The 115,343-nt window shown below is 36.3% G+C and carries 100 protein-coding genes (2 of these 100 cut by a window edge); 73 read left to right on the forward strand and 27 right to left on the reverse strand.

All coding sequences use genetic code 11. The annotated features are described in order from the left end of the window. Positions 1–539, reverse strand: the 5' portion of a protein-coding gene (locus AC2A1G_RS08810) for a LacI family DNA-binding transcriptional regulator (protein WP_484046550.1). Its footprint begins 433 nt before the window's first position; only the first 539 of its 972 coding nucleotides appear in the window; its start codon is at positions 537–539; its stop codon lies beyond the left edge, outside the window. Between the two features lie 194 nt (positions 540–733). Here AC2A1G_RS08810 and AC2A1G_RS08815 point away from each other — a divergent pair, with 194 nt between their 5' ends. The 4 genes from AC2A1G_RS08815 (at position 734) to AC2A1G_RS08830 (ending at position 6,526) form a co-directional block, all read left to right on the forward strand. Then, positions 734–3,199 (forward strand): TonB-dependent receptor domain-containing protein, encoded by a 2,466-nt coding sequence (locus AC2A1G_RS08815; RefSeq protein ID WP_484046551.1) that lies wholly within the window; start codon positions 734–736, stop codon positions 3,197–3,199. A gap of 108 nt (positions 3,200–3,307) precedes the next feature. Beyond that, positions 3,308–4,429: a glycoside hydrolase 100 family protein gene (locus tag AC2A1G_RS08820; RefSeq protein ID WP_484046552.1), complete on the forward strand. Its 1,122-nt coding sequence runs from the start codon at positions 3,308–3,310 to the stop codon at positions 4,427–4,429. A gap of 57 nt (positions 4,430–4,486) precedes the next feature. Next, positions 4,487–5,125, forward strand: coding sequence for a uridine kinase family protein (locus AC2A1G_RS08825; protein WP_484046553.1), 639 nt, complete (start codon positions 4,487–4,489; stop codon positions 5,123–5,125). A gap of 3 nt (positions 5,126–5,128) precedes the next feature. Continuing rightward, positions 5,129–6,526 (forward strand): MFS transporter, encoded by a 1,398-nt coding sequence (locus AC2A1G_RS08830; protein WP_484046554.1) that lies wholly within the window; start codon positions 5,129–5,131, stop codon positions 6,524–6,526. A gap of 1 nt (position 6,527) precedes the next feature. Here the strand turns inward: AC2A1G_RS08830 and AC2A1G_RS08835 are convergent, their stop codons facing one another. The 4 genes from AC2A1G_RS08835 to AC2A1G_RS08850 form a co-directional block, all read right to left on the reverse strand. Continuing rightward, complete coding sequence (locus AC2A1G_RS08835) at positions 6,528–6,848, reverse strand: MarR family winged helix-turn-helix transcriptional regulator (RefSeq protein ID WP_404986302.1); 321 nt, start codon at positions 6,846–6,848, stop codon at positions 6,528–6,530. A 117-nt stretch (positions 6,849–6,965) separates the two neighbouring features. After that, entirely contained in the window at positions 6,966–7,292 is a 327-nt protein-coding gene (locus AC2A1G_RS08840; protein ID WP_484046555.1) for a DMT family transporter, read from the reverse strand. Positions 7,293–7,297: 5 nt separating this feature from the next. Continuing rightward, positions 7,298–8,161, reverse strand: a complete 864-nt coding sequence (locus AC2A1G_RS08845) for an SDR family oxidoreductase (protein ID WP_484046556.1) — start codon at positions 8,159–8,161, stop codon at positions 7,298–7,300. 76 nt (positions 8,162–8,237) lie between these two features. Then, a complete protein-coding gene (locus AC2A1G_RS08850; RefSeq protein ID WP_484046557.1) occupies positions 8,238–8,798 on the reverse strand; it encodes a Crp/Fnr family transcriptional regulator in 561 nt (186 codons plus the stop codon). Positions 8,799–9,595: 797 nt separating this feature from the next. Between AC2A1G_RS08850 and AC2A1G_RS08855 the strand changes: the two genes are divergently transcribed. Continuing rightward, the gene (locus AC2A1G_RS08855; RefSeq protein WP_484046558.1) at positions 9,596–10,492 is read left to right on the forward strand and encodes an SDR family oxidoreductase; all 897 of its coding nucleotides are present in this window, start codon (positions 9,596–9,598) and stop codon (positions 10,490–10,492) included. Here AC2A1G_RS08855 and AC2A1G_RS08860 read toward each other — a convergent pair. The 3 genes from AC2A1G_RS08860 to AC2A1G_RS08870 are packed head-to-tail and all read right to left on the reverse strand — an operon-like array spanning position 10,445 to position 13,636. Next, complete coding sequence (locus tag AC2A1G_RS08860) at positions 10,445–11,326, reverse strand: DUF5117 domain-containing protein (protein WP_484046559.1); 882 nt, start codon at positions 11,324–11,326, stop codon at positions 10,445–10,447. The two genes, AC2A1G_RS08855 and AC2A1G_RS08860, sit on opposite strands and share 48 nt — an antisense overlap. Before the next feature lie 5 nt (positions 11,327–11,331). Beyond that, positions 11,332–12,756 (reverse strand): RagB/SusD family nutrient uptake outer membrane protein, encoded by a 1,425-nt coding sequence (locus AC2A1G_RS08865; RefSeq protein ID WP_484046560.1) that lies wholly within the window; start codon positions 12,754–12,756, stop codon positions 11,332–11,334. A 4-nt stretch (positions 12,757–12,760) separates the two neighbouring features. Continuing rightward, positions 12,761–13,636, reverse strand: coding sequence for a hypothetical protein (locus AC2A1G_RS08870; protein WP_484046561.1), 876 nt, complete (start codon positions 13,634–13,636; stop codon positions 12,761–12,763). 198 nt (positions 13,637–13,834) lie between these two features. On the opposite strand from AC2A1G_RS08870, the gene AC2A1G_RS08875 reads away from it, so the two are divergent. The 4 genes from AC2A1G_RS08875 (at position 13,835) to AC2A1G_RS08890 (ending at position 15,689) form a co-directional block, all read left to right on the forward strand. Beyond that, positions 13,835–14,218, forward strand: coding sequence for a hypothetical protein (locus tag AC2A1G_RS08875; RefSeq protein WP_484046562.1), 384 nt, complete (start codon positions 13,835–13,837; stop codon positions 14,216–14,218). A 115-nt stretch (positions 14,219–14,333) separates the two neighbouring features. Next, positions 14,334–14,534, forward strand: coding sequence for a transposase (locus tag AC2A1G_RS08880; protein WP_484046563.1), 201 nt, complete (start codon positions 14,334–14,336; stop codon positions 14,532–14,534). Between the two features lie 204 nt (positions 14,535–14,738). Continuing rightward, positions 14,739–15,446: a hypothetical protein gene (locus AC2A1G_RS08885; RefSeq protein WP_484046564.1), complete on the forward strand. Its 708-nt coding sequence runs from the start codon at positions 14,739–14,741 to the stop codon at positions 15,444–15,446. 63 nt (positions 15,447–15,509) lie between these two features. Continuing rightward, positions 15,510–15,689, forward strand: coding sequence for a hypothetical protein (locus AC2A1G_RS08890; protein ID WP_484046565.1), 180 nt, complete (start codon positions 15,510–15,512; stop codon positions 15,687–15,689). A 68-nt stretch (positions 15,690–15,757) separates the two neighbouring features. On the opposite strand, the gene mobC is transcribed toward AC2A1G_RS08890, so the two are convergent. The 4 genes from mobC to AC2A1G_RS08910 all read right to left on the reverse strand — a co-directional run bounded on the left by mobC (position 15,758) and on the right by AC2A1G_RS08910 (position 20,570). Next, positions 15,758–17,758, reverse strand: coding sequence for a conjugal transfer protein MobC (gene mobC, locus AC2A1G_RS08895; RefSeq protein WP_484046566.1), 2,001 nt, complete (start codon positions 17,756–17,758; stop codon positions 15,758–15,760). 143 nt (positions 17,759–17,901) lie between these two features. Further along, a complete protein-coding gene (locus AC2A1G_RS08900) occupies positions 17,902–18,837 on the reverse strand; it encodes a helix-turn-helix domain-containing protein (RefSeq protein ID WP_484046567.1) in 936 nt (311 codons plus the stop codon). Continuing rightward, positions 18,834–19,571: an SDR family oxidoreductase gene (locus AC2A1G_RS08905; protein ID WP_484046568.1), complete on the reverse strand. Its 738-nt coding sequence runs from the start codon at positions 19,569–19,571 to the stop codon at positions 18,834–18,836. Before AC2A1G_RS08905 ends, AC2A1G_RS08900 begins: the two co-directional genes overlap by 4 nt. 21 nt (positions 19,572–19,592) lie before the next feature. Then, complete coding sequence (locus tag AC2A1G_RS08910; RefSeq protein WP_484046569.1) at positions 19,593–20,570, reverse strand: aldo/keto reductase; 978 nt, start codon at positions 20,568–20,570, stop codon at positions 19,593–19,595. Between the two features lie 625 nt (positions 20,571–21,195). Here AC2A1G_RS08910 and AC2A1G_RS08915 point away from each other — a divergent pair. The 19 genes from AC2A1G_RS08915 to AC2A1G_RS09005 all read left to right on the forward strand — a co-directional run bounded on the left by AC2A1G_RS08915 (position 21,196) and on the right by AC2A1G_RS09005 (position 51,092). Beyond that, positions 21,196–21,921: an NUDIX hydrolase gene (locus AC2A1G_RS08915; RefSeq protein ID WP_484046570.1), complete on the forward strand. Its 726-nt coding sequence runs from the start codon at positions 21,196–21,198 to the stop codon at positions 21,919–21,921. A 19-nt stretch (positions 21,922–21,940) separates the two neighbouring features. Further along, positions 21,941–23,425: a xylulokinase gene (locus AC2A1G_RS08920; protein WP_484046571.1), complete on the forward strand. Its 1,485-nt coding sequence runs from the start codon at positions 21,941–21,943 to the stop codon at positions 23,423–23,425. Between the two features lie 111 nt (positions 23,426–23,536). Then, a complete protein-coding gene (xylA, locus tag AC2A1G_RS08925; protein WP_484046572.1) occupies positions 23,537–24,865 on the forward strand; it encodes a xylose isomerase in 1,329 nt (442 codons plus the stop codon). A gap of 83 nt (positions 24,866–24,948) precedes the next feature. Then, complete coding sequence (locus AC2A1G_RS08930; RefSeq protein WP_484046573.1) at positions 24,949–27,807, forward strand: SusC/RagA family TonB-linked outer membrane protein; 2,859 nt, start codon at positions 24,949–24,951, stop codon at positions 27,805–27,807. A 10-nt stretch (positions 27,808–27,817) separates the two neighbouring features. After that, positions 27,818–29,779 (forward strand): RagB/SusD family nutrient uptake outer membrane protein, encoded by a 1,962-nt coding sequence (locus tag AC2A1G_RS08935; RefSeq protein ID WP_484046574.1) that lies wholly within the window; start codon positions 27,818–27,820, stop codon positions 29,777–29,779. Between the two features lie 83 nt (positions 29,780–29,862). Beyond that, positions 29,863–31,026 (forward strand): mannonate dehydratase, encoded by a 1,164-nt coding sequence (uxuA, locus tag AC2A1G_RS08940; protein WP_484046575.1) that lies wholly within the window; start codon positions 29,863–29,865, stop codon positions 31,024–31,026. Between the two features lie 10 nt (positions 31,027–31,036). Continuing rightward, a complete protein-coding gene (locus AC2A1G_RS08945) occupies positions 31,037–31,852 on the forward strand; it encodes an SDR family oxidoreductase (RefSeq protein ID WP_484046576.1) in 816 nt (271 codons plus the stop codon). Between the two features lie 184 nt (positions 31,853–32,036). Further along, the gene (locus AC2A1G_RS08950) at positions 32,037–33,734 is read left to right on the forward strand and encodes a glycoside hydrolase family 43 protein (RefSeq protein WP_484046577.1); all 1,698 of its coding nucleotides are present in this window, start codon (positions 32,037–32,039) and stop codon (positions 33,732–33,734) included. Positions 33,735–33,865: 131 nt separating this feature from the next. Beyond that, the gene (locus tag AC2A1G_RS08955) at positions 33,866–36,274 is read left to right on the forward strand and encodes a glycosyl hydrolase 115 family protein (RefSeq protein ID WP_484046578.1); all 2,409 of its coding nucleotides are present in this window, start codon (positions 33,866–33,868) and stop codon (positions 36,272–36,274) included. A gap of 87 nt (positions 36,275–36,361) precedes the next feature. Continuing rightward, the gene (locus AC2A1G_RS08960; protein WP_484046579.1) at positions 36,362–39,112 is read left to right on the forward strand and encodes a T9SS type A sorting domain-containing protein; all 2,751 of its coding nucleotides are present in this window, start codon (positions 36,362–36,364) and stop codon (positions 39,110–39,112) included. Between the two features lie 116 nt (positions 39,113–39,228). Next, complete coding sequence (locus tag AC2A1G_RS08965; protein WP_484046580.1) at positions 39,229–40,290, forward strand: aldose epimerase family protein; 1,062 nt, start codon at positions 39,229–39,231, stop codon at positions 40,288–40,290. A 480-nt stretch (positions 40,291–40,770) separates the two neighbouring features. Further along, the gene (locus AC2A1G_RS08970) at positions 40,771–42,702 is read left to right on the forward strand and encodes a sialate O-acetylesterase (protein ID WP_484046581.1); all 1,932 of its coding nucleotides are present in this window, start codon (positions 40,771–40,773) and stop codon (positions 42,700–42,702) included. 31 nt (positions 42,703–42,733) lie between these two features. Then, positions 42,734–44,188, forward strand: a complete 1,455-nt coding sequence (locus tag AC2A1G_RS08975; RefSeq protein WP_484046582.1) for an MFS transporter — start codon at positions 42,734–42,736, stop codon at positions 44,186–44,188. 2 nt (positions 44,189–44,190) lie between these two features. After that, positions 44,191–45,318 carry an endo-1,4-beta-xylanase gene (locus AC2A1G_RS08980; protein ID WP_484046583.1) on the forward strand — a complete coding sequence of 376 codons (1,128 nt, stop codon included), beginning with the start codon at positions 44,191–44,193 and terminating at the stop codon, positions 45,316–45,318. A gap of 41 nt (positions 45,319–45,359) precedes the next feature. Then, positions 45,360–46,325, forward strand: coding sequence for a glycoside hydrolase family 43 protein (locus AC2A1G_RS08985; protein WP_484046584.1), 966 nt, complete (start codon positions 45,360–45,362; stop codon positions 46,323–46,325). A gap of 211 nt (positions 46,326–46,536) precedes the next feature. Beyond that, positions 46,537–48,573 (forward strand): alpha-glucuronidase, encoded by a 2,037-nt coding sequence (locus tag AC2A1G_RS08990; protein ID WP_484046585.1) that lies wholly within the window; start codon positions 46,537–46,539, stop codon positions 48,571–48,573. Positions 48,574–48,618: 45 nt separating this feature from the next. Next, a complete protein-coding gene (gene fsa / locus AC2A1G_RS08995; RefSeq protein ID WP_484046586.1) occupies positions 48,619–49,272 on the forward strand; it encodes a fructose-6-phosphate aldolase in 654 nt (217 codons plus the stop codon). A gap of 6 nt (positions 49,273–49,278) precedes the next feature. Continuing rightward, positions 49,279–50,127 (forward strand): transketolase, encoded by an 849-nt coding sequence (locus tag AC2A1G_RS09000; protein ID WP_484046587.1) that lies wholly within the window; start codon positions 49,279–49,281, stop codon positions 50,125–50,127. Between the two features lie 11 nt (positions 50,128–50,138). Continuing rightward, positions 50,139–51,092, forward strand: coding sequence for a transketolase family protein (locus AC2A1G_RS09005; RefSeq protein WP_484046588.1), 954 nt, complete (start codon positions 50,139–50,141; stop codon positions 51,090–51,092). A 271-nt stretch (positions 51,093–51,363) separates the two neighbouring features. Here AC2A1G_RS09005 and AC2A1G_RS09010 read toward each other — a convergent pair whose 3' ends face one another. Then, complete coding sequence (locus AC2A1G_RS09010) at positions 51,364–52,212, reverse strand: T9SS type A sorting domain-containing protein (protein WP_484046589.1); 849 nt, start codon at positions 52,210–52,212, stop codon at positions 51,364–51,366. Between the two features lie 127 nt (positions 52,213–52,339). Here AC2A1G_RS09010 and AC2A1G_RS09015 point away from each other — a divergent pair, with 127 nt between their 5' ends. Next, positions 52,340–54,268 carry a tetratricopeptide repeat-containing sensor histidine kinase gene (locus AC2A1G_RS09015; RefSeq protein ID WP_484046590.1) on the forward strand — a complete coding sequence of 643 codons (1,929 nt, stop codon included), beginning with the start codon at positions 52,340–52,342 and terminating at the stop codon, positions 54,266–54,268. A 3-nt stretch (positions 54,269–54,271) separates the two neighbouring features. Next, positions 54,272–54,910, forward strand: coding sequence for a response regulator (locus AC2A1G_RS09020; RefSeq protein WP_484046591.1), 639 nt, complete (start codon positions 54,272–54,274; stop codon positions 54,908–54,910). A gap of 116 nt (positions 54,911–55,026) precedes the next feature. On the opposite strand, the gene AC2A1G_RS09025 is transcribed toward AC2A1G_RS09020, so the two are convergent. Further along, a complete protein-coding gene (locus tag AC2A1G_RS09025; protein WP_484046592.1) occupies positions 55,027–56,049 on the reverse strand; it encodes a hypothetical protein in 1,023 nt (340 codons plus the stop codon). A 4-nt stretch (positions 56,050–56,053) separates the two neighbouring features. Then, the gene (locus AC2A1G_RS09030) at positions 56,054–56,503 is read right to left on the reverse strand and encodes a hypothetical protein (RefSeq protein ID WP_484046593.1); all 450 of its coding nucleotides are present in this window, start codon (positions 56,501–56,503) and stop codon (positions 56,054–56,056) included. Positions 56,504–56,701: 198 nt separating this feature from the next. Between AC2A1G_RS09030 and AC2A1G_RS09035 the strand changes: the two genes are divergently transcribed. From AC2A1G_RS09035 to AC2A1G_RS09135, 21 genes are all read left to right on the forward strand, one after another. Then, on the forward strand, positions 56,702–57,781 hold the full coding sequence (locus AC2A1G_RS09035; RefSeq protein WP_484046594.1) for a sensor histidine kinase: 1,080 nt from the start codon (positions 56,702–56,704) through the stop codon (positions 57,779–57,781). Next, positions 57,778–58,503, forward strand: coding sequence for a LytR/AlgR family response regulator transcription factor (locus AC2A1G_RS09040; RefSeq protein WP_484046595.1), 726 nt, complete (start codon positions 57,778–57,780; stop codon positions 58,501–58,503). Before AC2A1G_RS09035 ends, AC2A1G_RS09040 begins: the two co-directional genes overlap by 4 nt. Positions 58,504–58,729: 226 nt before the next feature. Further along, positions 58,730–59,905 carry an MFS transporter gene (locus AC2A1G_RS09045; RefSeq protein WP_484046596.1) on the forward strand — a complete coding sequence of 392 codons (1,176 nt, stop codon included), beginning with the start codon at positions 58,730–58,732 and terminating at the stop codon, positions 59,903–59,905. Positions 59,906–60,152: 247 nt separating this feature from the next. Beyond that, on the forward strand, positions 60,153–60,548 hold the full coding sequence (locus AC2A1G_RS09050; protein WP_484046597.1) for a nuclear transport factor 2 family protein: 396 nt from the start codon (positions 60,153–60,155) through the stop codon (positions 60,546–60,548). A 5-nt stretch (positions 60,549–60,553) separates the two neighbouring features. Continuing rightward, on the forward strand, positions 60,554–61,519 hold the full coding sequence (locus AC2A1G_RS09055) for a zinc-binding alcohol dehydrogenase family protein (protein ID WP_484046598.1): 966 nt from the start codon (positions 60,554–60,556) through the stop codon (positions 61,517–61,519). Positions 61,520–61,540: 21 nt separating this feature from the next. After that, complete coding sequence (locus AC2A1G_RS09060; protein WP_484046599.1) at positions 61,541–62,524, forward strand: L-histidine N(alpha)-methyltransferase; 984 nt, start codon at positions 61,541–61,543, stop codon at positions 62,522–62,524. 17 nt (positions 62,525–62,541) lie between these two features. After that, entirely contained in the window at positions 62,542–63,735 is a 1,194-nt protein-coding gene (gene egtB, locus AC2A1G_RS09065; RefSeq protein ID WP_484046600.1) for an ergothioneine biosynthesis protein EgtB, read from the forward strand. Between the two features lie 6 nt (positions 63,736–63,741). Beyond that, positions 63,742–64,650, forward strand: a complete 909-nt coding sequence (locus AC2A1G_RS09070; RefSeq protein ID WP_484046601.1) for an ABC transporter ATP-binding protein — start codon at positions 63,742–63,744, stop codon at positions 64,648–64,650. Continuing rightward, entirely contained in the window at positions 64,647–66,209 is a 1,563-nt protein-coding gene (locus AC2A1G_RS09075; protein WP_484046602.1) for an ABC transporter permease/substrate-binding protein, read from the forward strand. Before AC2A1G_RS09070 ends, AC2A1G_RS09075 begins: the two co-directional genes overlap by 4 nt. Before the next feature lie 156 nt (positions 66,210–66,365). After that, positions 66,366–67,655: an NAD(P)/FAD-dependent oxidoreductase gene (locus tag AC2A1G_RS09080; RefSeq protein WP_484046603.1), complete on the forward strand. Its 1,290-nt coding sequence runs from the start codon at positions 66,366–66,368 to the stop codon at positions 67,653–67,655. A 28-nt stretch (positions 67,656–67,683) separates the two neighbouring features. Beyond that, positions 67,684–68,463 carry an SDR family NAD(P)-dependent oxidoreductase gene (locus tag AC2A1G_RS09085; protein ID WP_484046604.1) on the forward strand — a complete coding sequence of 260 codons (780 nt, stop codon included), beginning with the start codon at positions 67,684–67,686 and terminating at the stop codon, positions 68,461–68,463. A gap of 64 nt (positions 68,464–68,527) precedes the next feature. Next, entirely contained in the window at positions 68,528–69,085 is a 558-nt protein-coding gene (locus AC2A1G_RS09090) for an NADPH-dependent FMN reductase (protein ID WP_484046605.1), read from the forward strand. 120 nt (positions 69,086–69,205) lie between these two features. After that, the gene (locus AC2A1G_RS09095) at positions 69,206–70,093 is read left to right on the forward strand and encodes an alpha/beta fold hydrolase (RefSeq protein WP_484046606.1); all 888 of its coding nucleotides are present in this window, start codon (positions 69,206–69,208) and stop codon (positions 70,091–70,093) included. Positions 70,094–70,114: 21 nt separating this feature from the next. Further along, on the forward strand, positions 70,115–70,462 hold the full coding sequence (locus tag AC2A1G_RS09100) for a nuclear transport factor 2 family protein (RefSeq protein ID WP_484046607.1): 348 nt from the start codon (positions 70,115–70,117) through the stop codon (positions 70,460–70,462). Between the two features lie 50 nt (positions 70,463–70,512). Continuing rightward, positions 70,513–71,076 (forward strand): PPC domain-containing DNA-binding protein, encoded by a 564-nt coding sequence (locus tag AC2A1G_RS09105; RefSeq protein ID WP_484046608.1) that lies wholly within the window; start codon positions 70,513–70,515, stop codon positions 71,074–71,076. Positions 71,077–71,081: 5 nt separating this feature from the next. After that, positions 71,082–71,576 (forward strand): PPC domain-containing DNA-binding protein, encoded by a 495-nt coding sequence (locus AC2A1G_RS09110; RefSeq protein ID WP_484046609.1) that lies wholly within the window; start codon positions 71,082–71,084, stop codon positions 71,574–71,576. Positions 71,577–71,608: 32 nt separating this feature from the next. Further along, the gene (locus tag AC2A1G_RS09115; RefSeq protein WP_034675102.1) at positions 71,609–72,721 is read left to right on the forward strand and encodes an NAD(P)-dependent alcohol dehydrogenase; all 1,113 of its coding nucleotides are present in this window, start codon (positions 71,609–71,611) and stop codon (positions 72,719–72,721) included. Between the two features lie 82 nt (positions 72,722–72,803). Further along, complete coding sequence (locus tag AC2A1G_RS09120; RefSeq protein WP_484046610.1) at positions 72,804–73,667, forward strand: alpha/beta hydrolase; 864 nt, start codon at positions 72,804–72,806, stop codon at positions 73,665–73,667. Beyond that, positions 73,667–74,338 carry a YoaK family protein gene (locus AC2A1G_RS09125; RefSeq protein WP_484046611.1) on the forward strand — a complete coding sequence of 224 codons (672 nt, stop codon included), beginning with the start codon at positions 73,667–73,669 and terminating at the stop codon, positions 74,336–74,338. Before AC2A1G_RS09120 ends, AC2A1G_RS09125 begins: the two co-directional genes overlap by 1 nt. Before the next feature lie 33 nt (positions 74,339–74,371). Then, complete coding sequence (locus AC2A1G_RS09130) at positions 74,372–75,412, forward strand: aldo/keto reductase (RefSeq protein ID WP_484046612.1); 1,041 nt, start codon at positions 74,372–74,374, stop codon at positions 75,410–75,412. A gap of 92 nt (positions 75,413–75,504) precedes the next feature. Next, positions 75,505–76,527, forward strand: a complete 1,023-nt coding sequence (locus AC2A1G_RS09135; RefSeq protein ID WP_484046613.1) for a Gfo/Idh/MocA family oxidoreductase — start codon at positions 75,505–75,507, stop codon at positions 76,525–76,527. Between the two features lie 5 nt (positions 76,528–76,532). Here the strand turns inward: AC2A1G_RS09135 and AC2A1G_RS09140 are convergent, their stop codons facing one another. Continuing rightward, a complete protein-coding gene (locus AC2A1G_RS09140; RefSeq protein WP_484046614.1) occupies positions 76,533–77,447 on the reverse strand; it encodes a helix-turn-helix domain-containing protein in 915 nt (304 codons plus the stop codon). Positions 77,448–77,600: 153 nt separating this feature from the next. Between AC2A1G_RS09140 and panB the strand changes: the two genes are divergently transcribed. From panB to AC2A1G_RS09180, 8 genes are all read left to right on the forward strand, one after another. Further along, complete coding sequence (panB, locus tag AC2A1G_RS09145) at positions 77,601–78,446, forward strand: 3-methyl-2-oxobutanoate hydroxymethyltransferase (protein ID WP_484046615.1); 846 nt, start codon at positions 77,601–77,603, stop codon at positions 78,444–78,446. A 109-nt stretch (positions 78,447–78,555) separates the two neighbouring features. Beyond that, a complete protein-coding gene (locus tag AC2A1G_RS09150; RefSeq protein WP_484046616.1) occupies positions 78,556–79,227 on the forward strand; it encodes a YceI family protein in 672 nt (223 codons plus the stop codon). 51 nt (positions 79,228–79,278) lie between these two features. Beyond that, a complete protein-coding gene (locus AC2A1G_RS09155; RefSeq protein ID WP_484046617.1) occupies positions 79,279–80,154 on the forward strand; it encodes an SDR family NAD(P)-dependent oxidoreductase in 876 nt (291 codons plus the stop codon). Positions 80,155–80,291: 137 nt separating this feature from the next. After that, on the forward strand, positions 80,292–80,900 hold the full coding sequence (locus tag AC2A1G_RS09160; RefSeq protein WP_484046618.1) for a Crp/Fnr family transcriptional regulator: 609 nt from the start codon (positions 80,292–80,294) through the stop codon (positions 80,898–80,900). Positions 80,901–80,926: 26 nt separating this feature from the next. Next, positions 80,927–81,799 carry a helix-turn-helix domain-containing protein gene (locus AC2A1G_RS09165; RefSeq protein ID WP_484046619.1) on the forward strand — a complete coding sequence of 291 codons (873 nt, stop codon included), beginning with the start codon at positions 80,927–80,929 and terminating at the stop codon, positions 81,797–81,799. Between the two features lie 76 nt (positions 81,800–81,875). Beyond that, positions 81,876–83,051: an iron-containing alcohol dehydrogenase gene (locus AC2A1G_RS09170; RefSeq protein ID WP_484046620.1), complete on the forward strand. Its 1,176-nt coding sequence runs from the start codon at positions 81,876–81,878 to the stop codon at positions 83,049–83,051. Between the two features lie 130 nt (positions 83,052–83,181). Then, on the forward strand, positions 83,182–83,670 hold the full coding sequence (locus AC2A1G_RS09175; protein WP_484046621.1) for a YybH family protein: 489 nt from the start codon (positions 83,182–83,184) through the stop codon (positions 83,668–83,670). A 43-nt stretch (positions 83,671–83,713) separates the two neighbouring features. Further along, positions 83,714–84,427 carry a hypothetical protein gene (locus AC2A1G_RS09180; RefSeq protein WP_484046622.1) on the forward strand — a complete coding sequence of 238 codons (714 nt, stop codon included), beginning with the start codon at positions 83,714–83,716 and terminating at the stop codon, positions 84,425–84,427. A 69-nt stretch (positions 84,428–84,496) separates the two neighbouring features. Here the strand turns inward: AC2A1G_RS09180 and AC2A1G_RS09185 are convergent, their stop codons facing one another. The 4 genes from AC2A1G_RS09185 to AC2A1G_RS09200 all read right to left on the reverse strand — a co-directional run bounded on the left by AC2A1G_RS09185 (position 84,497) and on the right by AC2A1G_RS09200 (position 87,626). Further along, complete coding sequence (locus AC2A1G_RS09185; protein ID WP_484046623.1) at positions 84,497–85,162, reverse strand: alpha/beta hydrolase; 666 nt, start codon at positions 85,160–85,162, stop codon at positions 84,497–84,499. A 68-nt stretch (positions 85,163–85,230) separates the two neighbouring features. After that, on the reverse strand, positions 85,231–86,064 hold the full coding sequence (gene ygiD, locus AC2A1G_RS09190) for a 4,5-DOPA-extradiol-dioxygenase (protein ID WP_484046877.1): 834 nt from the start codon (positions 86,062–86,064) through the stop codon (positions 85,231–85,233). A 79-nt stretch (positions 86,065–86,143) separates the two neighbouring features. Continuing rightward, entirely contained in the window at positions 86,144–86,710 is a 567-nt protein-coding gene (locus AC2A1G_RS09195) for a nuclear transport factor 2 family protein (RefSeq protein ID WP_484046624.1), read from the reverse strand. Positions 86,711–86,795: 85 nt separating this feature from the next. Next, a complete protein-coding gene (locus AC2A1G_RS09200) occupies positions 86,796–87,626 on the reverse strand; it encodes a helix-turn-helix domain-containing protein (RefSeq protein WP_484046625.1) in 831 nt (276 codons plus the stop codon). A 174-nt stretch (positions 87,627–87,800) separates the two neighbouring features. Here AC2A1G_RS09200 and AC2A1G_RS09205 point away from each other — a divergent pair, with 174 nt between their 5' ends. Continuing rightward, the gene (locus AC2A1G_RS09205) at positions 87,801–88,589 is read left to right on the forward strand and encodes an SDR family oxidoreductase (protein ID WP_484046626.1); all 789 of its coding nucleotides are present in this window, start codon (positions 87,801–87,803) and stop codon (positions 88,587–88,589) included. A 77-nt stretch (positions 88,590–88,666) separates the two neighbouring features. Here AC2A1G_RS09205 and AC2A1G_RS09210 read toward each other — a convergent pair whose 3' ends face one another. Continuing rightward, positions 88,667–91,132 (reverse strand): glycoside hydrolase family 95 protein, encoded by a 2,466-nt coding sequence (locus AC2A1G_RS09210; RefSeq protein ID WP_484046627.1) that lies wholly within the window; start codon positions 91,130–91,132, stop codon positions 88,667–88,669. Between the two features lie 330 nt (positions 91,133–91,462). Here AC2A1G_RS09210 and AC2A1G_RS09215 point away from each other — a divergent pair, with 330 nt between their 5' ends. From AC2A1G_RS09215 to AC2A1G_RS09245, 7 genes are all read left to right on the forward strand, one after another. Beyond that, a complete protein-coding gene (locus tag AC2A1G_RS09215; RefSeq protein ID WP_484046628.1) occupies positions 91,463–91,822 on the forward strand; it encodes a DUF6660 family protein in 360 nt (119 codons plus the stop codon). Positions 91,823–91,958: 136 nt separating this feature from the next. Next, positions 91,959–96,323, forward strand: coding sequence for a CusA/CzcA family heavy metal efflux RND transporter (locus AC2A1G_RS09220; protein ID WP_484046629.1), 4,365 nt, complete (start codon positions 91,959–91,961; stop codon positions 96,321–96,323). Position 96,324: 1 nt separating this feature from the next. Further along, positions 96,325–97,578 (forward strand): efflux RND transporter periplasmic adaptor subunit, encoded by a 1,254-nt coding sequence (locus tag AC2A1G_RS09225; RefSeq protein ID WP_484046630.1) that lies wholly within the window; start codon positions 96,325–96,327, stop codon positions 97,576–97,578. 18 nt (positions 97,579–97,596) lie between these two features. Then, a complete protein-coding gene (locus AC2A1G_RS09230; RefSeq protein ID WP_484046631.1) occupies positions 97,597–99,648 on the forward strand; it encodes a heavy metal translocating P-type ATPase in 2,052 nt (683 codons plus the stop codon). A 113-nt stretch (positions 99,649–99,761) separates the two neighbouring features. Further along, entirely contained in the window at positions 99,762–100,622 is an 861-nt protein-coding gene (locus AC2A1G_RS09235; RefSeq protein ID WP_484046632.1) for a helix-turn-helix domain-containing protein, read from the forward strand. Between the two features lie 81 nt (positions 100,623–100,703). Beyond that, entirely contained in the window at positions 100,704–101,510 is an 807-nt protein-coding gene (locus AC2A1G_RS09240; protein WP_484046633.1) for an inositol monophosphatase family protein, read from the forward strand. A gap of 1 nt (position 101,511) precedes the next feature. Then, a complete protein-coding gene (locus tag AC2A1G_RS09245; protein ID WP_484046634.1) occupies positions 101,512–102,138 on the forward strand; it encodes an NAD(P)-dependent oxidoreductase in 627 nt (208 codons plus the stop codon). Positions 102,139–102,231: 93 nt separating this feature from the next. Here the strand turns inward: AC2A1G_RS09245 and AC2A1G_RS09250 are convergent, their stop codons facing one another. Both AC2A1G_RS09250 and AC2A1G_RS09255 read right to left on the reverse strand, forming a co-directional pair. Continuing rightward, positions 102,232–102,492, reverse strand: a complete 261-nt coding sequence (locus AC2A1G_RS09250) for an aldehyde dehydrogenase family protein (RefSeq protein ID WP_484046635.1) — start codon at positions 102,490–102,492, stop codon at positions 102,232–102,234. A 52-nt stretch (positions 102,493–102,544) separates the two neighbouring features. Then, the gene (locus AC2A1G_RS09255) at positions 102,545–102,706 is read right to left on the reverse strand and encodes an aldehyde dehydrogenase family protein (RefSeq protein WP_484046878.1); all 162 of its coding nucleotides are present in this window, start codon (positions 102,704–102,706) and stop codon (positions 102,545–102,547) included. Between the two features lie 530 nt (positions 102,707–103,236). Between AC2A1G_RS09255 and AC2A1G_RS09260 the strand changes: the two genes are divergently transcribed. The 3 genes from AC2A1G_RS09260 (at position 103,237) to AC2A1G_RS09270 (ending at position 105,316) form a co-directional block, all read left to right on the forward strand. Beyond that, entirely contained in the window at positions 103,237–103,554 is a 318-nt protein-coding gene (locus AC2A1G_RS09260; RefSeq protein WP_484046636.1) for a hypothetical protein, read from the forward strand. Between the two features lie 545 nt (positions 103,555–104,099). After that, positions 104,100–104,393, forward strand: coding sequence for an Arm DNA-binding domain-containing protein (locus AC2A1G_RS09265; RefSeq protein WP_484046637.1), 294 nt, complete (start codon positions 104,100–104,102; stop codon positions 104,391–104,393). A gap of 26 nt (positions 104,394–104,419) precedes the next feature. Beyond that, positions 104,420–105,316 carry a tyrosine-type recombinase/integrase gene (locus tag AC2A1G_RS09270; RefSeq protein WP_484046638.1) on the forward strand — a complete coding sequence of 299 codons (897 nt, stop codon included), beginning with the start codon at positions 104,420–104,422 and terminating at the stop codon, positions 105,314–105,316. A gap of 270 nt (positions 105,317–105,586) precedes the next feature. Here the strand turns inward: AC2A1G_RS09270 and AC2A1G_RS09275 are convergent, their stop codons facing one another. From AC2A1G_RS09275 to AC2A1G_RS09290, 4 genes are all read right to left on the reverse strand, one after another. Continuing rightward, positions 105,587–105,961 (reverse strand): response regulator, encoded by a 375-nt coding sequence (locus AC2A1G_RS09275; RefSeq protein ID WP_484046639.1) that lies wholly within the window; start codon positions 105,959–105,961, stop codon positions 105,587–105,589. A 3-nt stretch (positions 105,962–105,964) separates the two neighbouring features. Continuing rightward, on the reverse strand, positions 105,965–107,494 hold the full coding sequence (locus AC2A1G_RS09280) for a PAS domain-containing sensor histidine kinase (RefSeq protein WP_484046640.1): 1,530 nt from the start codon (positions 107,492–107,494) through the stop codon (positions 105,965–105,967). 353 nt (positions 107,495–107,847) lie between these two features. After that, positions 107,848–108,171 carry a helix-turn-helix domain-containing protein gene (locus AC2A1G_RS09285; protein ID WP_484046641.1) on the reverse strand — a complete coding sequence of 108 codons (324 nt, stop codon included), beginning with the start codon at positions 108,169–108,171 and terminating at the stop codon, positions 107,848–107,850. A 6-nt stretch (positions 108,172–108,177) separates the two neighbouring features. After that, the gene (locus AC2A1G_RS09290) at positions 108,178–108,597 is read right to left on the reverse strand and encodes a transposase (protein ID WP_484046642.1); all 420 of its coding nucleotides are present in this window, start codon (positions 108,595–108,597) and stop codon (positions 108,178–108,180) included. A 1,239-nt stretch (positions 108,598–109,836) separates the two neighbouring features. Here AC2A1G_RS09290 and AC2A1G_RS09295 point away from each other — a divergent pair. From AC2A1G_RS09295 to AC2A1G_RS09305, 3 genes are all read left to right on the forward strand, one after another. Next, positions 109,837–113,739, forward strand: coding sequence for a response regulator (locus AC2A1G_RS09295; protein WP_484046643.1), 3,903 nt, complete (start codon positions 109,837–109,839; stop codon positions 113,737–113,739). Positions 113,740–114,151: 412 nt separating this feature from the next. After that, the gene (locus tag AC2A1G_RS09300; RefSeq protein ID WP_484046644.1) at positions 114,152–114,694 is read left to right on the forward strand and encodes a peptidoglycan-binding protein LysM; all 543 of its coding nucleotides are present in this window, start codon (positions 114,152–114,154) and stop codon (positions 114,692–114,694) included. Between the two features lie 190 nt (positions 114,695–114,884). Then, positions 114,885–115,343, forward strand: partial view of a peptidoglycan-binding protein LysM gene (locus tag AC2A1G_RS09305; protein ID WP_484046645.1) — the 5' portion only. Its footprint extends 87 nt past the window's final position; 459 of the gene's 546 nt are visible here — the first part of the coding sequence; its start codon is at positions 114,885–114,887; the stop codon falls past the right edge of the window.

A 115,343-nucleotide genomic window follows, 5' to 3' on the forward strand; every position in this document is an offset into this window, starting at 1 on the left:
CATCCGTGATCAATTAATTTGTCGGCGCATAGTTCAGCATTTCTAATATTATCAAAAATAACAGATTGGAAAATATTTTGAGAAACAGTTTTGTCAAAAATAATAGCAGGAATTTCCATCTCCTTCAGTTTTAATAAATGGTCAATATCTTTAGTTTCGTTCGTCAGGGAAATTAAAACACCATCGACTCTAGAATTAATGCATGTTTCCAGATGTTCCTTTTCAGTCTCAAAAGAATCATTTGATGATAATATGAAAAAATGGTAACCTTCTTTGTTAAGCACAGAAGAAATACCGTTAATAATTGATGGAAGAAAGAACATCGTTATTTCCGGAACAATAAGTCCAATCACCTTAGACGATTTCTTCCTAAAATTGATAGCAAAGTCATTTGGAACATAATTAAATGTTTCGGCAGCCTCTTTAACTTTGAGTTTTACCGAACTGCTGATATCAGGATGATCCTTCAATGCTCTTGAAACTGTTGAGGTACTTATATTAAGCATTTCCGCAAGGTCTTTTATAGTCGTTCTTTTCATTTTGAGTTATGACATCAATTATCGGGAGAAATTAAGAATAATTAAGCAATAGTATTTTGTTAATATTTGTTAAATAAATAGGATTAAATTGTTAATATAAAGTTAATTTACTTAAAAGTTATCCACCGCAAACGGTTGCGCAAACGGTTGATATTTTCACACTGTTAACAATCCGTTTAAATCTCTTTTTTGATATGGTAAAAAAAATACTTTTGAGACATAACAAAAAACTCAACAGAATTATGGAATCACAGGTAATCAAAAAAATACTGATTTTCGGGACGATGAATATGGCCGCATTTATGTTCGCACAGTCTGCCGAAACTGACACAATATCTCCAAGAAGTAAGACAATTGACGAGGTAGTCATTACAGGAAATTCAAATCCGAAAGCTTCGATCAAAACCAGTACGTCAATTTCCACTTTGAAGTCAGCGGATATCATTAATTCAGCGCCAAGAACAACAGCTGAGATCTTCAGAACGATTCCCGGTATCCGTGCTGAATCTTCCGGAGGTGAGGGTAATTCCAACATTACTGTTAGAGGAGTTCCTGTTTCTGCAGGGGGTTCACGATATCTTTTGATTCAGGAAGACGGTCTTCCGGTGATGCAATTTGGTGATATTGCTTTTGGAACACAGGATCAGTTTACAAGATTTGATTCTTTCGTATCTCGTGTTGAGGCTTTGAGAGGAGGTTCTGCATCTGTATTTGCATCCAATTCTCCTGCAGGGATCATTAACTTTATTACAAAAACAGGTGAAAAAGAAGGCGGAAGCATCACGCAGCAGGTAGGATTGAATTATAAGAATTTCAGGACAGATATTGATTATGGAACACCACTTGGAAAAGATTTTTACATTGGAGTAGGAGGTTTCTACAGAGGTGGAGACGGTCCGAGAAAAACAGGTTATACTTCCAATAACGGAGGACAATTCCGTCTGTCATTATTGAAAAAATTCGATAAAGGAAGTATCAGAGTGTATGGAAAATATCTGGATGACCGAACAGCAGCTTATATGCCAATGCCTATTGCGGTTTCGGGTTCAGATTCAAATCCGGATTATAGCTCATTAAATAACTATGATATTTTAACAGGCGCTTTACAATCATCCAACTTCAAAAATGATGTTACGTTTGGTGCAAACAGACAGATTTTGAAAAGCGACATTCGTGACGGAATGCATTCAGTTTCAAAAACAGTTGGGTTTGAATTTAATTATGATTTAGGCTCAGGTTGGAAAGTCGATGCCAAAGCAAGATACGCAGCAAACGACGGTCAGTTTCTAGCACCATTTCCCGCATCAGTTGGAAGTAAATCTGAAATTTTGGAATCTGTTACGGGTTACGGAAGTGCAGTGTATGCAGGAACTAATACAGTAGTTGACGGCAATGCGAAATATATGAAAACGGTTTTATTCAACACCAAAATGAATAATCTGAACAATTTCTTCAGCGATGTCAACATCAGTAAAAAATGGAATAAAATAAAGTTGAATACCGGCGTTTACAACAGTTCACAAAACGTCAATCTTTTCTGGAACTGGAATACTTATTTGATGGAGGTTTCTGATAATAATGCTCGTTTAGTGGATGTTTTGAGTCTTACAGGAACTAAAATTACTGATAACGGACTTCTAAATTACGGCGTTCCTGCTTTTGGCGGCGTGAACAGAATTTACGATACCAAATACTCAGTGATTGCTCCGCACGCTCAGGTGGAAATCAATCCGATTGAAAAATTGACTTTGGATTTCGGAGCAAGATATGATTTCGGAAATGTTACGGGAAGTTTCTCAGGAACACAGAATACGAAACGTGCAATGGACATTAATCAAAACGGAACTTTGGAAATACCCGAACTGGCAGTGGAAGTCGTAAACGGAACCGTTCCTGTAGATTATCAATATGGTATTTTCGGATATTCATTTGGGGCTAACTATGCTTTAAATTCTCATAACGCAGTTTTTGCAAGAGTAAGCCAAGGTGGAAGTGCTTCTGCAGACAGAATTCTTTTTGCAGGTTACAATTATACCAATAATGATGATCCGGCTTTAGATGCAGTAAAAGTGAATAAACTGAATCAAATCGAAGTAGGTTACAAATTAAGGGGTTCAAACTATTTTCTGAATACAACATTGTTTCAGGCTAGAACGATTGAAGCAAATTACGAAGCAACGACTCAACTTAGAACGGAAAATAAATACCAATCATTCGGAGTTGAGTTCGACGGATTCTATAAAATCAATAAAAACTTTGACATCAAAGCAGGTTTGACTTACACGCACGCAGAAATTAAAAATGCGATTGATAAGACCATTATTGGCAATATGCCGAGAAGAACTCCGAAATTTATGTATTCTTTCAATCCGAATGTAAATATTGAAAAATTAAGCTTTGGTTTCTTTGCAGTTGGTTCTACAAAAGCATTTACTCAAGACAGCAATAAACTGATTATGCCTGGTTATGTGATTGTAAATCCTTACATTTCTTATAGATTACTGAAAAATCTAACCTTGAATGTTAATGCCAACAATGTATTCAATTCTTTGGCGATTACAGAAGCAGAAGAGGGAAGTTTGCAGGGAACCAACGGAATCATCAGAGCGAGAACATTACCGGGAAGAACTTTCGGAGCGAGTGTGAAATTTGATTTTTAATAAAAATATTGATTTTCAGATAGTTAATTATTAAAAGTAAAATAAATTTATACTATGAACTAACAGCAGATTCTGCTGTTAGTTTTCATACTCATTTAATAAAAATATATGTTTACACAACAAGCCTTAAACGTTATTGAACAAGCGATCTCAGACCAGGGAATCCTTGCATCTTCTGAAAAGAAAGACAATTATGCAAGAGTCTGGTCAAGAGATTCTATGATGACGGGAATTACGGGAATTTTGATTAAAAATCAAATGATTGTTGATGGTTTGAAAAAATCAATAACAACCCTTGCAAATCATCAGGCAGAAAACGGACAGATTCCTTCCAATGTCTACGGAGATAAAGCGAGTTACGGAACACTTGTCGGCAGAACAGATGCAACATTATGGTGGATTATTGGAGCTTGTGAATATATGATTTTCACGAAAGATGAATCCTTAAAAGAAACTTTAAAAGATAAAATATACAAAGCTTTTTCTTGTCTGAAAACCTGGGAATTTAATCAAAGAGGTCTTTTATACAGTCCATTGGGAGGAAATTGGGCAGATGAATATGTGACTTCAGGTTACGTCTTGTATGATAATGTTCTTCGATATTGGGCTTTGAAAAAAGCATCTGAAGTTTATCAGGATGAAAATCTGAAATCTCTTGCAGAATCTATCAAAAAACTAATCGAAAATAATTTCAGAAAGAACAATTCTGATGAATCCAAATATCATCCAACGGCGTATCAAAAAGCAAATGAAAAACCTTTTTTATGGGCATCTTTGAATGCAAACGGTTACGATGAACGTTTCGACCTTGCAGGAAATGCGTTGGCGATTCTTTTAGGTTTTGATTTAGATTTGGATGGTTTTACTCAATTTTTGGAACAATTGAATGATGAATTTCAACATTGGATGCTTCCTGTTTTTTACCCGATTATCTTTCCAAAAGATACTGACTGGAACTTGCTGGAAAACAATTACAGTTATGATTTTAAAAACGAACCCTATCAATTTCACAACGGTGGTTCGTGGCCCATTTACCTTGGTTGGCTTTGTTTGGGATTAAAGAAAAGAGGTTACGATGAGATTCCTGAAAAAATTGTGAATCAATACGAAGAGCTTCTAAGAGAAAAAGGCTCAAGTTTCAAAGAATATTATTCAACTGATAAACTTATTCCTTCAGGAACAGATCAATTGTGCTTTTCGGCTTCCGGATATCTTTTGATGAAGGTTTAAATTGAGCGACTGACTAATGGTAAACAAAAACTATTTATTTTTAAAACTGATTAAAAGATGATTGGAGATGTAATTAATTTAGAACAGAAACATCTGGATACCGCTGAGAATATTTATAAAATTTTTAAAGAAAAATATAATCACGAAAAAAAATGGGCGGTAGGAATTTGTGGAGAAAGCGGTAGTGGGAAATCAGTCACAGCCTTTGCTTTGAAAAATGTTTTGGAAGAAAATGGTATTAAAAGCATAGTCATTCAAATGGATGATTACTTTAAACTTCCTCCAAAAACCAACCACGAGAACCGAGAGAAAAGTTTTGATAATGTTGGAATGCACGAGGTTTACTTGGATTTAATTCAGAACAATATTCAGGAATTTAAAGAAGGGAAATCTATTCTTAAAAAACCACTCGTTCATTATCAAAATAACTCTATTTCTGAGGAAATTTTGGATTTAGAAGACATTCAGGTTATCATTATAGAAGGTACTTATATTTTGAGCATCGATGATTTTGATTTCAGTATTTTCATCAATCGGAATTATCAGGATACCTATAAAAAACGAATGGAAAGAAACCGTGACGAGCAGAGTGATTTTATTGAAAAGGTCTTGAAAATTGAACACAATATTATTCATCAGTTCAAAGAAAAAGCGGATATCGTCCTCGGAAAAAATTACGAAATTTTAAAGGCATAGATTATGAATAAAAAAATAATTCCTAAACTCAGTTTCTGGCAAATCTGGAATATGAATGTCGGTTTTTTCGGGATTCAGTATAGTTTCGGGCTTCAGCAGACTGCAGTAAATCCGTTATATTCATTTTTGGGTGCTCACGCAGACCAACTTCCAATTCTTAATTTGGCAGGTCCGGTTACGGGATTGTTGATTCAACCGTTGATAGGAGCGATAAGTGATAAGACCTGGAGTGTAAAATGGGGGAGACGGAAACCGTTCTTTTTGTTGGGTGCTATATTTTGTAGTTTGGCGTTGTTCGTTTTTCCATTCAGTTCTTCCATCTGGATGGCAGTCGGATTATTGTGGATTTTAGATGCTGCAAATAATACGGCAATGGAACCTTACAGAGCTTTTATTGGCGATAAACTTCCGGAGGAACAGCAAACCTATGGTTTTCAGATGCAGAGTCTGTTTGTAGGTGGTGGAATTACCTTGGCTAATTTATCTTTATTTGTTTTTCAGAAATATTTCGGAGGAAGTTCTGAATCCGGAGGAATTCCTGCTTGGGTTTATTATTCATTTTTCTTAGGGTCTTTCTGTTCGATTGCATCGGTGGTTTGGTCGGTTTACAAAACCCCTGAAATTCCGCCAACTGAAGAAGAATTGGTGCAATTAAAATTGGAAAAAGAAAATGACACAGTTTTCACGCCATTCGTTGATATTTTTACAGCCATAGTAAAAATGCCGAAAATACTTTGGCAATTGGCACTTGTTTACTTATTTCAATGGTATGCGCTTTTCTGTTACTGGCAGTTCGTTACGCCAATGATCAAGCAAACCTTGTATCAAGTTTCTGAAAATGATGAAGTAAAAGCTAAGCATATTCTTGAACTTTCAAAGACAGGTTTGGGAAATTCGATTGACATAGAATGGGCTCACAATGTACTTCGTTTGGTAGAAACGGCCGTTGGACAAACAGGATTAATGAATGGTTTTTATAATTTTATCACGATGATATCAGCATTGCTGCTTATTCCCTTTGCACTAAAATATTCTTCTAAAAATGTTTATATTTTTTGTCTTGTAGGTACAGGAATATCATTGTTGATTTTACCGTTCATTCAAAATGAATACTTGATATTACTACCGATGGTTCTTTTTGGAATCGGTTGGGCAGCGATGATGGGATTACCATATTCAATGGTTTCTCCGTCGATACCATCTAACAAAAGAGGCGTTTATATGGGCGTTATCAATATGATGATTGTTATTCCGATGTTGATTCAGACCATTTCATTTGGATTTATCTACAAATATTTCTTAGGCAACAACCCTTCAAATGCTATCATAATGGCGGGAATTTTATTTCTCTTAGCATCTTTATCGGTGATGATGATTAAAGTAAAGAAAATGGCTCATTAATTTATCCAAAAACTTTGATAATCATTCCAATATCAGCACTTTTATAATCCGCATAAAGATGAGAATGGAATTCATTCAGCTTTTTCAACGTTTTAAGAAATTCAGACTTTTCAGTATCATCCAATTTCCCGCATAAGATTTTTGAAGTTAGGTTGACATTAGAAACTGAGGCGTGGAAAATTTCTTCGCCTTTTTTTGTGAGATTTAATCGTTTACTGCGTTTGTCATCTTCATCATTTTTTTCTTCTAAAAATCCAGCTTCCAAGAGTCTTTTGATAATTTGAGTTCTAGTTTGTTTTTTATAACAGTTTTTTTCAATCAACTTAATTTTTGCCAAAAAAAGATTCATCTTCTAATGAACTGCCCCGAAAAAGTGTCAATTTTTTTTAGGGCAGTCTATATTATGTGAGAAGTTTTTTATTCCAATAATGAAACATGATCAATGTGAGGTTTTAGAAAAGAAATTCATAATGAACACACCGATGACAATGAATACAATGCCAACAATTGCTGCAAGATCCAACTTCTGTTTGAAAATAAAAACCGAAACTGCAGCAGTAAGCACGATACCCAAACCTGCCCAAATAGCATATGCAACTCCCAAAGGAATCATTTTCAAGGCCAGAGATAAGAAATAAAAGCATATCAGATAAGCAATAACGACTATCGCAGACGGGAACCACTTGGTAAATCCTTCGGAAGCTTTCATAAAGCTTGAACCAATGACCTCAAAGATAATGGCTAGACCGAGAAATAAATATTTCATAATTTTTAATTAATAAATGTATCTTCCAAATAGATTTCAAGATCCGTAGCTCTGTGTCCTAAAAGTTCTTCCAAATCGGGCGAAACCACATTATACTCATCATTTCTGATAATGGAAGCTAGCAGGGAAGAATACCAAACATCTATTTCGCTGACACCATATTCTTTCAGCTTTATTTCATAGTCTTTTGGTTCGGGACTTTGATAAGCTACTTTTTTTCCGGAGAATTCTGAAAGTAATTTTGCAATCTCAGAAAAAGAGTAGGAGATTATGCCTGTGAGTTTGTAGATTTTATTCTGGTGCCCGTCAGTGGCCAAAACATTTGCTATCGCTTTTCCCATCTCTTCCCTTTTGGCAAAAGATGCTTCTCCGTCTCCGGCTGGAAAAGAAATTCCTGTATTAACTACATCGTAACCTATAAAAAAGGGAAGTGTTTCTGCATAAAGACCATTTTGGAAAATGGTGTATGATAATCCGCTGGCGATAATATAATTTTCGGTAGTTGAATAAGCGTCGGTTAAAGGTCCTAATTTGGACTCAGTAACATCTTCATTTCTTGCTCCACTGGTGTAATAGATTTGAGAAACGCCTGCATCTTTGGCAGAATCTATTACGTTTTTGTGTTCTGTAAGAGCATCCTCACTACTTCCACTTACCAATAATAATTTTGTAATGCCTTGAACGGCCTTTTCAATGGAGGCTTTATCTGCATAATCGGCAATTCGGATTTCGATACCTTTGGTTTTGAGAGATTTTCCTTTTTCTTCAGACCTTACCATTGCGATGATTTGACCTGCTGAAATCTTTGTCAAAAGTTGATTGATGACTGCTGTTCCCAATTGTCCTGCTGCGCCTGTAACTAATATCATAATCTGTATTATTAAATTAATGATGCAAAGGAAAATATTAAAGGAAAATAATTTTTTGACAAATGTCAAAATAAGTTTACTTCTTTCTTATCCTGCTCAGTGTCTCCTGAGTGATGCCAAGATATGATGCAATGTGACCTAGAGATACGCGTTGTGTGACATCGTGTTGTTCTTTTAGCAAAGTATTATAACGCTCTTCAGCAGACTGGATGTGCAGCGAAATTATGCGTTCTTCCATAATTTTACAATATTCCTCGGCCATTATTCTGCCAATAGTTTCCATAGGATGATACCTTTTGTACAGCTCATTAAGATCATCCATTGTGATGTAATAATAGGTAGACTTCTCCAAAAACTGGATGTTTTCGAAAGAAGGAAGTTTGTAGAATAATGGTAAAATGGATCCTAAAATAATATTTTCGAACCCAAACCAGGAGTTGACCTCTTTGTCATCCTCCATAAAAAATGAGCGTACCAAACCTTTCTCAATGATAAACAGGCTAGAAACAATCTGTCCTTGTTTCAGGAAAAAATCTCCTTTTTGCTTTGTTTGGGATTTGATTCTGATGGAAAGTTCCTTCTCAATTTCGGGTGTCAGGCTTCCGTATTCTTTAAATTTTTTGATGAGTGGATTCATTGTATTTTAAAAGAAATATGATTTCAAAATTAAAGAAAACACTTAAATCTAAGGACTGATTTATTGATTAATTTATCTTTTGATATTAAAGAATTCTTATAATTTATTCTAAACAGACCTGCTTTTCTATTTGAAGTTATGGATGAAACCAACTTCAGGAACAACGCACTTTTTTTCAATCGTAAAAAGGGATTCATCGTTTTAATTGATTCCATATTTCGTAGAATCCTTTTTGGAAAAAATGCTGATTGCTTTTTTTTAAATTTAACGTTTTTTCTTTAATTCATGGATTTTTCCTTGCTCAAAAATTAGTTTTAAATTTCCATTACCAGGTAAACTTTCCCTTTCAAAATCTTTATGCTCTTTCCAAAATTTATAGAAAATGTGACTTTAAGTTCATAGTTCTCGGGTAATTTCAGTGACATTACTTCTTTCATGACTTAGTTAAATTGCTATTCTCTTACAAGTTGGATTATAGATTTTCCTCTCTCGTTTTATATATTAAAATTAAGGCTTAGGCTTAACTTTAACAGGATGTTTAATTGGTATATCTAAAATTTGGAAATTATTTAAACCTTTTAATAATCTTAGTTTAAGTATCTCCAATGTTATATCGAAATTTATAAAAAGGATTTTCTCATCAAAAAATAACAAGGAATTTTTTTTTAATTTTTTTATGCTGATAATCAATAATTCTAACATTTTAGTAAGTTATTGACTTTTAGGTGGGTACTTGTATGAAAGTGAGTGTGTACTTAGATTTGTGATAATATTAATCGAATAAAAAAAGTCGGAATATGAAAATTTTAGTATTTGGAGCCACAGGCTCACAACAATTTAATGTAATAGGCGAAGCAAAGAAAAAAGGTGCCGATGTAATTGCTGCAACAAGTTCAGAAAGTAGTTTTGACAAATTAGCTCGGGCGGGAGCAACGCCTGTTTTAGCAAATTTGGCTGATGCCGATAAAATTAACGAAATTACTAAAGATATTGATGCAATTGCCTTTATGATTCCTGTATCACTTCCTAACCCTTTTGATGGTTTGCAATATTCTAAAAATTTAATTGATGCAGCTAAAGCAAATGGAGTAAAGAAAATTGTTTGGAATACAAGCGGTTGGGTAGAATCCAAAAAAATTGGTTCCCCGGTAGATGATGTAAAAGTGGATGTTCAAGATTATTTGAAAAATAGTGGAGTGGATTATGTGATCATAGAACCAACTATTTATATGGAAAATATGATGGGTCCATTCTGTGCACCTTTTATTATCAGTGAGAAAAAAATAGCTTATCCTACACCTGAAGCAATGCCTATTGGATGGATTGCGTCAAGAGATGTGAGTGCATTTGTTGTTGAAGCAATTTATAATGAAGATTTAAAAGGAGATAATTTTAAAATTAGTGGGTTGGAAAATCTAAAAGGGGATGAATTAGCATCAGCCTTTTCTAATGGCGTAGGAGAAGAAATTGTTTATTATCCGCAAAAAGCTCAAGAATTTGGTGATATCTTAAAACCATTCGTAGGAGAGGCAGGAGCGTCAAGTGTTGCCACTTATTATGAAAACCTTCAAAATTCGACTGAATATCCTTTAAAATTCAATCCAAAGATGAATGAAATTCTAGAAAAACTTCCTGTAAAGATGACCTCATTGGCAGATTGGGCAAGGGACAACAAAGGTTATTTTATTAAATAAACTCACCATATATCGCTGGATAATATGTTTCGTTAGTGCACGTTGCTGATCATCATCATACAAGACGTATTTATTAGCAAAAAATCCCACCCTTTCATCGGCAAACCGCTTACGCATCGGTATTTTTGGAAGCAGGACAATCGAGGTGTTCAATCGTAAAGTGGTACTTCCGCTGCTTGATGCAGAATTGATGTAAGTTTTTGTTGTTTTGATTTCAATGTTGATAGGATAGACATCCACTGTTTCAATAAAAGATTTATCATCAGCAAGAGACGTTAGTTTTCTTTCTGTTTTCTCTTTATTCTCCAAGGAAAACATCGCATTGTCTTTTTTGAAGGCATCTGTTACCTCAATAACAACATCTCCTGTCACAGGATTGATGGTTCTTATGGGAAAAGCCGTCACAATGGGATTTTCATTACTACCTGCTAATGCTTTTGCGAGCATCGATTCCGGATTGCGGACATCTTGTTTGTACTGCAAAGATCTTAGAAGAACGGTATTATTGCTTCCTTTTTCAAAATAGATTGTCTGCTCGTTGGCTTTTTCACCACCAAAAATCCCCATTCCTTCTGGAGTTGAAAGATATCTGGTAACAACGATCATATAGCGATTAAATAAGCTGTCTGAAATTTGAAAATAATACTTATTATCCAGCTCATCAATTGTAAATAAACCTGATTTACTTACGGCATTTTTTTTAATAATCTTATCATAGGGCTGTAAACCTTTCTGCGGCGTGGTGGTGCTATCTGCTTTTTTTTCCGATTGGGTTTGAGCAAAGCCATGTTGAATAATAAACAACAAGATTATTAATTTCAATAATTTCTTCATTAGAATTAAAATGGAACTGTTTCGTTGGTATTTAAGGTAAGCTTTGGATTTTTTGTCAGTGCCGACAGCGGAAAAGGTATAATGTACAATCTTGAATTAGGCTGTAATGTATACGTTTTTTGAGGAACAGCTGTGTTGACCAATGGAAATAATCTTGTGACCGTTTTTGCGTAATCGGCTTCATTATTCAGTCTTTTAAGGTCAAAAAATCGATTGAAACCTAAGAGCAATTCTTTTCTGCGTTCGTTGATGACCAACTGCATCGTTACTTTTCTGGTGGATGGAACTGCTAAATTTATTGTACCCGATAAGATTCTCTTTGCTCTCAACGTATTTAAAATAGCTACAGCGTCATTGAATCTGTTTTGTCTGGCATGACATTCGGCAAGAATCAGATGAACCTCAGTGGTTTTCATCCCGACAGTCGGATAGAAAAATTTTGTGTATTGAGTTGCCCAATAGGCTGTATTGGAACCCTGATCCAGATTGGTCGAACTTGTAGAATTGAAAAACAAATTAAAACGTGCATCATTGTTCCCAAATAGAGTACGCAGTTCAGGACTGATGATATTACTTTGAGCAAAATTCATTTCATTATAGCCTGTCATGTACATATAACTCAATACTTCAATATTGTTGGCTGCAGGAACCGCAACTGCGTTGGGTCCTCCTTGTTGATTGTAAGCTACAAGGTCAAATATTTGATTATTGTAGCTTAACGATTTTTCAGCTGCTGCCTGAGCTTCTGCAATTTCACTTTTGAACAAATGAACTTTAGCTTTGAAAGCATAAGCAAATGCCAATGAAGGATGGTAAATATCAAGTGGTTTTGCCTGAATGTGGGGGAGAGCCTCTTCTATATCCTTCTGTATAAATTCATAAACTTGTGCTACCGTTGACTTTGATGGCTGAGCTTCCAGATCGAATTTATCCATAATGCAAATTCCTCCATCATTAGCAGAAGTCTGCGGATCATAGGCTTTTGCATAAGTGTTGACCAGCAAAAAGTGATCGTACGCTCTGTAAATTTTGGCTTCTGCTTTTGCCAATTGTTTCGTGCCTTCATCTCCTTTGCTGTTATCAACCAATGAAATAATGGTATTCCATCGGTTGATGTACGAATAAGCCTGATTGTAAAAGCTGGATGTTTTCATCAGTGAAACTCTATCTACACTTTCATCAAAGGTAAAATTAAGAATATCGATGTTGGGCGTTTTGCCTATCACATTGGCTTCTCTCATCCACTGATCGTCTGATAAATATTGAAAATTGTTGATAGGATATCCCCTGTTTGGCAATGATACCATTTCGTGAAACTGGTCTGCCGTTTCTATAACCAATGCTCCTTTTGGAGTAATATCTGTATAATCTTCGCAAGATGTTGTACTTAAAATCATCAGCGACAGCAATATAATTTTTATATGTTTCATTTTTTTAAAGTGTAAGATTAAAACCGAATAGAAATGTTTTTGGCAACGGCAAATTTCGCGTGCCTGAATTAACAGAATAAACCTCAGGATCAATACGATTTCCTGCGGCACTCCAGTACCAAAGATTGTTGACCTGTAGTGTAAATTTAGCCGACACCACTTTACTTTCATCAGTAAAAGATTTGGGCAGATTATAACTTAATGAAATATTTCTAAGCTTGATGTAATCGCCGTCTACCACATTGGCAGTTGAATTTCGCCATTGACTGCTGATTGTTCCTGCATAATTTCTAACACTTTCGTCAAAATCTACAAACAATCGTACATTGCCATTTTGGTTGACATCTGTATAACGACCAGCAATACCCGAAAGATTGACTGCATCTGAACTCATATCAAGAGTTTCCTTGCGCATCACATTCCCTCCTGAGAACACAAACAGGAAATTCAAATCGAATCCTTTATATGAAAATCTTTGTGACAGCGAACCGGTGTAAGTTGGTGTTAAACTTCCCATATTGACCAAGGCAGCAGAATTTGTTACTGTTTTTATCGCAGTTGAAACTGGATTTCCATTGGCGTCAAAAGTAATGGATGGATTTCCATTTTCATCTAAAACATAAGGATATCCGTTGATAGTTCCTCCATATTGATAAGCGTACAAACTATTGTAGGTCTCATTTTCCAGAAAGAAGTCTATCGGTGAACTCACATATACCGACGCATTGGATTGTGCTCTTGTTATTTTTCTGACCGTTGTTTTGTTAAAGCCTACAACCAGGGTAGAACCTATGCGAAATTCTTCTTTATTCAACCAATCCGAACCTATGCTGAATTCAACGCCTTTAACCACTCTGATATTTCGCGTGAAGCTATTCATCCCCAGCACATAAGTGATTTACTTCATGGATTAATTAAACTACGTTCATTTGGAATTAATAACCATTCGTACATCCTCAGCGGTCACAGCTGCGGTGCATGTATTGCCTTTCAAGCTATTCTTCAGCCGCCATCATACTACGGTCTTAGTCATATATCTTATGCACCTATTCCGGCAGCACTACTCGGTCTTAACGGTTTGTATGACCTTCCAGAATTGGTATATGGTTTAGGTGTATCCCACGATCACCTTAGCAAAGATTACAGAGGAATTCTAAATAACGCATATGGAACAGACGAAAAAAGATGGGCGGCAATAAGTCCAAGCCGCTTTGATGTTGACAGTATTAAAACACGTTTATTAGAGAATAAGGCACCTGCACTTATTATGATTGATAGTAGCTCTGAAGATCAGCTTGTGCCCTCTAATCAACTAGAAATTTTAAAAAAAAATTTATCAAATGTATCTGGACTTCAGACAATTGAGGGGAAAAGATGTAATGGAGATCATGCATCGCCATGGAATCAGGGTTTTCCGATTTGGCAGAATGTCAAGGATATTTTGGAGGTTTTAAAAAAATAAAATAAAATTTTAAAGCCTCACTCTCCGCAAAAGAATCCGTCTCACAACCGAGGCAGATTTTTTGATATCACTAGAGAATTTTGTATATTCATTTGTGATAATCAGATATTTGTTTATGAATTTTAAGCATTGTAATCAAAATCAGCAAGTGCTATTTCCCTATAGTTTTGAAGATTTGATTCCTGAGAATCATCTTGTCCGAGTGTTGAATAGTGTTTTAGATAAAATGAATATTGACCCGATACTTAAAATGTGCAGCAAAGGAAGAAATCCCAATTATCATCCCGTGATGATGCTCGAAATAATGTATTCTTGATAAATATGACAATAAAAAGTATTAGTTTTTGATATAAAATACTCAAGTTCCGCTTATCCGTAGACAGCTGAAATTGATTGAAAAATCTCAAAAAACGATTAAAAAAAATTTAATTTGTGACAGGAATCACTGTATTTGATTTCACTGATCATTTTGACGTAATAGAGTAAATTTGAAAATTAGCAAGTATTCAAAAAAATTTTTATGAAATTTACTATTGAAAATGGAAATGATATATGCTCTATCGGAATGAGTGATATTGGTAGCTACATTAGATTTAACTATCCACTAACTGTAGTCTGGAACGATTGCCAAGGTTCTTTTGGAAAGTATTTTAGCGTTTTACCTTATAATGAAGAGTATCGGAATACGGTTAGAGAGAAAATCAATGAAGATTTAAATCGAGATTTTACAAATAACATTCAGTGCTTGTGTAAAGTTTTACAACCTTTGTTTCCAATATTTAGGAATGGAAATTACATCTTACAATTTTATAATAACAAAGAAAAAGAATTTTTTGAGTACAAATCGTCAATTGACAATTTTGAAAAGTCAATATACGAAGATTTGGAGGTTGTATTTCCAAGTGAAATAACGGATATTAGAAATGCAAACAACGTAATTAAAAATCATAAACAATTTTTGAAAGAGGTCAAATTATCAAAAGAGTTTTATGCTTCTAGTTTATTAGACTATTCAACAAGTGGCATATATAAAGGTTTTGAATCTTTATATGCTACGCAACCACAACAAGATATTGACGGAAACAGAGTTACATATTTTGAAAATATAATTAAAAATGGAGCAAGACCATTTGCAATAATATTTAATGCTTATTTTGACGTGAAAGATTACTATTCGTCGAATTTTATTTTGGATGGGCATCATAAGTTATTAGCTTATAAAAATTAGGAATATATCCACCATTGGCAACAATTACATATAGTCCTGACAATATTGACGAAGTTGAATTTGATGCTAAAAAACTTGCCGAGTCGCTTTATCCTTGGCAAACTAAGCCATTGGTATGATAAGAATTTTTTAGATGAAAGTGCTGCGCAAGATGGTTTGGCAAAAAGTGAGAATGTTATTAAAGCAAATTCAGAAAGTAAAAATAGTAGTTTTTTAGATAGGCTTAACAATATGTTTGAATAAAGATATCTCTAACTTTAATGAAAAACTGAAAATCTCAAAAAACGATTCTTTTTTCAACACTTTATTTTCTAGTCTTTTTGTATAAGATGCTTTAGTCGAGGATCATTTTGAATTCGCTCCATTTCATTTTCCACAATAGATAAAATGTCTGTTTTGATTTTCTGGTAATTTGCATGAATTTCTTCCTTCATAGTATTTTCTCCAAACTCATTTTTAAAATTCACTATCTGTGGGATTTTCTGATATGATTTTGTTTCTGAAGCTACTTTTTCATTGTCAACAACAATTTCTGAGTGGAAAATTTTTTGTTCAATGCGTTCATCGAAATTGTCTGAAACAGCTCCAACAAACATTCCTTGTGTTAGAGTAGAAATTTTGGAAGCCGGTATTAAACTATCTAACTGTGTTGAGATAGAGGTGGTGGTATCATTTCTATTTATACTTAAGCTTTGTCGTTTTTGAAGTACTTTCCCAAATCTTTCTGAAAGATTTTTAGCGGTTTCTCCCACAACCTGTCCACTGAAAATATTTCCTACCGTATTTTGAATAACTTTACTTTCTTTATCTCCGTAATCACGAATAAGCTGAGAGTAATCCTGAAATCCTAAACAAACAGCGACCTTATTACTTCTGGCTGTAGCAATAAGATTATCTAATCCCCTGAAATAGATGGTGGGTAACTCATCAATAATAACCGAACTTTTTAGCTGTCCTTTCTTATTAATGAGTTTCACAATTCTGGAATTATACAGACCTAACGCAGCGGAATAAATATTTTGTCGATCCGGATTATTTCCCACACAAAGTATTTTGGGTTCTTCAGGATTATTAATATCTAATGTAAAATCATCGCCTGTCATTACCCAATACAGTTGTGGAGAAATCATTCTTGATAAAGGAATTTTTGCGGAAGCAATCTGTCCCTGAAGCTGATCCTGTGCACCACCTTGCCACGCATCCATAAAGGGTGAAAGATAATTTTCTAAATCAGGATAGGTCGTTAGTATGGTAAATACATCAGCGTATTTTTTGTTCAACAGCTCAATAGCATGAGGAAATGTACAATATTTTCCATTTTCATAAATATTTAAAAACCAAATAATAGCAGCCAATAGTATGATAGGACTCTCAACGAAAAAATCACCTTGCTTCTGAATCCAACTTCTGTTAAGATTCAGCATGATCGTATAAGCAGCTTCATAAGCATCAGAAATATCTGTCATGAAATCAGGATTCAGAGGGTTACAACGATGACTTTTGCTGGGGTCATCGAAATTAATAACATAAAATTTTGGTTTTACTTTGTACTTGTCTGTATGCTTAAGTAAGTGATTGTAAGCAATTGTAGAAAGGTCATCAAATTTAAAGTCATAGATATACATTGAGAAGCCTTTTTCTACGTGCTGTTTAATGTAATTATTTATGATTGCGTACGATTTACCTGAGCCTGGTGTACCTAAGACAATAGTTGCGCGAAAAGGATTTACAACATTAATCCACCCGTTATTCCATTGACCTTTATAATAAAATTTTGAAGGAAGGTTTACTGAATATTCATTTTGCATCAACTTTGTCTCCTGCTGAAAACTCTCATTTTCATTATTAAAAACATCTTCCATCAGATTAGTTCTTAAAAGGCGGCTAATCCAAACCCCTGACATCATTAAGCTGATATACCCACAGCATGTACTTAATATGTAGCAAAATATAGAATATTTAAAAAGAGAATTAAGAAATAACCCGTTAAAAAAGAAAAGTAGTATCCCAATAACTAAAGTAGCATTTATCTTTTTCCAGGTGATTTTTTCGTTTTTGACACCTTTCGTTCCCCAGCAACTTAATGCCAGAAGGACTACTGCAAAGACTTTAGTGTATAACGGATGAGAAAACAATCCTGCTGTTTTCTGAAAATTCGATAATATCTTATTAATGATCTCTAAAACCCATCCATGCTTTAAAAAAAAGGCATAACAAAACCAATAAAAATGCATTAAGATTAGTAGGATGCTTACTGCTCTCATGAATGCCATAATTTTGGCTAAACCTCTCAAATCATCTTCTCCCTGCATAATATCTATTTTCTAATTATTATGAACGTTCGAAGGTAATTTTGTAAAATGAGGAATTTTTAAGTTGTCTTCAGATGGCTTCTATTTTCATCTAAATGTACTTTTAATTGCGAATTTACTTAATAGTGTGAATTTCTATATTTTTAATTAAAAGACTGCCGGAACTCCAAAGGCGAAACATTGGTTTTTGATTTGAAAAGCTTACTGAACGATTGCGAATGCTCAAATCCCAGTTCATAAGCAATTTCCGAAACAGATAAATTGGTCGTTGTTAATTTTTCTTTGGCTTTTTCTATGATGGCGTTCTGAATATATTGCTGTGTGTTGAGTCCTGTCAATGAACTCAACATATCACTCAGATAACGTTGTGACAATTTTAATTCCGTGCTGATGTATTTCACAGATGGTAATCCCTCCCTTGGATTATTTCCCTCTTCAAAATAGTTGTCCAACAATTTGTCCAAAGAAGTGATGATGTCGTGACTGACAGCTTTCCTCGTCAAAAATTGCCTATTGTAAAAACGATTACTGTAATTCAACAGCAATTCTATCTGCGATACCAGAACATCCTGGCTGAAACCGTCAATATTGTTAGCTAATTCATTGGCTATTGAAGCAAATAAATTGGCGATAATTTCTTTTTCCTTTGCTGATAAAAATAAAGCTTCAGAAACATCATAAGAGAAAAATCCGTATTGACTGACTGTTTTTCCTAATGTGTAATTTCGGATAAAGTCCGGATGAAAATACAAAGCAATTCCTTCATAGCTTTCTATTTCTTCGGGTGGAAAAACAATTTGTTTCGGCTTCAGAAATGCCAATCCGCCTTCTTCAAAATCGTAATAGCCTTGTCCGTATTTTATCTGTCCTGTAAATGTAGGCTTAAAGGAAATCTTATAGAAATCAAGACTTACTCTTTGCCCTTTCGGGAACATATCTATTGAAACATTATTGTAGTCAACCAAAGCAATCAACGGATGCAATGGCGCAGGAAATCCCAGTACACGAACTAATTGTGATATACTTTTAATCTGATTGATATTGGATTGTTGCTGCATTTCGTTTACTAATTTAATCAATTTTGTTTTGACGGACGAATTACAATGTCGCCAATTTCAACATCGTCTGGCTGGCTTACTGCGTAAATTACAGCATTAGCTATGGCAATGGGATCTATGGCCATATTTTCCATTCCCTTTTGGATCGCTGTTTTCATCTCTTCGTTTCTGATGTTGTCCGCAAAATCTGTTTTCACAAATCCGGGCGAAATCCCAGTAATACGAATGTTTCCGTCAGACTCCTGACGAAACGCTTCTGCAATCGTGCGAACGGCATTTTTAGTTCCCGCATAAACGCCCTGAATTGGAACAATCTTTATTCCTGAAGTGGAGATGATATTGATGATATGTCCAAATTGTTGTAGTTTGAAAACAGGAATTGCGGCCGCCATCCCATATAAAACACCTTTGAGATTAATGTCAATCATTTCTTCCCAACCTTCAATATCCAATTCGTCAATGTGACTTAACTGGCTTATGCCTGCATTGTTGATGATGACATCTAATTTTCCGTATTGCTCAACTGCTGTATTAACCAAACGAAGTAAATCAGTTTTATTCTTCACATCGATTTTAACAAAGGTGGCTTCACCACCTTTGCTTTTAATTTCTTCAACAATTTGATGCAATTGTTCTGTACGTCTTGCACCCAGAACAACCTTAGCACCTCCTTTTGCTAATTCTAGAGCGGTGGCTTTACCCATTCCGCTGCTTGCACCTGTAATGGCGACAACTTTTCCTTTGATATTTTGCATTGCTATATTTTTTTTATCTGTCTATCTGTCTATCTGTTTTTCTAAAAATTCAGGATAACGGTCGCCCACCAATGTAATCCCATTGACTGTTGAATCAATTTTTGCCAGTTCATCGGTTGTTAAAACAATATTGGTACTGCCAATGTTTTCCTCTAAACGATGCAATTTTGTAGTCCCGGGAATCGGAACTATCCAAGGCTTTTGAGCTAAGAGCCAGGCCAATGCCAATTGTCCGGTTGTAATGTTTTTTTGTTGAGCGATCTCAGAAAGCGCTTCCACTAAAACCAGATTGGCCTTTATATTTTCTTCGCTGAAACGGGGAATCACATTTCTGCGGTCGATATCCTCCAATTTTTTGTTGATGATACCAGTTAGGAAGCCTTTACCCAAAGGGCTGAACGGAACGAAACCAATTCCTAATTCTTCTAAGGTTGATATGATTTCATTTTCCGGCTCTCTCCAAAACAGAGAGTATTCACTTTGTAATGCTGAAACCGGTTGAACTGAATGTGCTTTTCGAATCGTTGCAGCACTTGCTTCCGATAGACCGAAATATTTTACCTTGCCCTCCTGTATCAGGTCTTTTACAGTTCCTGCAACATCTTCTATCGGAACATTGGGGTCAACTCTGTGCTGATAAAGCAGATCAATGTAATCTGTTTTTAATCTTTTTAGAGATGCTTCAGTTACCGCTCTTATTGTTTCGGGTCTGCTATCCAGACCTATTGCTGGACTTGCATCTTTACAGCCAAACTTGGTAGCGATGACTACATCTTTTCTAAAGGGCTGTAATCCCTCGCCAACCAATTCTTCATTGGTGTAAGGTCCGTAGGCTTCTGCAGTGTCAAAGAATTTAACACCTCTTTCAACTGCGTTGTGCAGTAGTGTTATAGCATCTTTTTTATCAAGACCTTTTCCGTCTAAAAAGTTTAAACCCATACAACCAAATCCCAATGCGGAAACTTCCAATCCGCTATTTCCTAATTTTCTTTTTTGCATAATTCTTTTTTAAATTGTATCTAAACTCACTTTATTTCAATTGCAAAGTTCATGATTGTCATTCTGTAAATGGTAGTCATGTTGGTAAATATAGTAGTTAAATTGTCAAACGATTTTTTAGCAGTATATGGAAAATAACAGGCGATATTGCCGCTCTCTTGAATTATGGCAATATTCAAAGTGTTTGCTTAATATAATTTAATGTATGATAAAAATCATATAATTATTAGTCACATAATAAGGTCAAAGATTAGAAATTCCATCTTTCGTGCACTTATTTGGTGAAAATAATTGTCATTTTTCTCCCGTTTTTGTAAGAAATTATTAACATTTAGCATCTATTTTATAAAAATTTTAGAGATTTTCAAGCTGTTTGTTATCATACTTTAAAATTTGAGATAATTTTCCGAAGTTGGTTTTTTATTAACATTTAACTATCTTTAAATTAACACTTTCAATATCATATATCATTTTAATAATGATAACCTTATCATGCATATGGATCTTATCTTATCATACAAATTAGATATGTAAAATGCTGATATGCAGCAGTCAATGTAAAATTTATTTTTTTTTCTCGTTTGTATTTTTATATTTGTCATGTTACGTAAATGTTAACACTGATATGAGCCCAGACTTTATTCATACTTATGTTTCTGTTGATTGTGTTGTTTTTGGATTTGACTACGAAAACAGACTTAATATCTTATTGGTACAGAGACCATCCACTGATGTTCGGATCGAGAGACAGAGAAAACTGCCGGGTAGTTTAATTTATAGTAATGAAAGTGTTGATGATGCTGCTAATAGGGTATTGCAGGAATTAACAGGTATTAAAAAAATGGTACAGAAACAATTCAGATGTTTTGCGGATCCAATGCGTGCGAGTAATCAGAATGACATCAACTGGATGGGTTCTGAGTATAAACACAATATAGACAGAATAATTACTGTAGCCTATTTGTCACTCTGTAAAATTGACCGCAAAATTAATAGCAGTAAGTATGAAACTGTGGACTGGTATCCTGTAGACAAGGTGCCCGATTTACCTTTTGACCACAATAAAATAATCAGCGAATCTCTTGTAGAAATCAGAAAATGGATAGAATCAGACTTTTCAATTATATTTGAACTTCTCCCTAAGAAATTTACGATAAGAATGCTGTATCAGCTTTATAGTGCAATAAGTGAAAAATATGTTGATATCAAAAATTTTCATAAAAAGATTTCATCATTCAGCTATATTATTCCACTGGAAGAAATTGAAATGAATGTTTCTCACCGTGCCGCTAGATATTACAGGTTTGATGCACAGATATATAAAAAAAGCAATTCCAGACTAATTAAATAAACTTTCTTTTTCAAACATTATGTACTTAATTGGATACGATATTGGTAGTTCTTCTGTAAAGGTTTGTCTCATTGAGGCATCCAGTGGAAAGATAGTTGCCTCAGATTTCTCCCCAAAAAAAGAGATGAAAATAACCGCAATATATCCAGGATGGGCAGAGCAAAACCCTTCTGATTGGTGGCTTAATCTGAAGCTCGCACACGAGTCTGTAATGCACTCTTCCGGTATAAATCCTGAAGATATCAAAGCAATAGGAATTACCTGGCAAATGCACGGTTTAATTTTGGTGGATAAGGATCAGAATGTTCTCCGTCCATCCATTATCTGGTGTGACAGTCGTGCCGTGCCTTACGGTGAAAAGGCGTTCGAAGAAATAGGGAAAGATAAATGTCTTTCACATCTTTTGAATTCACCCGGCAACTTTACTGCTTCAAAGCTTGCGTGGGTAAAAGAAAATGAGCCTGAAATTTTTGAGAGAATTGATAAAATCATGCTGCCTGGAGATTACATTGCCATGAAGCTTTCCGGTGAAATTGGAATAACCGTTGAGGGGTTATCTGAAGGAATTTTCTGGGATTTTAAGAACAACTGTATCTCAGAAGATGTGATTAATTATTACGGAATTCCGAAAAATTTCTTCCCGGATATTATTCCTACTTTAGGTATCCAGTCTGCGGTCTCAGCTACTGCGGCAAGAGAATTGGGACTTAAAGAAGGTACACCAATTTCTTATAGAGCTGGAGATCAGCCGAACAATGCACTTTCACTGAATGTTTTTAATCCTGGTGAGATTGCTTCTACGGCAGGAACTTCAGGTGTTGTTTATGGTGTTTTAGATAAACTGGAATATGATCAGTTATCAAGAGTTAATACATTTGCTCATGTGAATCATACTCAGGAGCTAACAAGATTGGGAGTCTTGCTATGTATCAACGGAACTGGAATTTTAAATTCATGGCTGAAACACAACTTTGCAACTTCACTTTCTTCATACGGAGATATGAACGAGATGGCATCATTATCACCTGTCGGCTCAAAAGGTTTAAGTATAATTCCTTTTGGAAATGGTGCAGAAAGGGTTTTGGAAAACAAGGATACAAGATGTTCAATTCATGGTATCAATTTCAATATACATTCAAAAGGAGACATCCTCCGGGCTGCACAAGAAGGAATTGTCTTTTCATATGAGTATGGAATGAACATTATGAGAAATATGGGCATGGATATTCAGGTCATCCGTGCAGGAAATACCAATATGTTCCTAAGCTCAATTTTTCGACAATCACTTTCAAGTGTAAGCAATGCGGTGATTGAACTGTATGATACGGACGGTGCAGTGGGCGCTGCAAGGGCAGCAGGAATGGGAATTGGTTTTTATGCAGATTCTAAGGAAGCTTTTGCATCCCTTGAGAAAATCGCAGTAATAGAGCCGGAAACAGATAAGAAGGAACAATATTCAGAAGCCTATTCAAGATGGCACGAGCATCTTAACGAGATAAAATAACCCCCTTACAAAGACAGTATTTCATGATACTTATTGATGTTAAAAAAGTCAGTGAGAAGGGGTCTTCTACGACAAAAATCAACTATATAAAACAAATAAAATTAAATATATATGAGTACATTAAACGGAGTTAAACAGTTTTTTCCAGGTATTTCGGAAATAAAATTTGAAGGTAGGGAAAGCAGAAATCCATTGGCATTCCGATATTATGATGCAGAGCGAATCGTAATGGGAAAACCCATGAAAGAGTGGACACGTTTTGCAATGGCATGGTGGCACACCTTATGTGCAGACGGAAATGACCCATTTGGGGGCGCAACCATTCATCATCCTTGGAACAAAGAAGTTGACGTAGTTTCAAGGGCAAAATATAAAATGGATGCAGGTTTTGAATTTATGTCTAAAATAGGTTTCGAATACTATTGTTTTCATGACACGGATCTTGTGGATCCTGCCAATAACTGGAAGGATTACGAGAAAAACCTTCAGGCTGTTGTAGAATATGCCAAAGAAAAGCAGAAAGAAACAGGTATCAAACTTTTATGGGGAACAGCTAATGTTTTCACTCATCAAAGATACATGAACGGTGCGTCTACCAACCCAAACTTTGACGTCGTAGCTTGCGCAGGTACTCAGGTCAAAAACTCTATTGACGCGACGATTGCTCTAGGTGGTGAAAATTATGTATTCTGGGGTGGAAGAGAAGGATATATGAGCCTTCTGAATACCGATATGAAACGTGAAAAAGATCATTTAGCCCGTTTTCTGATGATGTCTCGTGATTATGCCCGCAAACAAGGTTTTGAAGGAACGTTCCTCATCGAACCAAAACCAATGGAACCTACCAAACATCAGTATGACTATGATTCTGAAACTGTAATCGGATTCTTAAGACATTATGGATTAGATAAAGATTTTAAATTAAATATTGAAGTCAATCATGCGACATTGGCAGGACATACTTTCGAACATGAACTTCAGGTAGCAGTGGATGCAGGGCTTCTGGGAAGCATTGATGCTAACCGGGGAGATAATCAAAACGGATGGGATACGGATCAATTTCCGATCGACTACTTAGAGATGGTTCAGGCATGGTTAGTACTTCTTCCGGCAGGAGGTTTAGGTAAAGGAGGGGTTAATTTTGATGCGAAGATCAGAAGAAATTCAATTGATCAGGAAGATCTATTTATCTCACATATTTCAGGAATGGATGTTTTTGCCAAAGGATTGTTAGCTGCTGCAGATATTCTTGAACAGTCGGATTACAAAAAATTAAGAACAGACCGTTATTCATCATTCGACAATGGAAATGGTAAAGCTTTCGAAAACGGAGGTCTTACTCTGGAAGATCTTCAGAAGATTGCCCATGAGACAGGAGAACCTCAGCCTAAAAGCGGAAAACAGGAATTATTCGAATCTATCGTGAATATGTATATCTAAAAAAAAATGATAAGGCTGCAATCATAAATTACATATTTCCTTACAGTCTTTTCTTTTAATCTAATTCAAATAAACAAAAACTTATGAACCGATTTTATTCTGCCCGTGGTAACAGAGCTGCATTATTTTTTGCAATGGTTCTCTTGCCTTCAGGCTTGGTGTACTCACAGGTAAAAAATGATACAATAGCAAATGAAAAGAAGATTGAGGAGGTCGTCGTAATAGGATATGGAACACAGAAAAAAGAGTCCGTTACCGGATCTGTATCTTCTCTTTCGGGAAATGCTTTAAAAGAAGTGCCATCTGCTAATATTACAGATGCATTGGCCGGGCGTCTGCCAGGTGTAGAAATAGGAAGATCGTCCACGAAGCCGGGAGCTGTTCAGCAGATCCGTATCAGGGGTGAGCGTTCACTTACGGGATCCAATGATCCACTGATTGTACTGGATGGAATTCCTTTTGTTGGATCTCTCGGTGACATCAGCCCATCAGATATAAAAAGTTTAGATATCCTGAAAGATGCTTCAGCAACAGCAATCTACGGTTCCAGAGGTGCGAATGGCGTTATATTGATCACCACAAATAGAGGAGCGAAAAATCAAAAAGCAAGATTCTCATATAATGGTTACACTGGTTTTGAAACACTGTTTTCTAAATTTCCTATGATGGATGCCAGTAAATTCATTAAGTTAAGAGCAGATGCGAATATGTTTACCAATTCTGCAGATGAATCAAACAGTGTTAATACAGATTGGCAAGACCAATACTACGGTACAGGAGTAATGATGAATCATGACGTGGGAGTAACAGGTGGTAGCGAGAAGGGAAACTATAATTTTGGTGTAGCCTACTTCCAACAGACCGGAGTTGTGCCTATGCAGGGATACCGAAGACTTTCTCTCAGGGGATCTCTTGATCAGGAATTGGGCAGATTCATTAAAGTTGGTTTTTCCACAAATTCTAATTTTGCAATCACCGATTTCAACGGGCAGGGTGGTGCTCCAACTTTAGCCTATTCACCATTACTCAGTCAATACAATGCAGATGGCAGCCCGAGATTGAGAGGTACATATGCCATTGATCAGGTGGCTATACAGTCAAGAAGCATTCTTGAGAGTCTTGGAGATGCAAATGTGGACCGTACAAATGCATTCAGTTCTTACAATAATTTATATGGAGAATTAAAAATACCTGGAGTTGAAGGGCTTAAGTACAGACTTAACGTTGGTCTTACCTACAGAAATTCCAACAGCGGCGCATACAGGGGAACTGGCATTCTTAATTATAATCCAGCTACTCTTTCTTCGGCCACTATTGGGAATTCTTTAACTACTCAATGGGTTTTGGAAAATTTGCTTACATATGACAGAACTTTCGGAAAACACAAAATTAATGCAACGGCCTTATATTCTGCAGAGCAGACAAGATTTAACAGTTCATCCATCTCTGCTCGTGATATTCCTTTAGACGCGTTCCAATACTTTAATCTGGGACATGCCCAGGGAGAGATTACAATCAACCCTGATAACCAGGGGTACTACAGAAGAGGCCTGATGTCTGCTATGGGTAGGGTACTTTATCAGTACAATAATCGTTATATGCTGACAGCGACTATCCGTACCGATGGTGCATCAGTGCTGGCTAAAGGCCATCAGTGGCATACCTATCCGGCAGTTTCAGCAGGATGGAATATTGGGAATGAAAACTTTCTCAAAGATTCAAAATATATTAATGCGCTTAAATTGAGAGCAGGATATGGACAAACATCTAATCAGGCGGTTAGCCCATACACAACATTCGGCAGTTTAAATACAGTACCTTATAATTTTGGAAGCCAATATGTTATCGGAAGTTATGTAAGCACTGCTCCTAATGCATCTTTGGGGTGGGAATTTTCAAAAACCTTCAATTACGGAGTAGATTTTACAATTCTGAACAGAAGGATCAGTGGTACAGTAGAATATTATATAACTAATACTGAACAACTTTTATTAAGTAAAGGTCTGCCACAGTCCAGCGGATTGGGATCAGTTACAGAAAATGTTGGAAAATCTCAGAATAAAGGTCTGGAAATTTCTCTTAACGGAATTATATTTGACAATCCTGAAGGTTTTAGCTGGGAAGTCGGAGGAAATTTGTTTGCGAACAGAAACAAAATTGTTGAATTGGCTTCGGGAGCTGACAGAAATGAGAATAACCTTTGGTTTGTAGGTCATAATATTAATGCTTTATATGATTACCAGTATGTAGGTTTATGGCAGCAAGGTGATCCTTATTTAAATATTTTGGAACCGGGCGGTAATGTAGGGATGATTAAAGTTCTGTATACTGGCGGTTATAATGCTGATGGAACTCCGACGAGAGCTATCGGTCCGGCTGACAGACAGATTATCGATACCAATCCTGATTTTATGGGTGGTTTCAATACAAGGTTAGCTTATAAAAATATTGATTTGAGTGTGGTTGGAGCATTTCAGAAAGGAGGAGTTCTGATCAGCACATTATATGGTTCAGCTGGTTATCTGAACAGATTATCAGGAAGAGGTAACAATGTTGATGTTGATTACTGGACCCCTGAAAATACAGATGTAAGATATCCGAAACCAGGAGGTGCGATGAGTGGAGACAATCCAAAATACGCATCAACACTGGCCTTATTTGACGGATCTTATGTTAAAATAAGAACCATATCCTTAGGATACAATTTTCCTAAAAGTGCTTTGGAAAATCTGGGTGTGACCAGTCTCCGATTATATACCACAGTGCAGAATCCATTTGTTTTCGGTTCACCTTACTACAGACATTCCGGAATGGATCCTGAGCCGAACTCACGAGGAGACGAAAATCAGTCTGTAACCTCTTATAAAAGGAATCAGCTTGTTATCGGAACAAATAACCCATCTACAAGAAATTATATGATAGGACTTAATTTAACCTTCTAAAGAATTAATCATGAAAAATTTTAATAAAAAATTTATTCCAGTTCTTCTTTTAGCATCCCTGACCTTCAGTACAGGGTGTAACGAAATATTAGACGAACAGCCCAGAGGTATCTATACCCCTGAAGATTTTACTACCGAAAGAGGTGTTACACAAGGGGTAACTTCGCTTTACAGACAATTACGAATGCTATATGGTAACGGTTATTGGCTTAATGCCAATATGACGGGAACTGATGAAGCCACATGGGCACAAAGTGCAGATTCCAATTTCAAAAGTATGGATATGTCCAACAACGGAAATATCGATAGTTCAACATTTCCTACAGGGATGGTATGGGGATCTGCCTTTACTCCGATTAACACCGCTAATGGCATCATTCAGAACGCATCAGGCGCAGGAGTACCAGAATCTTTAGTGTCTGAGGCAAGATTTTTCAGATCTTTTTATTATTTTCTTTTAGTACAAACTTATGGCGGTGTACCGTTAGATTTAGGATCAGGAGAATTGGCCTTTAATATTACTCCAAAAACTTCATCAGTAAGAAATACAGTTTCAGAAGTGTATACAAAGGCAATTTTTCCGGATCTTATCAAGGCGATTGATAATTTACCTGTCAATCCAAGAGTTACCGGTGGAGTTACGAAAAATGTTGCAAGGCTTCAACTTTCTAAGGCGTACTTAACATATGCATGGTGGCTGCAGAACCCTAACAACATCCCAACCTATCCTGAAACTTCTAGAACGGATCCTGACGGGCATAATGCACAGTGGTATTTTCAGAAAGCTTACGACATCGCATTAGAAGGAATAGCGAATCCTGGACCTTATGCCTTACAGCCGACTTATTATAACCTTAATGTCGGTTCAAATGACAGAAATAAAGAATGTATGCTGTACGCAGATCATACTGAAAGCAGTGCATATTATAATGAAGGAGTGATTCAGGCAAGCTATGGTGACGGATGGTCTCCCAATAACTTCGCTTCCTGGATGTTTACCTGGAACTATACCAATGTACGCAGTAGCAGAACCAGCAATACCTGGACTGGTGTAAGTTCTGTACAAAGAGCTGCTGTTCAGGATTTGGGCCGTCCTTGGGTACGGATGGCTCCAACCATTGAAGTAATAAAAAATACATTTGCTGACAAAACAAATGATTCCAGATATGATGGCACTTTTGCCACCACATACCGCGGAAACTGGAACAAGGAAGGTACAGGTCTTACTACAGTTTCAGTACTTTACAACGCAAACAATTTACCTATCAATCCCGGAGATGCAGTATTCTCATTCCTTGATAATGACAGCCAAATCCCTACATACGCAGCAACTGGCGCTGGGCAAAACAATATCGGAGCTGGTGTATTACCTGGCAGAGCAGACTGGGTAATTGCACCAAATGGAATCAACAGAATTGTATATCCAGGAATATGGAAAACCGGGCCTTACCGTACTGATAACGGAAATGGTCTTGGATATCCTAATCCAAGTTTAACAAGACCATTTGTTGCCATTAAATACTCAGAGTTCTATTTCCTTGCCGCTGAAGCTGCCGTTAAAGGCGCAACTGGGTCAATGTCAGCGAGAGATTTGATCAATGTTATCCGTGCAAGAGCGGGTAAATGGGTTTGGAGTGTAAAAGGAAATGCACCGAAAGTGCAGGACAACAGTGCAGCTATGATTGCTGCTACTCCAGCTACAATTGATTTGGATTATATCTTGGCTGAGCGTTCCCGTGAATATTTTGGAGAGGGATACAGATGGTATGACTTGGTTCGTACCCAAACCTGGACTCAAAAATCTACAACATATTCTATAGGTGGAATAAATTACAATAACCATACTCCTGTAACTACGACAAGGAACATTCAGGCTTATCATTATTTGAGACCAATTCCTAGAGGTCAGCTTGATGCAATGGAAGTTTCTGCTGATGTAAAGGCTAAATACCAAAACCCAGGATATAATTAATTCAAAACACTTGTTTAATTTTCTTCATATTAACACCCGAGCAGGTGCAGAAATGTTCCTGCTTTTTTAAAAATGACCAAAAAATGGAAAAAACCTGGAGATGGTTTGGTAAAAAAGACAAAATTAAATTAGAAATGCTCCGCCAGATTGGCGTAGAAGGAATCGTCTCGGCGCTTCACGATATCAAAAATGGTGATGTTTGGCCATTAGAAGCTATCACCGAGTACAAAGAATTTATTGAAAGAGCAGGACTTAGATGGTCTGTCGTAGAAAGCCTTCCTGTGAGTGAAGCTATTAAATATGGCGGCAAAAACAGAGATCAATTGATTGAAAATTACATTGAAAGTTTGGCCAACTTAGGAAAAGCTGGTGTTACAACGGTCTGCTATAATTTTATGCCGGTTCTCGATTGGGCAAGGACTGATCTTTATTTTGAGTGGGAAGATGGTTCTTCATCTCTTTACTTTGATAAAGCCAAATTTGCGTATTTCGAAATTTATATTCTTGAAAGGCAAGGGGCGCAAAAAGATTACAATGATGAGGTATTAGCCAAAGTTGAAGAATTAAAACAGACCATTACCGACGAGGAAAAGAATGATTTAATTGATTCAATTATCGTCAAAACACAGGGTTTTGTGAATGGAAACATCACAGAAGACGACAAGAATCCGGTGGCTATTTTCAAAAATTTACTGGCATTGTATGATGGCATTGATAAAGATCAGCTCCGTCAGAATATGAAATATTTTCTTGGGAAAATAATGCCTGTCTGTGAAGATTGGAATATTCAAATGTGTGTGCATCCGGATGATCCACCATTTTCACTATTAGGCTTGCCAAGAATTGTTACCAATGAAGAAGATATCGACTGGTTCCTGGACGCCGTTGATAATCCTCATAATGGCTTGACTTTCTGCACAGGTTCTCTGAGTGCAGGATTGCAAAACGACGTTCCGAAGTTAGCGCATAAGTATGCTTCCAGAACCAAGTTTGTACATCTCAGAAGCACCAATGTTTTTGAAAATGGAGATTTTATCGAGGCAAATCACCTGGAAGGAAGAGGAAAATTGATAGAAGTTATTCGTGTCTTTGAAAAAGAAAATCCAAGCTTACCAATGCGTGTCGACCACGGCAGACTTTTAACCGATGATATCGATAAGGGTTATAATCCGGGTTATTCATTTTTAGGAAGAATGCTGGCATTAGGTCAAATAGAAGGCGTAATGGCCGCTGTCAATTATAAATAAAATTTAAAAAATGAACGAAATATTCAGCATAAAAGATAAAGTTGCAGTCATCACCGGAGCTTCAGGCGTTCTCGGCGGAAGCCTTGCCAAAAGTTTCATCGAAGCTGGCGCAAAAGTAGTTGCAATCGGCAGAAATCAGCAAACTTTGGACGCACGCGTCAAAGAACTTACAGATTCCGGAGGTGATGCATTTGCCATTGAAGCCAACATTATGAACCTGGAAAGTCTTGAAATAGCTTCTCAAAAAATCCTTGAAAAGTATGGTAGAATAGATATTTTACTAAACATCGCAGGTGGGAACATTCCATCAGCAACGCTTTCTCAGGATCAGTCTTTTTTCGATATGAATATGGCAGGATGGGATGAGGTGACAGATTTGAATATCAACGGAACAGTTTACCCAAGTTTTGTTTTCGGAAAAGCAATGGCGGATCAGGGAAGTGGAAGTATTATCAATATTTCTTCGATGGCAGCTTATTCGGCGATTACCAGAGTAGGAGGTTATGCGGCTGCAAAGTCTGCGATTACCAATTTTACCCAATGGCTGGCGACAGACTTGGCGCTGAAGTTTGGAGACAAAATACGTGTCAATGCCGTTGCTCCGGGTTTTTTCATTGGCGATCAAAACCGTGCAATTCTAATTAATCCCGATGGATCTTTAACAGACCGAAGCAAAAAAGTGATTGCCAAGACACCAATGCAAAGATTTGGCGAAGTGGATGAACTTAATGGAACGGTTCAGTTTCTCTGTTCAGACGCTGCAAGCTTTATTACAGGTGCTTTAATTCCTGTGGATGGCGGTTTCAGTGCATTTAGTGGTGTCTAAAAGAAACTAATAACCAATTTTATATAGTTTGCAAGGCCTTTCATCAGTTGTGGCTATTTAAGGTCTTGTTTTTAAATTTTCTTTTCTCATCGGACTTATCAATTTCTCTTTGATGATTTAATTTTAATTAAAAATTTTGGTCATCCTCAGTCTATCTAAAAATAAAATAACGAAACAGAATCCAATGAATCTCAATTTTAAAATAAATAGAAACATACTGATTGTAGCTGCAGTACTGACAATTTCTCAATTGCCTGCACAGATTTTTTCTGATTTTCAATATAAAGGGAATGATAAGATTTACACAGACAATCCTCTGAAAGATGACGAGTTTTATTCTCCAATTCTTCAAGGCTGTTATCCGGATCCGAGCATTACCAGAAAAGGGAATGATTATTATTTGGTCAATTCTTCATTTTCAATGTTTCCTGGTGTTCCAATATTTCATTCGACAGACTTGGTGAATTGGAAGCAGATTGGTCACGTTCTCGACAGACCTTCGCAACTGAAAGTTGATAAGGCAGGATTTTCAGAAGGAATCTATGCGCCTGATATCAAATACAATAAATACAATGATACTTTCTATATGATCACCACGCAGATTGCAAGTGGTATCGGAAATATGGTCGTGAAAACCAAAGATCCTGCAAAAGGATGGAGCGAGATCCAAAAACTGAATTTTGGAGGTATTGATCCTTCCATATTTTTTGATGATGATGGGAAAGCATATATTGTTCATAACGATGGCCCGCCACCTGGAACTGAACTTTATAATGGTCACCGTGTTATTAAGATCTGGGAATATGACCTCAGCAGGGATCAGGTCGTAGCGGGTTCAGATAAAATCATTGTAAATGGAGGTGTTGACATTAGCCAAAAACCTATTTGGATCGAGGGACCACATTTGTACAAAAAGAACGGGAAATATTTTCTGATGTGCGCCGAAGGCGGAACTGGTGGCAATCATAGCGAAGTTATCTTTATGTCTGATTCTCCGAAAGGACCGTTTGTTCCGGCAGGAAATAACCCGATTCTGACGCAAAGATATTTATCAAAAGACAGGAAAGACAAAGTGGATTGGACCGGGCACGCCGATCTTGTGGAAACACCAGACGGAAAATACTATGGTGTTTTTTTAGGCGTTCGTCCGAATGAAAAAAGCAGGGTGAATACAGGTCGTGAAACTTTTATGCTTCCCGTAGACTGGAGCGGAACCTATCCTGTTATCCAAAACGGATTGGTGCCAATCAAACCAAAATCGAAACTGCCGACCGGAGTCAAAAATGAAATGGGTCACAATGGATTTTTCCCGAATGGAAATTTCACGTTCAAAGATGATCTAAAAAAATCTCCACTCGATTATCGATGGATTTCGATGCGTGGACCTCGTGAAAATTTCATTGCTGCTACCAAAAATGGCATCAAGATTAATCCTAAGGCAACCAATATTAAGGCAAAGGCACCTGCTTCTGTATTATTCCACAGGCAACAGCACGCCTCTTTTGAGACTACTGTTTCTTTAGATTTTAAACCAAAATCAGAAAAAGAATTAGCTGGAATCACTTGCTATCAAAGCGAGAACTCCAATTACGTTTTTGGAATTACTAAAAAAGACAAAGACTTCTACATCGTGTTAGAGCGCACGGAGAAAGGTACATCAACATTAATTAAAAGTGAGAAGATTTCACTTTCTAAAAACATACAACTACAAGTTGTTGCCCAAGGCGACGATTATCAGTTCAATTACTCGCTGGACGGAAAAAACTTTGTAAACCTTGGCGGAAAAGTGTCTGGAGATATTCTTTCAACCGATGTTGCAGGCGGTTTTACAGGAAGTTTGATAGGCCTATATGCTACTTCTAATAACGATATTAAATTGTAAAAAAGATGACTCAATCCATTAATATAAATCATATCAAGTTTTTTTTATTGTTAATTCTACTGACGTTTTTTGGAATTAATGTAAAGGCAACAGAGCCCTTCGTTAAGACTGAAAAAAGTACTGATGCGATTGTGATAAAAGATAGATCAACTAAACTTTCATTATTACTAAATCAGTCGGCTGATAAAGGAATTTTGCGGGCGGTTAATAATCTTCAGGCAGATTTTAAAAAAGTAACGGGCGAAACTCCGAATATTTTAAATCAGATTCCAGCTTCTCAATCACCTTTGATCATCATCGGAACTGTCGGAACGAATTCGATTATTGATGATTTAATTAAACAGAAAAAGCTGAATGAAAAAGATCTGAAAGGCAAAAAAGAAAAATTTATCATTCAGAATATTAAAGATTTTAATGGAATTTCAGAAGTGATTGTAATTGCAGGCAGCGACAAACGTGGAACCATCTATGGCATCTACGAATTTTCTAAACAGATCGGGATTTCTCCCTGGGAATATTGGGCAGATGTTCCGGTAATGAAAAAAGAAAATTTATATTTTAAAAAAGGCATTTACACAGACGGAGAACCGGCTGTAGAATACCGTGGGATTTTTCTGAATGACGAAGAGCCTTCTTTAGGGGGTTGGGCAAGAGCTAGATTCGGAGGTTTCAATTCCAAGTTTTATGAGAAGGTTTTTGAGCTTATTCTCAGACTGAAAGGTAATTATGTATGGCCAGCGATGTGGGGCAGCGCTTTTTATGATGACGATCCTCAAAATGGTGTTTTGGCCAATGAGATGGGAATCGTAATGGGAACGTCACATCACGAGCCTATGGCTCTGGCACAGCAGGATTGGAGGCGGTACATCAAAAAAAATAATCTACCGAACGTGTGGGATTATTCTAAAAATCAAAAAGTTTTGGATGAATTCTGGAAGACCGGAATAGAACGTTCAAAAAATTGGGAAAAGCTAGTTACGGTGGGAATGCGTGGCGATGGCGACGAGGCAATGGGCGAGGGAACAAATATTTCACTTCTTGAAAATATCGTTAAGAATCAAAGAGGTATTATTGGAAAAGTGACTGGTAAAAATGCGAATAAAACGCCACAAGTTTGGGCTTTGTACAAAGAGGTTCAGGAATATTACGACAAAGGAATGCGCGTTCCGGATGATGTGACCCTTTTATTTTGTGATGACAACTGGGGCAATGTGAGAAAGCTTCCAGATCTGTCAAAACCTCTCCACAAAGGCGGTTATGGGATGTATTATCATTTTGATTATGTCGGTGGACCGAGAAATTCAAAGTGGATCAACATCAGTCCGATCCAACGGGTTTGGGAACAGATGAATCTGACCTATGAGCATAAGGTTGATAAGATATGGATCGTGAATGTAGGTGATCTAAAGCCGATGGAATTTCCAATCAGTTTCTTTATGGATATGGCTTGGAATCCAAAGCAGTTCAACGCAGATAATCTTCTGGAATATACAGAGAATTGGGCATCACAACAGTTTGGAACAAAATATTCTAAAGACATTGCAAGGATGATAAACCTGTATGCAAAGTACAACCGCCGGGTCACCGCAGAAACATTGAACAGCAGAACTTACAGTTTGGAAAATTATAATGAATTTGAAACTGTTGTAAATGACTACAGAAAATTATCTCTGGATGCGAACAGGCTTTATAATGAGATCCCGACAGAATCTAGAGACACTTACTTCCAGTTGGTTCTGTATCCTGTTGATGCAATGAGTAATTTGTATGAAATGTATTATGCAGTTGCTCTGAATCAAAAACTAGCGGCAGAAAATAATCCTGAAGCAAACCGCTACGCTGACCTTGTAAAAAAGCATTTTGAGTATGATCAAATTTTATCCACCAAATACAATAGTGAAATATCAGGAGGAAAATGGAAACATATGATGGATCAGACTCATATAGGATATACCAGCTGGCAGCAACCGGATAAAAATATAATGCCGGAAGTCAAATATATCGCTGAAAATACCACATTAAACACTAAAATATTTAGAGAAAAAGATGGTTACGTTTCCATTGAAGCAGAGAATTTCTCACGCAAAAATAATTCTGATAAAATAGAGTGGAAGGTGATTCCGGATTTTGGAAAAACACTGTCGGGAGTGACCACATTTCCACAAAATATCTCTCCCAAGGAAAATGAAAATATCTCTTTGGAATATGATATCGATTTTACTTCTACAGGAACTTTTGAAGTTCAGCTTTTGTTAGCACCGACCTTGAATTTTAATTCTAATAAAGGACTTCGATATAAAATTTCTTTTGACGGAGAAGAACCACAGATTGTCAATTTCAACGGACATTATAAAGGGGAATTGGGTCAGTGGCAGTCAGAACATATTATCAAATCGAAAACAAAACATACCGTTTTGAATCCAGGAAAGCACACGATGAAATTCCGTATCCTGGAACCCGGAATTGTTCTGGAAAAAATACTGATTGATACAGGAGGCTTGAAACCAAGCTATCTTGGGGCTCCTCAGAGTAGCCACTAGTTTTTATTTCTTAGGTGAAAATTGAATTATTTTATATACAAGTACTATTCATACAAGTTATTTCTAACATCATTTAAACGTAATATTATGGAAAAAATATTCAGGTTGATACTTGTCTTTGTGACAGGTATCGCACTCTCTACGCATCTGAGTGCACAAGCACTTAGTGCCAAGGTTAAGATCAATAAGAATATCACATATCAAAAAGTCACAGGATTCGGAGGTTTTGTATGCAGTCCACAATTTGCATACAACCATATGAGTACTTCAGAGATTCAAAATTTATGGGGAACAAGCAGTGAAGGCGGATATAACATTATGCGTCTTTATATTCCGGATCAGAGTAGTAATTGGGGAAATGTTTTAGCAACAGCACAGTTGGCTGAATCGATGGGGCTTACGATTTTTGCAACACCTTGGACTATGCCTGCTGCCTGGAAAACAAACAACCATGTTAATGCTGTGTATGTGGATGGAAATGGTGTTCAGCAGATAGGTTATCTTAAGCCGGAACATTATCAGGATTACGCATTATATCTGAATAGCTTTGTTACATACATGCAAAACAATGGGGTTACCTTGGATTATATATCCATACAAAATGAGCCTGACGAAATGGCTCAATATCAGGGCTGTATCTGGACACCTGCACAAATTGCTACTTTTGTAAAAGATTATGGCCACCTGATCAATTGTAATGTGATTGCTCCTGAAAGTGTAGGTCTTACCAATAATTTTGCTAACGCATTTCTAGATCCGGCTGTAATGGCCAACTTTGAGGTTTATGGAGCTCATCAATACGGCGCAATACAAACCTCATATAAACAGTTTCAAAATTTTAATAAAGAAATCTGGCAGACAGAATATCTGATCAATTGGAACTCACCAACAACTCAGACTCCAAGAAATTTCATCTGGAACACTGACGCTTTTACCTTTGCCAAAAGCATTAATAATGCGATGCTGGGCAATGTTAATGCCTGGATCCACTATTCTGCCAAAAGATTTTATGGTCTTTTGGGGGATGGAACCTACGGTACTGTCAACGGAGAGATGACTAAAAGAGGATATATTCTTTCTCAATACGCAAAAAATACTACAGGGAAAACAAGAATCGACACACAGTGGGAAGTGGCAAATAATACGTTGGAGGGGTCATCATATATTTCCTTGAATGGTAACCAGGTTACTCTTGTAGTGATCAATTCATCAGCTAATTCCTATAATCTGAAAGTCGACCTGCCATTCTATACAACGTCAGCTACGCAGATTCTGACATCGCAAACTGTGAATTCATCAACTACACCGGTTGTGTATAATTCAGCGACTTTCAGACCTACCGTACAAATAAGTCCGTCAAGTGTTATGACTTTTACATTTAACAAAAGTGCGGACAGACCAGTTTCTCTGATGACTGGTGGAGATATCCATTATAATAAAATTGATAATCAGATTCCTACAAACACGTCATTTGGAACAAATTATCAATTAAGTAATCAAACCGTTACATTTTATAATTCAACACCGTTAATCAGTACCAACACAACAGCCTCCAATGGATACCTGAATCTTGATGACCGATATAACAAACTAATTCTCAACGTAAAGAGTTACACCACCACGTCATCACAAACCGCAGCGAATACAACGCTGTATTATGTTGATGCTCTTGGAGTGGTAAAATCATATAATTATGGCACGATAACCCTGCCTACTCCAGGTTCCGGAAGTTTTAATTTGGTTTTTGATATTTCCAGATCCGTTCTGACTACCGGCTGTAAGGGTATAATAGGTTTACGTAACGGAAACTTCAGTTCAGTATTAACATTAACCCTGGGAGATGTTTATTTTAATGTAGGAAGCGAAAATGCATCCAAATTTGCAGCTGCATATTCTGTAACAGACAGTAATCTTATTGATGCTCTGGAAAATGAATATTACACATCGATAGATTTCAAAAATGTTTCCGGAATAACATCGGCTGACAGCTGGATATCCGGTTCAGCAAATCTTAATAACTTATTTTATGTTAATGCAAATGTTACTAATAATAACACTAATGTTATTTCCGGTTCTGCTGCAGAAAATATAATACTTTCAGATCAGGGAAAGGATTTTCAGGTTCCATTTGCTTTCAGTGCCAATTCAATAGCATACACCAGAAATTTCAATGGCTATGGTATAGTTTTGTTGCCATTTCAGGCAAATATTCCGGCAGGCGTTACTGTTTATAGCTTAAATCCAAACTCAGCAAATGTTTCAGCTTCACAGATTTCAGGTGGTACAATACCTGCCAATACACCTGTGTTAGTCAATGCAACTGGTACGGTAACTTTTACTGGTTCAGGAGCTGTTTCCACTCCGAAAGCACTTACTGTGAACCAGATCAATGGTGTATATCAAAGTATCAAAGTACCTGCCGGAGGATACATTCTGAAAACTGAAAATGGAATTACGGGATTTTACAGGATTACGGCTGGAAATGAGCCGGTGATCAGTTCTTTCCAGGGATATTTAACTGAAGAAAATAATTACACGGCAGCTGTTCTTCCATTTAACTTTGCAACTCTAGGAAACAATGAAGCATTAATGAATAATGATGAAATCACACTTTATCCTAACCCTGCCAAAAATGAAATTTTTGTGGAGTGGAATTATGAAAATTCAGTCTATACTCTTGTTGATGCAAAAGGCAGTAATATTTTTTACAATGTAAAACTGAATAGAGGTAAAAATAGAATTGATTTATCTGCGCTTCCGGCCGGGATCTATTTTATAGAGATATCAAACAGCGGAAAGAAAATAAAAAGAAAATTTATAAAACTGCAGCAACTATAAAATAACAGCTTTAGGGTCATCAGCCAGGCTGATGACCTTCTGCAATTTTTCCATTAATCTAAGTCTTAAAAAAAAAGTTTTTGCTGACTTGTAAATAATTCTAATTTGATATTAATATGACCAATGTACAATCAGTAGGAGAAAATGTTAGACAGCAGAGTAATATTATTACAAAGCATATCCTTACCAACAGAAATGGAATGATGATAGAAGTAATTAATCTCGGAGGAATTATTACTTCACTCACCGCTCCTGATAAAAATGGAATTTATAAAGATGTAGTTTTAGGCTATACAGATACTGAAAAGTACATCTATCACAATCATTATTTTTTTGGTGCTATTATCGGCCGTTATGCCAACAGAATCTCAAATTCAAAATTTGTTCTTGAAGGAAAAACATTTGAATTGAATGCCAATAATGGGAGAAACAGCATTCACGGTGGTAAAGAAGGATTTCACACAAAGTTCTGGCAGGTGGAAACTATATGTAATACTCAAAATTCTACTTTAAAACTAACTTATGTTAGCACTGCAGGTGAAGAAGGTTTTCCAGGGACTTTAACAACATCAGTTTTATATACTTTAACTGATGATGATGGTCTGGAAATCTCTTATGAGGCTGAAACAGATCAAATAACGGTTATCAATCTTACACAACATACTTATTTCAACCTGTCAGGGAATTTTAATGAGGTGATTACAGATCATGAATTACAGATAAATGCCAGCGAAGTTTTGGAAATTGATCAAAATATGATTCCAACAGGTAGGAAATACCACGTAAAAGATACGCCATTTGATTTCACAGTGTCAAAAACTATTGGTAAAGATATAGACTCTGAAAATAAACAGTTAAGTAGAGGGAATGGTTATGATCATAATTGGATTTTAGACGGTGAAGGGCTTCGGTCTGTCGCAAAAGTTTATGAACCAAAAACGGGACGGCTTATGGAGGTTTTTACTGATCAACCGGGAATACAGTTCTATTCTGGAAATCATCTCGATGGAAAATTTACTAACAAAACGGGAGGTAAAAATGAGCCTAGAACAGGTTTTTGTCTGGAAACACAGCATTTTCCCGATTCTCCCAATCAAGCATCTTTTCCCTCAACCGTGCTGAAACCGGGAATGAAATATCGTACCAAAACCATTTATAAATTTTCAATAAGTACGTAGATTTCGAAAAATTAGCAATTACTTTATTCAACAGATGGTTGACTGTATTTTATAATGGAGGAAAATTAGCTTTTTGTGAGGGTTTTCTGTAATATTTTATAGTGAAAATTGATGATTTTTTGTGAATATAATATTAAATATTGATGAACAGAATGTTAAAATAATGTTAAAATTACAGCGAAATAATGAGTGTGTAAATAGCGCAAATTTTTAAAAGGATATTCTCAAAAATACGATAAGTCTGTTTTAATATTTCTCGATAGATCCACTATTAGATTTGAAACAATTTGCATTTAGATAATTTCGGTTTATTCCGCTGATTTGTTAGTGATTGCATAATCTTCTTATTTATGATAAGCTAGTATTTTTTTCACATTTTAGAAAAAAAATTTCGGACGTTTTTTACAAGATATTTTTTTATCATCGGCAAAAATGTTTTGTATATAGATAGATTCAGTTATTTTTAAAAACAATAGATATATGAAAATCGACTTCGATAAAAATATGGTCATGAAATTAAAAATCTTTGTCTTTTTTGCCTCAATAATTCTAGGCGGAAATTTATTGTCTGCTAAGGTGAAACTTCCTGCTTTAGTATCTGATGGAATGGTTTTGCAGAGAGATCAGAAAATTACAATTTGGGGAAAAGCTGATGCTGAGGAAAAGATTATTGTGACATTCCTTAATAAAAGATATACGGCTGTAACAGATGACAATGGCGATTGGAAAATCAATTTACCAAAGATAAAATCTGGCGGTCCTTATGTTATGACCATCAATGAAATTACTTTGAAGGATATTATGATCGGCGACGTCTGGCTGGCTTCGGGACAATCGAATATGGAGCTTCCGATGCGCAGAGTGAAACCGCTTTATGGAGAGGAAATTAAGAATGCCAATAATCCACACATCAGATTTTTTACCGTTCCTCAAAAGTATAATTTTAAATCTCCGCAGACTGATTTTGCAAGTGGAAAATGGGAAACAACCAATCAGGAGACAATCGTCAATTTTTCGGCTGTTGCTTATTTTTTCGCTAAAGAATTAAATCAAAAAAACAATGTGGCCATTGGAATTATCAACGCAAGTTTGGGAGGTTCCCCAATTCAGGCTTGGATGGAAGAAAAAAGCCTGAAAAAATATCCCGAATATCTGAAAGAAGCGGAAAAGTGGAAAAATGACGAATTGATAAAAGCAACAGAATCTAATGATCAGAAATTGAGTAAAGAATGGTATGCAAAACTGGATCAGACAGACATTGGATTATCAAATAACTGGAAATATTTTTCATTAAATGATTCTGACTGGAAAACAATGAATGTTCCAGGTTCTTGGGAAGATAAAGAAGGTGCTTTTGATGGTTCGGTTTGGCTAAGAAAGGAAATTGATTTAACGAAAAATCAGTCTGATCGATCGGCTTTTTTAAACCTTGGAAGAATTAAAGATGCTGACGAAACCTACATCAACGGTGTAAAAGTAGGTAATGTCACGTATGAATATCCGCCAAGATGGTATGACGTTCCAAAAGGAATTTTGAAGGAAGGTAAAAATGTCATCTCAGTAAGAATCACGAATGGTGGTGGAAGAGGCGAATTAATCGGAGATAAACCGTATTACCTTGAAATCGATGGACAAAAAATAGATCTGACAGGAGTTTGGAAATATAAGATTGGAGCTAAAATGGAAAAAGTGGCGCCTGGACAGACCTTTATCCGCTGGAAACCAACAGGATTGTATAACGCAATGATCAACCCTTTGATCAACTATAAAATCAAAGGTTTTGTCTGGTACCAAGGAGAAAGTAACACTGGAAAACCTCAGGAATATGGTAATCTGCTATCTACATTGATCACAGACTGGCGGACTAAATGGGGAAGTGATCCTCTACCTTTCATTGTGGTGCAGCTTGCCAATTTTATGGAAGTTAAAGATCAACCCGTCGAAAGCAAATGGGCTGAGCTGAGAGACCAACAGAGAAAAGTTTCTTTAAATGTTCCCAATACTGCATTGGCAGTAACTATTGATGTGGGAGAATGGAATGACATTCATCCTCTTAATAAAAAAGCAGTTGGAGAACGATTGGCTTTACAGGCATTGAGGTTTGAAGACAAAAAGATTGTTGCAGACGGACCTGTTTATGAATCGATGAAAATTGATGGAAACAAAATCGTTCTTTCATTCAAAAAAGGAACAGATGATTTTGACCCTGTTTCAGATTTAAAAGGTTTCGCGATAAAGGATAAAACAGGAATTTACAAATGGGCAAATGCTAAAATTGAAAGCAAAAAAATCATTGTTTGGAATGACGAACTAAAAGAGCCGATTTCCGTGAGATACGATTGGGCAGATAATCCGGAAGGAAATCTCAGAAATAAAACAAATCTTCCTGCATCGCCTTTCACAACAGAATAAAAATTTAATTTAATAGAATTATAATCTCAAAATGGACAATAATACACAGAAAATATCAGTAATTGAAAAAGTTGGTTACAGTCTCGGCGATTTGGCTGCCAATCTGGTTTTCCAGACTTTGGTCACTTACTTAGCTTACTTCTACACTGATATCTACGGATTGAAGGCAGAGGATGCTTCTATTATCACGCTTGTCGTCGGATTAATTGCAGGATTTATTTTCAATCCATTATTAGGCGCATTGGCAGACCGTACAAGAAGCAAGTGGGGAAAATTCCGCCCGTGGATTTTATTTACAGCAATACCCTTAGGCGTAGCTGCTCTGCTGGCATTCAGCACACCTGATTTTTCTTACAGTGGTAAAATGATCTACGCAGCAATCACATATTCAATATTATTGTTATTGTATGCTGCTAATAATTTACCATACGCTGCTTTGAGTGGCGTTATCACCGGAGATATGGGCGAGAGAAACAGTATTTCTTCCTACCGGTTTGTGGCAGTAATGTTTGCTCAGTTTTTTGTTCAGGTATTTATGCTTCCTATCATATTATCTGCTGGAGATGGTAATAAGGCAGTCGGAATTGAGATTGTAATGACTTGGCTGGCGATTATCGGAACAGTTATGTTGCTCATCACTTTTTTCACGACCAAAGAAAGGGTCATCCCAAAACCGGAGCAGGAATCTTCTTTAGGTGCAGACTTAAAAGATTTGAAAAAAAATAAACCGTGGATAATTATGCTGATTGTTACGGCTTTGATTTTCATTACACTGGCGATGAAAGGCGGCTCTTACGTTTACTATTTTAATAATTATGTTGATGAGACAGCACTGAAAAGCTTTATTTCACCCATCACCAATTTCTTTAATTCAATAGGAATGAATTTCTTTGGTGAAGACCCGCGTTCTGCAGGTTTCGGGCTCTTCAATGCAGGTGGGATTATTATGATGATTATCGGTATTACATTTTCAAAGAGATTTGCTGATAAATATGGTAAAAGAGATGCTTTCATTGCATCGTTATTTATTTCAACTTTATTTATAGTGGCATTTATTTTTTATCCGCCAAAATCTGTTGGAATGATGTTTCTCTCGCAAATCATACACGGGTTCTTTTATGGTATCGGTACTCCTTTGCTTTGGGCAATGATTGCAGATGTTGCCGACTTTTCTGAATGGAAAAACAACCGAAGAGCCACAGCCATCATCTTTTCTGCAATGATGGTAGGTTTAAAAGTAGGATTAAGTATAGGAAGTTCTCTTGTTGCATTAATCATAGGAAAGTACGGCTACATTTCGACAGAAGGTGCCGTGAATGTCATTCAGCCGGAAAGCGTTTCAGCCGGTGCCAAAATGCTGGTCAGTATATTCCCGTCCATTCCATTTTTTATAGCTTGTGGATTGCTTTTCTTCTATGAGATTACCAAGAAAAAGGAAATTGAGATTGAAAGAGATTTGAACGAAAGACGAAAAATAAAAGGATAACGATGAAAAAGATTATTACATTATTAAGCATAATGGCGCTTACAGTGTCGTGTAAAACAGCCAATTCAGGAACTTCGAATGTTACAGCTTTAAAAGAAGCTTTTAAAAACAAATTCTATGTTGGAACTGCAGTAAGCCTTCCTCAAATTCACGGAACAGATACAAAATCTGTGGAAATCATCAAAAAACAGTTCAGTTCGATTGTTGCAGAAAACTGTATGAAATCAATGTATATACAGCCTAAAGAGGGTCAGTTCTTTTTTGATGATGCCGATAGGTTTGTAGCATTCGGAGAAAAGAACAATATGTTTATCATAGGGCATACTTTAGTGTGGCATTCTCAACTTCCGGCTTGGTTTTTCGTTGATAGGAATGGAAAAGATGTTTCTGCAGAAGTTCTGAAGCAAAGAATGAAAAGCCACATCAGTACTTTTGTTTCCCGATATAAAGGGAGAGTGAAAGGCTGGGATGTTGTCAATGAGGCTATAATGGAAGACGGTTCGTATCGAAAATCAAAGTTCTACGAAATTCTTGGTGAAGAATTTATTCCGTTGGCTTTCCAATATGCTCACGAAGCAGACCCGAATGCAGAACTTTATTACAATGATTATAATGAATGGTATCCCGGAAAAATAGCGACCGTTGTAAAAATGGTGAAAAATTTAAAATCGAGAGGAATCAGAATTGATGGTGTAGGAATGCAGGCTCACGTAGGAATGGATGGGCCATCTATGGCAGAATATGAAAACGCTATTGTCAAATATGGTGAGGCAGGCGTCAAAGTAAATATCACAGAACTGGACATCAGCGCTATTCCTTCTCCAAAAGGTCAGTCGGGAGCCAATGTTGCTGATACTTACGAATACAACAAGGCTATAAATCCTTACACGGAAGGTCTTCCAAAAGAAGTGGAAGAAAAATGGGAAAAGCGATATCTTGATTTCTTTTCATTGTTTTTGAAGCATCAGGACAAAATACGTCGTGTGACTTTATGGGGTGTGACCGATGCTCAATCCTGGAAAAATGATTTTCCTGTGAAGGGCAGAACCGACTATACTTTACTGTTTGACCGAAAGTTTCAGGCAAAACCTGTTGTTGAAAAAATATTTAAACTAGCTGAGAAAAAGTAAAACTCTAATACCTAATTTCTAAAATCTAACATCTCAATAAAATGAACAAAGCAAAATACCTTTTCCCGAAAGATTATATGGCAGACCCATCTGTTCACGTTTTCGAAGGCAAAATCTATATTTATCCATCCCACGACAGAGAAAGTGGAATAGAAGAGAATGACAATGGCGACCATTTCGATATGAATGATTATCACGTTTTCTCTTTGGATGATGTAGAAAATGGGGAAGTAACAGACCACGGCGTTGTCCTTTCTGTAAAAGATATTCCTTGGGCTGGTCGCCAGTTGTGGGATTGCGATGTGGCGCACAAAGACGGCAAATATTATATGTATTATCCTTTGAAAGATAAAAATGATATTTTCAAAATTGGCGTTGCTATAAGCGATAAACCTTCTGGACCTTTCATTCCTGAAAAACATCCGATGTTGGGAAGTTACAGCATCGACCCTTGTATTTTCGAGGATGAAGGCAAACATTATATGTATTTCGGAGGAATCTGGGGCGGACAATTGCAACGTTACAGAAATAACAAAGCTCTGGAATCTGCATTATTACCAAACGAAGATGAACCGGCAATTCCGTCAAAAGTAGCTCTGTTGAGTGATGATATGCTGGAGTTTGCCGAAGAGCCAAAAGACTTATTGATTTTGGATAAAAACGGCGACGAGTTATTGCACGGGAATCCTCACAGATTCTTCGAAGCATCTTGGATGCACAAATACAACGGCAAATATTATTTCTCATATTCTACCGGAGATTCTCATCTTTTGTGTTATGCGATTGGGGATAATCCTTATGGACCGTTCACTTATCAAGGTGTGATTTTAACGCCGGTTGTTGGTTGGACCACTCATCAGAGTATTGCGGAATTCAAAGGGAAATGGTATTTGTTCTTCCACGATTCAGTTCCGAGTGAAGGCAAAACTTGGCTCAGAAGTATGAAAGTCGTAGAATTAGAATACAACGAAGACGGAACTTTCAAAACCATCGAAGGTTTAGACTAAATTAAATCATTTCCTCAGAACCCGAAGGGTTCAACAAAAGTAGCCGTAGGTGAAACCTATGGTAATGGAATGAAACAAACCACAGAACCTGAAGGGCTCAATATTAGTAGCCGTAGGTGAAACCTATGGGAAACATTATGGAAACCAACAACGAACCCGGCAGGGTTCAATATATAACCGAAAACGAACTCGCGGACAAAAACCTTTTCAAATGCAATATTTCAAAGCTTACATATTAATGTTTTTATTAATTCCATTCTCACTCTTCGCTGAAGACGGAAGCAAATTATGGCTTCGTTTCCCGAATGTCAAAAACGGAATTTCTGCAGATAAAATCATTTCAAAAGGAAACAATCCAACCATCGAAATTGCTAAAAATGAATTAACCAATTTCTGGCAGGGACAGGCTGTGGAATTAAGAACTGATAAAGCTTTGAAGAACCTGAAAGATGGTTATACCATCAAATCATCATCACACAAAATCAGCATTTCATCTAGCAAAGAAATTGGTTTGCTGTACGGTGTTTATCACATTTTGAGACTTCAACAAACCAAATCCAATATCAGCAATTTGAACATCACAGAAAAACCTTCTTACGATGTCAGAATTCTGAATCATTGGGATAATCTGGACGGAACAATTGAGCGCGGCTATGCAGGACATTCTCTTTGGAAATGGGAAGATTTACCTAATAAAATTTCGCCCCGTTACAAAGAATATGCAAGAGCTAATGCATCAATCGGAATTAATTCTGTGGTTTTAAATAATGTCAATGCGTCTCCAAATATCCTTAGAAAAGATTATCTGGAGAAAGTGAAAATCTTAGCTGATATTTTCAGACCTTATGGAATTAAAGTTTATTTATCGGTTAATTTCTCTTCACCAAAAGTTTTGGATGGAATTGAAAATTCTGACCCACTGAATAAAAATGTACAAAACTGGTGGAAAGGAAAAGCGTCTGAAATCTATAAACTGATTCCTGACTTTGGAGGTTTTTTGGTTAAAGCCAATTCCGAAGGTCAGCCTGGTCCGCAAGATTACGGAAGAACCCACGCAGACGGCGCGAATATGATGGCAGATGCATTAAAACCTTTTGGCGGAATAATTATGTGGCGTGCTTTTGTTTACAGTCCAAGTAAAGAAGACCGAGCAAAACAAGCTTATTTGGAATTTGTTCCGTTGGATGGGAAATTTCGTGATAATGTGATTATTCAAATCAAAAATGGACCGATAGATTTCCAGCCAAGAGAAGCTTTCAATCCGTTATTTGGAGCTTTGAAAAAAACGCCGGAAATGGTGGAATTTCAAATCACACAGGAATATCTTGGATTTTCGAATCATTTGGTTTATTTGGCGCCGTTGTTCAAGGAAAATCTGGACAGTGATACTTATTCTTTTGGTAAAGGTTCTACGATTGCAAAAATAACAGATGGAACTTTGATGAAAAATAAAATCACTGCGATTTCTGCTGTAGCCAATATTGGCGAAGACACAAATTGGACAGGTCATCACTTTGCACAAGCCAATTGGTATGCTTTCGGACGCCTGGCTTGGAACCACGATTTGTCTTCGGAACAGATTGCAGATGAATGGATTAAAATGACTTTTACAGATAATCAGGATTTTGTAAAACCTGTAAAAGAAATAATGTTGTCTTCCCGCGAAACGGCTGTGGATTATATGATGCCTCTGGGACTTCATCACATTTTTGCTTCAGGACATCATTACGGACCAGAACCTTGGGGCGATTACAAAGGTGGAAGACCCGATTGGTCGCCTGTTTACTATCACAAAGCTGATGTAAATGGAGTAGGATTTGACAGAACTAAGACGGGAAGTAATGCGGTTTCTCTATATTTTCCACCACTCAATGAAACTTACGAGAATATCAAAACTACTCCTGAAAATCTAATTCTTTGGTTCCATCACGTTCCTTGGAACTACAAAATGAAAGATGGAAAAACGCTTTGGGAAGAACTTTGTTTTAAATACGATATTGGTGTGATAAATGTCCGTAACTATCAAAAAACTTGGGACAGATTACAAACTTTTGCTGATGAAGAGAGATTCAAATCCGTTCAAGCGAAATTAAAAATTCAGGAAAAAGATGCAGTTTGGTGGAAAGATGCCTGTCTGCTTTATTTTCAGACTTTTTCGAAACAGCCAATCCCAAGTGATATTGAAAAACCAGTTCATCAATTGGAAGATTTGAAGAAAATCAAACTCAATATGGGACATCACAATTAATTCAAAATCAAAGAAAATTAATAAAACTTAAAAACTTAAATTATAATGAAATTTTTTATCGACACAGCCAACTTAGAGCAAATAAGAGAAGCGAATGACTTAGGAATTCTTGATGGTGTAACAACCAATCCGTCATTGATGGCGAAAGAAGGCATCAGCGGAAACGAAGCAATTCTTAAACATTACAAAGATATTTGCGATATTGTAGATGGCGATATCTCGGCAGAAGTGCTTTCTACGACTTACGAAGAAATGATTGCAGAAGGTGATATTCTTGCCGCAATTCATCCAAACATCGTGGTGAAAATCCCAATGATAAAAGACGGCGTAAAAGCTTTAAAATACTTTTGCAACAAAGGAATTAAAACCAATTGTACGTTGATTTTCTCAGCAGGGCAAGCGCTATTGGCGGCCAAAGCCGGAGCAAGTTATGTTTCCCCTTTTCTTGGAAGACTGGATGATATCTCGACAGACAGTTTAAATCTAATTGAAGAAATCCGCCTGATTTTTGATAATTATGGTTACGAAACCGAAATTTTGGCGGCATCGGTGAGACACAGTATGCACATTATCAATTGTGCAAAAATCGGAGCTGATGTTGTGACTTGTCCTATCCAACCGATTTTATCTTTACTAAAACATCCTTTGACAGATAGCGGATTGGAGCAGTTCATCAAAGATTCACAAAAAATGCAATAATTGATTATGGCTCACGATATTTCAAAACTACAAAATATCGCTTCTCAGGTGAGAAGGGATATTGTAAGAATGGTTCACGCTTGTCAATCCGGACATCCTGGAGGTTCTTTGGGTTGTACAGATTTTCTGGTTGCATTGTATTTTGATGCAATGAAACGCAAAGAAGGCTTCGATATGAAAGCCAAAGGTGAAGATGCATTTTATCTTTCCAATGGTCATATTTCGCCGGTTTTTTACAGCATTTTGGCACACGCCGGTTATTTTGATAAATCAGAATTGGCAACTTTCAGAAAACTAAATTCCAGATTACAAGGACATCCAACCACCCACGAGGGTTTGCCTGGAATCCGTATTGCTTCTGGTTCTTTAGGACAAGGCTTGTCGGTTGCAATTGGTCACGCTATTGGTAAAAAATTGGATAAAGATGAGAACTTGGTTTTCAGTCTTCACGGCGATGGCGAATTGCAGGAAGGTCAAAATTGGGAAGCAATAATGTACGCCTCTCACAACAAGGTTGATAATTTGATTGCAACCGTAGATTACAACGGGCAGCAAATTGATGGGCCAACTTCCAAAGTCCTTTCTTTAGGCAGTCTTAAAACAAAATTTGAAGCGTTTGACTGGAAAGTTCTGGAAGTAGAAAATGGAAATGATTTGGAAGAAATTGTAAAAGTTCTGGACGAGGCTAAATCTTTGACAGGAAAAGGACAGCCAATCTGTATTTTGCTGAGAACCGGAATGGGTTACGGTGTAGATTATATGATGGGAACGCACGCTTGGCACGGAAAAGCGCCTAACGATGAGCAGTTGCAAAAAGCATTAGACCAATTAGAAGAAACTTTGGGCGATTATTAAAACGAATAACAATGAAAAAATATACATACACAGAAAGTAAAGATACGAGAAGTGGATTCGGAGCTGGATTGGCGGAATTGGCGGACAAAAATCAGGATGTTGTGGCACTTTGCGCAGACCTTATCGGTTCTTTGAAAATGGAAAAATTCATAGAAAAAGCACCGGAAAGATTTTTCCAAATCGGCATTGCAGAAGCGAATATGATTGGTATAGCAGCAGGTTTGGCAATCGAAGGTAAAATTCCGTTTACAGGAACTTTTGCTAATTTTTCTACTGGTAGAGTTTACGATCAGATTCGTCAATCAGTAGCTTATTCGGATAAGAATGTCAAGATTTGCGCTTCCCACGCAGGTTTAACTTTGGGCGAAGATGGGGCAACACACCAGATTTTGGAAGATATCGGATTAATGAAAATGCTTCCGGGAATGACGGTAATTAATACTTGTGATTATAATCAGACCAAAGCTGCAACCATAGCCATTGCAGATTACGAAGGTCCGGTTTATCTGAGATTCGGACGTCCTGTAATTCCTGTTTTTACGGATGAAAATCAAACATTCGAAATCGGAAAAGCATGGATGGTAAACGAAGGAAAAGATGTGACGATTGTTGCAACCGGACATTTGGTTTGGGAAGCCATCAAAGCCGGCGAAATCTTGGAAGAGTTGGGAATTGATGCAGAAATTATTAATATTCATACCATTAAACCATTGGATTCTGAAGCGATTTTAAAATCAATCAAAAAAACAGGTTGCATTGTAACAGCCGAAGAGCACAACAGATTGGGTGGACTTGGCGACAGTGTTGCACAGGTTTTGACAACCGAATATTATGTTCCTCAGGAATATGTTGCGGTAAACGATAGTTTCGGAGAAAGCGGAACGCCGGCAGAACTGATGGAAAAATACGGACTCAGTGCTGAGGCTATCGTGGAAGCTGTAAAAAAGGTTATTAACAGAAAGTAACTATTTTTGGATGAATTTTAATGCATAAGCCTTCTATGTAGATTTAAAACTGATATTCATCAAACAACAATTATCAATTTAGTTGTTGTTTTTTGTTTTATTTATAAAATTAAAGTCTATTTAAAATCTGGCGAAATGAAAATACCTATTAAATAAACGGTTTCTTAATTTTCAAATCATCAAAAAAATGACCGACATCGATAATGTCGGTCGTGGATAATATCTAATTAAACTCTGTTATGTAATTTTAATTTAACTAAGTATAGATATGTTATTTAATGATTATTTTTTTGCTTATCTCTCCTTGTTCAAACTGGATGTTTGCGGTATATACACCTGAAGGAAAATCAGATACATCAACTGAAAATTTATTTTTGGGACTATCTGATCTGTAGACATGCTGTCCTGCGGAATTGTAAATAGTAATTTTTTTTAGAGAAGAACGCGATCTATTTTCTATGTTTACTATTTCACTTGCAGGATTAGGATATAGGATTACATCGTTTTTTAAAAGCTCAATATTGTTAACTGCCAAAGATTGACTAATATCGAATCCAAATGCAGGAAGCCTTTTGAAATTAATTCCAGATCCTACCACCGCGCCATTTGTTGCTGTTGTTGAGTTGATATTTAATAGCTTACAACCATCAGTTTCTATAGAATGATAAACAAAAAATTGATCCCCTGTATTATTTATTCTGTTGATTTCAAGAACTAAATTTGTTCCAGCCGTATATGGAAATGGTGTTGTTAGAGGAATTGCTATCCATTGATCTGTGGCAACGTTTAACGTTAATGAAGAATTACTATATACTGTAGTAAGTCCTGTTATAAAAGGATCTGTTTGAGCTGTGTAACTATTCTGCGAAGTTGTTCCAAGTTTTATTTCAAAATTGGTTATCGTTGCACTACCATCACCAAATCCACGAAAATACAGGGTAGTAATATAACCACTTGAAGCAGACGGAAATTTTGAAGCAGTATAGATTGCCTGTAGTTTTTTTCCGGTGGCAAAAGGATAACCATTTTCATTGGCTGTGATTGTTGTGCTTGTAAATTGTTGAGAATAAGCAGTAATTATTCCAAATGTTAAAATAAAGAAAGTGTAAAAGTTTTTCATAGTAAATTGTTTGATTAATTATTATTCAAATATTCGCTTATTTGAGTAATGATAATAGAATGAAAACATTTGTTTTTTAATTTTTATTCATATTTATAGTGTTTATTTGTATTATTGTTCACTAATTATGAAGAATGTAATGCTAAAAATATTTTTTGTTAAACTGACATATTTGGTTTCAATTCTAACATTCATTAATTATTACTCCAAAAATAAGGTTGATTGCAATCATACTTTACCTGATGTATCATTTGCCAGACAAAAATTAATTCAGGATTTTTCAAATGAAGTTTTAAAAAATCAGATAAAAAAATTGCTGGATAAAAATCCTTCAGCATTAAGTACTGTGGGGAAAGCTCAACATTATTTGAATATTTGTGATTTGTTTTTACAAAGAAGAGACTACAAAAACGCCTTGCCATACTTTAAAAAAGCATTGAATTTAGCGGACGAAGTCGAAAATGGAAATGTTGAACTTCCTCAAACTTTATATAGAATTGCCAAAATTTACTATACCATGGATAATTTTGATAAGTCTTATGAATATATTTTTAAAAGTCTGGAAACTTTGAAGAAAAATAATCAAAGTTCTTCGTTAGAATCTAAGCTTTATATTCTTACTGCCAATATTTTTGCTTCTACAAATAAAATCTCAAATGCAATCGAAAATATTAATAAAGCAAACCGAATACTTGAGGAAAATCCGGATTATATAACAACCGCTGACTTGCTAAATACCAAAGCATATATAGAGGCTATCAAACCAGGATCGTTTTCAAAAAATGCATTGCAGCTTTTTGATGAAACCAAGCAATTCAGCCTAGCGCATAAAATTAATAAAACAGCAGTTAGTGCAATGATTAATAAGAGTAATTTGTTGTATAAAAATGGTCAAATATGTGAAGCAGTACAAGAAATCAGTGAAGTAATAAATTTGGGTAGAATCGCAGATCTCAAAACATTGCTTGCCGCGTACAGTACTATCGGCGAGATTTATTTTGTAAACAATCAATTTGATTTAGCTACAGGATATTTTGAGCTTATTCTTGAAGCATCACAAAAGTATTTTAGTGATGAAGGAGCAATGTATGCTCATGAATTTCTTTACAATATCTATAAAAAAAAACAAATCTATAACAAGGCAATTTTTCATCTAGAAAGCTTTGAGGCATTGAAAGAAAAAAGAAGTGGTGAAGAAGTGAAGAAAAGAATTGATGAGATAGAAGTTAAATACAAAACATCTGAAAAAGACAGACTCATTATTTCAAAAAATCTTCAATTGGAAAAAGAAAGAAATAAACAATTCATTTATGTTGTTTTCGGTGGTATTTTATTATTCTTTTTATGTTACAACATATTTAATCTAAAGAGAAAACAAAAAACTAAGATAGAAACCTTAAAAAAAGAACAGGATATTTCTAATCTCAAGGCCATGATTCAGGGGGAGGAAAAAGAGAGACAGAGGCTTGCATTAGAGCTGCATGATGGTATAGGTGCAATGTTGGCAGTATCTCAACTTAATATTGATCAAATTTTGGAAGATAATCCCGATATTACGATGCTAAATACAGTCAGAAAAAATCTAAGCCAAACAGTAAAGGAGGTAAGAAGTGTAGCACACAACTTGGTTCCTCAAATATTACAGGATAATACTTTGGAAGAGGCTCTGTATTTATATTGTAGCTACATAATACAAAAAACTAAATTGGAAATTATTATTCAATTTGATAAAGAAATTCCTGAATTTGAAGAAAACACTAAGCTTATCATATACAGAATAGTACAAGAGCTTTTACAAAATACCATCAAGCATGCCGATGCGAAACATGTAAATGTCCAAATTAGATTAAGAGCAATGGATCTGTTTATTTTTGTGGAAGACGATGGAAGAGGTTTTGATCCGAATGAGATTGATTATGGTTTAGGGTTGCAAAACATTCAGTTTAGGATTGCCGCTTTAAATGGAATTTTTGAAATTCAGTCAAATGCCGAATTGGGAAGTACATTTGTAATTAGTTTTAAGGTAGATAAGTTAAAAGAATATCAAAATTTATAAAGCATGATTCGTATTTGTATCGTAGATGACCATCCTATTATATTGGAAGGTATTAAAAATATTTTTTCAAATGTTTCAGAAATGACTGTTACTGAAACATTTGAAAATCCTTTAATTTTTCTTAAAAACTATGATCTTGATACGCTTCCGGATATAATTCTGCTGGATCTTCAGATGCCAGAAAAAACAGGTGATAAGGTATTGAGATCTATTTTGAAAAAATATCCTGAAGCGAAAGTCATAGCCTTCAGTAATTTTGACAGTCCGTTTTATGTTGAAAGAATGATTAAGTTTGGAGCCAAAGGCTATCTGTTAAAATCAAGCACAAAAACTGAAATGATAGAGGCGATACGAAATGTTCATAACGGAGAAATATTCATCAATCCCAAAGTTCTTGAAGAACTAGATAAATTCAGTAAATACAAAATACGCCTTTCAAAAACCCAACTTACTTTAACAGTGAGAGAAAGGCAGATTTTACAAGAGGTTGCTAATGGTCTTACAACTCGTGCTATTGCAGAAAAACTTTTCTTAAGTTATCACACAGTCGAAAATTACAGAAATAATATTATGATGAAATTAGACGTGAATAACTCGGCAGAGCTTATAAAAAAAGGCATTATGATGAACTGGATTAGTTAACATAAAACTACTGTGTAACCACAGATAAGCACCCAGGTTTTTAGGTGCTAAATATCTATTGATTAGTTTGTTATGTTTGTATTGAAGTGGCTTTTAGATTTATAAGTATTTAATCATTATTTACTCTTTTTAAGAAATGTAAAGGGGTTGAAAGAAACACCAACATTAAAATAAAATGCAGGATCAGGTTTTATTTCGAATACAGAATCATCAAATGAATCTTGTTTTCTAAATAATCTACCTGAGGGAGTTAATTTCATTCCGGCTTTTCCAGTGAGTATAAAATCTCCAATAGCATGTTCATAGATTAAGCCACTGTTAATATCCAATTGTCTGTATTCATAGCGTTGTTTTGTACCATCAATATTGTATACGTAGAATGTTGTCTGATCCATTTCGGTTCCCAGTGATACCCTTCCTGTATTTTTGAAAACGTATTTTCGCAGATAGACACTTTTTGGGAGAGTAATGTCTGCTACCAGTCCGTTGTTGAACTTATGTTCGTATGTAAATATAGGGATAACTGGAACCTGAGAAGTAGGATCTATATTTACGGCCAAACCAACAGTCATTTTTGTTTTTGCGTTTGCTTTTAAAAGAAGTACTCCGGATAATAAACCTTTTACTCGTTCAAAATGCTGATCGCTGCCATCAATAACTATACTTGAACTGTAAATAGCTCTTTTTTTAAATAGTGTTGAGAAATAAGTGAAATTAAGTGAAGAGAATAAATAGTGGAAATCTTCCTGCAATAATGTTTCATTATTGCTTACTGGTTCAAAGATATTTGATTCTGATTTGGTGTATCTGTAGCCGACAGTAGCACCGAACAGCAAGTTTTTCTTTTTAATAAAATTGATGTTGGCACTGATTTTAGCTTGTGTAAAATCATTCACCTTTCCGTCTTTCAGGTTGGTATTACCTCGTTTCGAACTGAAATTATAAGGTGCGACCTGTGAGAATTCTATATTTAGGGGTCTTGCGATGGCAATTTTATCCGCTGCATAGGCAACTGTGCGTTTTGGAATGCTGACACTGTCTTTACTGCGTAATTTAACCGTATCAATATTCTGAGAAAATCCTTTTGCTGACAAGATTAAAGCTGAGATTACCAATGTTCCTTTTTTTACCATTTCCATAGACTTATTTTAAAATTTTAATTGTTGATTTAGAAAAGTTGAAGTAAAATATTTTATCATATACGTCATCTGCTGTATTGCTGTCTACAAATTCCATATTGAGCATTGCGTTTTCTGAGATAAAGTTTTCTACAACAATTACAAACCAAAGTTCTTCGATTTTTAACTGTTTTTTTAAGACATTCAGATAATTTTGATAATTCTTCCATCTGTTAATCGGATACGAAGTTTTATCCTTAAGATCACAGAAATAGACACCTTTTTTTTGGCCACCATCATCAATGACATTAATAACATGTGAAAAATCAACAATTTTGAGCGAAGGTTTATAGAAATCAGTGAAATGACACAAATCACTAATCTGAATTATTTTCTCCTCCTGCTGATCATAAGACAAAGAAGGATTATCTAAAATTTGGGCTGTATATTCTTGAAACATAGTGATGGAAAACATAGATTGCTGTTATGAATGATACAAAGGAAGAGTTAATTGAAATTGGTTTTTCGGTTTTTATACTAATCGGCTTATATTTTATACTAAAGCGCCTTTCATAAGGGTTTAGTATAAAAGATAAGTGAGTTTGTATAATTTTTTTTTATGGATATTCCGTATGCTATACCTTTGTCTGGTGATTATGCTTAATAATACATTATGGTAAAAAATACACTGGAAGTGCAGGACACCAGGATGATCAAATTTATAATTGAAGACAGGTATAGACTGATGCGTCATATTGTCTTACTTCTTGGCCTGCTCGCCATTCTTTCATATTCCAAGGATGTCACTGAATATAATGGATCCTTCAGGATACTCAAAGTTGTATTTGTTTATGTACCATTAGTGGTGATGTGCTATCTAAATATGAATATTTTGGTACCTTTTCTTTTTTTCAAAGGGAGATATGTCATCTATTTCGCATTTGTTATCTTTTTGGTGATTCTTTCATTGGTTATTATATCGAATGTTTTGGATTTGTTTTTCCCGAACACAGTTCCATTTAGTATTCACCAGGAAGATAGGGGGCGCGGTTTTTATGAATCAATAATCATATTAATCCCTATCATCTTAATCACTACGATGATTAAGCTTTTTCAGAGGTGGATGAGAGATAATCAGAAAATTAATGAACTGAACAATATTACCTACAAAATGGAATTGAATGAACTGAGAAATCAAATCAATCCCCATTTCCTTTTTAATATGCTGAATGGAATTAAGTCTCTTGTTCGTACTGATCCCGAAAAAGCGACCACAGTCATCATGAAATTTTCTGAGTTTTTACGCTACCAACTTTATGAGAATAATGATGATCGAACTTTATTAAAATCAGAAATTAATTTTCTTACTAATTTTCTTGATCTTGAAACCTTGAGGAGAGATCAACTGTCTGTTACAATTTGCACCAATACAGATTCCAAAATAATAAACAATATTTTTTTACCACCCAATTTATTTACAACTTTTGTGGAAAATGCCGTCAAACACAGTGTTAGTATAACTGATGAAGAATCGTTTGTAAATCTGAATATTGAAGTTAAAGGTGATAGGCTGTATTTTAACTGCATCAATTCAAAAGATCCTAATTACATACCCTCACCAACTGAGAAAAGCAGTGGTCTGGGTCTGGGAAATATAAAGCGCCGTTTACAATTATTATATGAAAATAGATATACCCTCGAAATCGCTTCAACAGAAACTCAGTACCAAATTAAATTAAGCATACCATTATGAACTGTATTATTGTAGATGATGAGCCCCTTGCAAGACAGGAAATGCAGGCACTCATTAGTGAAGTGTCAGACCTGAAAGTTTTGGGATCTTTCTCAAACGTTCCAGTTGCCAGGCAGTTTTTAGAAAAAAATACTGTTGATCTCATTTTTCTGGATATCGAAATGCCAATGGTCAGCGGTTTGGAATTTGCAACCCAGCTTTCTAAAAACACCTTATTTATTTTTACCACAGCATATCCGAAGTACGCTCTGGAAAGCTATGAATTGGATGCTGTAGACTATCTTTTAAAACCTGTTGAAAAAAACCGTTTGGAAAAGGCAATCTATAAAGCAAAACTGTATAAAAATCTGTTATCTGAAAATACAGAGAAAAGCACATTGGAAGGCAGTACACCAGAATTTTTAATTATAAAATCGGAACGCCGTTTTCATAAGGTCAACTTTAATGATATTCAGTTTATTGAGGGCTTAAAGGATTATGTAGTTATTTACACCACAAATCAAAAATTGATTACTGCAATGAATTTAAAAACCATTAATCAAAAAGTCCCGCAGAATCTGTTTATAAGAGTAAGTAAATCATACATTATTAATGTTAATTCAATAGATTCTTTTGATCATCATAACATATATATAAATCAAATTGAGATTCCTTTGGGTGATGTATATAAAAAGGATTTTTTTAAGTTGTATTCGGGTGGAACTCTTAATCTTGAGGGATGATTTTTATGTATATATTTTTTCTTAAACTATCTTAAGGTTTTTTCTTAATATAGTTTAAGATAGTTATTTAAGAATTACTATGATATTTGCATTACAAAATTGTACTCTATCTATAATTTTTGAATATTTTCAGTTATAACAATTCTTATTTCGATTCCTTTTAATTCTATAGCAGATTAAAAGCAAATGAAAATTTGCATCAGTTAATTTCTGTTTATATCAGAAAATGCAGAGTACTTGGTATGGTTTGATTATGATTGATAAAAGATTAATTCCGCTGGCTTTAGGCGGATTGAGTTTGGGAACAACAGAGTTTGCAATGATGAGTCTGGTTCCTGATGTAGCGGATTCACTCAAAATCACTATTGCAGAAGCAGGCAACTTTATTTCAGCCTATGCGCTCGGTGTAGTAATTGGTGCACCAATATTAATTACAGGATCGCTTAAGTTTCCACCAAAAAAAGCGCTGATGATATTTATGTTGATGATCATACTATTTAACCTGTTTTCTGCTTTTTCATATAATTACGCTATGATGCTTGCGATACGTTTTCTAGCTGGCTTGCCTCATGGTGCTTTTTTTGGTGTTGGTACTGTGGTAGCTGCTCAAATGGCTGTAGAGGGTAAAGAAGCTAAGAATATTGCCATTATCTTTTCGGGTTTAACTATTGCCAATCTCGCTATGGTACCTTTTGTCACTTTTCTAGGACATTCATACACGTGGGAACTTGCATTTATTATTATTTCAATAATAGGTATGATCTCCCTGCTTTTTATTTTTCTGTGGATTCCTGATATCAAAATGAAGAACAATTTAAATATTCGCGAGGAATTTAGATTTTTAAGGAAAACAAAAATCTGGATTATTCTGGCCATATGTGCATTTGGATTCGGAGGCTTATTTGCCTGGCTTAGCTATATTGCTCCATTGATGACTTCCATTTCTGGATTTTCCTCGGGCAGTATAGCTTATGTAATGATATTGGTTGGCCTTGGAATGGTTATTGGAAACTTTGTTGGAAGTGCTTTAACAGATCGTTTCGGTGACCGTAAAACAATAGTCATTATTTTAGCGTCGATGTCCATTATCTTATTCAGTATTTATCTCTTTTCTTCCGTGAAGGCTATCTCTCTTGCTTGCGCTTTTTTATGTGGAGCCTTTTCTATGGCTGGTGCCGCCCCGATCAGTTTACTTATTATGAATGCTGCTCCGGAATCTAAAATGATGGGAAGTGCATTTATACAGTCTGCCGTTAACATTGCAAATTCAGCTGGTGCTTATCTTGGAGGGATTCCTTTAACGTTAGGGTTTTCTTATCAGTATCCAGCTTTGGTAGGTGCAATATTAGCTTTCACAGGTTTTCTTACAACCGTATTTTTCTATAGAAAATTGCAAGGGTAATCAGATTGATGTTTGATATAAGATGATTAGCAAAGATGCCAGATATTTATAAATTTAAATTTACTTGAAGATCAGATCTTCTGTTCTGTTTTCTATGACAGTAAATGAAATCTGCAATTTTCTTAAACTAGTTCAATAGTATTTATTGTTATTGTTTATTGTTATTAGTCTGGAAATCATTGCAATTTTGTCTTGTGATAGTTTTCTGAATCACCGATTATTTATAACAACTTTAAATTTAAAAATTATGTCGAACGAAAATGAAATTATCATCAGCCGAATAAATGATTATGCTGATATATTAAATCTTAGAAAAACGGAATCTATCGGAGAGTTCTACACAGAAGATGCCGTCTTCATCCCAGACAATTACAAAACCATTACTGCACTTGAGTTTAAAAAAAATAACAGTAACAGTTTTCTGAGTAGTAATGAATTTAATATTCAATATTCAGAGGAAGATGTTTTGATCGATGGCAACCTTGCATTTGTTACGGCTATGGCAAAAACATCTGAAAAAAACAAACAGACAGATCAAACGGTTTTAAAAAGCAGCAAAGACTTTTTTGTATTTAAAAAAGTTGATGGACAGTGGAAAATATTCCGCTATTTATTTAATAATGTAAACATTATAACTGCGTAATATTTATGAAAGCAGTTGTTTTATACAGAGCGGGTGGTCCCGAACATTTGTGTCTTGAGGAAAGGGTAATACCTTCTCCTCAGAAAGATCATGTGCTTGTTAAAGTAAAAGCTTTTGGATTGAATCGGTCAGAAATAATGACGAGAAAAGGCTATTCTGAAAGTGTTCATTTCCCCAGAATTCTAGGAATCGAATGTGTAGGCGAAATCGTTGAAGATCCGTCAGGCGAATTTGCCACAGGTCAGAAAGTAGCTGCTTTTATGGGCGGAATGGGACGTGATTATGATGGAAGTTACGCAGAATATGCTGTTCTTCCAAAATCAATTGTTAGTAGTTTCGAAAGTGATTTGCCCTGGTCAATTCTTGGTGCTTTACCGGAGATGTTTCAAACTGTTTACGGGTCTCTTCATGTAGCACTTAAGATTAAGAAAAAAGAAACTTTGCTCATCCGTGGCGGAACTTCTTCAATAGGTCTTTTGGCTGCCCAATTGGGAAAGTCTGAAGATTTAAAGATCATTTCAACAACAAGAAATTCCGAGAAAATACAAATACTTTTAGAAAATGGCGCTGATGAAGTTCTGATTGATGATGGTAATCTGAGTCAAAAAATTAAGGATCTCAATCTTAAAATTGACAAAATTTTGGAGCTTGTAGGAACTTCTACTCTGAAGGATTCATTGAATTCTGTCATAACGGGCGGAATTGTCTGTATGACCGGAATGCTTGCTGAACAGTGGTCTGTCAAAGATTTTGAACCGATGGGTTTTATAAAGGCTGCTTCTTATCTAACTGTATATGATTCTGGCCAAGTGAGGATTGAAAGCCAGTATTTTCAAGAATTTATAAGAAAAGTAGAAACTAAAGAAATTAATCCAATCATAAAAAAGATCTTTAAATTAGAAGAGATTGCGGAAGCCCACACTTTTATGGAATCGAACTACGGTGGCGGCAAGATCATTGTAGTTGTCTAACGCTAAAATAAAATATTACCTATGAATTCACAAACACAGACAGAAATTCAAATTGATTACATTACCCAGGAAAACTTTCGATCTGATGTTGTAGAAGGGCTAACGAAAAATCCTAAAAAATTATCTTCTAAATATTTTTATGATAAAGCGGGAGACGAACTTTTCCTGAAGATCATGCAAATGCCTGAATATTATCTCACCAATTGTGAACTCGATATATTTAAAAATAATACGAAAGAACTGGCCGATGCTATTTTACTAGATGGCGAGCCATTTGATCTCATAGAATTAGGAGCAGGTGATGCAATGAAATCGTCATATCTACTGAAGCATTTTGTGGAACTGAATCTGGAATTTACGTATATGCCGATTGATATTTCAGGAAATATTCTTTCAGTTCTCCAGGAGAAATTTTCAGCTGAACTTCCCTCGCTGGACATGATAACTTTGGAAGGTGATTACTTTGATATGCTCGATAAGGCGACTTCTATTTCCAAAAGACGTAAAGTTGTTCTTTTTTTAGGTGGGAATATTGGAAATATGGATTTGGACGAATCTTATCATTTTTGCCGTGAACTTCACAGAAAGCTTAATCCGGAAGATCTTTTGCTGATAGGTTTTGATCTGAAGAAAAATCCACACACAATTCTTAATGCCTACAATGATTCTGCAGGTATTACTGCTTCATTTAATCTCAATCTTCTTTTAAGAATCAATCGTGAACTCGAAGCTGATTTTGATGTAACAGAATTTCAGCACTATCAGACGTATGATCCCATTTCTGGAGCATGCAGAAGTTTTTTGGTAAGTCTAATAAATCAAGATGTTCACATTGGAAATCAAAAATTCAGCTTTGAAGAACATGAGATAATTGATATGGAGATTTCTCAGAAATTTTCAGAATATAATATCAGTAAGTTGGCTAAAGATTCAGGATTTCATATCTTTAAAGAGGTTTATGATGCTAAAAAATGGTTTGTCGATTCAATTTGGCAGGTTGTCTAATTTTTAAACTATTTCAAATGAAAATAAATCCAACTTCTGCTACCAAAGAAATTACTTTTACTAAGTGGATAAAGCGATACTTAGAAATACGTCAACACTCCGTTGCTATTTGTGAACCTCTGGAAATCGAGGATTATGTCGTACAACCTATCGTTGATGTAAGCCCACCAAAATGGCATCTGGGACACACTACCTGGTTTTTTGAAACATTTATTCTGATGCCGAATGTACCTGAATATAAAGTTTTTGATGCACAGTATAATTTTGTTTTCAACAGTTATTACGAAACGATTGGAGCAAGAGTAATCCGCACCGACAGAGGGAATTTGAGCCGTCCTTCTGTTTCGGATATTTATAAATACCGAAAATATGTTGACGAAAAAATGCAGGGTTTTCTTCAAAGTGATTTGATGAACGAAAGCATTGAAGCTTTTTTGGAATTAGGTTTAAATCACGAACAGCAACACCAAGAATTATTACTGACTGATATTAAATATATTTTGGGACACAATCCGCTTTTTCCGGTTTATAAAAAGGAAGTCAACAAGGAAACTGAAGTTATCAATCGTTCCGAAATGATCAGATTTTCTGAAGGTGTTTACGAAATTGGTTTTGAAGGTGAAGGTTTTTGTTTTGATAACGAATTGGGAAGACACAAAGTCTATCTGAATGATTTTGAAATTTCAAATCATCTCGTCACCAACGGAGAATATTTAGAATTCATGAAACTTGAAGGGTATTTAGATTTTAGACATTGGCACGCCGAAGGGTGGGATTGGGTGAAACAGAATGAAGCAAAATCACCTTTGTATTGGCATTTGATTGACGGTAAATGGATGAATTATACATTAAACGGTTTGCAGGAAATAAATCTGAATGAACCGCTTTGTCATATCAATTTCTTCGAAGCTTCTGCTTTCGCATCCTGGAAAGAAATGCGTTTGCCAACCGAAGCAGAATGGGAAGTCGCATCTGATCATTTTGATTGGGGAAAACGTTGGGAATGGACCAATTCTGCCTATTTACCCTATCCCGGATTTAAAAAAGAAGCCGGAGCAGTGGGAGAATATAACGGAAAATTTATGGTCAATCAAACCGTTCTTCGTGGTGCTTCAGAAGCAACCCCGATCGGTCACAGCAGAAATACATACCGCAATTTTTTTCCTACCAATTTACAATGGCAATTCACAGGAGTCCGTTTGGCTAAATAATTTTTGATGATTAAAGTAGAATCTGTTTCTAAAAGTTTTAACGGAAAACTGGCGGTCGAAGATATTTCCTTTCATGCAAATGATAAGGAAATTCTGGTGCTTTTGGGAACAAGCGGTTGCGGAAAAACGACAACGCTAAAAATGATCAACCGACTCATCGAAACCGATTCAGGAAGTATATGGATTGACGGAAAAAATATCCATGATCAGAAAGTTGAAGAGCTTAGAATGGGAATTGGTTTTGTGATGCAAAATTCGGGATTATTTCCCCATTACACGATCAGAGAAAACATCGCAACAGTACCGAATTTACTGAAATGGGATAAAAAGAAAACCGAAGACCGTACTCACGAACTTTTAACTAAATTAAATCTTTCAAGTGATATTCTGACCCGTTTTCCCAGTGAATTAAGTGGCGGTCAACAGCAAAGAGTAGGAATTGCAAGAGCTTTGATCGCAAATTCACCGATTTTATTGATGGATGAACCCTTTGGAGCTTTAGACAATATTACCAAAGCCGACATTCATTCAGAATTCAAATCTCTGGAAGAACTAAAAAATAAAACGATCATTCTTGTCACTCACGATGTGCAGGAGGCTTTTGAATTGGGTCACAGAATTTGTTTGATGGATAAAGGAAAAATCATACAAGTCGGAACTCCTAAAGAAATGTTATATCATCCGAAAAATGATTTCGTAAAAGAATTTTTTGCAGCCAACCGATTATTGTTGGAATATAAAATTACTCTTTTAAAAGATTTAAAGCCATTTTTAAGTGGTTTTAATTTTGATTTTCCTGAAGATTCCGATGTTTGGAACTCTTTACAAAAATTAAGTTTAGATGGTCAGAAAACTGAGCATTACGAAAGGCTGGTTAAAGCATTGAACGACTACAGAAAACAACAGATCGTATGACGCAACAAAGTCTTTTGCAGTTTGTTTCAGAACAGCACGAAAAATTATTGACTCAAGTAACACAACATTTGGGATTGACGTTTTTATCTTTACTTTTAGCGATCATCGTCGGTTTACCATTAGGGATTTTCATCGCCAGAAAAAGAAAACTGTCAGGATCAGTTCTTGGAATTGCCGGGATTTTGCAGACCATTCCGAGTATTGCTTTGTTGGGATTTATGATTCCGGCTTTTGGAATTGGTGCAACTCCGGCAATTGTTGCTTTGCTAATTTACGCACTTTTACCAATCATTCGAAATACTTATACAGGAATTACCGGAGTAAATCCCGCAGTCATAGAAGCTGCAAAAGCAATGGGAATGAACCGGAAACAGTTGCTTTTTAAGGTTGAACTTCCTTTGGCAATGCCCGTCATTATTGCAGGAATACGAACTGCAGCGGTAATCAATGTGGGTGTTGCGACTTTAGCGTCATTTGTTGCGGCGGGAGGTTTGGGTGAATTTATTTTTGGCGGAATTTCATTAAACAATACCAACATGATTTTGGCAGGCGCAATTCCTGCGGCTTTATTGGCTGTTTTGTTGGATAAAATAATCGCTGTTTTTCAGAAATTTAAATATCATGATCTTCAGAAACTAAAATATATTATTCCTGCGATTTTCATTATTTGCGGTGCAGTTTATTTGATGACTTCAATGTCTGATAATAAATTTAAAGCCGGGTTTACGCCCGAATTTATGGGCAGGCAGGACGGAGATTTAGGTTTGCGATCTGTTTACGGTTTGAATGTAAACCCCAAGGTTGTCAATGACGCCGTGATGTACAAAGCTGCTTATGATGGAGAATTTGATCTGATCAGCGGATATTCTACAGACGGCAGAATCAAAGCTTTTGATCTTTATGTTTTGGAAGACGATAAGAAAATATTTCCGCCATATTTTGCAGCTCCCATTATTAAAACCAAGACTTTACAAAAATTTCCTGAACTCGAAGGAACGCTTGATTTGTTGGCAGGAAAATTCAATGATTCGATCATGACAGATCTTAATTACAAATCAGATTATCTCAACCAAACACCGGAAAAAATTGCAAAAGATTTTTTAATTAAAAATAATTTGTATAAAATTCCAAGCAAAGGAAATTCAGGAACAATAAAGATTGGATCAAAGATTTTTGGTGAACAGTATATTTTAGCTGAAATGTACAAAATGTTGATCGAAGGCTACACGAATTACAAAGTCGAAACAAAAACCGGATTGGGCGGAACAAAGATTTGCTTTGATGCATTAATGAACGACGCCATCGATTTTTACCCAGAATATACAGGAACAGGACTTTTGGTTTTACTAAAACCTGACGAAAAAACACTTTCAACGGTGACAAAAAGTGCTGAAAACACTTATCAATATGTCAATTCAGAATTTCAAAAGCAATACGGAATACGGTGGTTAAAACCTATTGGATTTAATAATTCTTATGCCTTGATGATGCGAAATGACCAATCTGAAGAACTCAAAATAAAAACCATTTCTGATCTTAAGAAATATTTAGATCAGTAATAAAGCATCTTTTCGTAGAATTCAATCTTTTAGATATGTTATGCTTCCATTTGCATATTGATTTGCGCTCTCTATCATTCTAAATTTGTTAGAGATAAAGGGTCACAAGATTATCTTTCAATAGCTAACTTACGTTAACACCTTAATCATTTTTATATGAAAACTTATCAAGAAAATACCATCATCATAGGCGGCGGTTTTGCCGGAATCGAATTAGCTGAAAAACTTCTAAAATCTGGCTATCAGTCCAATATAATTTTAATAGACAAGAACAACTACAATTTCTTTCCACCTTTATTATATCAGGTAGCAACTGGATTTTTAGACGTTTCCAACATCAGTTATCCTTTCAGAAAATTTTTCAGAAATCATCCTAATTTTCTATTCAGAATGGGAGAACTTCTCGAAATCAAACCTGAAGAAAATAAGGTCGTGTTGAATAATGGCGAACTTACTTATAGCAAATTAATTATAGCCACAGGAACGGTAAGTAACTATTTCGGGAACGAGAATATCAAGAAAAATGCTTTGCCGATGAAGACCATCGATGATGCGATCAATCTGAAAAATACTGTTTTAGACAGGCTCGAAAAGGCCTCCAGAACAGCTGATCTTCAGGAAAGAAAAAAACTGACCACTTTTGTAGTCGCAGGTGGCGGACCAACAGGCGTAGAAATTGCCGGAATGCTCAGTGAGCTTAAGCAAAATATCCTTCTCAAAGATTATCCGGAACTGAATAATGTCCCATTTGATATTCACTTGATCGATGGTTTGCCAACAGTTCTCGCACCGATGAGCAAGGCTTCACAAGAATATGCGACCCAGTCTCTACAAAAAATGGGTATCAATATAAAACTGGGACAGTTGGTAAAAGATTATGTGGATGATATCGTCTACATAGCGGATGGAACGGAGATCGAAACCAAAAATCTACTCTGGACAGCTGGCGTTACAGCTCTTGTTTTCAAAGGAATTCCGGAAGCGAGTTATGGAAGAGGAAAAAGATTGATTGTAGACGATCACAATAAAGTAGTTGGAACCGAGAATATCTATGCCTTGGGAGACACAAGTATAATGACAACAGATCCTGCGTTTCCAAATGGTCATCCGCAATTGGCTCAGGTTGCGATTCAGCAGGCAACTTTACTTGCAAAAAACCTGAATGCAATGTCAAAAGGCAGTTCGCAAAAAGCTTTTGTTTATAATGACAAAGGATCAATGGCAATCATTAGCAGAAACAGGGCAGTGGCGGATCTTACGGCTGGTCCGTTCAAACATTTCAATGGATTTTTTGCGTGGTTGATCTGGGTATTTGTGCACTTGTTTTCTTTGATTAATCTTAGAAATAAAGTCACTACTTTTTTCAATTGGCTGAATGCTTACACGACCAAAGATCAGCCTTTGAGAATGATCGTCAACTTTAAAAATAATAAAAACGAAAATTAATTATAAATCAATTCAAAAAATAGAAATTATGTCAAATTTAAAAGATCAAGTGGTATTTGTAACAGGTGCCGGAGGAGGAATAGGAAAAATTATTGCAATCGAATTTGCCAAGTTAGGTGCGTCTGTGGCCATTGCTGATCTCAATGAAGAACTTTTGAAAACTGCAGTGAAGGAAATCGAAGAATATGGTGGAAAAGCTTTAGGGTTAGTTGCCAATGTGACCGATCTGGAATCTATGAGAGAAGCACTTAAAAAAGTGGTTTCAACTTTCGGTAGATTGGATGTCGCTGTGAATAATGCAGGCGTTGTAGGTATCGGTAGCATCGAAGAAATAGAACCTGCTGACTGGGATAAAATAATGTCGGTTAATAGTAAAGGTGTATTCGTAAGTACAAAAGCTGAGCTTGAAATTATGAAACCTCAAGGTTCGGGTGCGATCATCAACAGTGCCTCTATTGCAGGGAAAATGGGAATGGCGCATCTGTCTCATTATGTTGCTTCGAAATTCGCAGTGATTGGTTTTACAAATAGTATTGCAAAAGAGGTAGCAACAACAGGGATCACGGTCAATGCCATCTGTCCGGGAATCGTAGGAACAGGAATGTGGCGAGGGGAAGGAGGTGTAGCAGACCGATGGAAACTGGAAGGTGAGACCGAAGAGCAATCCTGGGAAAGAAACAAAACGTCATTGATCCCCCAAGGAGTCGACCAAACGCCTCAGGATATTGCGGATGCTGTGATATTTATCTCCCAGGCAAAACATATGACAGGTCAGGCCGTTGCGATTGATGGCGGTATGACGATGTAATCAATTCATTCTAACTTAAATTTTGCAGTCGATTGGCTGCAAAATTTCTTAAAAAAATAAAGCTATGAGCAAAGTAATCGGAATTCTTGCAGGAAGCCTGCGAAAAGAATCATTTTCAAAGAAAGTTGGCAAAACACTTTTAGATTTTGCACCGGACGGATTTGAGTTTAAATTAATTAATTTAAGTGATATTCCATTATACAATCAGGATTTTGATGACCATAACGAAGTTCCTGAAGCCATCACAAAGTTCCGAACAGAAATGGCAAATGTTGACGGCGCGATCTTCATTACCCCAGAATACAACAGGTCGGTTCCCGCAGTTTTGAAAAATGCAATCGATGTGGGATCCAGACCTTATGGAAAAAGTGTTTGGGATAAAAAACCGGCTGCGATCTTCAGCAATTCACCTGGGAATCTTTCTGCTTTTGGAGCTAATCATCATTTGAGACAAAGCCTTGTCTTTCTCAATATGCCGACGATGCAACAACCTGAAGTTTATATTGCGCACGTCAATGACATCTTTGATGAGGAAGGAAAAATGAAAGAAAGCGGCACCAAGGATTTCATCAAAAAAGCCGTGGAATCATATATTGTTTGGTTTAAGAAAAATGCCGAGTAACGTTGCATTTCGTAAGCGCATTAACATAGATCAACGTGATTTCTTAAACTTGTTTATGGGTACATTGTCTTTTTTAGAAGGAAATTTGTTTATCGTTAATTAATAATAAGTTCAAACAAAATGACAGTCAAGTTATTCAAACAAAAAACAATATTTTCTTTCTTTATTCTGATGATCTCATTCTCAGTAATGGGTCAGGATATCAAAGGTCTGCGTTATTTTATGCAGGGCAATGCTACAGCAAGTTCTGTCCCTTACGGAAATAATCAATCTGCTGGACATTATGTGAAGTCTGATGACGCCAAGATCTATTACGAAGTTTATGGAAAAGGAAGTCCCATTGTGGTACTGCACGGCGGGATCGTCGGTTCGCCTTTGGAAATGGGTCAGCTGATCGACAGTCTTTCTCAGAAACATCAGGTCATCTCCATCTCTACACGCGGACACGGAAGATCGGAAATGGGTAACAAAATTCCGAGCTATGAGCAGAAAGCTAAAGATGTAAATGCGGTTCTTGGCAAAGTGACCAAAGAAAAAGTGACGATTGTAGGCTTTAGTGATGGCGCTTATACAGGTTATTTTTTCGCTGAGCAATATCCGGATAGAATTGAAAAGCTCGTAGCCATCGGAGCCGGAGAGTGGAAGAAAGGTTTCCGTGAGTTTAAGATGGATTACAAAAGTTTTTCCGCAATGGACGAGCTGTTTTGGAAACAACAAATGGCCTTACGACCGGAACCGAAAAGAATAGATGAATGGTTCAGTACTTTAAGCAGCTACTACAACAATCTTAATATTGATAAAACCATTTTAGGACAAATCAAATGTCCGGTCTTGGTGATGGCTGGTGAAAAAGATCAGAATGCGCCTTTCGATACCGTGATAGCAGCATACAAAATGATTCCAAATGCTCAGTTGTCCATTATTCCAAATGCGCCTCATCCTGCATTTTTGTTAAATTTTGATGCCGTTTGGACGAGTATGAAACCTTTTTTAAATCAAAACAATTAATTAAAAATATATAAAATCAAAATGGAAAACAACGTAGAACAGATCCTGGTACATCATTTAACAGCCTTTGGAAATAACGACCTGGATGCGATTGTAGAAGATTACACAGAAACTTCTGTACTTTTTACGCCCAAAGGAATTGTGACAGGTTTGGATAATATCCGTCAGTTTTTTGTGGAATTCTTTGCTGTGATCCCAACAGGTTCAGCTTTCGGGATGGATCAAAAACTGATTGAAGGAAATGTAGCATACATCCTTTGGAACAGCGATTCAGATCTAGCTCAAATTCCTGTAGGAACGGACACTTTCGTGTTTGAAGGTGATAAAATTAAATATCACACTGTAGCAGATTACAGGATTGCAAAATAAATTTTTAAGACCTGATGATTCGGGTCTTTTTTGATTCTAAATATTACATTATGAAAAACTTAATAAGGATTACTCTTTGTGTTTTGACAACAATGGTTTTGTTCAATACCAAAACGTATGCTCAGGAATATGCCGACACCACCAAAACACTGGAAGATGGTAAAGCACCAGGCTTAAAGGTAAAATTATTAAGCACCGTTGGCCAGACAAAGACCTATCTCCTCATCTTTACAAAGGGTGACGAGATTGTAGCCGGACTGACGGAGTTTGTCAAGAAAAACAATATCAAAAGTGGTCACTACACGGGTTTGGGTGATGCATTATCTGCAAAAGCAGGCTGGTTTGACTACGATAAAAAGAAATTTAAGGTCATCCCAATTGGCGTTTCGGAGGTTTCTTCTTTTACGGGAGATATTGCCTGGTTCAAAGGAAATCCAATTGCCCATACGCACTTTAGTGCTGCGATAGAAGATGGCTCGGTAAAAGGCGGACATCTTTTGGAATTATTCTGTGGGCCGACAATGGAAATTATTTTGGTTGAGGAGCCCGTGGCGCTTTACAAAAAATTAGACCCGGAATTTAATGCTGCATTGATCGATCCGGACTTAAAATAGACAATATGGAATCACAATACAAATCTATTGAAACAGTAATAGAATCAGGAAAAGCACCAGGGATGAAAGTGAAACTTCTAAGTGAAGCTGGTGGAGTGAAAACCTATATGCTTGTTTTCGCAAAAGGCGATGAAGTCGTTTCCGGACTTACAGATTTTGCTACGGAATACGACATCAAAAGTGCCCATTACCAAGGTATAGGAAGTGCATTTGAAACAGAATTAGGTTGGTTTGATTTTGACCGTCAGGAATATCTGGTGAACACTGTCGATATTGCAGAGGTAACCTCGATCATCGGAAATATCACTTGGTACGAAGGAAAACCGGTAGCACATACTCACACGACTGTTTCTTTAAAAGATGGAAGCGTTAAAGGTGGACATTTACTCAAAATGATTGTTGGGCCAACCATAGAAATTGTTCTGATTGCAGAACCAACTTATCTCTATAAAAAATTAAATCCGGAGTTCAATGCTGCAGCCATCGATCCGGAATTATAAATAATAAAACAAACAAATTAAAAATTAACATTATGGAAATTACAGCAGCTATCGTAAAATCACAAGGTAGCGAATTCGAATTGGAAAAAGTAACGTTGGACGAGCCGGGCGCTGAGGAAGTGCTTGTAAAAATCGTAGCAACAGGGATCTGTCATACCGATATGGTTGCCCGTGACTTTATTATGGGTTCACCTAATTTTCCTGTGATCTTGGGTCACGAGGGAGCAGGTGTCATTGAAAAAGTCGGGAGCGATGTTCATCACCTGAAAGTAGGTGATCACGTGGTCTTGACCTACGGATTCTGTGGAGAATGTGAAATTTGCCGAACAGGTAATCCAGCGTATTGTTATGAGTTTTTTGACCGTAATTTCTCAGGAGCGGATATTGAAGGACATCACCACCACCACGATCACGAAGGAAAAGATATTAATGATAATTTCTTTTCTCAGTCTTCCTTTGCAACCTATTCTATCGCTCACAAAAACAATGTGATCCCTGTTCCGAAGGATGCGCCACTGGAAATTTTAGGGCCATTAGGTTGCGGAATCCAAACTGGTGCTGGTGCTGTAATCAATACACTGAAGATCAAAGTAGGAAGTTCTATCGTGATCTCCGGAACTGGAGCTGTAGGTCTTTCTGCTGTTATGGCGGCTAAGGCTTCATCTGCAACTGTGATTATTGCTGTGGACATCAATGATGACAGATTGGCTTTTGCTAAGGAATTAGGCGCGACTCATACGATCAATTCATTGAATGAAAATGTAAGAGAAAAAATCCGTGAGATCCTTCCAAATGGTGTTCAGTTTGCAGTAGATACAACGGGTAGAAGTGAGGTGATCAACAATTCATTGAACAGTTTGGCTCCTGTCGGAGAAATGGCGATCATAGGCGTTGCTACCAAACCATTGGAATTGGAAACGAATATTTTCCTGACTAAAGGTTACAAGATCAAATTTGTAAACCAAGGTGATAGCGTATCCGAAGAATTCATTCCGAAATTGATCAAAATGTATCTTCACGGACAGTTTCCGTTTGATAAATTAATTAAAACTTACGCTTTTGAAGATATCAATCAGGCAGTTGAAGATTCTGAAAAAGGAAGAACCATCAAAGCGGTTCTGAAAATCGGAGAATACGCTAAGTAATCTTAAAATATTTTAAGCAAAGCTTTACACTGGTTTCACCAAAAGCTTGTGTAAAGTTTTTGCTTTTTTAAATCAAATCAATATGAAAAAAATAAAATCTATTGCTCTTCTTATAATGATGTACACTGGATTGTCAGCTCAGCAAAACGTTATTCTACCGATCAATGGTAAATTAAATAAAGATACCGGAAAGGAAGAAAAAACTTTAACAATGGATCCAAAGTCCGATAGTCGCACGGTCTATAATGTGACGGTTCCAAGTCTTGCCATTTACAAACCGGAAGGTGCGGCATCCAATGGTACTGCCGTTTTGGTTGTTCCAGGCGGCGCATTTCATATTTTAGCATATGACGACGAAGGTGTGAAAATTGCAAAATCATTGGCAGCAAAAGGCTACACGGCAGCAGTGTTGAAATACCGGTTGGTGAAATTGGAAGGAAATAATCCGTTCGGTAAACTGATGGAAAATGCCAAAAACTTCGATACTCTGGAATCGATAATGGCTCCCGTTGTACCATTGGCAATCGCAGACGGAAAAGAAGCGATGAAATATCTTAGATCAAATGCTACATCTCTAGGTTTCAACAAAGACAGAATTGGGGTAGTCGGTTTTTCGGCAGGCGGAACTATTGCGGCAGCAATCGCTTTGGATAAGGATGTTCGTCCACTCTTCAGTGCACCGATCTATCCGTACTTAAATCCTTTGATGAAAACTCCGATTCCTGCAGATCCGCCGCCAATATTCATTGCAGTTACACAGGATGATGATTTCGGGTTTGATGTCAATTCAGCTCAATTCTACGAGAACTGGAAAACTGGAAAAGGTCTTGCCGAACTTCACATCTACACGAAAGGACGCCACGGATTTGCCAGTAAAATGCAAGGACTTCCTGTGGACCATTGGGAAGACAGATTGATGGAATGGTTGACCACAATGAAATTTTAATGCAAAGAGACCTTGTTTTTTACACATCCATCCTGATGGCATTCAGCGCAGGATTTGTGGATGCGAGTACGTTTACGACCGCAGACGGTCTGTTTTCTGCACACGTAACTGGGAATTTTGTTGTATTTGCCTACAAACTGGCAAATCACCCCACACTCAGCGATTTTATCAATCTGCTGAGTTTTCCGGTATTTATTCTGGCGGTTTTGCTAACTGGCAAGATGAACAGCTTTTATAAGAATGAAAAAGGATTATCTGTTTTCATCGGGATATTTCTGCTTGTAGCAGGCATTATGGCATATTTTCTAACGCAGCAAGGCATCCAATCAGGATTTTTGTACCATACGATGCTGATGCTCATTGTCTTTTCAATGGGAATTCAGAATACGGTGAACAGATTGTACGGAAGTTCCGCTTTCGGACCTACAACGGTGATGACTGGAAATGTCACGAAGGCAACTCTGGATCTCTTCAATTATTTTTCAGGACCGCACACGGCTGAGAAATTATTATTAATCAGACGTTCGTTGGTTCTTCTGACAGGTTTTTTGGTTGGATGTATTTTGGGTGCATTGATTTCATCCCGATATGGATTGGTGTCAATGCTCATTCCGGGAATAATCATTGTGATATACTACACTGTGTTTTTTAAAAATACACAAAAGATTTAAATCAAATTTGTTACTAATAATTAAAATAAAATAATGGAATATAGATTTTTGGGCGCATCAGGAATTAAAGTTCCTGTGCTTAGCTTTGGAACTGCCACTTTTGGCGGTAAGAACGATTTTTTCAAAGCCTGGGGAAGCACGCAGGTTGATGAGGCAAAACGATTGATAGACATCTGTCTGGAAGCAGGGGTCAATATGTTTGATACTGCCGATGTCTATTCTGATGGTGTCGCAGAAGAGGTTTTGGGCAAAGCCATTGCAGATAAGACGAGAGATCAGTTGATCCTTTCAACTAAAGCAACCTTTACTTTTGGTGAAGGTCCCAATAACCAGGGTTCTTCAAGAAATCACCTCTTAAAACAAGTGGAAGGAAGTTTGAAAAGACTGGGAACAGATTACATCGATATTTTCCATATGCACGGTTTCGACGGTAATACACCTGTAGAAGAGACCCTGCGTACTTTAGACGATCTGGTCCAGAGTGGAAAAATAAGATATCTTGCAGCTTCCAATTTCTCAGGATGGCATCTGATGAAGTCGCTGGCGATCTCTGAAAAATATGGTTGGAACAAATATGTTGGACATCAGGTCTATTACTCTTTGAACAACCGTGAATACGAGTGGGAATTGATGCCGTTGGCACTTGACCAAAAAGTGGGAGCAATCATCTGGTCTCCTTTGGCTGCCGGAAGATTGGGCGGGAAATACGGTCGGAACAAGCCAATTCCTCAAGATGGGCGTGTAGCTCAGGGTGGAAGTCCGGTTCCGGATATGGCAGTCAATGAGGAAGTACTTTACAATATTATTGATACTCTGGAAGAAATTGCAGAGGAAACGGAAAAGACTGTCGCCCAAGTTGCTCTTAACTGGCTGCTACAGCGACCAACAGTGTCGAGCATTATTGTCGGTGCTAGAAATGAAGAGCAGCTGAAACAAAATCTCGGCGCAGTGGGATGGAACCTGACCATTGACCAGATCAAAAAACTGGATGAGGCAAGCACAGTTCCGCCTATCTATCCTTACTGGCATCAGTGGCAAAAAAAAGACCTGAATCCAACACCGAATTTCTATTAAATGAATTAATATTTTTATATTGATCATCAACCGACTATTCAGAATCTGATTCTTTGTGATGGTCAGTTGATGATTTTAATTGAAAGATAAATATGACGCATCAAATTATCAAAGCAGGAGTTTTAACTTTCGGAAAATCGGGAAGTGCCTTTCACACACCATTTCTTAACGCCCATCAGGGTTTTGAACTAAAAGCGATTGTTGAACGCAATCATAAAAAAGCACAAACGATATATCCCGATATCATAAGCTATGATTCTGTGGAGGAGATTTTGAATGACAAATCGATCGATCTTATAGTTGTCAATTCTCCGGATCATCTTCATTTTGAACACGCCAAAGCAGCTTTGTTGGCTGGTAAACACGTTCTGCTTGAAAAACCGGCTACCATCATAAGCTCGGAAATTAAGGAATTGTTCAATCTTGCTGAAGCGGAACAAAGACATTTGCTTCTTTATCAAAACAGAAGATACGACACGGATTTTTTGACGGTTAAGAGAGTGATAGAAAGTGGACGTTTGGGAAAACTGAAGGAGGTGCATTTCAGATATGATTTCAATTTGCACAAAGATCAGATAGCACAGATGCCGAAGTCTGAGCATAGAGGACGTGATATCGTTTATGGCTTGGGACCTCATATTTTGGACCAGATCATCAGTTTATTTGGAATGCCTGTGAGTGTGGTTAAAACAACATCAAAAACCGTCAATCCACATATCATCGATTTTTTCAGTTACGTTTTTAAATTTCCCGAAGACCTGACTGTCTTTGCAAGTTCAAATCTTTCAACGGCAGATATGGAACCTGCGTTTAAGTTGAGAGGAACCAAAGGAAGCTTCATCAAAAACAGAAGCGATATTCAGGAAGATCAACTGCTGAAAGGAACAAGTCCAAAGGATGAATTTTATGCATTAGAAAATCAGAATGATGGATTGTTGACAACGCTAGACACTGAAGGAAATAAGATTGAAGAATTCGTCAACACTTCAAAAAGCACCTATATGAAACTCTTCGATGATGTCTATGATCAAATTGTTTATTCAAAGGATTATCCGGTAAAAAAGGAAGAGGTCATTTTTCAGATCGAACTTTTGGAAAGGGAAAATGATTTTTAGAAAAATCAAATAGTGATCTCATAAAGCTGCTTGCGGTAATTGTTCGGAGATATCCCGGAATATTGCTTGAAAAACTTACTGAAATGAAACTGGTTTTCAAAGTTCAGATGATCTGCGATCTGTTTTACGGGCAACGCTTTGTTATCCAACAAAACTTTGGCCTCCAAAACCACCATTTCTGTGATAAACTGCCGCGCTGTCTTTCCGGTTTTCTTCTTGAGAAGCTGCGAGAGATACTTTTCATTAATGGACAATTTCTCAGAATAGAACGTAACTTCTCTGCTGGTGAGATAAAATTGTGATAATAGTTTAATGAATTTGTAAATGAGCGTATTCGAGTAATCCTGGTCGGTCTCCATCTCATCATAATAAGTTTTTACTTTGAGGAGAATCGACTTGAAGACATTTTTGACCATTTCAGAATGAAGTTCCTGATCATCTTTCCGCTCCTGAAGTTCTGCCATAATTTTGATCAGATCAATCAGTAGCTTCTTATCATTTCCGTGGATAGTTCTGTAGGATGGTAGGCCTTCTCTTATAAAATTGGCAACATTAAAATATTTTCCTAAAATCCCAGAGGTCTTCAAAAAATCAGGCGTGAAGAGGAGAGAAATGAAATGGGTCTCGTTATTTTCCCATTTGAACTGTCTGATTGCTGAAGGCGGAATAATGATAACACCATCCTCTTTCAACTGATATTCCAGAAGGTTGACTTTCAAAGTTAAGAGGCCTTTGATGATAAAGATGATGGAGAAATGTCCTGAGCGAAAAGGCTTGTTCTCAAAAATTTCCGAATCGTACTTCAAAGAGTCATAAATGATCAGATCGGAATCATTCATTTCCAATCCAATATTTTTGCTGATCTCAGAAAGTTCAAGTTCTTTGACTTCAAGCTCTTTATTTGATTTTACCGTGGTCACTATGCAGCTTTTAACAAATATAAAGATCTTTATCTTACTTTTAGATATATGTTGCTTTCTTTTTTCTATGTGATAGACGAATGAGCAATGCGATCTTTGTGAATTCACTTTGTTATCAAAGATCATCAACCAGCTAATATCTATTCAAAAGAAATGTCAGTAAATAAAGCAACAGCTAAAAGTAAAGTTACCGTCCAGGTTTTCAGAAAAATGAAGGAAAAAGGCCAAAAAATAAGTATGTTGACTGCTTACGATTATACTATGGCAAAATTGGTCGACCAGGCTGGTATTGATGCCATCCTTGTTGGAGATTCTGCCGGTAATGTAATGGCTGGTTATGAAACTACTTTAAGCGTAACGCTCGATGAAATTATTTATCACGCCAAGTCTGTAAAAAGAGCGGTGAAGAATGCGCTTATTGTTGTCGATATGCCTTTCGGAACGTGTTCCGGTGACCCGATAGATTCCTTGCACAACGCCATCAGAATTATGAGAGAGACCGGAGCTGAAGCTTTGAAGATAGAAGGCGGAGAGGAGCTGTTGCCCGATATCAGAAAAATAATTGCCGCTGGAATTCCCGTAATGGGACATCTCGGTCTGATGCCTCAGTCGGTACATCAATATGGCGGATTCGGATTGCGTGCAAAATCTGAAATGGAAGCGCAAAAACTTAAAAATGATGCCGCACTTTTAGAGGAAGTAGGATGTTTTGCCGTTACATTGGAAAAAGTTCCTGCAGCTTTGGCAGAAGAAATCGCTCTGTCGTTGAGGATTCCGGTTATCGGGATCGGTGCAGGTTCGCAGGTTGACGGTCAGGTTTTGGTCGTCCACGATATGCTCGGATTGAATCAGGAATTCTTGCCAAAGTTCGTACGCAAATATGCAGAATTGGGCGATACAGTCAAGAAAGCGGTAAATAATTATATTCTTGATGTCAAAAACAGCGATTTTCCATCTGTCAGCGAGTCATATGAAAATCCGACCAAAGAAGTTGTCTGATTTTAAGCAGGCAATTACTCAAAATCACAATCATTCTTCCGATAAGTGTAATTTTTAGGACGCCGTTTTTTGGAAATTTGCAGTATAATTAATTAAAAATAATTTCAAAATGAAAAAATTAAGCATTATCGCATTGGCAGGAGTAGGTTTACTTCTTGCTTCTTGTAACAAAAATTCTACACAAACGCCTTCTCAGGAACAGCAGGTTGCTGAAAAGCAAGGAGATGTTTTTGCTGTTGATACTACATCTTCAGTTGTGAATTGGAAAGCATTTCACAAAGGTGGATTTGCACCAAGATGGGGAACACTTTCGGTATCATCAGGAGAATTGTCTTTAGCTGACGGACAGTTGAACGCTGGAGAATTTGTAATCGATATGAAATCATTGAAAGTTGACCCTGCTTCTGTTACCGAAAAAGATAAAAACTATGCTGAATTGGAAGGGCACCTGAAAAGTGCAGACTTCTTTGATGTAGAAAAAAATCCGACTGCGGAATTTAAAGTGACCAAAGTTGAAGACTTGGCTGCGGCTACAACCGATGCTGTGGAAGGTGCCAACAAAACCATCAGTGGTAACCTGACTTTACAGGGAAAAACGTTGAATGTAACTTTTCCTGCCAATGTACAGGTTGCTGACAAAACAGTTTCTGTGAAAGCAAAATTGACCGTAAACCGTACAGATTGGGGAATCAAATTCGGAACTAACGAAGCAGACCCTGCAGAATGGATGATTAGCAAAGATATTGAGATAGGCGTTGACGTGAAAGCAACGAAACCTTAAAATAACATTATCAATCTTACACTAGTTTAAGATAGATTCTTCAACTAGTTTATGCGTACATCTTCTGTTTTTAGTGGAACTTTGAAAATTACACTTCATACAGAAGATGTACGCTTTAATAATAAAATTAAAATGGATTTACAGTTAAAAGGAAAGAAAGCTCTGGTCACAGGTTCTACAGGCGGAATAGGTTTTGGAATTGCCTTGGGACTTCTTCGTGAAGGAGCCACCGTTTATATCAATGGAAGAACAGATGAGAAAATAAATGAAGCGATTACCAGACTGAAGAAGGAAGTTCCGGATGCAGTTGTAGAAGGAATTGCGGCAGATTTCTCTAAGGTTTCTGAAGTTAATGATTTAATCAAAGCTTTGCCCGAAATCGATATTTTGGTCAACAATGTTGGCGTTTATGGCGACCAGCCTTTTGAAACGACGGAAGATGCAGAATGGCTCAACGATTTTGAGGTGAATGTTTTGAGTGGCGTAAGATTATCTCGTCATTATGCGCCTTTAATGAAAGCCAAAAATTGGGGTAGAATTATTTTTATTTCCAGTGAATCTGCCATTAATATTCCTGAAGATATGATTCTTTACGGAGTTACAAAGACAGCTTATTTAGCTTTAAGCAGAGGTCTGGCAAAATTGATGAAAGGAACTAATGTCACCGTGAATGCTGTTCTTCCCGGACCAACTTTAGCCGAAGGAACAGAAAAGATGTTTGATAAAATTGCTGCAGAAAAAGGAATCTCTGTTGAGCAGGCTCAGATAGATTTTATTAAAGAAAAAAGACCTTCGTCTGTCATTGAGCGTTGGGCTACGACTGAAGAAGTTGCTAATCTTGTAGTGTACGTAGCAAGCCCGCTATCTTCAGCAACATCAGGTGCAGCATTGCGTGTGGATGGTGGCGTTGTAGACAGTGCATTTTAAATTTGGATCAATTTTTTTGATTAATTATTACATATTTTCGAAAGACATCTCATTTTAGATGTCTTTTGATTTTTCTACTTTCAAATTTGAGATGATTCTAAAATAATATCTTTACATATATTTAAAAAAATAACACTTTGGATAGAAGTCAAAATTTAGAAAACCCATTGGATGTATTGATTGGCAGTTTCAACAGTTCTTTTGCTTTAAATGAAAAAGAGGAGGAAGAGGTTAGAAGGCTTTTCAAAAAGAAAGTACTCAAAAGAAAAGGTGTTCTGCTGCAGGAAGGGAATGTCTGTGGACATATTTCGTTTGTGGTTTCCGGATGTTTCAAAATGTATGCGGTGGATTCCAATTTTAAAGAACACAATCTACAATTTGCGATTGAAAATGAATGGATTGCCGATATCCAAAGTTTTTATGATGAGAAACCGAGCAGACTGAGCATCGAGGCTCTGGAACCGTCGGTCGTTCTGCAAATCAGTCACGAAGACCTGCTTTATTTATATATCAATTATCATAAGTTTGACCGGAATTTCAGGATTATCAACGAAAGGAAGTTTATCAATTTTCAGGACAGAATATTACAAAGCATCAGTTTTACGGCCGAAGAAAGGTACCTTAATTTTCAGAGAGATTTTCCAGAATTGATTAAGAGATTACCCAATACACAGATTGCTTCCTATCTGGGAATTACCTCAGAATTTCTGAGCAAAGTGAGAAAGAATATTGTGAAGAAAAAATGACCTTGTTAATGATTAAAATTTAGAATTTGGAACGTTTAGAAATTAAAAAAAATATACAAAAACCCGAAGACCAGAATTTGTCTTTCAGGGCTTTTGATTTGACGCCATCGAATCTAGAAAATTATCTCGGACCTCACAAGAAGGACCACTTCTGTATTTTTTTGGTGGAGTCGGGAGAGATGGAATTGCAGATTGAAGACCAAAAGTTCAAACTCAATGCGGGTAAAATATCGATTATTTTTCCTGAACAGATTTCTTTCATCAGCAAAATTTCTTCGGATATTTCAGGTAAAATTATTCTGTTTGAAGAAATTCTTTTTTGTTCTGATATTCTAAAAAACGAACTGCTTTCCTACAATGTTGATTTAGCGACGCATCTCAATTGTGTCTTTCTTTCACCGTCAGAATTTGAACAGTCAAAGAAGCTCGCTGTTGATATTGAGAATGTTTATCTCGACCCAAGTCTTGTCCGAAAAGAGCAGGCGCGTTTTTATATCAAAATTTTTCTTCTTGGATTGATTGAATTGGTTCACGGTCAGCATCCGGTTTTACAACACGAAAGTGATAAAACACTGTATATTCGTTTCAAAAAAATGCTGAACGAACGCTACAAAAATGAGCGAACCGTGCAGTATTACGCTTCAAAATTGGCAATCACTACCAAGAAGCTGAACAATATTAGCAAAAAGCATTGTGATGAAACAGCCATCAATGCCATTCATAACCGTATTATGCAGGAAATCAAAAGATTATTATTGTTTTCAGACCTTTCCCATAAGCAGATTTCATTGGAACTGGGATTCAGCTCACCTTCAGCACTCAACAAATTCGTAAAAACAAAATTAAAGGAAACGCCAACCGAACTTCAGGAAGAACTGGCTCAAATTTATAACAGATAGACCCAATTATATAACACCTCGCTTTCTGACTGACCTACCTTTGTACTATAATTTTAACGCAAAATATAATACAAAAATGAGTAAGTTATTTATAGCTGGAGAGGTGTTCCACGGCGCTGGAAGTCTTGAAGAATTAAAAAATATCAGAGGTAAAAAAGCAGTTTTGGTAACCGGCGGAAGTTCGATGAAAAAAAGCGGAACTCTGGACAAAGCCATCGCTTATCTCAATGAAGCAGGAATCGAAACTAAAACTTATGAAGGTGTTGAGGAAGACCCGTCATCAGAAACTTGCCTCAAAGGTGCAGAGATGATGAAGGAATTTCAGCCGGACTGGATTGTTGGAATCGGTGGTTGCTCAGCAATCGACGCAGCAAAAATGATGTGGGTTTTCTATGAATATCCTGATGCTGACTTCGAAGCAATGATCACACCTTTCACCGTTCCTACCTTAAGACAAAAAGCGAAATTCATTGCCATCCCATCAACCAGCGGAACAGGAACTGAAACAACAGGTCTTGCCGTAATCACAGACCGTGAAAAAGGTGTAAAATATCCAATCGTTTCTTACGAATTGACTCCTGACATTGCAATCATTGATGGAGAAATCTGCGCATCGATGCCAGCTCACGTAACTTCTAACACAGGATTGGATGCCTTGACACATTGTGTGGAAGCTTATGTTTCAAACATCGACGATAATTTTACAGATGCACTTTCTAAAGGTGGTTTGAAAATCGTTTTTGACAATCTGAAAGAAGCGGTACAAAATCCAACTAATATCACAGCCCGTCAGAATATGCACGATGCTTCTTTTATGGGAGGATTGGCTTTCAACAATGCTTGGTTGGGAATTGTTCACTCATTATCTCATCAGGTTGGTGCTTTGTTTGGCGTTCCTCACGGTGCTGCAAACGCCATTTTCTTACCGAATGTGATTCGTTTCAACTCAAAAGAAAGCAGTCGTTTTCCTGATTTGGCTAAAGTAATTGGTAAAGAAACTACAGAAGAATTGGCTCAAGCTATCGAAAATCTAAGAACTGAAGTTAACAACCAATCGTCAATCAAAGAATTCGGGATTTCTCGTGAAGATTGGGACAAGAACCTGGATTTTATGGCAAACAATGCTTTCTTGGACCCTTGTACAGGTTTCAACCCAAGAAAACCAACCGTTGAAGAGTTGAAAGATATTTATAACGCTTGTTATGAAGGTCTTGTTTATTCCGAGGAAAAAGTTTTAAATGTAGCTTTGTAATTCAAATTAAGTAAAACCATCCAATTTGTATAAACCCTTAAACTAGTTTAAGGGTTTTTCTTAATCTTGTTTATGGAGGCCTATGAATCATTAACGGTAGTTTTGTTTCAATATTTAATAATAAAAAATTATGAAGAAAACAGCAATTACAGCGCTTGCAGTGTTCGCACTTTCGATGGGATTTTCATCCACAGTGAATGCACAAAAACAAAATACAAAAGAAGTTTCTGCAAAATCGACTTCAGATAAAACACAAGTTGAAAAACTTGTGAAAGATTACTTTGCAGCTTTGAACAGTTCAGACGCTTCAAAAGTGGTGTCTTTATTTACAACAGATGGTGTTCTTTTGGCTCCTGGTGCGCCAACAGCGACTGGTTCTGAGCAGGTTAAAGGAACGTTTCAATATGTGTTTGATAATTTTAAATACAACCTGAATGTTTCGCTTGGCGAGGTTGTTGTTGATAAAGATTACGCATTTGTAGCGTCTACTTCCAAGGGTTCTTTTGTCATCAAATCAAGCAACCAAACGGTTGAGGATGATTTCAGGGAAACTTTTGTTTTGAAAAAAGTTGGCGGACAGTGGAAGATTGCAAGATATATGTACAACAAATCAAAATAACAAAATGAGCCGGAATTTTTTCGGCTTTTTTTAAAACTAAAATATGATTAGAATTATCAAATTTAAAAAAGTTGTGAAGAAGTCTTTAATATCTTTACCCCTAGTAACTACTTTAATGATTTCGACATCCAATATTTCCGCACAGAATATCAAACTTGAAGATTCAAATTTTACAGCGGTGCAAACTTCAGTTTCAATAGAAAAAATCGAAGGAAAGAAAGCGGTGAAAGTCATCAAGTCAAAATCAGTGGTAAAAGATGATGAAGCGACCTATGTTAAACTGAATGATCTGCAATTCAAAGATGGAGTGATCGAGGTGGAAGTCCTTTCAAGATTGCTTCCGGATGCGCCGGAGCACGCCAGAGGATTTATCGGTCTGGCTTTTAGAATTAATGATGACAATTCAAAATTCGAGAGCATATACATCCGACCAACCAACGGAATGGCAGACGACCAGCTGAGACGAAACAGAAGCATCCAGTATTTTTCTTATCCTGATTTTAAATTTACCGATTCAAGGAAATCAGCGCCTGGCGTTTACGAAACTTATGCGGATATGGCTTTGAACCGTTGGATAAAACTTAAAATTGAAGTGAAAGGAGCGAAAGCAAAACTCTACATTGACAATGCAAAACAACCGAATCTGATTGTGAACGACCTGAAAATGGGCGCAGATGCATCCGGTTTTGTAGGGCTTTTTGTAGATATAGGAACGGAAGGATATTTTAGGAATTTGAAAATTTATCCGGCTCAATAATTTGAAGTCAGTTATAAAAAAACAGGAACGATATTTAAATTGTTCCTGTTTTTTTATGTATAATTGAGATTATTTCGACTGATTGGAAAGCCATTTCACAACGTCGCCCAACATCTGCTGGTTAATAGTATGGTCTTCCATATACTGATGGAACTCAGGCTGTAAACCTTTGCTGCGAAGATAATCTACAGCGTCTGTTGCATATCCGAACTTCAAAACAGAATCGTGTGTTCCGTGGGAAACAAAGATATTCAGCTTTTTCAGTCTTTCATCTGATACAATGAGTGGTTTTACTTCAGAAAGCAATCTTCCGCTCATCACGGCGATTCCCTTTATTTTTTCAGGTTCCGTCAAAGCCACGCTGTAACTCATAATTCCACCCTGACTGAATCCCATCAGATACACCTGCTCTTCATCGAAATCCTCCACATTTTTCAAATCATCAATAAACTGTATGATTTCTTTTCTTGAGTTTTCCGCCTGCTCCTCATTGATGATAGAACGGTCCGGCATAATCTGCGCCTGAAACCACGCATAGCCATTGGGTCTTAAAGTCAGAGGTCCTCTTGCGGAAACTACCAAAAAGTTGTCTGGTAAAGCATCTGCAAAAGAAAACATATTCTGTTCATTGCTTCCCACACCGTGCATTAAAATAACCAATGGTGTTTTCTCCGTTTTTATTTTGGGTTGTCTTACCAAATAATGTAAGCTCGGTTTTTTGTCTGTTGTTATCATTTTAAAACTTAAACTGATTAAAATTATGGACGCTAAAAAAGCAAACGCCCAAACATACTTTGTTTTTATCACGCTTTATCGATTTTTACCGACATCATATTCAGTGAACCTGCCACCAGACCGTCATTGAAGATGGTCGCCTTTTCATCTTTTTCTTGTAAGCCCAACGTGTAGAGTAGAGGTAAATAATGTTCAGGAGTTGGGATAGACATTTGAACTTCTTTTCCCAACTGGTCATATCTGATTAAAGATTTGTGGTCGCCATCTGTGATGAGGTTTTTCAGTTTTTCATTCGCAGTTGTTGCCCAGTCAAAAGCATATCCTGGAACCATCATTTTATCCCACGCGGCCATTCTCAGATTGTGAACGGTATTACCACTTCCGATAATTAAGACGCCTTTTCTTCTCAATGCTGAAAGTTCTTTTCCTAAAGCATAATGATATTCAGGACCTTTGGTATAGTCCATACTCATTTCGACAACAGGAATATCTGCGTTGGGATAAAGAAATTTTACAACCGTCCAGCATCCGTGGTCAAGCCCCCAGTCTTCATTCAGTCCAACTTGTGTCGAAGTAATGAGTTTCTGTGTTTCCAAAGCCAAATCCGGACTTCCCGGCGCAGGATATTGCACATCAAATAATGCCTGAGGAAATCCGCCAAAATCGTGAATGGTCTGTGGCTGCTGCATTGCGGTCACAAATGTTCCTTTGGTTTCCCAGTGTGCAGAGATGCAAAGGATTGCTCTCGGTTTCGGCAATGTTTTTGCGACAGCCTGGAAACCCTTTGTAAAGATGTTGTCATCAATTGCATTCATCGGGTTTCCGTGTCCCAAAAAAAGTACCGGCATTCGTTCTGTGGGAGCCAGATTGTCTGTTAAACTGTGCAATGTATTGAGTTTCATCGCAGCGGCTCCAAGTGGTAAAAGTGCCATAGCTTTTAAAAAATCTTTTCTATTCATAAAAAACCTGTAACCAGATTTGTTATTTGTTCATAATTTGGTCCATATAAGACTTGTTGTCCCAGAACAGATACTCTTCGCTCATTGTTCCGTCTGTGTTCCAGATTCCGATGGTTGCCATTGGCAGTTTGAATTTTTTACCTGTTGGCTGAATGAATGTTCCGTCACCAAGCGGCATTGGTTTGGTGAAAGTCCCTTCCATATAACCCATCACGGCAGTCATATTTCCGCTACCCAATTTAAACGGGTGTTCTTTGATTCTTGTATCCGGTGCGTAAACGAACATTGCGTCCAAAGTTTTGATGTGTTGCTCAATTCCTTTTTCGGTGTGTCCGTCCGGGAAATGTACCAGGATATCTTTGGCGTGGCTTTCGTGAAGTCTCGTCCAGTCTCTGTTGCTGAATACGGTGTAATCCAAAGTGTCGAAAGTGGCTAAGTTTTTAGCGATAATTTCGTTGGACGCAGCTAATTCTTTAATTTGTTTTAAAGCTTTATCAGATTCAGCTGACTTTTTAGTTTGTGCGTTGGCTGTGAACATTGTTACGAATGCTGCAGCGATTAATCCTTTTGTTAAGAATGATGTTTTCATTTTTTGTTTGTTTAAAAATTATGGTACAAATTTCCGAAACAAACGATATGAAGAGATAACACAAATCGGCAGAATAGTTGTGATTTTAGGAAATGATCTTTGCCATTTCTTTTCGGTACTCCGAAGGCGTGAAGCCGGATTTCTTTTTAAAAGCGTGGGTAAAATAGGTTTTTTCATTAAAGCCAAGCTCGTAGCCAATCTCCGCAATAGTCTTATCGGTGGTGATTAGGAGATTTTTGGCTTCGGTCAGTTTTCTGGTTTCAATAATTTCTGAGACGCTTTGATGCAAAATATCCTGACAGATAAGATTCAAGTTTCTTGTACTCATAAAAAGCTTCTCTGCATAGAAATTCACATCTTTGGCTTCCATAAAATGCTCATCGAGAAGTTTTAAAAAATTCTTGAACGTATTGCTCTGGATTTTTTTGGATTCATCATTATTGAGGTTGAGTTTTTTTCGTTCGGACTCAATAATTGTAAATAGACTGCTGAGCAATTGTCGTATAACTGACAAATCGGGGTTTGGTTGATTGTATTCCTGAAAGATAATTTCACAAATGACATTCAATCTGTCAAAACATTCATCTGTTTTCAGACAAATGTTCGCTTTGTCGTGATACGTAGAGTAGAGCTGAAAAACCGTATTAGCAATGAATTCACTTTTAAAACGAATCGCCCAGATGTCACATTTTCCATCTTTTGCCAATGGTCTCACGCGATGAACTTTGCCCTGCGCAATGAAGCTGACGAACGGCGCGTCCATAACCTGAGATTTAAAATCGATAAAATGTTCCAGCTGACCTGATTTTCCAATGAGTAATTCTTCGAAATCGTGGTTGTGTGGTTCATTGTCTAACTGGCTGATTCTTTGGGATTCAGCTAAATCTATTTTGAACATTTTAAAAATGTCATTCATCTACTTAAATTAAACAATAAATTTAATGAAATTTGCTTTACAACAATCATTATTTTGTACTGCTGCAATAGATAAATTATTCAGCCAGATTGCTATTTCCAAACTTATCTTTTGGTAAATTTATCTCTTAATACAGTTTGATTAAAATCAACAATAGCTTAAAAATAATCTGTTATGAATATTGACCTCAAAAATAAAAACGCTCTAGTCGGTGCAGCTACGCAAGGAATAGGATTAGGTATCGCCACCGAACTCGCAAAATGCGGAGCTAACGTAACTATAATGGCTCGGAATGAAGAGAAACTTAAAAATTCTGTTGCTGAACTTCCTGTCATTAACGAACATCAAAAACACCAATATCTCGTTGCGGATTTTTCTGATTTTGAAAGTTTTAAAACGATTATTTCAAATTATTTTAAAGAAAACAATATCGATATTCTGGTCAACAATACAAACGGTCCCGAGCCGGGAATGGCGGTCGATAAAGGCGTTGATGATTTTCAGAAAGCTTTCGATTTGCTTTTCAAAACCGTTTGCGAGACGACCGCTTTGGCCTTACCTTATATGATTGAACAAAAGAACGGACGAATCATCAATGTTTCCTCGTTGTCTGTGAAAGAACCTATCAATAATTTAGTGCTTTCAAATTCCATCCGTTCTGCGGTTGCGGCGTGGTCAAAGTCTTTGTCTAATGAAGTGGCGCAACATAATGTGACCATCAATAACGTGTTGACCGGCTATTTTGATACCGAGAGAATTCAGAAATTAATTAAAGTTGAATCTGAACAAACTGGAAAATCACCTGAAGAAATTAAAGAAGCCAGAGAAAACAAAATCCCGATGAAACGTTTAGGAAAACCTGAAGAATACGGTCATCTCGTAGCATTTTTGGCGTCAGAATATGCGGCTTACATTACCGGAACGAGTATTCCGTTGGATGGTGGTTTGGCGAATATTTATTAGAGTTAAAAACTTTATAATAAAAAAAACTCCTGATAAATATTTTTTATCAGGAGTTTTTAGTTCAAGTAAAGGTTAAATTATTTCACCTCAAAACTATAAGTTTTACCTTTTTCAGTATTAAAATCAAAAAGTTGAGTTTCTGTAACAGCGAATCCTTTCATTTCAGCCTTATCAGATTTCAAAGGCGTTTTGATAGCATTAACCTGATAAAATTCGTTGGGGTTTTCACCTTTTGCCGTGATGAAAGTTGTTTTTGATTTTAGCTGAATATCTTTTGCAAATCTAATTCTCGCATTTCCACCCAAAGTAGATTTGATGGTCAGTTTTGTCAGCTTGGAATTTTTCCAGTCCATATCAATTTCAAAACCACCTCTTGCTTTTAATCCTTTCACAGAGCCGTTTGCTAAAGCATCGGGAAGTGCTGGAAGTAAGTAAAGATAACCATCATAACTTTGCAACAACATTTCTGCAATCCCTGATGTACAGCCAAAATTTCCGTCGATTTGAAACGGCGGATGCGCATCCAAAAGATTAGGATAGGTTCCACCGGATTCTCCTTTCGTTATCACTTGTGGAGGTGACAATTGATCGGAAATTAATTTAAAAGCTCGGTTTCCATCCAATAATCTTGCCCACCAGTTTACCTTCCAACCCATTGACCAACCTGTGGATTTATCGCCACGGTAAATCATAGAATTCTTTGCTGCTTCCGCTAAATTTGCGTTTCTGAATGGCGAAATCTGACCTGATGGAAACAAACCGTACAGATGAGAAATATGTCTGTGCTTATCATCGGTTCTGTCCATATCGGTGAGCCATTCCTGTAATTGGGCGTGTTGTCCGATTTGCATTGGCGGAAGTTTGCTCAAAGCCGATTTTATCTCATCCGAAAGACCTTTGTCCTGATTTAAAGCTTTGGAAGCATTGATGAAATTATTAAACACATCAAATACCAACTGATTGTCCATCGTAGTTCCTGCAGTGATGCTTACATTTTTAAAGTACTTATTTTCTGGAGACATTGATGGCGACACAACAAGATATTTTTTCGAAGGGTCTTGTTGGAGTACATCCAAATAAAATAAGGCGCAGCCTTTCAAAGCTTCGTAGTTTTTCTTCAGAAATTCTTTATCTCCGGTATACAGAAAATGGTTCCAGACGTGTTGGGTAAGCCATGCGCCGCCCATCGGCCACATTCCATAGAAACCGCCGTCCACAATTCCTGTAATTCTCCAAAGGTCTGTGTTGTGGTGCATATTCCAGCCTCTTGCATGGTACATTTCTTTGGCAGATTCTTGTCCGGTAACCGACAAATCCTGAATCATATCAAACAAAGGTTCGTGCATTTCGGAAAGATTGGTATTTTCTGCCGGCCAGTAATTCATTTCTGTGTTAATGTTAACTGTGTATTTGCTGTCCCACGCAGGATTCAATTGATAATTCCAGATTCCCTGAAGGTTTGCGGGCTGCGTTCCCTGTTGTGACGAGGAAATCAAAAGATATCTTCCAAACTGAAAATAGAGAGCCACCAAATCCGGGTCGCTGGAATTTCCAAACTCTTTGATTCTGATATCGGTTGTTTTTTTCGCCTGCTCATTTGTTCCCAAATCTAGACTTACCCGTTTGAAATATTTTTGATATTTATCAATATGAGCCTTGAGTTCAGCGTCGTACTTTTTATTTAAAGCTGATTTTAAATATTCTGAAACTCTCGCATCAGGATTTCCGCTAAGGTCATTGTATTTTTTAAAATTGGTGGCAATAGAAACATAAATGACCACTTCATCAGCTCCTGAAATATTTAATTGATCTTCGGTCGACGTCAGTTTTCCACCTTTTAAAACGGGAAGAGCGATGGTTTTAAAATTAATTTTACCTGTTTTGTTATCCACGGAGCCGCTTGTTCCGTTGATGACCAATTGGTTTTTCTCAGTAAAAATTGATTTTTTCAGATGTGGAGTAGAAGCATTGATATTGAAATTAAGACTTCCTTTTTTGCTGGAAGTTAATTTAATCATAATCACATTATCCGCAAATGACGAAAAAATTTCACGTTTGAAAGTCACACCATTAACTTCGTAAGAAACTGTGCTGATTGCCTTTTCTATATCTAAAGTTCTGTTATAATTTTTGAAGTTTTCATGGCCTTTAAAGTCCAAAAACAAATCGCCCATAGTTTGGTATGGCATTCCGTAATTTAAATCTTTAGGAGCTGTTCTCGGATAAGTATTGTTGGTAAGATCCTGAGCTTTTTCAAACTGACCTTCATTGATTAACCGGCGAACTTTCTTAATACTGTCAAACGTATTTTTTGGAACATTATTTCCGGGCTCACCAGCCCAAATGGTTTCTTCATTCAACTGCAGATGCTCCTGGATGGCTCCACCAAAAACCATTGCGCCCAGCTTTCCGTTTCCGATGGGCAAAGCCTCATTCCAGTTTTCTGCAGGTTTGTTATAATTTAGTTTTAAATTTTGCTGTGCGTGAACGGAAATTGAGATTACTGTTCCGACGATAAAAAATGCTATATTACTTCTGGTCATTTTTTTTATAATTATGTTTCAATCCAGCGTCATTCTGAAACGATAGGATAGTATTTTAAAACTAATGATTTTAAATAATATGCAGCCATATCTTTAAGTATATGATAAGGGAGCGATTTCTACTGTTTAATGATTTGATAATCATTTTATTGTGTCATTTTTTTTTAATTTTTAACTGCTTCGTTTTAATGATTTCATGTGCTTTGCAGTTCATTTCAATTACCAAAAACTACCAGCATCTCACTAAAAAGTAATTGATTACACAAAATATTCACATTTTTTCATTAAATTCAAGATTAGGTTATTTGATTTAAAGCAGCAAATATGTGAATGTATGCGAACTATTTTTTATACATTTGTCAGGTGAAATTTCTAAGACTAATATTGACGATCTACTTCATGGCATTATTGATAATGCCTTGCAGTGATGTTAATGCACAGTCGGTTTCTGTTAATCATTCTGAAATTTTACCGAATGGAGAGAATTCTCATTCTACAGAGAAAGATGATACCTGTTCCCCTTTCTGTTTTTGCAGCTGTTGTCAAATAACAGTTACTGCTTTTAAGATTGAACCTTTATTCGAAATTCCTTCAACTATTCTGGTCTATTTTTCCAAAAAGATTCTTTTTCACAAGAACAATATTGCCTATCAGGTTTACGACCATATCTGGCAACCTCCTAAGATTTAATTTTTTATCAAGTTTTTGAAAGACGTTGCATTTGATGCAGTGTCTACAATAGTACGTTTGCTGTATTCTGAATGATGATTTTACTCGTCTGCTCATTATTCTGCAGCAATTTCAATAAAAAATTAAATCAAATTCTGTGTTAGATAAAATCATAAAATTTAGCATCAAGAACAAGATTGTCATTGGCATAATGACCTTGTTGTTGATTATTTGGGGCGTTTGGAGCGCCACCAGATTACCGATAGATGCAGTTCCTGATATTACCAATAATCAGGTTCAGATCATTACCGTTTGTCCAACTTTGGCCGGACAGGAAGTGGAACAATTGGTGACTTTCCCCATTGAGCAGAGCATTGCCAATATTCCTGATATCGAGGAAACCCGAAGCATCTCAAGATTCGGATTGTCAGTCATTACTGTCGTTTTTAAAGAAAATGTTGACGTGTATTTTGCCCGACAGCTCATTAGTGAAAATTTAAAAGAAGCAGCCGAGGAAATCCCGAAAGGTGTTGGAACACCGGAACTTTCGCCAGTCAGTACAGGTTTAGGCGAAGTCTACCAATATATTCTTCATCCGAAAAAAGGAAGCGAAAAGAAATATTCATCCAAAGAACTGCGCACAATGCAGGATTGGATTGTCAGAAGACAGCTGAACGGAACGCCCGGCGTTGCAGAAGTCAACAGTTTCGGTGGCGAACTCAAGCAGTATGAAGTCGCCGTCGACCCCAATCGTCTCAGGGCAATGGGAGTAAGTATCACAGACCTTTTCACGGCATTGGAAAAAAACAATCAGAATACGGGTGGTGCGTACATCGACAAAAAACCAAATGCCTATTTCATCCGTGGAATCGGCGTTGTGACTTCTCTTGAAGATATTAAAAACATTGCCATCATTAATAAAACGGGAAGCGTTCCGATTTTTATAAAAGATGTTGCTGATGTTAGATTGGGAAGCGCCATCCGTTATGGTGCAATGACCTACAATGGTCAGGTAGATGCCGTTGGTGGGATTGTAATGATGCTGAAAGGTGCCAACAGCAATGAAGTCGTCAATTTAATTAAAGATAAAATCCCAACCATCCAAAAATCTTTACCCAACGATGTGGTCATCGAACCATTTCTTGACCGAACCGATTTGGTTGGAAGAGCCATCAATACGGTTGAAAAAAATCTGATTGAAGGCGCATTGATTGTGATTTTCGTTCTTGTGATTTTCTTAGGGAATTTCCGAGCGGGATTGATTGTTGCTTCTGCTATTCCTTTGGCATTGCTTTTTGCATTGGGAATGATGAATGTTTTCGGAGTCAGTGCCAATTTAATGAGCTTAGGCGCAATAGATTTTGGATTGATTGTAGATGGAGCCGTGATTATTGTGGAAGCAACACTTCATCATTTAGGATTAAGAAAATCCACTCAAAAACTCACGCAGTCTGAGATGGATGAAGAAGTTTTCCTTTCCGCTTCGAAAATCAGAAACAGCGCAGCATTTGGCGAAATTATTATCTTAATAGTTTACATTCCAATTTTAACTTTAGTCGGTGTCGAAGGGAAAATGTTCACTCCGATGGCTAAAACAGTAGGTTTTGCGATTTTAGGAGCCTTGATTCTTTCACTGACTTACATTCCGATGATGAGTGCCTTATTTTTATCTAAAACAATTTCTACAAAAGAAAATTTCTCGGATAAAATGATGAACAAGCTTCAAAGTATTTATCAGCCTTTATTACGAAAAGCTTTACAGTTAAAATACATCATCGTTTCTGCCACAGTTATTTTGTTTTCAGTTTGTATCGTGATTTTTTCAAGAATGGGAGGCGAATTTATCCCACAATTACAAGAAGGTGATTTTGCATTCCACTGCATTTTACCACAGGGAAGTTCATTGACCCAAAGTGTCGAGACATCGATGCAGGCTTCAAGAATTATCAAAAGTTTTGAGGAAGTAAAAATGGTTGTGGGAAAAACTGGCTCTGCTGAAGTTCCTACCGACCCAATGCCTCCGGAAGCTTCTGATTTAATTATTGTTCTAAAACCACAAAGCGATTGGAAAATCAAAAAATCCTATGATGAACTGGCTGACGAAATTTCAGAAAAATTAGAACTGATTCCCGGCGTTTTCTTTGAGAAAAACCAGCCGATACAGATGCGTTTTAATGAATTGATGACAGGAATCCGGCAAGATGTAGCAGTGAAAATTTTTGGTGAAAATCTGGATTCTCTTGCCATTTATGCTGAAAATGTGAATAAGGTAATTCAAACCGTTGACGGTACAACTGCTCCTCAGATTGAGCGCATCAGCGGGCTTCCGCAAATCAATGTGGAATATGACCGGACAAGAATGGCAAACTACGGACTGAATATCGAAGATGTCAATAATACCTTGAGTACCGCTTTCGCCGGAAAATCCGCAGGTCAGGTTTTTGAAAATGAAAGACATTTTGACCTGGTTGTTCGTTTAGACAGCCTTCACAGAACCAATATTGATGACGTCAACAATCTGATGATTTCTACAGATACAGGAAATCAGATTCCGCTTTCTCAAGTGGCTAATATCAGCTATAAACTCGGTCCGTCACAAATCAGCCGAGAAGAAGGAAAACGAAGAATTGTGATTGGATTTAATGTGAAAGACCGTGATGTAGAAAGTGTGGTGAATGATATTCAGACAAAATTGGATAAACAAATCAAGTTGCCTTCAGGATATTATTTCACGTATGGCGGACAGTTTGAGAATCTTCAGGCGGCAAGCAAACGTCTGATGATTGCTGTTCCTGTTTCTTTGCTTCTGATTTTTCTACTGCTTTATTTTACATTTAAATCGTTCAAACAGGCTGCATTGATTTTTACCGCCATTCCAATGAGTGCGATTGGTGGAATTTTCGCTTTGATGATAAGAGATATGCCTTTCAGTATCAGTGCCGGAATTGGTTTTATCGCATTATTTGGTGTGGCAGTTTTAAATGGAATAGTTCTCATAGGAACATTTAATCAATTGGAAAAAGATGGGGAAACCGATATTTTGAAACGTGTTTTTGAAGGGACCAAAACCAGACTTCGACCTGTTCTGATGACTGCTGCGGTAGCTTCATTAGGATTTTTGCCGATGGCCATTTCAACCGGAGCCGGAGCGGAAGTTCAGAAGCCTTTGGCAACCGTTGTGATTGGTGGATTGATAACCGCAACGTTCCTGACGTTGTTTGTTTTGCCAATGTTATATATTATTTTTAATACTAAATTCAGAAAAAATCATTTTAAAATGAAAGCTTTTACAACGATTGTGGTTTTTGGGTTTTTATTATTCGGACAAACTTTGAATGCCCAAACTACGAAAACGTTATCGGTAGAACAGGCAACAGAATTGGCTTTAAGCAATAATTATTCAATCCAATCAAAAGATTTAGATATTAAAGTTTCTGAAGCTTTGAAACCAACAGCCAATGAACTTCCGAAAATGAATTTCAATGCGCAGTTGGGGCAATACAACAGTCCGAAATTTGACCAGTCGTTTTCGATTTCTCAGAGTATTCCTTTTCCTACTTTGTTTAAAGCAAGAAAGGATTTGATTAATGAAGAAATTAAAGGAAAACAAATCAACAGAGAAATTACGGCTAACGAATTGGCAAAACAGGTGAGAACTTATTTTTATCAGATTGAATATCTGCATTACAATCAGACCAAACTGATGAAACTCGACAGTTTGTATCAGGATTTTATCAGAATTGCAACAGTAAGATTTAATGCGGGTGACATCAAGAAAATAGAAATCAGCACAGCGGAAACTCAGAAAGGAGAAATCAATCTTTTATTGAATCAGAATAAAATCTATCTTAAAAATGCCTACAAAAATCTGAAAACTCTGCTCAATACAGATGATGAAATCGAGATTCCACTTAATAAAAATTATCAGCCACTGAAGGCAGAATATGTTCTGGACAGCATAGCCATTGCCAGTCATCCAACGGTTAAAGCTTTTTATCAGGAAATGGAAATTGCAGAGAAAAATAAAAATGTAGAAAAATCACAAGGTTTGCCGGAGTTCAGTTTGGGTTACACAAATCAGTCGATTATTGGTTTTCATACTGTGAATGGGCAGGAAAAATATTATAATGCTGGAAATAGGTTCAATGTTGCCAACGTCGGTATTTCAATTCCGTTGACGTTTGGCGCTACCAAAGCGAGAATTCAATCTTTGGATTATCAGAAACAAATCGCTGAATCCAATGCTAAACTGCAACAAAAACAATTGACCGCTCAGTTAGAAAATGCGTTGAGCCAATATCAGCAGGACGTTCAACAATATGAATATTACGTCAATCAGGCTTTGCCTAATGCCGAAAAAATCGTGAAGGCAGGTCAACTTGGTTACAAAACCGGAGAAATTTCCTACGTTGAGTATCTTTTTGCCTTACAGACCGCAACCAATATTCAGCTGAAATATCTGGAATCCATTCAGCAAGTCAACCAGTCTGTAATTAACATTAATTCTTTAATCGATCAATAAAATGAAACAACATATTATGTACACAGTTTTTGCCTTAGTTTTTCTCGTAAGCTGCGGAAAAAAGAAAGCTTCTACAGAATCTGAAAGTGAAATTAAAACCGAGCAAACCGAAGAACACGGCGAGGAAGCTCCACAAACCATTGCGAGCCTTACGGAAGAACAAATGAAAGCGGTCGGCATCACTTTGGGAAAAATCGAAATGAAAGAACTGACTTCTACGATTAAAGCAAACGGTGCATTGCGAGTTCCCAATAATAACAAAGCGACTATCACGTCAATGTATGGCGGAATTATTAAAACGTTAAATGTACAAATCGGGGATTTTGTAAGAAAAGGGCAGGTAATTGCCTCCATTTCAAATCCGGAATATATCCAGTTGCAGGAGCAATATCTAACAGTAAAAAGCAGGATTGCATTTGCAGAGCAGGAATACAGAAGACAAAAAGAATTGTTTGATAATGATGCGGGAGCCAAGAAAAACCTTCAAAGTTCCGATGCTGAACTGAAAACTCTGAGAACACAACGTTCATCTTTGCAGAGACAGCTTCAGATCATGGGAATTAATCCTGCGAATATCAGCAATGGAAATCTAAGGTCTGGCTTAGTTATTACATCGCCAATCAGCGGAACGGTCAGCAATATTTCTTCGAAGATAGGAAGTTATGTCGACATTTCCTCGCCTGTTGCAGAAGTGATTGACAATGGTTCTTTACATTTGGATTTACAGGTTTTTGAAAAAGATATGCCTAAAATGAAAGTTGGACAAATCGTTCATTTTAAACTCACTAACAATCCCGAAACCGAGTACGATGCTAAGATTTACAGCATCGGTTCATCTTTTGAAAATGACAGCAAAACCATCTCGGTTCACTGTTCAGTCACAGGAAATAAAGCCGGATTAATAGATGGAATGAACATCACAGGAATCGTAAGTCTTGATAAAAGTACAACATCCGCAGTTCCTAACGAAGCGATTGTAGAAGCCGACAGCAAATACTACATTTTCATTAAAACTGATAAAAAACCGGAAGAACATCACGAAGAAGAAAGCGAACATCAGGACGAACAAAAAGCGCCAAAGAAAGAATCAAAAGCCATTAATTTTGAAAAGATTGAAGTGGTGAAAGGTTCTTCTGATATGGGTTACACGGCAATAACGACAGTCAATGAAATTTCAAAAGATGCCGAAGTGGTGGTGAAAGGAGCATTTTTTGTCAATGCAAAATTGAGTAATTCGGGAGAACACGAACATTAATCAAATAGATAAATTACAATGTCAAATAATATACATCACGAAAATCATCCTGAGAAAAAGCCAACTCCACAGGAAGAGAAAATCTACGAAGAAGCAGGTGCTAAAAAAATAATTGAGGATGACGGATGCTGTTCTTCCAAGAAAGGCAAACCTGAAAAACACAGCGATGACGATGGTCACGACCACGAGCACGATAATTCTGATAAAACAACATTCCACATGTTTTTGCCGGCAATTGTTTCTTTCTTCGTGCTTTTGGCAGGGATAGTAATCGATAATTTCATTCCGCAGGGGTGGTTCAAAGACTGGGTCAGAATTATATGGTATGCAGTTGCTTATATTCCCGTTGGTCTGCCAGTTCTGAAAGAAGCTTATGAAAGCATCATAAAAGGCGATATTTTTTCGGAGTTTTTTCTGATGAGTATTGCGACAGTTGGCGCATTTGCAATTGGGGAATATCCGGAAGGTGTGGCGGTCATGTTGTTTTACAGCGTTGGTGAAGTATTCCAGACGCTTGCAGTTTCAAGAGCGAAAAGTAATATCAAAGCACTCCTGGATCAGCGTCCTGACGAAGTAACCATCCTTGAAAACAATCAGCCTAAAACCATCCCTGCAGATCAGGCAAAAATTGGCGATATCATCCAATTAAGGTCAGGTGAAAAGTTAGCTTTGGATGGGGAATTAATAAGCGATTCAGCATCATTCAATACGGCTGCTTTGACTGGTGAGAGCAAACCTGATACAAAAAACAAAGGCGAAAGTGTATTGGCAGGAATGATCAATCTCCAAACCATTGCCCAGGTAAAAGTGATAACGGCTTACGAAGACAGTAAGTTGAGCAAAATACTGGAAATGGTACAGAATGCAACGGCTCAGAAAGCACCAACCGAACTTTTTATCCGAAAATTTGCAAGGATCTATACACCGATCGTTGTGGGCTTAGCTGTAATAATATGTCTTTTGCCATACTTTTTTGTAGATCAATATATTTTCAGGGATTGGCTTTACAGAGCCCTGGTTTTCCTGGTTATTTCATGTCCGTGTGCTTTGGTCATCAGTATTCCATTAGGTTATTTCGGGGGAATTGGCGCGGCTTCAAAAAATGGGATCTTGTTTAAAGGAAGTAACTTCCTGGATATTATTGCCAATATTCAGAATGTCGTAATGGACAAAACCGGAACAATGACAGAAGGTGTCTTCAAGGTTCAGGAAGTCAACATCAAACCGGAATTTGATAAGGATGAATTGCTGAAAATGGTCAATGCTTTAGAAAGCAAAAGTACACATCCAGTTGCCACGGCAATCCACGATTATGTGGGCAAAATAGATCAATCTTTAGATCTTCATAATATAGAAGAAATCGCAGGACACGGACTGAAAGCGAATGCCAAAGGAAAGGAGCTATTGGTAGGGAATTTCAAATTGATGGACAAGTTTAGTATCCAATATGACATTGATCCATCAGAAATTATATATACTGTGATTGCTATTGCATATGATGGGAAATTCGCAGGCTATATCACGATTGCTGATAGTATTAAGGAAGATGCAAAACAAGCAGTGGAAAAATTAAACAGCCTGAATGTAAAAGCTACAATGCTGAGCGGAGATAAAAGTACGGTTGTAAAATTCGTAGCTCAACAGTTAGGAATTGACAATGCCTTTGGAGACTTATTACCTGAAGATAAAGTCAAAAAAGTTAAAGAAATCAAATCTCGAAACGAGACAGTGGCTTTCGTGGGAGATGGTGTAAATGATGCGCCTGTTGTTGCCCTGAGTGACGTAGGAATTGCTATGGGTGGACTTGGAAGTGATGCAACTATTGAAACCGCAGATGTAGTTATTCAAGATGATAAGCCATCCAAAATACCGATGGCAATTAATATTGGAAAACAAACAAGAAAAATTGTCTGGCAGAATATTATCCTGGCTTTCGCAGTAAAAGGGGTAGTTCTTATTCTTGGAGCAGGCGGATTGGCAACAATGTGGGAAGCCGTTTTTGCGGATGTAGGAGTAGCTTTACTGGCAATTTTAAATGCAGTGAGGATCCAGAAAATGAAATTCCAATAAAATTTTACACGTATGCAATTACTTAGGAACTCAGATTTTGTTTATATTCTACTTTACTGATGCAGAGACAATTTATTTGGTACCTTCAGATCTTAGAATTAAATTTATAAAAATTGAAAAAAAAGAACCTAGATATAAAGCAATATGAACTTTCGCCGCAGGCAAAAGCAGGAATTGTCATTGTCAATATGGAAGATCGGGAAGCTGAAGAACACGATGTTTCCAAACCGCACCGTGATGACCACTGCCAATTAATGCTTGCTTTAGGTGGAGAATTTAAATTGAATATCGATTTTGAAACCATTGAGTTCAACGCTCAGGCATTACTTTTCGTATTTCCGGAGCAGGTTCATCAGGTGATCGAAGTGAAAGATCCAAAAGGTTGGATGATCAGCTTTGACCCTTCACTTATTGACAAAGAAGTGTTGACACTTTTAGGACATCAATTTAGTAATCCGCTATTTCTTCAGCAGGAATCTGTTTTTTTGCAGCAAATGATCATCCTAATGGATTTTATTAAAAAAGTAAAATTAGAAAATACCAATTACTATCTTCAAAAAACCGTCAGCTCTTTATTAAATGCGCTACTGAGCTTTGTTGCCGGAGAATTGATTGCTAATTTACCGACGATAAAAGGGAATGAAAAACGCAGTATCACCATTAAGGAAAACTTCATCAAGCTGACCAAAGAACATTTCAAAACCTGGAAGCAACCAGCACAATATGCTTCGGCACTGTCAATCTCAACGTCTCATTTGAACGACACCGTAAAATCATTGACGGGAAGTTCGGTTTCCACTCATATTCAGGAAGTATCTATGTTGGAAGCTAAAAGATTGCTTTATTTTACAGATAATGCAGTTAAGGAGATTGCTTACGAAGTGGGTTATGATGAGCCAGTTTATTTTGGAAAGCTATTTAAAAAAATAACCCAACTCACGCCTTTGGAATTTCGGAAGAAATTCCGTGATTAAGACTATTCTTCCTCTGATTAAAACTATTTTCAAGGCTGATAGACTGAGTAGATTTGCATTGTAATCAATACAATAATTGAAATGCAAAACGAAATCAATATCCCTATCATACTCGATGCTGTACGAAAAATAGGAGGTGACTTTTTAAAAAAGTATAAACAAGATCCTATCCCACAAAGTATGTATGAGCTTTTAAAAGAATTGGAAGACATCGATACTTTATGTTTGGCTTCTTTAAAAAAAGATCTAACTCATGAATTCCCCAATATTCCCTGGCATATCGGTGACGAATTTGATAGCGATTCACAAAGAAATCCCGCCGCAGTAGAAGAATATTGGCTGTGTGATGCAATGGATGGGGTCATACAATATCTTCAACATATTCCTGGTTGGACAATCAATTTGGTACTTATCCGTAAAGGAAAACCATTTTTCTCAGTTGTTTATGATCCATTGGCCAACGAAATATTTTGGGCTAAGGACGGTGAAGGTGCTTTTATGAATGATAAAGCATTGAATGTCAGTCGTAAAAAAGATTTGGAAGTGATGCTGGCAGTTTTTGAGTATGGACATCAGGACAAATCCAATAATCATTTAAATGAGAAAATTGGATCAACTGTAACCAAACTGCTGGATCATTTCGGAATTGTAAGAAACTACGGACCGCACGGATTGCAACTGGCTTATGTTGGTGCCGGAAGGATCGACCTGTTTATTCAGGAAGATCTCGATACGTATAATTGGATCGCCGGATTGCTTATTGCCAAAGAAGCTGGAGCTGAAATTTTAACAACCGCTGGAATTCCTTGGAAATGGGGAAGCGAAAGCCTTTTGGTCGCAGGCAAAAGTATTATTGAAAAATATCTCTCAATTAAATCTGAAAATTAAAATGAATGTAGCAATCATAGGAGCCGGAGCCGGAATTGGATTAGAATCTGTCAATCAGGCTCTCGCAAAAGGACATAAGGTAACAGCACTATCAACAAAAACCGACCATATTCCTGATCATCCGAATCTGATTAAAATAAACGGAAGTGCAACCTCACCATTTGACCTTAAAAAAGCAATCAAAGATTCTGATGCGATTTTGGTCACTGTCGGGACAAAAAATAAAAAAGCAACCACTCTTTTTTCAGACATCGCCAAAACACTGATTGATGTTACAACTGAACTTAATTTTTCTCCACCTGTTTTGGTAATTACTGGCTTTGGAGCGGGAGAAAGTAAACATTATTTAAGTTTCTTTATGCGAACGGTAATCTCATTATTCCTGAAAGATCAGTACATCAATAAAAAGGAAATGGAAGAATTCATTACAAACAGTCATTTGAAATGGGAGATCATACGACCCGGAATGCTCACCAACGGAAATGCAACTTCAACTTATAGAATACTATCCGGACTACAAAAAGGAATGAAAGTGGGAAAAATATCAAGACGCGATGTAGCCAATTTCTTGGTTTCTGAAGCGGAAAATCAGAGATTTATTCAACAATATGTGGCTTTAACAAATTAATAAAAAAAGTGACAGAAAAAATCTGTCACTTTTTTCTATCACAAGAATTTTGTTTTAATTAATATATTTTTGATGATGAAATTCCTTTAAATATTATAGCAATCTACTTTTAAAAACCATCATTTTTTTCCTTGTCATTTCATTGATCGTATAGGAGATTCCGCCCATTCCAAAACCTGAACTATCTCTTCCGCCAAACGGCATCCAATCTACTCGGAAAGCGGTATGATCATTCACCATCACAGCTGTTGCATTAAGTTTTTTGGTGGCATCCAAGGCGATATCAATGTTCTTTGTAAACACGGCGGCCTGGAAATGCACATCAAGAGCATTTGCTTTTTTTGATGGCCTCATCTCGGTCCGTGAAAGGGTAGATGCAAACCACAGAGCCAAAAATCTCAAGGGTCTAAACTTTAGAATTTTCAGATGGATTGAACAAAACTGTCGGCTCAAAACAAGTATCAGAAATTCTTTTTCCTCCCGTAATTAATTTTGCGCCTTCTTCAATAGCTTCATTTACCCATTTTTCAACGCGGTCAACTTCTCCTGGAGTAATCAGTGATATAATTCATATCTTAAAATTAAGGTTTTATGCTTAACTGTAACTGGATAATCAGTATAAATTTAGTAGGTGAATTGATTAGAAAAAGAGGTTTAGGCTGTGACATTGAATGTCAAAGTATTCCACCAAAAAGTATTTTTCTTTATAAATAATTTTTTGATTTATTTTTAAAAAAGTTCTGTATCAACTCATAGATAATTGTTGCTGACATGCAATTTTATCAGCTCAAAAAGACATAATCAAAGATTAATTATGGAAATCAATATTATAACTAAAGAAGATCTTAAAGAATTAAAAATCGAATTAATTAAAGATATTAAAAATCTGCTTAGTATCAACATTTCTGAACAGAAATTATGGCTACATTGATCAGAGGTCAAAGAGCATCTGAAAATTTCTTCAAGATCTCTGCAAAATATTCGCATAAGTAGGAATTGTTACATACATGTGTTGGAGGAACTCTATCTTATAATAATAAAGACATCAAAAAATTTCTAAATCATTAAGTATAGCATACTAATTCAAAAATAATACAAATGAATTACATAAAACATCTAACTGGATTCTATGAAAAAGTGGCTCACGACAACACGGTCAATCCTACACATATCAGTCTTTACCTAGCTTTATTCCAATTCTGGAATTTCAATCGTTTCCGAAACCCTATTAGTATTTCACGTGATGAAGTGATGAGAATTAGTAAAATCCGCTCAAAAGCCACCTATCATAAATGTCTAAAGAATCTAAATTCATTAGGCTATATTGATTATCAACCATCTTATAATCCATTTATTGGAAGTCAAGTTGTTATGTTGGATTTTACAATAAAATTAAAACCAACTTCTAGAGAATAAAAATAATCTTCTTCGATTTAAAATTTAGATTTTTTAAGAAAGTATTTTTGTAAAAAGGTGGATTAAACAAATAGATGCAACAGTCTCTAAAAATAGAATAATAATACTTGTTTAAAATCTAGTTGTCTTCAGTTGCAAATTCCCACAAAAATTCCTACTTTTATAAAGTAAAATTTAAATTAGTATTTTACCACTTTTTGCAGATGACCTATTTAGGGCCATTCACAAGATGCTACAGCGAAACGCTTATCAATAAAGGGATGACGCAAGGTTACAAAATCCCTCTCTCTCCGCTAGTCGGAAGATTAAATTTCATCAAAAGCCTTTAAATAATATTATTTAAAGGCTTTTTTTGTTTTTTAAATATCAAAATAATACATATAGAAGCAAATAAAAAGTGCGTAATTAGGTGCGTCTAAAAGAAGGCAGCAAAGTACGCACCTCATTCTGCTAAAAAGTACCTATTCATCTTGTATACACGCTACTGAACATCTTTTGGGTTTATAGATTCTAAAATATTTTTATAATCTTTAAATTTTAGGCAAATGCAAACTTACAGTCTTCTTTTTTATTTAAAAAAAACAAAAGGTAATTTAGAAAGTTCAACAATTTATGTTAGATTAACAGTTGATGGTAAAAGGAAAGAATTTTCAACAGGAAAGACAATCAAAAATAAAGATTGGAATTCTAAAGCGGGTAAGGTAATAGGAAATTCTCCTACTTCGAAGTCTTTAAATCTTTTTCTAGAAAGTCTAAGAACAAAAGTTTTTGATTCTTACAAATTATTATTCAATAATAACATTGCAATCACAAGTGAGAGTCTTAAAATAAGTTTCTAGGTATTGAGGAACGTAAAGTAACACTGTTGGAAGCTTTCGGAAATCATAATGACGAAATTCAAGAACTCATAGGTAACGGATATTCTGAAGGTACTTGGGAAAGATATGAAACCACCCTCAGACATTTGCAGGAGTTTTTAATGTGGAAATATAATATCTCAGATATTAATCTTGCAGAAATAAAACCTTCCTTTATAACAAATTTTGATTTTTTTCTCCGGACTGTTCGTAAGTGTGCTAATAATTCAACGGTAAAATATGTCAAGAATCTTCAGAAAATTATTAATATATGTCTCGACAATGAATGGATGACTAAAAATCCTTTTGCTAATTATAAAGGAAAAATTATTACGACAGAAGTCAGTTGCCTTTCAGAAACACAACTTGAAAAAATAAAAAATAAGAGCTTCTCTTCTGAAAGACTACAGTTGGTTAAAGACATTTTCATTTTTTGCTGTTACACAGGTTTAGCTTATGCAGAGGTAAAGAAATTAGCAATTCATAACATATTATCAGTTGGTGATGGTAGAAAGGTACTCAAAATCGAAAGAACGAAAACAAAACAATTAGCTCAAATACCGTTACTTCCCGATGCTTTAAATATATTAGAAAAATATAGATCCCATGCAAAATGTTGTAATACAGAAAAACTGCTTCCGGTTGGCAGTAATCAGAAGATAAATGAATATTTAAAAGAGATTGGCGATCTCTGTGATATAGATTTTGATATCACATTCCATACTGCAAGGCATACATTTGCAACAGCCATGACCTTAAATAATGGTGTGCCCATAGAAACAGTCAGCAAAATGTTGGGGCATAGCACTATCAGAATGACTCAACATTACGCAAAAATTCAGGAGACTAAAATTCTTGAGGATATGCAAATTCTTGAGCTCGTCCTCGATAGAAGAAAATCATAATTTGAAAATTAGTTTTTAAAATAAGAGTCCGACACTACCTCAGAGAGTATGAACGTTAGGAAGATATGGCTTGGATTTTACAATCTGAGCCTTTGTTCAAAAATCAGTATCAGTTGGTAAAGAACGATATCCCAGTTTTAGATGGGCATTGGACATTTGTTTTGTAGGTTCTTCTAAAGCGAGATAAACAGACTTTAAGACTTAACTTAAAAAGTTAGTCCTTCAATTGCTTCCACAATCACTGACAAACATACTAACATTAAAAATTAGTCATGATGATTTTAGTGCTAATACATCTTTCACCATAGTTACGAGATGATCAAGATCAAAAGGTTTAGAGATAAACCCATCTGCTCCAGCTTCAGTTGCAATTTCATTTCCATCCACACTCGCCGAAAAAATAATAACAGGAAGATTCTTAATATTATCGGTTAACCTAATTACTTTTAATAACTGATCCCCTGAAAGAACCGGCATCCAGAGATCCATCAGCAGGAGATCAGGTTTTATATTTTCAATAACCTTCAAAAGATTTGTGCTATTAATTTCAGTATTGACTGTGAATCCTTCCAGTTCAAGCGTCATCTCCAGAACATCTAGAATTCCGTGATCATCGTCACAAATCAAAATTTTCATGGCATTCATAAATTAATTTTTTTGAATAGGAAGGGTAAAATTAAAAGTCGATCCTGTACCAATCTCACTTTCCACCCAAAGAGTACCTTCATGATTTTGAATTATTTCCTGGCAAATATACAGCCCAATACCCATACCGGGAAATTTCTTTTGTATGTCGCGAACCCTAAAAAAACGTTCAAATATTTTTTTCTGATCTTGTTGGCTGATTCCCATTCCGTAATCAGTTACAGAAACCCTGATAAAGTTTCCTACACGGTTGCAGTAAACGTCAATTTGTGATGATCCGGGTGAGTATTTTATTGCATTCGATACCAAGTTATTGAGTACCTGGGTTATTTGTAATTCATCACCCAATATTGTAGCATCTGTGTTACTATTTACGCTAATAGTGTGAGAGGGACTCGCCAACGCAAGATTATCAACAGCTTCGTGTATAATTTTGTCTATTGCAAAAGGTTCTTTGTGAATTTCTATATTTCCGGACTGAATCTTCGAGGTGTCTAAAAGCTCAGAAATCAGGTTGTTTAGTCTGTCCACATTGAGTGAAACTTTCTGTAATGTGGTAATAAATTTTTCAGAAGATCCTTCCGGAATCATACGCTCCAAAAGTTGTGTAAATCCTTTGATTGTTGTTAAGGGCGTTTTGAGTTCATGGCTGGCAATTGACAGAAAATCATCTTTTCTTCTATCGATTTCTTTTTTCTCTGTTATATCTTCTATTGCAAGCAATATACGGTCTTTATATTGACCCTCAAATTCAATTCTATAAGCGTTCAGAAGCATGATTTTCTTACCAATATATGGAAAGTCATGTTCTACCTCAAAATCTATAACTGGGTTATTTGTAGGAAGAATTTTCGTCAGCAGCTGTTTCAATAAGGTGATGTCCCATTGATGATTTCCAAGCTCAAATAAGATTTTTCCAACAGTCTCTTCCAGAGTTACCTTAAAAGAAATTAAAAAATGACTGTTAGCACTCAAAACTTTGTAATCAACATCAAGTACTAAAAGACTCTCACGCACTGTTTCAATAATACTTGAGAGAAATGCCTGATTTTCTTGCAACTCTCTTGTACGGTCAAGAATCTTTTTTTCTACAGAGGATTTCTCCTCACGTAATTCATTCTCCGCCTTTTTGCGTAGTGTAATATCATTTTGAACACCTATGAAATGAGTTACATTATCATCGTCATCTTTGACTGGTGAAATTATAAGTTCATTCCAAAATAAACTTCCGTTTTTCCTGTAATTCCTTATCTCGACCTTACATTCTTCTCCGTCTTTTACGGCCTTTTTAATTATCTGTCGTTCTTCTTGATTTCGATCCTGAGACTGTAGGAAGCGACAATTGTGACCTATAATTTCATTGTGGCTATATCCTGAAATTTCTTCAAATGCTCTGTTACAATATATAATAGGGTTATCTTGTTGTCGGTTATCAGTAATTATAATTCCTGATCTGGCAGAATTTAAAGCCTGAAGATAAATATTATTGCTCAGCGGGTCGTTTAGTGGGTTATTTTTAAAATCTGAACTCAATGTTTAACTTTTTTAGTTAGTATTCTATTTATCAAAGAGAATATTCCTTTCTCTACAACTTTAAAACAAAAAGTCTGCCTTATTCTTTTTGATTGCTGTTTTGCTTTAATCTTTCAAGAAAAACACTAAAAATAGATATTCTTCTAATTAATGCTATTATTTAAAATGATAGAACTCTGCGAATGTCAATGAACAGACTTAAAAACTTACAGGTATTGTTGAGGATTTTTTCATTGTCGTTTTGACTGTAGTCAGGTCGTCAATAGTTTCGTAATAGGCCTTTGTAAATTTTTCATAATAGTTTACCGGAGTATATTTCGGGACAATTTTATTATCATCAGTTTTGCACTAAGCTACTTATATTCTGGAAATTGTTTTTTCCACCTTGCAATTGTGTTCCGTCCTATCTTAAAATATTTTGCCAATTGATTATTACTGAGTTTATGATCTACCTGATACTGTAAATAAATTTTGACAGTCTTTTCATCGTAAGCCCTATGATACTGGTTGAAAATTTCCACATCATTTTTGGAGCTTTCAGATAATATATTGTGGATATATATAACATCAAGTACGCCGAAATCCGGTTTTTTCAAAAGACTATCACACTTATTTTTTTTTTCAGGATATTTTTCATCTATAAGATCAGAATATATTTTTTGATAATTAGGCGTCATTTTTTATCAGTTTTCTTTTTTGTATTTCTTCATCCACTTAAAAAGGGTTGATTTTGGAATTCTGTATTCTTCAATAATTTCAGGAATAGATTTACGTTCGGTCTGAATCAATTCAACGATATAATCAACGATTTCTTTGGTGTAAATATTTTTTTTAAACTGCGGTAAAGCTGAAGATCTCACACTTTTGCTGGATGGAGAATATAAAAGCAGATGCTGAGAGTAAATTCTAAAAAAGTCATATTTTAAATATTTACTCAGTTTAAGCATAATCTCGGAGTGGATATCTTTGGAAGAATAAATTTTTTCCACGTCATCTTCTGACGTATTTAATATTTTTGAAAGCCGTTCAGAATCTAGATTCAGTTCATCAACTCTTTTTTTGATAAAAGTACCTATGTGGATTGTTTTAAAGTTAGAAGTCATTGTTGTTATTATAGGGACTGACTCCTCATCATCAGAGCCGGAATTAATACTCAAGTTTATCAGATATTTCTTTTTTTTTATTTTCTGATTGCGGTATGCATACTAATTTCGAGCCAATGGTTACTTTCACATACTAATGAGTTTTTATCGATTACTTTTTTCTTTAAAAATTTTTCAGCAGATTACTTATCGTCAAAGCTAAATTTCAATAATAAAGCAGCAAATTTAAGGGTCAGAAAGGCAACCAGTTTTAATAAAATTTAGATTTTCTGGTACCTGCAAATTTATAGAACATTTGGATTTCCATATTTGCAGGTTCATCTCCTCGGAATTGAAAAATTCACGCATGCTGCAGTAAGTTTTTTTAAACAAGCATTAGTATTCTGCTGCGGGTCAAAAATCTATATAATACATTTACCTATAAATTTTGTTTTTTCTGTATTTTAACGAAATTTTTTCTTGCAATTTCGCTTTTGCGCTATATACTTCAATGCAAAACATTTGCTTAACTGTCCCTGTTTTTTTTAATAATTTTATAATTTATGTTAAACTAACATAAATTGGATATCAGTATTTATTTATATTTGGAAAATACAATTAAGGTAAATTCCTTTTTTAAAACCCTTCTTAATCAAATTATTAAATGAAAATTTCAAATAAAAGATCTGTAAAAAAATCGTTGGCAGAATGATTATTCCAAAGAAAAATCAGCACCTTATAATATTTAAATACAGTTTATTGAAATTTTGACTTTTATGAATCTCAACGCTAAAATTATCCTGCGACACTCACCACAGCTAATTTTGTCAAGTGGAAAGATCAGATAAAGAATAAAAATGGTCAATTTTTTTTTATTTGCAATTGCCTAATCAACAGATTTTTAATGTCGGCTCAGGGAGAAAAAGTCCTCCTTTATACATGGAGTAATTAGAGATTATCTTTTAAAATATTTATATCTCAATAAATCAGTAATTATTTAAATTCTTCGCAAATAATACTTGATAATATATTAATTTTCTCAACGTGCTTATCATAATGCATAGTCACAATTATAAAATCAGCAAGGAAGCTGATGGTTGACTGATGAATTAAATTATTTTCGGGATTGAAGGATGGTGGTCGATATTATCTTTGGTTATGTAGATAATTCAACAAATTATTTTGTAAATTAAAACTGCGCTAAAAATTGCAAATATGTAATCATAATTGTTTATTTTTATAAATAATTTATTTTTCAATATGTTAAATTTCATCCTTCCTGCTAATGAGGCAGATAGATTGAAAAAATTAGAATTTTTTGATCTTCTTGATCTGGGAAAAGATCCTCAATTCGATGTTTTTGCAGAAACGGCGTGCCTGATAGCTGATTGCCCGGCTTCTCTCATTTCGATTATGGGAAGTGAGACACAGAATATCCAAAGTTGTATCGGTATGGACATCGATTCTGTAAAACGGGAAAACACAATGTGTCAATATTCAATAGCAAGTGGTGAAATTGTCATTATCAATGATACACTTTTGGATGAGAGATCCAGTGAAAATCCATTGATTGCAGAAGGAGGAATACGATTTTATGCAGGGATACCATTTTTTGATGAAGAAAATTTTGCGCTGGGCACAATCTGTGTGATTGATTATAAACCCAGAGTGATAACAGAAAGCCAGATTACTGCTCTCAAAAAGCTGTCAGATGTTATTTCCAAACTTTTGACAGGTAAGAGAAAAAAAATTTACGCAGAATATTTTCAGCAAATCTTTAACATATCGAATAATCTAATTTGTGTTTTAGATGAAGAATTGAAGTTTAAAGATTTCAATCCTGAAGTTGGAAAAATTTTCTCATTAAAAAAAGAAGAAGCAAAAGGACTTGATTTTACTGGTATTTTTGGTGAAGCAGATATAGACCTTTCAAAATTGAAAGATATGATGAAGCGCGCCCACGAAGTTTCTTTTACGACGTCTAAGGTAATTGAAGACGGGAATTCGGTTGTCGTGGAATGGGTATTAAAACCCAATAAGGAAATTTCTGAAATTTTCTGTTTCGGAACTAACATCACCTTGCAGACTGAAGAAAAAAGCCGTTTGGCTAGCTCGGAACGACGCTTCAGGAGTTTCTTTGAAAACGCCATCGGTCTGATGAGTATGCATGATATGGAGGGCAACATTCTGGCGGTAAATGAAAAAGGAAGGGAAACACTGCAGTATTCCATTGACGAAGTGAAAGATTTAAACCTTCGGGATCTTGTTCCCGAAAAAAACTGGCCATCATTAAATGAGTACCTTGAACGCATTAATAGACAGAAAGAAGACTTTGGAACAATGATCCTGAAGTCCAAAACCGGAGTTGAGCAGGTATGGATGTATCACAACCTCGTTGAAACTGACGAGGATATAAAGCCTTACGTAATAAGTACTGCATTAAATGTTACCGAAAGAATGGCGCTCGAACGAGATCTTATTCGTACAAAAAAAATGCTTGAACAGACGAGTTCCGTAGCCCAGGTCGGTGGTTGGGAAGTGAATCTGAAAAAAAACACCTTGTTTTGGTCGCAAAGTACCAAAGAAATTCATAGGATGGGCGACGACTACCAACCTGATCTGGAAAATGCCATGGGTTTTTATACTGAAGACAGCAGGGAAAAAGTTGAATATCTTTTCCACAGAGCAGTAAGCGAAGGAATTCCGTACGATGATGAGTTCCAGCTCGTTCGTAATGACGGAGTTACAATTTGGGTGAGGGTAAAAGCAATTCCTGAATTTGAAGGCAATGTTTGCACAAGAGTTTTCGGTATCATTCAGGATATTGATGTTTTCAAGAAAATGTTTCTTGATATTGCAAAAAAGGAGGCCATGATGCAATCTTTTGTAACGTATGTACCCGCAGCCGTAGCGATGTTCGACAGAGATCTCAATTATATTTCTGTCAGCAGCAAATGGAAAGATGAATTCAAAATGAATGACCTCGATATCATTGGAAAAAATCTTTTTGTAATTTCTCCAAACATTCCTGTTGAAAGAAAAGAAATTTATCATGCCGCCCTGCAGGGTAAAACATACATCAATGAGGATTTCGCAATTCATCTTGATGGAAAGGATGAGATTCAGCATTTAGATCTCAAGGTTGGACCATGGTATCTGTCTGATAATGAAATCGGGGGCGTAATTGTCTCTGTACAGGATATAACCACAGCTGTCAAGACCAACGAAGAGCTTAAGAATGCCAAAAATATGGCTGATATTGCGAGTAAGGCAAAATCAGAATTCCTCGCCAACATGAGCCATGAGATCCGAACTCCGCTAAATGGAGTTATTGGTTTTTCAGATCTTCTTTTGAGAACCGACCTAAATGACATTCAGACACAATACCTTAATTATATAAATGAATCCGGAGAAAACCTTCTCAACATTATCAATGATATTCTTGATTTTTCTAAAATAGAATCCGGTAAAATGGAACTTTTGATTGAAGAAAGTGATGTTTATGAAATGGTAAGTCAGGTTATTAATGTCATTCTTTATCAGTCTCAGAAAAAAAATATTGAACTTCTTTTAAATATAGAACAAGGTCTGCCAAAAACCCTGTTGCTTGATGAGGCAAGATTAAAGCAAATCCTTATTAACCTTCTGGGTAATGCCGTAAAATTTACTGATAAAGGTGAAATTGAACTTAAGGTAGAAAAGCTGAGTATGGATGACAGGAATATTGTTCTGAGATTTTCTGTACGGGATACGGGAATAGGAATACCTGTGGAAAAGCAGAAACATATTTTTGACGCATTTACTCAGGAAAACAGCTCAATCAGTAAACGTTATGGTGGTACAGGTCTTGGCCTTACCATATCAAACAATATTTTGGGATACATGGGCAGTCATTTGTCGCTGAGGAGTGTACCTGACAGAGGTTCTGTATTTTTCTTTGACATTGAGATTCCTTATGAAGTATCAAAATCAAATGAGGATGACGATCTCGCTATAAAAAAAGTACTTGTGGTGGATGATAATGAAGCAAACAGAATCATTCTGCAACACATGCTTAACTATAAGAATATAGAATCCACCCTGGCTGCCAACGGAATGGAAGCCTTACAGATTTTGCTTGCAGGCGACCGTTTCGATGCGATACTGATGGATTATCATATGCCGGTAATTTCCGGTCTGGAGACAGTTACCAAGATCAGGGAATTATTTACTGAAAAAAGCGAGACTTCACCACTCGTAATTCTTCATACTTCTTCTGAGGAGCATGATGTGATTAGTTCTTTCCGTAAGGAAGATGATTCTTACTTTCTCTTAAAGCCAATTAAATCTGATGATCTTTACAAACTTCTCAGACGTGTTTCGCAAATAAACGTTGCTGAAGTTCCTGCACCTAAAAATTTGGAAAAGGATCATTTTTCCTTCATGAAAAATCTGGAAGTTCTTTTAGTAGATGATAATCCGGTGAATATGGTTCTGAATAACCGGTTGATGAAATCATTCACGCCAGATGTACAGCTTACAGAAGCGGTAAACGGTTTGGAGGCATTGGAAGAATGTATGCAAAAAGATTTTTCAATCATTCTTATGGATGTTCAGATGCCTGTAATGAATGGGATTGAAGCTACACAGAAGATCCGCCACCTGCCAGGATACGAAAATGTGCCAATTATAGGAGTTACGGCAGGAAATGTACTGGGAGAAAAAGAGAAATGTCTGGAGTCGGGGATGAATGATTTTCTTCCGAAACCTTTACGTCAGGCAGATCTGTTGGAAATGCTCAAAAAATATATTGGCATTGAAAAAGATATGGACGTTAAAGCTGAAATCGTTCCGGAGGAATTTATAAGTATGGAAATGCTCAGGGAACAGATTGGTGATGATGAAAATTTCAAAAAAATATTTTTAGACCTTGTCATTAAAGAACTTACGCAAACAAAAGATGATATAGGTGTTGCAGCAGTTGAAAAAGATGCTACGGCGGCCAAAATGATTCTTCATAAACTTAAGGGCACTGCAGGAACTGCAGGTCTTTTCAGACTTTCGGAATCTGCATTGCAATGGGAGAATAAAAGTGATCAGGATATAGACTTTACAGACATGGAAAAAGAAATTAATACCGGAATTACTATAGGATTGTTTATAATAAAAGGTTTAATAAAATAAAACAGTCAAAATATTTTTTTTGATCATAAATATCATAAGATTATCCTCAAATAAGCATTCATTATTATAACATCCAGACTAACTTATTTCGTCTGTATAAGTACGGTCATTATTGATATATCATAAAAATAAAATATTGTTTGCAACCTGAGCATTTTGTATAACAATAATATACATTGACAGGAATTTTATCCGTTGTTTGCAATTGTCTGATGAATTAAAAGTAATAATCCGAGCAGTTTGAGGTAGAAAAAGATAACTGCAAATTTCATAATGTAAATTATTTAATAAAATAAGAATAAAGGCTTTGGTTATATCAGAAAATGGTATTACATTTGAATTAAGCGAGGTCTGATTGCAAAATCAGATTTCAATACACCATTTTATTCGAATCACATTAAATATTTTTGTTATGAAAAAACAAATAGCTATTGCTGCGTTTGCTTTGGGATTATTCTCGCTAGGAGGCAACCACGTTTCGGCACAAAATTCTGACAATGTAAGTACCTCAGTCAATATTATTTTAGCAGATGTCATTTCAATGGATCTGGGGGCTGCCGGTTCAGGCGGAGCGGTAGATTTTAATTACGCAAATACTTCAGATTATAATTCTTCAAAGAATGTCGCTGTACCGAATAGTCTCGTAATCAATTCTTCTAAAAATTTCGACGTCAAAATAAAATCTGAGGGCGCAAACTTTGTAAGTGGCTCAAGCCTTATTCCTGTGGATGTATTGCAGGTAAAAGCAGTATCGGGTGGAAGTCTAATGGGAACCATGAATGAGGTAACTTTATCTACAGCCGATCAGGTTTTAGTGAGCAATGCAAGTTTAGGTGCAAACCAAACTTTGAATATTGCCTATTCTATCTCTGCAGAAAAGGCATCAAAGGTTTTGTTGGGAAAACCCAAGGGAATCTACACGCAAACAGTAACGTATACTGCAACTGCACTTTAATTAAACAAATAATATTTTAAAAGCCCTCAACATTTATATGTTGGGGGCTTTTGTTTTGAATTCCCATCGTGTAGTTATTTTACTACATCAACTTCCATTTTCAACTACAAAGAAACCTTTGTCACCGCTGTAGATTTGCAGTGTTCAAAAGAGAACAGGAAATCAAAAATAAAAATTAAATAAAACTCTCATGAAAAAACAAATCGTAATCGCAGCTTTAACTTTCGGAGCAATTATATTAGGAACTAACGCTGTTCAGGCACAGAATGCCATCGCAACTACAACAGTAAACATTACCCTGAGTGATGTAATCTCTATCGATTCCGGAAGTACTGCGATGGGAGGTACATTAGCCTTTACTTACGCTACTGCAGCAGATTACAACTCGGCACAAACTGTTGCTCAAGCCAATGCTTTGAAAGTAACTTCAACTAAAGCTTTTAATGTAAATGTAAAAGCTGGAGGTGCTAATTTTATCAATGGAAGCAACTCAATCCCCGTAGATGTTTTGACGATTAAAGCTGCTACCTCTGCAGGTACAATGGGCGGAACAAAAAATAATGTTGTTTTATCTCAAACCAACCAGCTGTTAGTTGCAAATGCTCCACTTGGAAGCGCATTAACACTTAATTTGGATTATACTATTCCT

The organism is Chryseobacterium sp. HNCC26DJ240 (genome assembly GCF_057180485.1).

Bases quoted from the DNA above. Each gene is read 5' to 3' on its own strand.
- AC2A1G_RS08815 (WP_484046551.1), top strand. From the start codon at position 734: ATGGTAAAAAAAATACTTTTGAGACATAACAAAAAACTCAACAGAATT.
- AC2A1G_RS08820 (WP_484046552.1), top strand. From the start codon at position 3,308: ATGTTTACACAACAAGCCTTAAACGTTATTGAACAAGCGATCTCAGAC.
- AC2A1G_RS08825 (WP_484046553.1), top strand. From the start codon at position 4,487: ATGATTGGAGATGTAATTAATTTAGAACAGAAACATCTGGATACCGCT.
- AC2A1G_RS08830 (WP_484046554.1), top strand. From the start codon at position 5,129: ATGAATAAAAAAATAATTCCTAAACTCAGTTTCTGGCAAATCTGGAAT.
- AC2A1G_RS08840 (WP_484046555.1), bottom strand. From the start codon at position 7,292: ATGAAATATTTATTTCTCGGTCTAGCCATTATCTTTGAGGTCATTGGT.
- AC2A1G_RS08845 (WP_484046556.1), bottom strand. From the start codon at position 8,161: ATGATATTAGTTACAGGCGCAGCAGGACAATTGGGAACAGCAGTCATC.
- AC2A1G_RS08850 (WP_484046557.1), bottom strand. From the start codon at position 8,798: ATGAATCCACTCATCAAAAAATTTAAAGAATACGGAAGCCTGACACCC.
- AC2A1G_RS08855 (WP_484046558.1), top strand. From the start codon at position 9,596: ATGAAAATTTTAGTATTTGGAGCCACAGGCTCACAACAATTTAATGTA.
- AC2A1G_RS08860 (WP_484046559.1), bottom strand. From the start codon at position 11,326: ATGAAGAAATTATTGAAATTAATAATCTTGTTGTTTATTATTCAACAT.
- AC2A1G_RS08865 (WP_484046560.1), bottom strand. From the start codon at position 12,756: ATGAAACATATAAAAATTATATTGCTGTCGCTGATGATTTTAAGTACA.
- AC2A1G_RS08870 (WP_484046561.1), bottom strand. From the start codon at position 13,636: ATGAATAGCTTCACGCGAAATATCAGAGTGGTTAAAGGCGTTGAATTC.
- AC2A1G_RS08880 (WP_484046563.1), top strand. From the start codon at position 14,334: ATGAATTTTAAGCATTGTAATCAAAATCAGCAAGTGCTATTTCCCTAT.
- AC2A1G_RS08885 (WP_484046564.1), top strand. From the start codon at position 14,739: ATGAAATTTACTATTGAAAATGGAAATGATATATGCTCTATCGGAATG.
- AC2A1G_RS08890 (WP_484046565.1), top strand. From the start codon at position 15,510: ATGCTAAAAAACTTGCCGAGTCGCTTTATCCTTGGCAAACTAAGCCAT.
- mobC (WP_484046566.1), bottom strand. From the start codon at position 17,758: ATGCAGGGAGAAGATGATTTGAGAGGTTTAGCCAAAATTATGGCATTC.
- AC2A1G_RS08905 (WP_484046568.1), bottom strand. From the start codon at position 19,571: ATGCAAAATATCAAAGGAAAAGTTGTCGCCATTACAGGTGCAAGCAGC.
- AC2A1G_RS08910 (WP_484046569.1), bottom strand. From the start codon at position 20,570: ATGCAAAAAAGAAAATTAGGAAATAGCGGATTGGAAGTTTCCGCATTG.
- AC2A1G_RS08915 (WP_484046570.1), top strand. From the start codon at position 21,196: ATGAGCCCAGACTTTATTCATACTTATGTTTCTGTTGATTGTGTTGTT.
- AC2A1G_RS08920 (WP_484046571.1), top strand. From the start codon at position 21,941: ATGTACTTAATTGGATACGATATTGGTAGTTCTTCTGTAAAGGTTTGT.
- xylA (WP_484046572.1), top strand. From the start codon at position 23,537: ATGAGTACATTAAACGGAGTTAAACAGTTTTTTCCAGGTATTTCGGAA.
- AC2A1G_RS08930 (WP_484046573.1), top strand. From the start codon at position 24,949: ATGAACCGATTTTATTCTGCCCGTGGTAACAGAGCTGCATTATTTTTT.
- AC2A1G_RS08935 (WP_484046574.1), top strand. From the start codon at position 27,818: ATGAAAAATTTTAATAAAAAATTTATTCCAGTTCTTCTTTTAGCATCC.
- uxuA (WP_484046575.1), top strand. From the start codon at position 29,863: ATGGAAAAAACCTGGAGATGGTTTGGTAAAAAAGACAAAATTAAATTA.
- AC2A1G_RS08945 (WP_484046576.1), top strand. From the start codon at position 31,037: ATGAACGAAATATTCAGCATAAAAGATAAAGTTGCAGTCATCACCGGA.
- AC2A1G_RS08950 (WP_484046577.1), top strand. From the start codon at position 32,037: ATGAATCTCAATTTTAAAATAAATAGAAACATACTGATTGTAGCTGCA.
- AC2A1G_RS08960 (WP_484046579.1), top strand. From the start codon at position 36,362: ATGGAAAAAATATTCAGGTTGATACTTGTCTTTGTGACAGGTATCGCA.
- AC2A1G_RS08965 (WP_484046580.1), top strand. From the start codon at position 39,229: ATGACCAATGTACAATCAGTAGGAGAAAATGTTAGACAGCAGAGTAAT.
- AC2A1G_RS08970 (WP_484046581.1), top strand. From the start codon at position 40,771: ATGAAAATCGACTTCGATAAAAATATGGTCATGAAATTAAAAATCTTT.
- AC2A1G_RS08975 (WP_484046582.1), top strand. From the start codon at position 42,734: ATGGACAATAATACACAGAAAATATCAGTAATTGAAAAAGTTGGTTAC.
- AC2A1G_RS08980 (WP_484046583.1), top strand. From the start codon at position 44,191: ATGAAAAAGATTATTACATTATTAAGCATAATGGCGCTTACAGTGTCG.
- AC2A1G_RS08985 (WP_484046584.1), top strand. From the start codon at position 45,360: ATGAACAAAGCAAAATACCTTTTCCCGAAAGATTATATGGCAGACCCA.
- AC2A1G_RS08990 (WP_484046585.1), top strand. From the start codon at position 46,537: ATGCAATATTTCAAAGCTTACATATTAATGTTTTTATTAATTCCATTC.
- fsa (WP_484046586.1), top strand. From the start codon at position 48,619: ATGAAATTTTTTATCGACACAGCCAACTTAGAGCAAATAAGAGAAGCG.
- AC2A1G_RS09000 (WP_484046587.1), top strand. From the start codon at position 49,279: ATGGCTCACGATATTTCAAAACTACAAAATATCGCTTCTCAGGTGAGA.
- AC2A1G_RS09005 (WP_484046588.1), top strand. From the start codon at position 50,139: ATGAAAAAATATACATACACAGAAAGTAAAGATACGAGAAGTGGATTC.
- AC2A1G_RS09010 (WP_484046589.1), bottom strand. From the start codon at position 52,212: ATGAAAAACTTTTACACTTTCTTTATTTTAACATTTGGAATAATTACT.
- AC2A1G_RS09015 (WP_484046590.1), top strand. From the start codon at position 52,340: ATGAAGAATGTAATGCTAAAAATATTTTTTGTTAAACTGACATATTTG.
- AC2A1G_RS09020 (WP_484046591.1), top strand. From the start codon at position 54,272: ATGATTCGTATTTGTATCGTAGATGACCATCCTATTATATTGGAAGGT.
- AC2A1G_RS09025 (WP_484046592.1), bottom strand. From the start codon at position 56,049: ATGGAAATGGTAAAAAAAGGAACATTGGTAATCTCAGCTTTAATCTTG.
- AC2A1G_RS09030 (WP_484046593.1), bottom strand. From the start codon at position 56,503: ATGTTTTCCATCACTATGTTTCAAGAATATACAGCCCAAATTTTAGAT.
- AC2A1G_RS09035 (WP_484046594.1), top strand. From the start codon at position 56,702: ATGGTAAAAAATACACTGGAAGTGCAGGACACCAGGATGATCAAATTT.
- AC2A1G_RS09040 (WP_484046595.1), top strand. From the start codon at position 57,778: ATGAACTGTATTATTGTAGATGATGAGCCCCTTGCAAGACAGGAAATG.
- AC2A1G_RS09045 (WP_484046596.1), top strand. From the start codon at position 58,730: ATGCAGAGTACTTGGTATGGTTTGATTATGATTGATAAAAGATTAATT.
- AC2A1G_RS09050 (WP_484046597.1), top strand. From the start codon at position 60,153: ATGTCGAACGAAAATGAAATTATCATCAGCCGAATAAATGATTATGCT.
- AC2A1G_RS09055 (WP_484046598.1), top strand. From the start codon at position 60,554: ATGAAAGCAGTTGTTTTATACAGAGCGGGTGGTCCCGAACATTTGTGT.
- AC2A1G_RS09060 (WP_484046599.1), top strand. From the start codon at position 61,541: ATGAATTCACAAACACAGACAGAAATTCAAATTGATTACATTACCCAG.
- egtB (WP_484046600.1), top strand. From the start codon at position 62,542: ATGAAAATAAATCCAACTTCTGCTACCAAAGAAATTACTTTTACTAAG.
- AC2A1G_RS09070 (WP_484046601.1), top strand. From the start codon at position 63,742: ATGATTAAAGTAGAATCTGTTTCTAAAAGTTTTAACGGAAAACTGGCG.
- AC2A1G_RS09075 (WP_484046602.1), top strand. From the start codon at position 64,647: ATGACGCAACAAAGTCTTTTGCAGTTTGTTTCAGAACAGCACGAAAAA.
- AC2A1G_RS09080 (WP_484046603.1), top strand. From the start codon at position 66,366: ATGAAAACTTATCAAGAAAATACCATCATCATAGGCGGCGGTTTTGCC.
- AC2A1G_RS09085 (WP_484046604.1), top strand. From the start codon at position 67,684: ATGTCAAATTTAAAAGATCAAGTGGTATTTGTAACAGGTGCCGGAGGA.
- AC2A1G_RS09090 (WP_484046605.1), top strand. From the start codon at position 68,528: ATGAGCAAAGTAATCGGAATTCTTGCAGGAAGCCTGCGAAAAGAATCA.
- AC2A1G_RS09095 (WP_484046606.1), top strand. From the start codon at position 69,206: ATGACAGTCAAGTTATTCAAACAAAAAACAATATTTTCTTTCTTTATT.
- AC2A1G_RS09100 (WP_484046607.1), top strand. From the start codon at position 70,115: ATGGAAAACAACGTAGAACAGATCCTGGTACATCATTTAACAGCCTTT.
- AC2A1G_RS09105 (WP_484046608.1), top strand. From the start codon at position 70,513: ATGAAAAACTTAATAAGGATTACTCTTTGTGTTTTGACAACAATGGTT.
- AC2A1G_RS09110 (WP_484046609.1), top strand. From the start codon at position 71,082: ATGGAATCACAATACAAATCTATTGAAACAGTAATAGAATCAGGAAAA.
- AC2A1G_RS09115 (WP_034675102.1), top strand. From the start codon at position 71,609: ATGGAAATTACAGCAGCTATCGTAAAATCACAAGGTAGCGAATTCGAA.
- AC2A1G_RS09120 (WP_484046610.1), top strand. From the start codon at position 72,804: ATGAAAAAAATAAAATCTATTGCTCTTCTTATAATGATGTACACTGGA.
- AC2A1G_RS09125 (WP_484046611.1), top strand. From the start codon at position 73,667: ATGCAAAGAGACCTTGTTTTTTACACATCCATCCTGATGGCATTCAGC.
- AC2A1G_RS09130 (WP_484046612.1), top strand. From the start codon at position 74,372: ATGGAATATAGATTTTTGGGCGCATCAGGAATTAAAGTTCCTGTGCTT.
- AC2A1G_RS09135 (WP_484046613.1), top strand. From the start codon at position 75,505: ATGACGCATCAAATTATCAAAGCAGGAGTTTTAACTTTCGGAAAATCG.
- panB (WP_484046615.1), top strand. From the start codon at position 77,601: ATGTCAGTAAATAAAGCAACAGCTAAAAGTAAAGTTACCGTCCAGGTT.
- AC2A1G_RS09150 (WP_484046616.1), top strand. From the start codon at position 78,556: ATGAAAAAATTAAGCATTATCGCATTGGCAGGAGTAGGTTTACTTCTT.
- AC2A1G_RS09155 (WP_484046617.1), top strand. From the start codon at position 79,279: ATGCGTACATCTTCTGTTTTTAGTGGAACTTTGAAAATTACACTTCAT.
- AC2A1G_RS09170 (WP_484046620.1), top strand. From the start codon at position 81,876: ATGAGTAAGTTATTTATAGCTGGAGAGGTGTTCCACGGCGCTGGAAGT.
- AC2A1G_RS09175 (WP_484046621.1), top strand. From the start codon at position 83,182: ATGAAGAAAACAGCAATTACAGCGCTTGCAGTGTTCGCACTTTCGATG.
- AC2A1G_RS09180 (WP_484046622.1), top strand. From the start codon at position 83,714: ATGATTAGAATTATCAAATTTAAAAAAGTTGTGAAGAAGTCTTTAATA.
- AC2A1G_RS09185 (WP_484046623.1), bottom strand. From the start codon at position 85,162: ATGATAACAACAGACAAAAAACCGAGCTTACATTATTTGGTAAGACAA.
- ygiD (WP_484046877.1), bottom strand. From the start codon at position 86,064: ATGAAACTCAATACATTGCACAGTTTAACAGACAATCTGGCTCCCACA.
- AC2A1G_RS09195 (WP_484046624.1), bottom strand. From the start codon at position 86,710: ATGAAAACATCATTCTTAACAAAAGGATTAATCGCTGCAGCATTCGTA.
- AC2A1G_RS09200 (WP_484046625.1), bottom strand. From the start codon at position 87,626: ATGAATGACATTTTTAAAATGTTCAAAATAGATTTAGCTGAATCCCAA.
- AC2A1G_RS09205 (WP_484046626.1), top strand. From the start codon at position 87,801: ATGAATATTGACCTCAAAAATAAAAACGCTCTAGTCGGTGCAGCTACG.
- AC2A1G_RS09210 (WP_484046627.1), bottom strand. From the start codon at position 91,132: ATGACCAGAAGTAATATAGCATTTTTTATCGTCGGAACAGTAATCTCA.
- AC2A1G_RS09215 (WP_484046628.1), top strand. From the start codon at position 91,463: ATGTATGCGAACTATTTTTTATACATTTGTCAGGTGAAATTTCTAAGA.
- AC2A1G_RS09225 (WP_484046630.1), top strand. From the start codon at position 96,325: ATGAAACAACATATTATGTACACAGTTTTTGCCTTAGTTTTTCTCGTA.
- AC2A1G_RS09230 (WP_484046631.1), top strand. From the start codon at position 97,597: ATGTCAAATAATATACATCACGAAAATCATCCTGAGAAAAAGCCAACT.
- AC2A1G_RS09240 (WP_484046633.1), top strand. From the start codon at position 100,704: ATGCAAAACGAAATCAATATCCCTATCATACTCGATGCTGTACGAAAA.
- AC2A1G_RS09245 (WP_484046634.1), top strand. From the start codon at position 101,512: ATGAATGTAGCAATCATAGGAGCCGGAGCCGGAATTGGATTAGAATCT.
- AC2A1G_RS09250 (WP_484046635.1), bottom strand. From the start codon at position 102,492: ATGAGGCCATCAAAAAAAGCAAATGCTCTTGATGTGCATTTCCAGGCC.
- AC2A1G_RS09260 (WP_484046636.1), top strand. From the start codon at position 103,237: ATGAATTACATAAAACATCTAACTGGATTCTATGAAAAAGTGGCTCAC.
- AC2A1G_RS09265 (WP_484046637.1), top strand. From the start codon at position 104,100: ATGCAAACTTACAGTCTTCTTTTTTATTTAAAAAAAACAAAAGGTAAT.
- AC2A1G_RS09275 (WP_484046639.1), bottom strand. From the start codon at position 105,961: ATGAATGCCATGAAAATTTTGATTTGTGACGATGATCACGGAATTCTA.
- AC2A1G_RS09285 (WP_484046641.1), bottom strand. From the start codon at position 108,171: ATGACGCCTAATTATCAAAAAATATATTCTGATCTTATAGATGAAAAA.
- AC2A1G_RS09290 (WP_484046642.1), bottom strand. From the start codon at position 108,597: ATGACTTCTAACTTTAAAACAATCCACATAGGTACTTTTATCAAAAAA.
- AC2A1G_RS09295 (WP_484046643.1), top strand. From the start codon at position 109,837: ATGTTAAATTTCATCCTTCCTGCTAATGAGGCAGATAGATTGAAAAAA.
- AC2A1G_RS09300 (WP_484046644.1), top strand. From the start codon at position 114,152: ATGAAAAAACAAATAGCTATTGCTGCGTTTGCTTTGGGATTATTCTCG.